Below are 113,370 nucleotides of genomic sequence, written 5' to 3'. Positions count from 1 at the left end.
GAGTTGCACCCTCTCGTCCCCGCCGCTCCGTCCATTCCCGGAACCCTTTCATGCAACCGGCCCAGGCATCCGCGAGCACGCACAAGACGAAGGCCATTTGCCTGCCATGGGCCTCCTCGAGAGCGGTAGGCAGTACGGGAGGTTTGTCGTCGGGTTCGAAGTCCCAGGCGACGATATAGTCCGCCAACCGATCACCAGGGCGGTAGACGCCGGAGCGGTTGGCGGCAGCAAGCATCATCTCGACGCTCGGGACGACAGGCAGGCCGAGGAACCGGGGGGCGTCGCCGAGCCTGGCGTTGAATTGGCGCAGTTTTGCGTAGTCGATCATCGTGATCCTCTCAGTTTTCACCGGAAAGGGCGTTTTCAACGGTCGGTGAAAACGGCCCTCTCGGTGAAATCAGCCATTAGGCGGCCTTGGCGCGGGTCGCTTCTGCGTGGGCGCGGGCGCATGCCTTGAGGGCATGGCGGACCGCCATGAACTCGCGTGCCGTGCGCTTGAGGGTCTGAACCCTGTCGGCGGCGACTGTGTTGCCGCCCTTGCGCTGCGGCTTCGTGCGCCGGCTTTCTTCGCTGATTTCGCGGTAGCGGGTGCGCCACAGGGAACGCAGGGCGAGGTATTCGTCGCGGCCCATCGTTCCGACGACGGCGACGATCCTGGCGACACGCTCGGCGTCGTCGGTCTTTGTGAACCAGCCGTTGGAGGCGTTCAGCGCCTTTTCGAGGATTTCGGATGCGGTATTGAGATTTTCCATGTTCATTTCTCCGTTGGGCTATCGGCCCGTTTCGATGTCGTTTTCATGCGTAGGCGTGAAATGCTGACATCGCGGAGGTCCGCGTACATGGATCGCGGCGCGGCGAATGGGAACCGGTCCCTTCACCGTGATAATGGGGTTACCGGATTTCTCCGGACGGACGGCCCGTTTGGCAGAGCTACATCATGGATGGGGTTCCAGCGTTCGACATAATGATAGGATGGGAGTTCCCGAATTCCGTTTCAAGCGCCGATTTGATTTCCGTCAATTTTTAGAACTCGCTTATGATGACAACCCGTCGCGGCGGGGTATTTGATCGAAATTTTGCGAATTCGCCTCAACGGAAAATTCATCAATTTCCGAAGTCCGCGCCGATCTCCTTGATAAATCCACATTCGGGGGTAAATACCAACACCGCTATGTGTCCATGATGGGCGCTGAGCGGACCGAATGCATTCCAGGGTTGGTTAAAGCGGCATGAGCCACGATCCACTGTTTGTCGTCACGTCGGTGATATATGCCGTCGTTGGCAGCATAATGACCACGTTGCTGTTTGGGCGAGCCCTTGCGAGGAAAGGGACGGCACGCACGATGTGGGCGGTGCTGGCGGGCATCATCGGCGGATCGACGATCTGGACGTCGCACTTCATTTCGCTTCTCGGCCTCGAAACGACCGACGACCAGTTCTTCTTCCTGTTCATCAGCCTTGGTGCGCTGCTGATCTCCATCCTTCTCAGTTCCACCGGCTTCGTCATCGCGGCCGCGAGTCCCACGAACAGACTGGTGGAAGCCGGCGGGGCGATACTCGGCATCGCGTTCGCCGCCAACCATGTCATCAGCATCTTCGCGCTCAACGTTGCGGGTGTCCGTTCTTTCGATTCCGCGACACTCGCGCTGGCGGTCGGACTGTCGATTTTATGCGGCGGCATGATGACGAACAGCCAGGTCAGGCACAGGGCGCACTACGGCAAGTCCTACGCGGCCCTGGCCATGGCCATCGGCATCCTTTCGGTGCACTACATCGGCACCAACGGCCTGACCATCAGCGAAGGGGTGCCTACGTGGCAGTCCGACATAGGCATTCCCGATCGCTACCTGTTCGCGATGGTTGTATTCTTCGGAAGCATGACGCTTGCGATTGGTGGCGTGGTGTCGATGATCGACCATCAGAGCCGCTTGGACAGGGTGAAGGCCCTCGAATTCCTCGCCTTCCACGACCCGCTCACAGGTCTTCCAAATCGCGCCTTCCTCGAAGACAAGCTGCGGTCCATGAACGGAACGACCACCCGTATAGCCCTCGTCAGCTTCGACCTGAACCGCTTCAAGAACATCAACGACGTCCACGGCTACCAGGCAGGCGACCACGTGCTGAAGACCGTTTCGGAGCGGTTGAAAGCGGTCCTTGGTCCCGGCGAACTACTGTGCCGGATCGGCAGCGACGAGTTCGTCGGCCTCAAGGACAGTCTGCGCTCGCGTGACGAAGCGACCGAGTTCGCGATCAGGATAAGGGAAGCCGTTGTGGGCGACCTCGAATGGGAAGGGTACAGGCTATCGGTCGGATCGTCGCTGGGGGTCGCGTGCATCCCCGAGGACGGAACATCCCCAGAAGACCTGCTCATCAAGGCGGACCTCGCAATGTACCGCTCGAAGCGTGGCGGCTCGGGATGCCCGGCCTTCTACGATGTTTCGCTCGACGAACCGAACAGGGCGAAGAGCCTCATCTCGATCGAGATGCGACACGCCATAGAGGACAACCAGTTCGAGCTCTGCTACCAGCGCCAGAACCGCATCACCGACGGCCGCCTCATGGGGTACGAGGTGTTGCTGCGTTGGAACCACCCTGACCGCGGCTACATCAGCCCCGACGTGTTCATCCCCATTGCCGAGAGGGAGGGCTACATCAACGAGATCGGCGAGTGGGTGCTGCGTCGGGCGTGCATGGAGGCCGCCGCCTGGACGAACCCGATGAAGATCGCGGTCAACGTCGCGGCTCGGCAACTGGTCGGAGACGCCCTTCCCGGCATCGTCCGTAGCGCTCTGGAGACTTCCGGCCTGCAGGCATCGCGACTTGAGCTGGAGATAACCGAATCCGGCATTATTTCCGACTATGACCACGCTCTCAGCATCGTCGGAGAACTCAAGGCCACCGGGGTTTCCATCGCCATGGACGACTTCGGCACCGGCTATTCGTCGCTGTCGACGCTACAGTCGTTCCCGTTCGACAAGATCAAGATCGACAAGGCCTTCGTCCGCGACATCATCCACAACCCGCAATCGGCCGAGATCGTCCGTTCGACGGTGCTGCTCGGACGCAACCTGAACATCGACGTGCTGGCCGAGGGCGTGGAAACGAAGGAGCAGCTGGAGTTCCTGAGAAGTATCGGATGCGGACAGGTCCAGGGGTTTTACTTCGGAAAGCCGATTCCTTCGGAGAACTTCGCGTCTGCGGAGGCTCCCGCAAACGTCGTCTCCTTCCCGCTGTAACTCCTCATTGCCGGACGGAGCGCCTCCAGCGCTCGAGTAGCTTGAGCAGCCGCTTGCGGGTCGTCGGATAGTCGCCCTGGGTGATCGGCAGCAGGCCTCGGTCGATCAGCGCGCGGTTCATCTGCGCCACGAATTCAGAGACGCTCCCAGCACCGACGAGCGCCAGCTCCTCGCGGGTCGCCTCGCAGGGATGGAGCCGCGAGTAGTCGGGGACCGACCGTGGGCTGGCGGCGGTGCGGCGAGCCATACGTTCCGCGCGCAAGGCGGCCGCATCACGCAGTCCCGTCGTTTCTCCTATCAATTCCTGCTTTGCTTCTTCTGCCATTTCTGTCGCCCTCAAAGTCCGAACCATGCCTGGTTCCGTGCAGATGGAGTCGCTGCGCTTCCCAGTCAAGCCCCCGCCATCTCCACGGCCTGGAAACCGAGGCGAGGAAGGTGGTTCTCGTACAAGTCCAGCATGATAGCATCCCAAGTCAGGATGTCAGTGCGGTACGATACGACGTCGACACCGAGGTTTTCTACGCGGGCCACCTGATTGCCGACCCGCTCGTTGATGTTGGCGATGAACGGGACGTCATGTCCCTGTTCGAAGTCGCGGCCCCTCTTGCGGATGCGTTCAAGCTGCGCTTCCGGTGCGCATTCGAGATGGATGACGAGGTCCGGCAGTCCGAGATCGGCTTCCGACTGGTCCATCAGCGCCATCAGCGAGCCGATCCAGTCGGGGCGGTGGGAGACGTAGTGGCTTACATAGGCCCGTTCGGCCGCGATGCTGAAATCGGTGATATGCGGCTTTCCCGCTTCACTCGCCTGCCTGAGGGAGGCGATCTTGTCGAGGACGAACTGCTGCTGGCAGAGGAAGTCGTACTTCTCCGGGTCCACGACGCGAAGATCGAGATAGGGATTGGTCGTGAGGTCTTCGTAGACAATGAGGTGGCCGTCTCTTGCCAGCTTTCCGGCCAGTGTCGACTTTCCGCAGGACAGCGCGCCGGCTATCTCGATCCTCATTGCAATTCTCCGATAATACTCTGGTGTCATGAAAATGATGTCAGCGCAGGAGACGGCCTGTCAACGGAATTAAAGACGTCGAACCGCTATTGACCGCATTGGGGCGGCCAGCTATTGAGGTCTTCGAATTAAATGGAGAACCGGGATGACCGCGAAATTCACCAGATCGGGCAAGGTAATCCTCGACGAAGAGAACGGCGAGTTCGCGGACGCGGGCAACCCGTTCGAAATCCTGTCGTGGATGGACAGCCACGCCGAGTTCGAGGACGGCATCACCTTCCGCGAACTTCTCGATTGCCTCGCTCCCTGGTCGGTCGTCATCGACGCCATGCTCGGCATGGACTTCAACTCCTGGAAGGCCGCCGCAGGCCTGCCCGCTCCTCCGGTTTCCGACGACCCTCGGGAGCGCATCGTGCGCATCGAGGTCAAACCGTCGCTCCTGGTCGACCGTGACGACGAGACGCTCGTTGCGAACGTCTCCATCGAATGGGACGTTTCGGGCGTTCTCGAGCAACCCGACGAAGCCGACGGCCGGACCTTCGAGGTGACGGGGATTTCGCTGCGTCACCCGAGCGAATACGCGAACCTGCCGCTTGTATTCGTCAGCTCCGCGGAAGTCAGCGACATCATGACCATCGGCGTGACGCCGCCGTTTAATTCCGAGCCGGCCATCCATCCGACGGCGGACGGCCAGGTGAAGGGTTTCGCCGTTTCCACGACGGTGTTGTCGGCGGTTCTCTACGGGTTTCTTGGCGACCTCGCGTCGACCGGATCGCCGGAGGACCGCGCCGAAAAGATCGAAACCATCGTCGGCAAGATCGAAGAGATCAGAGCGGCCTCCGCCGGATGACCTGAAAGAGGTCGGCGTCTGTTCTTAACGCCCGACCCGAACGGCATTCACGGCGACGGCTCCCTCGGGACTGAAGCGGTGCGCGAATGCTTCGCTTACCGCTTCCTCGATAAAAGCGACTTCCTCCGCCGTCAACGGCGCGAACTGCCGCTGCCTGTCGGCATCGGGAAGCCGGCCGCCGTTTGCCCAGACCAGATTGATGAGCAGACTGAGAATGTTGTCGGGCATCTGGATGGCCTCGCCGACCGTCACCTTGGCGCGGTCGTACGATTTCAGATAAGCGAGACGGTCGGGCAGCGTTTCCGTGATCGCGGTTTCGACGCAACCGTACAGGAATTCGGCCAGAGCGGTGTAGTCGCCGAACCGATAGAGGTCGGCCGTTTCGTTGAGAACCTCGACGTTGCCGTCTTCCGTGGGCGTCCAGCTGATGAACGGAAGCAGCGGAGCCGTATGGCTTCTGAGAACGCGCCCGTAGTCGGACAGCCTTTCCTGGATGACGAGCGACACCGGCAACGGCAGTTCTCGCGGAGAAAAACCTGTCGCAGCGAGAACGTGCTGCGTCAGGTGGCGGTGGAGCCGCCCGTTGCCGTCGTTGAAGGGATGGACGAAGAGGAACCCGAACGACAGGCAGGCAGCCCTGACAACGGGATCGACACCATCGGCAGCCATGCGCTCGTCAGCCTTCAGGAAACCGTCGACAAGGCTGGAGATATCTTCGGCCTTGGCCGAAACGAATTCCGGGACGGGCTTGTTCTCGTGATCGCGGTCACCGATGAAGCCTCCGGCGCGGCGAAGGCCGGGGGTGATGAACCGATCCCCATCGACGATGGCCAGCTGCAGGCTCTCCAGCTCGTCGATGCCCAGTGTTCTTGCTCCGGCGTTCTTGAAGACACGCGCCAGGCGATCAATGCGATCGGGACGCAGACGCTCTCCCTCGATCTGCCAGGACGCCTTGATGTCTTCCCGGGCGAGCAGTCTCGCGGCCCGTTCGACGAACGCGGTTGGAACATCATCCACGTGAGCCGCGGCTTGAGCGCCGAGACGTGCTTCCGCGAAGCGTTTCAAAGCCGTCGTGCGTCGAACGACGGGGCAGAAATCAGGAGAGCCGAGCAGGTTGTCTCGCACGCGATGCCGCTGGGACATCCTGGCGGCCGCGGTGACGTACTGCGCCGGATCGAGAATGGAGACGTAATTGCCGGCGTTGGCGTCAGGAAGGTCGAGGCTGCGGCCCGCGAATGTCTCGTACAGGTACCAGAGCTTGCGGCTCGTGCGACCGGTCGGATGGGCAGTGACGATCGCCTCGATCGGATCGCCCCCGACGGCGTCGAACAATCGCTTGAGAAACAGCAGATCGAACGGTTCGTGGCGAAGCGCGAACGTCAGGTGGCCTTCGAGGGTATCGTCGGGCGCATAGCGGTTGTCGAACACCGTCCACGGGCCTTGCCGGCGCTTCGAACCACGGACGGAACCTTCCGAGACGACGCTGGCCATTGTAACGGGAACCCGAAGGGCATGGACCTCCACGAGCTTCGCCATCCCCACCAGACTGGTGCCCGCTGGCTGGCGCGAGCTCTGGAAACGTTCAGACATAATCGGCCTCCATAGTCACCTCATTCCAGTCATTATCGAAAACAAATTACATCCAGACGTCAATGTCGAAAAACGATTACAAATGAAGTTCGGTCTCCCTGTCGGTCGCATCGATGTCGAAAATCGATTACGAGTGGGATTTTCGAAGGCGCTTTCGGATTCGCCGGGAGATTCAATGGCTTCGCCAAAATTCCGACACGACCAACCCGCATGGACACCGGGCGACACATATCAGAATCACGTTATATTGACTGCCATCCGGCTTTTTGATTTATCCCAGCTCTTGAACACAGGGGGGACCCATGGGCCTGAAACTCGCCCGGACCAAAGAACTCGATGCCGTAATCGGACAGAACATCAGAAACATTCGGACACGCGGCGGCATCACCCAGGAGTCTCTCGGCGTTTCCCTCGGGATCACGTTCCAGCAAATCCAGAAGTACGAAAAAGGAGCGAACCGCGTGTCGGCGGCCGCCCTCATCCACTTCCAGGCGGTACTCGGTTGCGAGATCAAGGACTTCTTCGCCGGCATCGACATCGACGGCGTGAAAAACCAAAGTCCCGTCATGAGCGACGATGCGGTGAAGGTATCCATGGTCGTCAATGCCATGCCGCCGTGGAAGCAGACACTGGTCCTCGCGCTTACCCGTCAGGTCGACAAGATAGACGCGGACCAGCCGGAATGACCCTTATCTGTCCTTGGTCGCGATCCTGATTTCCGTGCGGATACGCGACCCGAGATAGGCGAGCATCGTCAAGCCGAACGCCACCAGCGGAAGCCACGTGTAGAGCGACAAGTACGAGTAGCGGCCGAAGTCCCACATCGGCGAGCGCACCAGCGCGCCGAGATCGCGGTAGAGCGAGAAGTGGAACTGCGGGGCGATGGCGGGACTGATGGGCAGACGCACGCCCTCGAGAAGCGTCGGCATGAAGACGTTTGCGATCAGCCGCTCCACGGTTCCGGATGTCACGAAGATCGCGAACATTGCTTTTGCGAAGGTCCGCGCGACCGGCTTGTCCTTGTAGGAACGGACGATGATACGGTACATGCCGATCAGGATGAAGGCAGCGACGATGCCCAGCGTCCAGAACACGGACAGCCAGAAAAAACCGTAGAACGCCTTGTTGGATACGGCGAAGGTTATCGTCTCGGCCGCGGCGTTGGTCTGGTAGTCGCTTCCGAAGATGTCGCGAAGGACGTAGGCGAAGATGCCGAACGGCAGGACCACGAAGTGCAGCAGCGGCGCGAAGCATCCGATCGTACTGACGCGCTCTGTGTAGCGCCGCATCGCCTCGAAGCCGAACGTTCTCGCCAGAAACCCTTTTACGCCGCCAGTCATCGTGTTCTCCGAAAATTCAACACTCCAATCGTGACTTCTTCCGCCGAACGATGTCAAACGGTATTGACAGACTTCGTCTGGTGACCTCTTCTTGAGTTCCTGAATTATTCTGGAGCCGGCAACCGCGGCAAGAAAAGCACGGGCGTCTCCGACGTCTTCAATTGAAGCAAAAGCCGACGCGCCCAAAGGACAGTCCATTGGCAAAATTGTACTTCAACTACTCGGTCATGAACGCCGGAAAGTCCGCGCACCTGCTGCTTGTCCGGCACAACTACATCGAAAACGGCGACAAGGTCCTGCTTTTCACCAGCGTGAAGGACGACCGCAGCGGCATCGGCAAAGTGGCCTCGCGCATCGGCATCTCGGCCGACGCCATCGCCGTTTCGCCCGAGGACGACATTTTCGACATCGCCCAGAAACTCAACGCGGAGTCGCCCGTAACCGCCGTCCTCGTCGACGAAGTCCAGTTCATGACCCCGGAACAGGTCTATCAGATGTCGGAGATCGTCGACACGCTGGAGCTGCCCTGTCTGACGTGGGGTCTGAAGAACAATTTCCAAGGCCAGCTCTTCAGCCCGGCCGTCGAGAACATGCTGGCGCTCGCCGACGAGATCAACCTCATCAAGACCGTCTGCCATTGCGGCAAACGCGCGACGATGATCCTCAAGTACAATCCGGACGGATCGATCGTTCAGGGCGGCGAGGTGGTCGAGACGGGCGGCGAAAGCAGGTACGTCAGCGTCTGCCGGAAGCACTGGAAGGAAGGCAACATCGGACCCCGCGCAAGACAAGCCGTGTTCGAAGCGGGCTACGGAACGAAGGTCGTCTGCCAGTCGTGCGAGACGGTATTCCCGTCCATCTTCGGCGATCCGGAACAGGCAAACGACTGCGCGGCCAAGCTCGAGGGCGACAAGATCAGCGGGTTCTTCGGCAGCACGGTCGCGGACGCCTGCGAATTCCATTTCGCCAGGGGTGTGCCGGAAGAAGCCAAGCAGGGCGTGATCTGCGACGCCTGCATCCGCGGACACCTGCAGGAAGGCAGGCTGCTGCGCACGTCGAGTTGGTTCGACAACGACCCGCCGCGCAACGCCGCGCCATTGGCTGCGCTGTCGGTGGCCACCAACGACGACATCCGCGAGGCGATCGCGAAATCCATGGAGGAACAGGAATGAAGGCGGCTCTCTATTTTCTCGGCGTATGCTTCCTTGTGTGGGCGGCAGTCATCTACTGGGTGGTCAGCCTGATGCTCGGCGCGGTCGACGACATGAAGCTGATCATCTCGAAGGCTCCCGTGGTCATCGAGAAGGCCGAAGGTGTCGTAACCGAAATCAAGACGGCGACGGCCGAGTTCGGCGCGCAGGTCGACCGGGCCAAGGCGGCGCTGCCGCAGGTCGCGGTCCCGGACACTGTGAAGAAGTACGGAGCGGCCGGTATCGACGCCGTGAAGTCCTTCACGTTCGGACACGAGAAGCCAGCAGAAGCGGAAGCACCTCCGGAAACCGACGCGCCTAAGTCCCCCTGAGGCGTTTGTCGCATTCCTCCGCGCTTGCTATGACTTTCCGGTCGCTGGGGAAAACGCATGCCGGTAAAGATTGTCGCAAGCAAGCAATACACGCTCTTGAACGCGCCGTTCGCGTGGGGGTTCGACGTCAAAGACCGACGGGCGATCACCCCTGCCGACCAGCGCGGCGTCTCTCCGGTTTCCACGCCGTCCAAAGTCCTTTTGGAACGTCTGGCGAAGGCGGGGTGGGATGTTCCCGAACTCGACGTCTCGCTGTCCATCTGGGACTGTCGCGAAAGGGGTCTGTTTCGCTACGTGTCGCGCGTCGACGGAGTTCACGCAGGAACCCCCTTTCAACTCGAGTTCAACGAGTCGATCACGGGAGACCAATATCGGTTCATTCCGGGTGCGATGAGCCGGTTTACGCTGGGCGGCGACCAATTCCCCTCCGACCTTCGAGAATGGTCACCTGACCAGGTCGACCTTTTCGAAGACGCGATGCTCTCCGTGTCCGCGAAGCTTTTGAAGCTGCCGCCGTCGCCATGGGCCAGGAACATCAAGGAGACGGGGGATGCCAACATCCGCCGCTTCTTCAGTACGCGGTCCATTCCGGCGGCCCAAGGATTTCCCGTCCTCTATTGCTGGCTTCCGAGCGACGAAAAGAAGAGTTTGCCGCAAGGCACGGTGGTCGCTGGCCACGGCGGCCGCCTGGTGAACGACTCGACAAAGGAAGACCGCGCATTGCTTCCGCCGAGAAACTTCGACTGTTTCGATTTCGCTTCGACGGATGTCAACGTCAAGGCCGATCAGGGGACATGGTCGGTAAACGAGAAGGCGCTTCCCGTCGAGGTCAGGCTAAAGCACCTCAACGAAATCTACGTCATGGACATGGCACCGATGGACGATGCCAGACGTGCGGTGACAGCGGCCATCGTGGCTGACGGGCGCAAGCAGTCGTCGAGGGAAGAGCAAAGCAAGATCGCCACGGCGGCTGCGAAGACCATGGTTCCGGTAACCGAGTACCGTGGAGATTTCCGCAGGCCGGTCTATTGCATCGGAAGGCATCTTTTGGACGACGAGGCCCGCATCATGTCGGGAAAAGTCACGGTGGACTACGACGGGTCGGTTGTATCGGTGACGATGCTGGACAACATCACGGGCGTTGTCGTTCCGATCTTCTCGAACGGAAACGCCGGGGTCGGGATGCTGAACCACGCGGTCGAGATCGGGCGGAGCATCGCCGCCAACATCAGCTGCGGGTTCCAGGTCAAAGAATCGGTGGTCGAGGCAATCAGGAACCGCGAGGAGACCAATCGCCGCCGTTGGGAAGCGCAGCAGCAGCAGGGGCCAGCGCCGACGATGTAAGTAGCGGGTGCCTGTCAAACCTTGTCCATCAGCTCGCGCCAGGCCTTGACCGACGGAGCGAGCGGTCCGTTCATGATGTCGACGCGGTGGATGCGGTCGAGCTTCAGCTCTCGCTCCATCAGCGTGGCGGTCTCCTTGGTCTCCCACTGACGGCCTTCGACGCCGTCGCGTAGTTCGAGGTAGCGGGCCGCGAGCTTGACCATCTCGGCGCGTGTGTTGTCGAGGTCGAAGAGGGTATTCTTCGCCGCATCGAGCCGCGCGTCGACGTCGATCCCTTCGACGGCCTTAGGCACGTTATAGCCACCCATGACGGGGATGCCGTCCTCCTCGATCACGATGCGGACCGCCAGCGCGATCTCGTCGAGCGTGCTCGCCATGTCACGCGGCGAAGCGGAGATGTCGGCCAGGTCGGTGAGGCCGTTGGCACGGCGCAGCGCGCGCGGGCTTGGCTTCCTCGGAACGAGCCAGTAGCCGTCCCGGCCCTCGTGACGGCCGAGACCAGAAACCCTTGCCCGTTTGGCCCGCCAGAATTCGAGCTCGGACTGAAGCATTTCCGCCTCGACGTTCCATGCGTCCTTCTTCCTCGCCGTGACGGCGCTTGCCACCTTGGCGTGGAGCTTCGCGAGCTTTGTCTCGAGAGAGGCGATCCGCTTGTCGCAACGCGCCGCGACGGCCTTCTCATGCTTGGTGGGTCCGAACCCGTCTACGAAAGGTGCCATCAGTGTGTCCCTCCGTTTTCCGGCTCGTCGTCGCCCGTGTTGATGCCGCACTCCTTGACCATGTCGTGAAGCAACATGGTGCCGTCGTCTTCCCAGTCGCCCGTCTTGAGGTGGGCGCAGTAGCCGAACGTCGCGTCATCGATCTGACGGCTGCCCCAGTAGGGACAGGTGGTGATCTTCATCCTCGGCCGGCCATCGGCCTCGTATTCGATCCTGTCGGTCCGGTAGCAATAAAGGCCGGCGGGAACCAATCCTGTATCGCCGCCGTGATGCCTGTGGTTGGCGTCGGCGTCCATCACGTTCCTGGTCATAAGGCTGCGGATTCCCTGTTCGGCGTCGTTTCCTCTACGAGGATGGTCGCCGGTCTTCGTCCGTGCAACCCCCGGTGACTCCAGGCGTTTGAGGTTTTCGTCGCGGGAAGATAAGGTGTTGCCATATGGACACCTGAGAGGTCGAACGATGGATACCGAGGCACTACTGAAGGCGAAACTCGAGGAATGGGACGTAGACCTTTCCGACGCGGACCAAACCATCTGGTCCAGCATCCAGTCCTACGAAGACGGGTACATGACGCTGCACGCGCTCGCCGTCGACGAAGCTCGCAATTTCAGGGTCTATCGGGTTTTCCCGGTCGGCAACAAGGCGGAACTCAGCGTCGACCTCGAACTGTCGGCGAAGGCTATCGCGACCTCGAAGCGGGACGAACTCAAGTTCGAAAACGGCGAGCGCGGCGATTTCTCCGAGTGGCGAAAGGCGATCAAGGACGAGCTGGGCGGCGATTTCGCCTTCCTGTGGGCCGACGAGGGCGAGCCTCTCCTGTCGTTCGTCGGCAGGACGATCCGCCTCGATACCGGAGAGCGGCTCGTTTGCGGCCAGTGCGAACGTACGGAAAACGGCATCAAGGTAACCGTCGATTTCGAACGGCTGATGACCGATGTCGTCAATCCTGCACCGAAGCCGACGGGTTACGTCGCCCGCTACGCCTGATTCGCTTGCGAGTGGCCTGATGGCATTCAAAGGAATGTCGGTGGCTCTCGAGAAATGCGGAAATCCGCCATTTTGGGCGGATTTTGGCCAGTTTCCTGTGATCCAACCCCGTTACGTAACACAAAAAGGTTGACGCTTCCCTAACACGAGTGGGAAGTGACGGCATTGGTGATTCACGTAGTCGAAGGTTTCAATGGGTCTGTTTGACGTCCTGCCGGACGAATTGTTCAAACCGCTCGCCTCGCCGAGCCGACGTTTCTACGCCGACGCCCTTCTTTCGCTGCACGAGAAGACGTTCGGCATGTCCGTCGAAGCGCCGCGACGTTCGGCCGTCATCCACGAAATAACCGACTTCATGGCCAGGTGGGAAACCGCCAACGGCAACATCGGGGAAGACGACCCGAGGACCCCGAGGGAAGAGCGGGCGCGCGCCGTATACCAGCGGCTTCTCGAGACCGGCTGGCTCATGGAGCATCGCGACCGCTATCTGCGTTTCGTGGACCTCGATCCAGACGCCTCCGGTCTCCTCCATGTCCTTTCGGCGACCGTACGCGGCGAGACCCGTACCTATGGCGGCGCGGTCATCGGCGTTCTTTCGGCGCTCGAAAGCGCCGCGTCGAACCCGGCCGAACGATCCGAAAACGTCAGGAACGCGATCATCGCCTCCAAGGACTTCCTGGCGCACATGCGCATGGTTTCGGTGTCGCTGCGCAAGGTCGAGGAGAAAATCCTCAGGCAGACCAACCTTCACGACGTGTTCAGAAGCTTCTTCGAGGACTTCGTCCAGCAGCACCTGATCGCCGACTTCAAAACCCTGCATACCAAGAACAACCCCTTCCGCTTCCGTTCGAGGATCATCCAGCAGGCGCGCGCGATATCGTCGTCGTCCCTGACGGTCATGCATCTCGGCGAGGCCTATTTCCGCGAAGGCCGTGCGGTTTCGCCAGCCATGGGGCAAGTCGCCGTTCTCGACGACCTCGCGGTCATCGTCGACGTGTTCGAAAGCACGGAAGCGCATCTCACGGCGATCGACGCGACCGCGACCCGTATCGAGCGTCGGATCGCCAACACGGCGAAGTACATGGACCGTGTCGGGAGAACGGCGGAATCGTCGATCCTCGATGCCATGAAGGCGGTGGCGGCCGCCCCCGCCGGAACGCTCAACGTCGCGACCTCGATGCTCTTCCGTGGCCTTCCCGTGGGACCGCCGCATATGGCGACCCCGCGCCGCGAACGGCCGCCGATCGACACCACGACAGTCCGCGCGCCCGTCAAGGACGTGGCTTACGAACGGTTCCTGGCCGCGAAGACGGACTATCTGCGCCGTACAAAGGTCACGCCCAACGCCTATATCGCCTTCATCGACAAGGCACTCGGAACGTCCATCGCCGTGCGGGGAAGCGCCATCGTGGTCAACTCCGTCGAGGATGTCGACGACTTCCTGGTCTTCCAGCGCCTTCGCGAGCTTCCGACCATATTCGGAGGCGTCGCGTCACGGAAATACGAGATCGAGATGCTCGAGGAGCGGATCACCAACGACTGGATCGACTGCCAGGATTTCCTCATCAGACGCAAGCAAGGTGCCCGACATGGATGAACTCAGGGAATTCTCGCAGATCGTGGACGGAGAATGGCCGGAAACGCCGGTCGGCGCTAAGACGCCCAGCGCTGACGAACTGACGGGCGCGATACAGGTGATGATCACGAGACAGGTCATCTACTCGCATACCAAAGGACTCGGCGGGGCCTACGAGGTCGTCAACACCTACGGTTCGTTCTTCGCCCGCTATTTCAAGGCCATGGGCCTGCGCCTGATCGTTTCCCCGCGCGACCAGATGGTGGCGCTTTCTGTGCCGCAGGGCGAAAGCCGTTACGACGCCGTTTACGAGCGACTGACAAAGGAAGAAAGCCTCGTCCTGCTCGCTCTCCGTCTCGTATGGGAAGAAGCGATGGCCAACCAGGATATCGCCGAGGCCGGCGTCTGCGAGACCACCACAGGCGACGTCATCGACCGCTACAAGTCCGCGACCCAACTCGACCCGCCGAACGAGGGTCGTCTCATGGACATCCTGCGCCTGTTCCAGAGGCGGGGGGCCGTCAGGGTCGGCAACAGAGACAGCATCGAGAAGGTGACGCCCATGTCGATCCTTCCGGGTGTCGTCGTTCTTGCCCCCGACACGTTCCTCGACGATCTCAAGCTGCTGGGCGCTGGGCCTTCCTCGACCATGGAAGAACCCGCAAACCAGAACGACGGCTAACCGCGCACCGACCGCGCAGGAAAGGAAAAGACATGCACCTTTTAACCAGGGTATGCCTTCAGAACTGGTATCTCGTCGACGCGATCGACGTCGAGATCGTCGGTTCGACGGCGCTGGTCGGTCCGACTGGAGCGGGCAAGTCGTCCTTCGCGGACGCGATCCAGACGGTCCTGACCGGGGCAAACATGAACCGCCTCAACCTCAACCCGAGCGCCAGCGGCAAGTCGGCGCGCTCGGTCCTCGAATACTGCCTCGGCATGACGAGAGACCCGGCCGAAGGCGGAGAGCCGCTGAGACGCAGCTGCGAGACGGTCATCGCGCTTGTGTTCCGCGACGAGGAAACGGCCGAGCCGCTCACGGTGGGTATCGCGCTGTCGGCGCGTTTCGGGGATTCCCGGGAGGAAGTACTGTCGCGCTTCATCGCGCCGAACTTCGCCTATTCGGTCGGCGACGCCAAGCGCCGCGGCCCGAACGGAGGCGTGACGCTCGCACCGTGGTCTGAAACCGTCGCGCATCTGCGCCGTTCGTCCGAGCAGTTCGAAGAGTACCGCTCGTCGGCAGAGAAGTTCACGACCGACATGCTGCGGCGCATGCGCGGCTTTCACAACCAGGCCCCGAACGCACGCCATTTCCTGCGATCCTTCTCGAATGCGCTGGCCTTCAAGCCGATCTTCGATTCCACGCTGTTCGTCCGCGAATTCGTGCTGGAGCCGGAGGCCCTCGATCTGGACCGCGTCCGCACCTCGATCGACACCTGGAAGCAGCTGGAAGCGGCCATCGAGCAGATCGAGGCCAAGCTGAAGCGCGTCGTTCGCATGGAAACGCGGTTCGGCACCTGGGCCGAAACCAAGCTCAAGGGGGCCGAAGCCCGCTTCGTCGCGGCCCAGGCGGAGATGCGTCGGACGGCCCATGACTACCGCTCGTCCTTGCAGGTTTTACGATCGAAGACCGCCGACCTCGAGCAGACGAGACAGGCGCTCTCCACCCGCCGCCGCTGGGTCGCCGAGTTCGACGAGGAAATCCGGTCGAAGCGCATCCTGGCCGATGCTGGAGACGCCGGCGCGCGCATGCGCCAGCTCGAGAACGAACGGCGATACGAGGAACGCGAGGTCGCCACCAGATCGGAGCGGTACCGTAAGGTCCGCAACGCGATCTCGCTGATCGCCCGCCTGTCTCCCGTCGCCCAGAAGCTCACGCCGTCCCAACGCCGCGCGATCGAGGCCGCGGCCGAGGCGCTTCGCATGCTGCCGGATGCCATGGACCCGGCGGACGCGCTTCATGGCAAGGGCGAACGCCTCCAGCCGCTGCTCGACGAGATCGCCGCCGCCGAGGGCCTGGTCGACATCATGAACGGCCTGGCGGACCAGATCGCCGATGACCTGCGCGACCTCCAGGCACGGGCCGAGAGCATCACGTCCAACATCGGACCTGCCGGAAGCGACCGCGCCATCCTGTCGCCTTCCACGAGAAAACTGATCCAAGGGCTGGAACGCAAAGGCTGGGAGGCCATTCCGGTGTGCGACGTCGTCGAGGTCATCGACGAGGATTGGCGGGAAGCCGTGGAAAGCCTGCTTGGCTGGGCACGGGAGTCGATCATCGTCGATCCCAAGGTTCTACATCAGGCCTACGCTTTCGCGAACGCCGACCGCGAGTCCTTCGGCGGCACCAACTTTGTCTCGACCGTCCAGACGCCTGGTTCCCGCGCGTCGATCCGCAAGGGGTCGATACTGGAGGCTGTCACCACGGACAACGACCACGCTTTCGCGTTCATGGAAACCCGCATCGGCTCCTTCATCAAGGCCGGGTCCGACGAGGAAATGGCGAAGATGTCACGGGGGGTCACAAGGGACGGAAAGACTTCGTCGGGAATGGCACTCTCTGTCAACCGCCGCCTGACGACCTTCATGCTGGGCAAGGCCGCCCGTCGCAAGACGGGAGACGCGTTACGTAACGAACTCGCTCCCCTGCTCGAACGGCTGGCCGCGGCCCGGGAAGAAGTGAAGATGCTGAGGGAGGCCGCCCGTGTCATCGGGCCGGCGATCGACGTCCTGCGGGACGGGGAAAGCCTCTTCGACATGGAGCATTCGGCGCGGATGTCGCGCCAGCGCCTCAAGGCCATCTCCGAAGACATGCTCAAGGGAGACACTTCCGACGCGGCCGCCATCCTCGACGAAATCAGGGCGATGGAGCAGGACCGGGCGAACCACATCGAGGAGATCGACCAGGAATACCAGCCGCGCATGGACGCTCTCGTTCGGGACGTGGCCCGCGCGGAATCCAAAGAGAACGTGGCGCGCGACGCGCTGCGCAAGGCGGTCAAGGACCGGTCCGTCGCGTGGCGCTTGTTCCGCTCGCCGCTGATGACCGAACTAGGGATCATGCGGGGCATCTCCGACATCGACTCCAAGCTCGTCCTCAAGCGCACGAGACGGACCATATCGGAAGCCGAGCGCGAACGTGACGACGTCATGGGCTTCCTGTCGACGCTTAGAAACGACAGCAGGACGATCGCCGATCAGGCGGACCGAGACTCAGGTCGGGAGCAGGCGAACGCCATCCGCGAGTTCGGGGAGTACGCAGCCAACTGGGATATGGATGTCCCGAGGATCGAACCGGACACCATGATCGACGCCTACCGCTGGACGGCGGGCGAACGGGCGCGGCTCGAGGGCAACGAGCTTCGCAGGCACCGCGAGGCATGCCTCAACGCCGCCAGCGAGATGCGCAAGATGCTGCGGGAAGACCTGCTCGCGCGCCTGTCCGAGAAGCTGGAGAAAGTCCATCACAAGATGGAGGCCTTGAACGAGCGGATGCAGCGCCATCACTTCACGGGGCAGGTTTACTCCTACACCTGGACCGTCAACGGCCGGTTCGCGCGCATGTACGAGCTTGCGATGCGTGTCGGGTCGTCTGACGGCATCGAGGCGCTCGAGATCGAGGCGGAACTCGACGAGGCCCTGGTGGAACTGGACGATCTTATCGCGGGCAAGGACGGATCGGCGCTTTTGGCGGACTACCGTCAATACTTCACCTTCGAGATCGTCATGACGGACGCACAGGGTCGGCGGACCTCGATGTCGTCTCGCGCGGTCAAGGGGTCCGGCGGCGAGGCGCAGGCTCCGTTCTACGTCGCGATGGCGGCATCGCTCGCCGCGGCTTACTTCCCCGGACATTCGACGGGTAGACCGACGGGGATGGGGCTGGCCATGTTCGACGAGGCCTTCAACAAGCTCGACGTGGTCAACACCCAGGCGCTGCTCAACTTCTTTACCGACATGGGCCTCCAGCTGATGATCGCGGGACCGGAGGAAAAGCGGGCCGCCTACACCGAGGTTCTCGACACCATCGTACTGGTGAACAAGTCGCTCGACGGCACCTCGGTCCTGATCGATGCCGAACATCCCGGCGCTCGCGCTAGGGCGGCGCTTGGCGAAATCAACCCAGACCACGTGGGCGTCGAGGCATTCAGGACAGGAACAGGGGCATGAAATCGGCGTGCCTGACCCCCTCCATCGGATACCCCGGGGCCCTCATCCTAAAGGCCGAGCCGCCCTGGCCTGTGCCGGATTGGACAGGCCATTCATTGACTGTTAACCAAACTCTGTAAAAGCTTTTTCAAGTGGCGCAACCCCCGCCACGCCGTACTTTTCGACTGCTTAAACACTGAAGTAAACAGATAATGTCAACTACCACCACCGCGCGCTCCGGCTTTGTCGAGAGTATAGTCGGCCTGATGCCGAGGCTGGAGTTCAGGCGCATAAAGAGCGCCGAGGACTTCGCGGCCGTGTTCGCGCTCCGCTACCGCGCCTATATCGCCAACGACCTCATCGAACCCAACAAGACAGGAATGAGCGTCGACAGTTACGACCTCCTCGAGAACTGCCAGATTTTCGGCCTTTACCTCGACGGAGAACTATCCGCCTCGCTCCGCATTCACCGCGTCACTCCCGACACTCCATGGTGCCCCGCGATAAAGAGCTTCAAGGAGTATCTCGGTCCTGAACTCGAGGAAGGCAACACCTTCGTCGACGGCTCCCGTTTCTGCGTGGAACCGACCCGCGCTCCGGAACTGAGCGCCCTGCCGTTCTTGACCGTCCGCTTCGCCTACATGGCGTCGATACACTTCGCCTCCACCTACAATATCTCGGTCGTCCGCAGCGAACACGCCGCCTTCTACCGCCGCTACTACGGGTTCGAGCGTTGGGCGGGCGGCGTGAACCTCGACTGGTACAAGCTTCCCGTCGACCTCTACGTCGGCGACATGCGCACCAACAGGAGCCGGATCGACGAGCGGCTCCCGTTCATGCAATCGAATTTCGAAGAGCGGCTGATGCTGTTCACCGACGATCTGCCGCATCAGGGCATCAAGTCGGTCAAAGGCCTGTTCGGCAATCTCGCGACCAACAGCGTCGCGGACCACACACCGGACTCGAACCTGCGCGAGTGGATGTCGAAAGCCGCGATAGGCTAGAACGCCTTCTCCTTCCATCTTGTGTTCCTGAAGCGTTTCCAGTTCACGTCCTTGGGCCTGGGCCGCTCGAAGCGGTACTCGCTAAACAGACGACGACACGGCCTCGCCCTGAGGCCGTGTTCCTCAAGCTCTTCATCGTGTCGCAAGCCAGCGTTCGCACGCCGCTCGCATCCGATCCTGGCCGATCCGAACTCTCCGCGCAGGCTCCATTTCTTGACCGGGACAGGACGGCATCTGAAACCGTCCGCCTCCCAGGCCATGACCTTCTTGTCTGCTGCGACCGTTTCCCGGTAGAGCGCGAGGACGATCTTCGCCGACACGTGCAGCACGCCGTCGACATGGAACACGGCGGCCCTGCGCCGCGACCATGTTCCCCGCCAAGACCGCTCCTCAATGACGACCCTGTCGCCGCCGTCGCTTGCCCTCACCCACCGACCGCCGGACAGTCCCAGTCTCCGGAAGGCATCGGCAAACGAGCGGACGTCGAACGTCTCCCCGCCGCTGACGCTGAGGCGGATGAACTCGATGTCTTTGTGTCTCATTCGACCACCCTCCACTGATGGCGGCGCGTGGCTTTCCAGGAGCGCGTCTGGCAGCGGGCGATGTCGTCGCGGCCGGAGGGAAGGTTGGCGCGGTTGCGCGCGGGACGGTAGGCGGGAACGTCTCCGCAATCGTCGGCGGGATAGGCACCCTCGCGGTGGCTGTCGGCGGTGCGGATGCGGCGGCGGAAAAACCGGAAGCGCGTGCGCTTACCCGTTCCGTCGACCGGGCCGTCGCGAAAAGGACGGTGGGGATTTGGCTTGACCGGGCGCGCGGAAATCAGCGCGAGGACTTCGTCACCGGAAAGGTGGGCCGATCCGACATAGGCGTTGAGGCGCAACCCGCCTGACGCGCGCTCGTAGCCCGTGTATGGGCGAAGCGGGCGGTTATAACGTGGATGAGGCGCGAACAGCTCGCCGCCGGCACCGACCTCGACCCACCAGCTGGCGAGCCAGGAGAGCATCACCCGCAGGCTGACGAATTCTATGGTGTGTACGGCGGTTCCGCCGGGGGCGAGAACCGATACATGGAAACGAGAGGCGTGCGCCGTCTCGACATGGACTTTCATTTTTCAACTCCGTTAGGTGGTTACCTAACGGAAAACGCTGTCCTCGATACGCATGTGGCGCTCCTTGAATTGCATATTAAACCTAGACCGGAACGGAAGCGAATTCAAGATCGGTGTCTTGCATTCGGCGAAGCTGGCGGGGACAATTCTACGACACGGAGAAAAAACCATGACGTCGAGCGCAAACGAGAGAGTTGTCCTGACCGCGAGGCCCGCCACGTCGGCTGCCATTTTCCAGTTGAGGAACGTCATCAGGCTCGGATTGGCCGCGTGGTTGGCGGCACCCCAGACGCTGGCGACCATGGCGGCGTTTCTCGACCGCTTCAGAATTCCGGGAATCAGGTACGACACTGGCCTTCTCTTCATCCCGTCGGCCCTCCTCGTTGCCAGCGTCATTTCGTGGATCGTCTACCAGAAGACCTGCTCCTTCACGCTGACGGACGAGCGCCTGATCGTCCGCTACGGCCTGCTGCTGCGGGTGGAAGACGAAGTCGAACTCTATCGCGTGGTCGACGTGACACAGACGATCGGCATCTTCCAGAGGATTTTCGGCGTCGGCAACATCCAGGTGACGTCCACCGACCGCACGGGAACCGTGACGCTGCCGCTCATCAGATCGCCGTCGGCGGTCCGCAACGCCATCCGAACGGAGGCCGAGCGGTGCAAGAGCCGCCGCGGGTCCGTCAGAATCCTCGAGTAGCGGTGGCGGCCGGCCGCATGAGCAGCGCGCCGAGTTTCTCTTTGTAGTCGTCGATCTCTTCCTTGACCGTCTCCCAGCACTCGAAGTCGTCGGGATCGTGGTCAATGCTCGGTACGAGGCCGGGATCGTCGCGATCAAAGCTCCCCGCATACGCCCCCTTCACGGTTTCGGCCCGCCAGACGATGACGGAGTCGTACGGCGTTCCGGCATGCTCGGTTTCGTTGGTGTACACGACGCAGTCGTAGCCCGCCATCTCGATGGCCGCGAACAGCGCGTATTCGTTATAGCCGTTGACAATCAGATCGTGCTGGTCGGCATTGACGATCCCGAGGTCAAAGAGTTCGCCGCAGACGTTGGCGATGTCCCAGGTATGGTGGTCCATCAAGCGTAGCGGCCTTCGGGCGTTGCAGTAGACGGGGATAACCGCACCCCACGCGCCGGCGTCATCTCCGTGGGTCATGTTGTCGATACGCTTGTGGGCGGCGGCAAGGTCGCCGAAATGGAAGCCGATCGAGCCCTCCTCCGTCCTCGCGAAGATGTTGAAGTCCGATCCGGTGTCCGTGCCGTGATAAAGGACGACAGGCTTGCCGTGGCGGTCCGCGAACGCGCTTCCTTCAATCCAGTCGGACAATCCGGGTCTTTGGAACATTGACTTCTTCCATTAATTCGTCGATACACTATCCATGGCGTCACGGAATTCAACAACAGACGCCGAAAAGGACGATGTAATGTTCGGGATCACCACGTCTTTCGTGGCTTATTACTACGGCTCGCGTACAGCGCGGTAGCCGTCGATCCCCCATGTCGATGTCGCCGCAGGTCGGCGGCGTCCCTGTTCCCTTCCTGCGGTATCACACCCGAAAACCAAGGAAGGAATGAAAATGACCCACAAGCCGCAGTCCAGGTTCCTGATCGAGATGATCGAGCGTGGCTTCTTCAACCAGTGCACCGACATCGGAGCGCTCGACGATCTGCTATGCCGCGAGGAAGTGACCGCCTACGCCGGTTTCGACGCCACGGCCGACAGCCTGCATGTAGGCCACCTGGTGACGCTCATGTCGATGCGTCGTCTCGCTGCCTCCGGCCACCGCGTCATCGCGCTTGTCGGCGGGGCGACCAGCCGGATCGGCGATCCGAGCTTCAGAAACTCCGCGCGCCAGTTGCTCGACGACGATACCGTCGACCGTAACCTCGCGGGCATCTCTTCCAACATCCGGCAGGTGCTGGGAGAGTTCGCCGACCGCGTGACGTTCGTGGACAACAACGACTGGCTAGGCAATGTCGGCTTCCTCGACTTCATGCGCAACGTCGGCACTCACTTCACGGTCGCCAGGATGCTCGCCATGGATTCGGTGAAGAGCAGGCTCGAGGAGAACAACCCGCTTTCGGTGCTGGAATTCAGCTACATGATGTTGCAGTCGGCCGACTTCGCCGAATTGGCGCGACGCCATGGCTGCCGCCTGCAGCTCGGAGGATCGGACCAGTGGGGCAACATCGTCAACGGCATCGACCTCGCCCGCAGGACGGACGGAGTCGAGCTGTTCGGCCTGACGACCAAGCTGCTGACGACGGCCGACGGCAAGAAGATGGGCAAGACCGCCGACGGGGCCGTTTGGCTTTCCGCCGACAAGCTCCCGCCGTTCGACTTCTGGCAATTCTGGCGGAACGTGGAGGACGCCGACACAGTGCGGTTCCTGATGATGTTCACCGACATGCCGTCCGACTGGATCGAGGAAACGGTTTCCTGTGAGAAAACCGTCAACGCAGCGAAAATCGCGTTGGCCAACGCCGTCACCGCCCTCGTCCACGGGAAGGAAGTCGCCGGAGAATGCGAAGCCAAGGCGGCGGCCCTATTCTCCGGGAGGCTGGAGGAACCGACGCATACGGTCGAGATGGAGGTCAGCACGGGCGTTCTCGACCTCCTCATCCGGATCGGCATGGCGAACACGAAGAACGAGGCGAAGCGGCTCGTCGAGGGCAACGGCGTCAGGGTGAACGGACAGACGGAAAACGACTGGCGGGCGACCTTCGGCCGAGAGGCCTTTCCACTGCGGGTCGATGTCGGCAAGCGACGCAAGGCGCTGGTCGCTCTTGCGTCGTAAAAATGCGGAGGGACCGATCCGGTTCGATTGGCCCCTCCGCTCACGCGAGCAATGACGCTATCGTTATTGTCGCCGCCGCCTTTTTTACGGCCGAGGTCTTTATTTAAATTGATATTCAAGGTCATAATAAGTTGACACGGGCCATCGGTGCCCCTCCATACGAAATCAAAGACTCCGATCAAGGAAAGGGAATAGATGTCGATCATCCAGGTTGCAGCCATCCTTGTTGTTCTCTCGGCGCTGCTGGGATGGGTCAACAAGGTCTTCATCGGGCTTCCGCACGCCATCGCGCTTCTGGTCATGGGCATGGTCGGCACGCTCGGCATCCTCGCGGCGGACTACCTCATTCCGCAGTTCGAATTCGCTCGCTACGCCCACCAGCTTTTGACGAGCGTGAATTTTTTTGAAACGGTTGTAAATTACATGCTGTCGTTCCTGCTTTTCGCGGGGGCGCTGCACGTCAATCTCGACCGCATGCGAGAGCAGAGGATGCCGATCATCCTGATGGCAAGCGTCGGCGTCTTGATTTCGACGTTCGTCGTCGGACTCGGGTTTTACGGCGTATGCTGGCTGTTCGGAGTCGAGATTTCCCTGATCTGGTGCCTTGTCTTCGGCGCGCTGATCTCCCCGACCGACCCGGTCGCGGTCCTCGCAGTCATGAAGACCATCAAGGTCGACAAGAACCTCGAGACCAAGATCGCGGGTGAATCGTTGTTCAACGACGGCGTCGGCGTTATCGCCTTCACGGTCCTTGTCGGCATCGCGGTCGCTGCGGACGGCCTCGGCGGGCATGGCGGCGTTGTGAACCACGCGGGCAGCATCGACTGGTGGCACATTCTCGAGGTCTTCTCGGTCGAAGTCTTCGGGGCCATTGCGTTCGGCCTCGTCGCCGGAGCAACCGTTATCGCGATGATGAAGCGCGTCGACGACGCAGCCGTCGAGACCCTGATGTCTTTGGCGCTCGTCCTTGGGATTTCGGTCTTCTGCTCGAGCTTCCATATGTCGGCACCCATCGCGGTCGTGGTCGCGGGCCTGCTTATCGGGAACATCGGCGCGAAGCGCGTGATGTCGGAACGCACCAGAAACCACCTCCTGCCCTTCTGGGAAATGACCGACGAAATCCTGAACAGCGTCCTCTTCCTTTTGATCGGAATGGAAGTCCTCATCATCCAGTTCGCGCCTGCCTACATGGGACCCGTCCTGCTGTGCATTCCGATCGTTCTGGCGGCCCGCTTCGCCTCCGTCGCGATCCCGATCAGGATGTTGCACCGCCTGCGCCACCAGTTCGCCAAGGGATCGATCCGGATCATGACCTGGGGCGGCGTTCGCGGCGGCGTGTCCGTGGCTTTGGCGCTGTCGCTGCCATACACCGAGGCGAAGCCGCTGATCATGATGGCGACATACGTGATCGTGGTCTTCAGCATCATCGTGCAGGGACTGACCGTCGGACCGCTGGTGAAGAAGATTTCGCATGAACCGGGCTGCATGAAGGACATGTCGACGGCGATGTGATCGCCGCTCGTCCAACGAAGAGGAAAATCGCATGGGGACTGAATACGGGATTGGAACCGGCACCGAAGGCGGACTTGATATGACAGTCCGCCGCGAGCGGACAACGCCAGCGACGACAAAGGGATTTTCCGAGCGCGACATGGGCAAATTTATTGCCGATGAATGCGAGCGGGTCACAGAGCAACTACTCCCGACAATGGCAATCAACGGCGATGCCATGGAGGACAGAATCCTGCTGAACCCGCTCAAGTTGGCGAAGGAAATCTTGGATGAGCGGAATTCGACTATCGCAAACATCGAGACAAGACTGAAGTCCAACGGACGTTTTCTGACCGTCGTTTCAATCTTGTCGATCTCGTTTTATGCTTGGTTCGTCTTTACGACGGGTGTCGCCGCTCTACCGGTCGGTCTCCTGCTGCTGTTTTCCCTTGCAGTAATGACCATCTCGTCCTTTTTGGTCCCCAAGGACGAGATGGGCGCACTTGTCAGCCGAACCGCGGAAGAAGCGTACGCGCGGTTCCGCTCAGACCATCAGGATTCGCCGATCCAGCCGGAGGTGGTTCTCCTCGGACAGAAGGGCCTTCTCTACAAGACTGAGAAGGGTCTCCCCCGTTTCGTGGATTACACTCGTGTGACATCCGTCATCAGGCAGCCGCAAGGCGTGAGGGTGTTGGTCGACGATGAGATTGCTGTGCATTTCGATACCGACGCTCCTGGTCCGGATGCACTCGACAAGGTCTTGACAAAGGTCGTCAAGGCGAAGGGCCAAGCTACCGGCGAGGCGTCCCCATGAGCGACTTACCCGAACGCGCCCCCGATTGGGTTCTGTTCCTCGACGCCGAGCGCGATCCGCCGAAGTCGGCCGACGTGTTCGGCAAGGAAGTCATCCATGCCAAGAACATCCGCGAGTTCATCGCCGCCGTCGAGGCGCGCGGCGAACCGTTCATGGTGATGTTCGACTGGCATCTCGGGGCCGGCGAACCTGACGGTCTCGACGCCGCGCGTTGGCTGGTCGCCTATGATCGCAGGCATGACATCCTCAAGGAAGGATTCATCTACGACAGCCAGTCGTCGGACCGGGAGAAGGCTAGGGATATCGTCCGTCTCCTTGCCGACCATCTCGCCGACAAGTTCGACACCGATCCGGAGCAGACGGCGCGCGCCGCCCACAGGCGTGCACGGACTGTCACGGCGTCGATCACCAAGCCGAAGGCGATGCCATCGCGCTTCAGGTTCAGCGACCGATAGGTTTCGGCACTGCCGAGCCTCGGCCGGCGCTTGCCGGACCATCCACACCCGAAGACCATTGAAGGAAGGCCATAGAGGCCTATTCCGAGGCCAAAGATGCTTGTCCGAGCGCCATTCGCATACTCCGTAAGCTACTTCGTCAACACAGACTGGAGGCATACCTGGCTGACAGGCGTAAGACTGAGATAGAGGATATCTTCGACGACGCATGGCCGATCATCGACGGTGTCAGGGGAAGAACCGTCGCTTACCGGACGGTCAAGCAGGCCTTCGCGCACGCAGGCAAGGAAGAGGCGGATATCTTGATAGCCTTCGCCTGAGAAGAGCACTGGAATTCGCCAACCCCAAAAAACGAGCAAGGCCGCCGTAAACCGATGATCGGTCCGGCGGCCTTGCTGCATCGTCAGTCGGTTTGTGATCAGGCAGCTTTTTCGAGCGCCACTTCGTCGGCATCCTTCTTGGTCATGTCGACAAGGACCTTGCCGAAGAAAGTGGACAGCAGCGGCGGAACGGCGTTGCCGACCATCTTCGCGGTCTTCTGGATGCTGTTGGCGTAGAACTTGTAGGTGTCGGGGAAGGTCTGGATCGCGGCCGCCTCGCGCACCGACAGCGCCCTCACCTGCTCGGTGTCCGGATGGCCGTAGCGGCCGTTGGAGAAGCTGAAGCACTTCGTGGTGATCGTCGGTGCCGGCCGGTCCTTGAACATGCGGGTGTAGGAATCCGAGAACCCCGTCGCGTTTTCCTTGGAGCCGTTGCGCAGGCGAGCATGGCAGGCGAGCTCGAGGTCCGTACCCATGAACGCGAGGTTCGACTGGCCAGGCTGGAGCATTTCCAGACGGCGGCGGTTGGCGTCACTGAGGTTCGAGCAATTGTGGTTGGCGATGGTCGGGTGGGCTTCGCCCGCCTTCAGCGCCGGAAGGTGCTTGATGGCGTCCCAAGCGGTTTTGACGACGCCCGTGCCGTCGCTGGTAGGAACTGCCAGACGTACGCCGTCCTCGACAGCGACCTCGTTCAGGCCGTTGTAGATCGACTTGTGGACGGCCAGCATGATCGAACGCTTGCGCATCTGCGGAATGCCGTATTTCGAGGTGTCGGCGATCGTCGATCCGACGATGTAGCCGCGCTCCTCCAGACCTCGCTCGAAATTCGCCCACTGGCCGCCGTACTTGGGATTCTGGATGCCCTGGACGTTTTCCGAAAGGATGAGTTCCGGCTGGAAGCGGTCGATGAAGTCCATGGTTTGCGTCAGCAGGTCGCGGTCGCGCTGGCGGCCTTCGGCGCGCTCTTCGGTCAGCTGGTTGCGGGCGATGTTGGTGAACGGCTGACACGGCGCGCAGATCGCGAACAGCGTCGGCACGCCGGGATAACGCGCCTTGAGCGGTGAAATGACGCCTTCGATTTCGTCCATCAGGACGTCCTGTTCGCCGTCCGGGTATGTCTCGGTCTTGACGAAGATGTCGCGCTGGAGGAAGCGCGCTTCCTCGCCGTCGACGTTGACGTTGTTTTTCTCGAACGTCTCGCGGCAATCGCCGACCTTGTCGACGCCGGCGGCGACATACCCGCCAGCGTCGATCAGTCCGCGCGTGGTGCCGCCCGCTCCGCAGAAGAAATCGACCGCGATGAAGCTAGGCGTTTGGGTGTCGCTGGAAGACAATGGGGACCTCTGGAGATTTAATTATGGACTTCGTTACACCAAGGATGGCCGGATTAATTACAATCGTCAAAGCCCTGGAGCGCGAGTTCTTCAATTTTTTGAATGACGCACGAAATTGAAGTTGTGGAGCCTGCGATTGGAAACAGATATTGCAGCAACAACCACTGGGTCTCGCTCCGCCATGCCTTCTAAAAAGAGCGGGTAACGCAGGCGATTCCGATCACTAGGCCGCTACACTCACTTCGGAATCCGCGCAGGCGTCACCTGCGGAGACGATTCCCAGCAGGTATCGTGCGTAGAATTCAGCAAGTTTCGGAGGGACTGCGTTGCCGACCATCTTCGCGGCGACCGAGATCGATGGCGTAATGAACCTGTAGTCCTCCGGAAACGATTGCAGGCACGCCGCCTCCCTGATAGAGAGGGCGCGGTTCTGACTGCGGTCGAAGTGACCAAAACGACCGTTCGAGAAGCTGAAGCACTTGGTGGTGATGGTCGGTGCAGGGCGATCGGCGTAGAGCCTGGAATATGCGTTAGTATATCCGCCACTCTTCCTTCCGTCGCGGTCCATACGATCTCTGAGGCGCGAATGGCAGCCGACCTCGAGGTCCGTTCCCCTGTAATGCTCGTTAGTGCCACCCTCAGGGGCCGCCTCAAGGCGCTGACGGTTGATGTCGGATACCTTCGATGCGCGGTGGTCGGGATCGTCGGGATGGGTTTCTCCCGCTTTCAAAGGCGGCAGGTGGCCGATGGCCTGCCGAGCGGTCATCCGTTCCGCGAGCTGATCGACGGAGGGTACAACCAACATGCCATCCTCCCTCAACATCGTCGGGTCGCCACAGAAGACGTCACGGCGGACCGCGAGCAGGACCGATCTGCGTCTGACCTGAGGGATGCCGAAGTCTGCCGTGTTCACAACGGCACTCCCGACGACATAGCCAAGAGCCGCGACACCGGCCTCGAAGTGCTGCCACACTCCGCCGAACTTCCGATCCTGGATACCAGACACGTTTTCGCAGAGGATCGCCTCGGGGCGAAAGGTGTCGATGTAGTCCAACGAGTGATAGAGAAGCCCCTTGTCCTGCTTACGGCTTTCCTCCATGTCGGCGGACAGCTTGCCGCGGTTGACCGAGGTGAACGGTTGGCAGGGCGGGCAGAAGACGAAGAGCACCGGCCGCCTGGCCTCGGCCTGCGCGGTGTCGATGATCCGCGCGATCTCCGCCATGGCTTCGTCCCGCTGACCGCCAGGATTGCGGTCGGACCGGGGCAAAAGGTCGAGGTTCAGGAACTCGGCGGGCCGGCCAAGGGCATCGGCGTTGTTGGCGACGAAGGTCGATCGGTATTCGGGATCGCGGTCGATGCCCGCGAGAACACGGCATCCGGCGGAGACGAGTCCACGCGAACTCCCGCCCGCCCCGCAGAAGAAATCGACGGCGTGAAAGCCGGCCACTGTAGCGGCGTCATCCATTTTTGAGCTCCGATCGCTGCCCTTTGTAACAGGGTAGTCCGGCGGCGCGCAGAAATAAAAGACCTCGTTAGAACTTGCGGAAATTCGGTGTCTGATGTACCGATCGACCCAACTAAGGAGGACGGACCATGAGGCCGTTCATCAGTCACGCCGACCAAGGCGTCGAAGCCTATCTGAGCGGCAAGACAGAAGCCGACAACCCGTACCGGGAAGGCAGCGTCGCCCACATCGAATGGCTCAAAGGACACCTGTTCCAGAAGGTGGACTCTGGCGACCTCAACGAGGACGATCAGGACTGCGCGCGGGTCTACCACGATGATATTGTCCACGAGGCCAGACGCACGGCTTCCAGGCTGCAACTCGATCTTCCAAGCGCGTCGGCCGTGGCGGAGGCCATCGACATGCCTGTGGAGCGCTGGAGGGGCAATTGCTTCGCCGTCTCGGTCGCGGCGCTTGAAAGCGGCATCCTCGACGAATTCCAGGAGAAGCACGGCACGCTTTTCCCGGCCTACGGCATTTATGACGGGCCGCTCTCTTCAGGAAGGCGCGGCATGAACCGCCATGGTTGGTTAGAAAGCGTGGATGGAATAGTTGTCGATCCAACCCGATGGGTATTCGTCAACGAGTATCCTCATCTATGGGCAGGGCCGCTGGATGACTACGACCTTGCGGGAATGCGGCTGCGGTCTGTCTATCGCACGGAAACCGCCCCGAAGCCAGAAGGGCAGCAGATTGCGCTCGGCATCAACGATCCCCGTGTCCTTCGCGCTTTCGACAGGGCTCTGGGTGACGGCGATGTCAGCCGCACGGGCATGATCACTCCGAACAGGCTCCATTGGCTCCTGAACTCGCCGCTCGAGAAACTCGGGGCGGATGCGGCCATGTTCATCAAGACAGCCGACCGGCTACAGAGAGGTGTCCTCGTTCCGATCGACACAAGGCTGTGGCTCGAGTTCTCGCAGAACGGTTACGACCCGGCGAGGATCAGGGAAAATCACTCGGGATTGCCGGAGGCACCTTCGGCACGGCCTGCCGTCACCACGTTCTCGCCGTTCTAGCCGCTTCAGCGACTTGGTTTGATCGGCGGAGCGGTCAGTACGCCCCGCCCCTGCCGAGGACCACGGGGACCGTCTTGGCCAAAATGGCGATGTCGTGCCATGGCGACCAGTTTTCGACATACCACGTGTCGAGCGCCACTCTTCGAGCATAGGTCAGGTCGCTGCGGCCGGAGACCTGCCACATGCCCGTGAGACCGGGCTTCACGGCGGTGTAGAGCTGCCGCGCGTCGCCGTAGTTGTCGAGTTCGGACTCCGTGACGGGGCGCGGCCCCACCAAAGTCATCTCGCCTCTGATAACGTTGACCAGCTGCGGCAACTCGTCGATCGAAGCCTTTCGGATGAACCGGCCAATGCGGGTTATCCGAGGGTCCGCTGGCAGCTTGCGGGTGGCCTCCCAAGACGCGCGGGCCTCGGGGTCCTTGGCGAGGTATTCCTCGAGCTTAGCCTCGGCGTCGACCCGCATCGACCTGAACTTGAGGCAACCAAAGGCTTTCCCGTCCTTGCCGATCCGTTTGTGACTGAAGAAGGGTGAGCCGCCGTCCAGCGCCACCACTCCGGCCACCATCGCCATCGGAACACCGAGCGTGAGAAGAAGGCCACCGGCGACGACGATATCGAACGCCCGTTTGGCGGCGCGGTTGAGGCGCGGCGTGATTTCGGGCCTGCTGACAAGAAGCATGGCGTCCCGCCCGAGGATGTACTGGACGTTCATGCTGGCGGACATGCCCATGGCGGGCGGTATGACGCAGATGGCGTAACCGCGTCGGCGCAGGTCGGCCGCGAGCCTGATCTCGGCCTCGTCGGCACAGGAAAGCGCGATCACCGCATCCGAGGCTCCAACCGCGGCAAGCGCGGCTTCGGCCTCGGCCAAATCCGTCGTCTCGCGGGAACCACACACGGAAAACGCCAGATGGCTGTCGGCCATGATCAGGTCGGTGGCCCGCTCGATCTCGGTCTGTCGACCGAACACCACGGCCCTGTAGTGACCGATCCCGCGCTTGGAGAGGGTCCTGCGCGCCAGGCCTCGAAGCCACATGATGACGAAGGGCGCGATGATCCACGAGAGGAACATCGACGAACGCGAGACGTCGGCCTTGTTGGCGAAGACGAGAAACCCTTCGAACACCAAGCCGAAGAGCCCGGCCGCCGCCACCGAGCGGGTTTCCTCCCAGAAGGGAATGCGCATGTGGTAGTGACCCGCGAACAAGAAGTAGGCGCAGGCGAATGCCGCTGCCGAGACAAGGGCAGTCCCGCGTTCTGCGAGCAAGCGGTGGAACGAGACGAAATCGAAGCCGAGCAATCCCGTAATGAAACTGAGGATGCCGAAAGCGAAGCCGGACGCAAAGAGGATCGCGACGAGGTCGCAAACGACGAGGATCGCCTTGACCCGCGTGTCAGCGCCGTGGCCGTTTGCCTGCCGGGAGGCCTGAATTTGTCCGTGGTTCATGGTCATCGCCATGCCTTCCCGCCCAGACGCCGTATTTCGGCGACGAGATCACTGGACGGATCGCGCTTCTGGAGCTGGCCGTGCGACACCATCGCAAGGAAGTCGCCGATGGCGCGGAACGGAACCGCTGGATTTTTGGAATCGAGCAGGGTCTTGAGGAACCACGCAGCGCCGGACGCCAGGAAGAGGCGAGCTGGAAGGTGCATCCAGCCGACCGAAAGCTTATTGGCGTACATCCGCCTGATGACCGCGGACGACGGCAGCCGGCCGGCATTGGCCTTCATGTGCTGGACGCGAAACTCGGGCCTGAACTCGATCCGATAGCCCAATTTAAGCGCACGGTAGGAAAGGTCGAATTCTTCCATCCCGTAGAAGAACGAAGCGCAGTAGAGACCCGTTTGGTTCAACAGAGACCGCCTGATCGCATGTGCTACGCCTATGAAGCGGAAGGTGTCGAACCGGCTATCGTGGTCTTTCGACTTGTCGGTATGCGGAAACTCGATAGGGTCTTCAATTCGCTGTGCGCCGACGAAACTCCTGAACGCCACGACACCGAGCTTGGGATCATGGTCGAACAAATCCGTGAGCCTTGTCGTGAAATCCGCGGGAACTTCCAGCAGCGCGTCGTCGTCGAGGAACAGCAGGACATCGCCAGTCGCGACCGAGATACCTTTGTTGCGCCCTGCCGCGACGCCCATGTTGTAGCGTTCGTCGACGAGCACGGCGTCCTCGAATCTATCGATCATCGTACGTCGGTTCTTGCCGTCCGCGTTGTTGTCAACGAGGACCAGCTGAAAACCGGAGGTGCCAAGAGCGGAAGAAATGCGTTCAAGCGTGTCGAGCAGCGCATCGTCGCGCCGGAATGTCAGGACCACGATCGAAAGGCTGGTCCGGTAGGCATCTACGTCGCGATGTTCCATGGAGTACAAACTCAAAAATAAAGACTTCGTACACCATGGTTCGCCGACTTGAACTATCAGTCAAGAAGCGGGGTCTTCAAATACTTCAAGATTTAAGAAGAGCTTTCGCGTAAAGCCAGTCCGGAAACGCAGCGATCGTTTTCTTGTATCCAGCTGTGCGATAGGCCCGGCAAATGTCGCCAGAAAAGCGGTAGACGGGTGCTGACGACTTCAGGAACGTCCTGTCGAAGAATTTGGAAACACAGAAAAACGGAGTGCCGTTTGCCTGCGTGATGAAGTCCGACAATTTCTGGCTATCGCTGCTTTTCACGTAGATGGGCATGTCGCCGACCAACGCCTGCGGGTATCCGGGTTCGAAGGCGAAGCTGGTGTCATCCTTGCCGACCGTCTCGAACACGCTGATCGGCAGCACGCCCTCCCTGACGAAGAACGAGGTCAGCTGCGGCTTGTGATCTCCGTACACCAACAGGACTGCATTCGGGTCCCTGCGATAGACCTGATCGACGAACTCGGCCATCCGGGAAATCGAAAGGCGCAACCTTTCTGCGTATTCGGATTCTCCGAGGTCGCCGCGCCTCTCATAACTGCCGTGCGTATAGACCGTCGTCAGATGCATGAACAAGGGTGTCCTTGGAAACTCGTCCATCTCCTTGAGCGCCGCGTCATAGAGATACTCGTCGTCTGCCCAACCCGATGGCGGGGTCGGCGTCATGTCCTCAATCCCTAGAAATTCGTCATATCCGAACTTAGGAGCAACGATATCGCGGTTCCAGAAGCGTTTGGTGTGGTTGTGCATGGCGACTGTGCGGTACCCCTCCTTGTCGAGGTAGCGAGGCAAGACGTGGGCCGTGTCCGAGATTACGGGCGCGTATTCCTGGTAGATGATGCCGGTCAGCGCCTCGCCGTTCGCAGGCAGTCCCGTCGTCATTTCGAAGGCGGCATTCACGGTGCCGCCGCCATAGGCAGGCGAAACCCCGCGTAGAGGCACGAGACCTCTGTCGGTCAGTGGGGAGAACACGTCTTTAAAGTGACGGTCGTCGTTCCAGCAAGCCTCGCAAAGGATCATGATCACCGTCTTCGGACGCTGGAAATCAGTCCTGGCAGGTTTGACGAGGCTGTTGAACTCGATTGTCTCAGCCGCGGTCGGCTCCTCCGGCATATGACGAACGCTGGTCTGGATCAGGTGAATGCCGAGGCCGTTCAACTTCACGTTTTCGGGCCAGTCGTAGGACAGGTAGGCCATCCCGAGCTCGGCGAAAACATCAGAGCCAAAGGTCGAAAGGTCGTCCACGACGGAACGGCCGCTGGCGACACCTGCCAGGAAAACGAGAGACAGCGCCGCGATCGGAATACGCCTGCGTGAAAGCCTGCCGCGAAGCCCTGGGTATTCGTAGCGGTGAAATAGGACACTTCCAATTGCGAAAACACCCATGGCCGCGACGATTTGATAGACGTTCGTGTAGTGAGAGACGATCGAGATGTTCGCCGTCCCCGAAATGTCGGTAAACGAGAGCGGATCGCCCGTCAGTCCGAATTTTACGTGGTTGGCATAGGACAGAACACATGTAGCGGCAACCGTCACGGCGGCGGAGGCATACCTGGATAGGAAAAGGCGAAAGATCGCGTAGGCCGCGATGACCGGAAGCGGCGAAGCGACGATTGCCCAGAACCGATAGATGCCAGCGCCAGGATACTTGAAATAGAAGAGGACGAAGAGCTTTTCGCACAGGAAGAAGGCCATGGTGACGCAGGCAATAACGGCAAGCTCGGCTCCGACCTTTCGGAAGGCGCAATCCGCTGATTTTCTATTCATTAAAATATTCCGGCGAACGATGTTGTCTTGAAATTGTCGCCCATTCCGACAGCCAGTCAACGCTCTTTGGGGTCTTGTTTTTGAGTTCCAGTTGCACCAGCCTCGTACTGAATTATCACGGGCGGGACTTCGATGGCCGACACGGGCAAAACAGAGCGACTTGGGTTTCTTGACGGGCTGCGTGGCTGGGGTGCCATCCTCGTTTTCGTCTATCACTTGGTCTACCGCTTCCTCGCGAAAGATCAGCCATGGCTTGCTCCCGACTCGATCAAACTCCTGATGGACGGACAGTTCGCTGTTTTCGTCTTCTTCGTGATCTCCGGATATGCGCTCAGCCACGCCAATCTCGACCCTGCGCGCAGAGACCTGCAGATGGCAGCTACGTCGAGGTACTTCCGGCTGGCGATCCCGATTCTCGTCACGACCTTCATCGGCTACCTGCTCCTGAAGGCGGGCTTGCTGATCAGCGCCGACGTCAGCAGGGAGACCGGTGTGTCGGGAGATTGGCTCGGGACATTCTACACGTTCCCGGCTTCGGGGTACGACTTCGTGAAATTCTCGCTGTTCAACTCGTTTTTCTATTACTACTCGCGGGAAAGCTACAACTCTTCGCTCTGGACGATCTCGTATGAATTCCTCGGATCGATGATCGTTTACGGATACCTGGCGGTGTTTAGATCGCACGGTCGGGGCCAATGGATCATCGCGGTCGCAGCTTTCCTCGTCTGCATCAAGGTCGCCCCGATCTACGCCTGCTTCTTCGGTGGGTATCTGGCGGCGGAGGCACGTTATTCGATCGCTATCCGGGCCGATTGGAAATGGGTTGTCGAGCTTCTTGCCTTGCTGACCTTCTACTCGATCGGGGTTGTCATGACCTTCGCCAGACCCGGAAACGAGGATTTTGGCGCGCTCGCGCTCCTTGCGACGTCGTTGGTCTTCGCTGTCACGTTCTCGAGGTACCTGCGCAGCTTCTTCTCGAACCGCCTCTCTTCCTTCCTCGGCAGAGTGTCGTTCCCGCTTTATCTGTTCCACATCTTCGTCATCTGCTCGTGGTCGTCCTATCTGTTCGTCTGGCTCCCGACAACTGGACTTGCCGTTCCGGCGCAAATGGCGATCAACATCGTTTCGACAGCGGCGATCTGCCTTGTCTGCGCAACGGCGTTGTTGCCAGTCGAAAAATTCAGCGTCCGATATTCCAAGAAGATCGCCGCGCTGATCCTCCGCCGTACTTAAAAATAAAGAACTCGCCGACCACGTTGACACTCCGGCGAGTTCAACAATACGCTTTTACTGGCAATAAATTCAGGACTTCAGAATGGCGATATCGGCTTCCTACGACCGGCCTACGGACCAACGACGGGCCTCATCGGAACCGATTGGCACGGCTATTCACCGCAGGGCGCTATCGGTCCTGTCTAGCGACAGTCTCTGGGATCGTCTAGCTGGCGACATTGGGCCAATCCTTTGCCATTTCGCGCTGTCGGTTGTCGAGAAAACGAAGGGCCAGGACAGGGTTTGGTTCATGGCGCGCGACGGATACATTCCGATGCGCCTCTACGACCTGCTTGCTGCTCCGACATCGCCGAAGTCGGGTTATCTCCATGTGTCGCGCAAATCTCTCATGTCAGCTTCGAGCCGATCATACGGCATGCGCGAAGCCTACCTTGCGCAATGGAACGGCGGAGACGACCGGCTCGGCACGTTGCTGACACCACTGTCGTCGCCAGCGTCCGAGCTGGAGGAGCTGGTTCGGCACCACGGGTTCTCGTCATTGGCGGAAAACGTAGATTATCGCACCGACCCCCGTTTCCACGCCCTCGTCGCGGACAGTTGGGTGCGCGCGCGGATGGAGAGCCTGAACAAAAGAGCGGTTGCAGGACTCCACGAATACCTCGAAAAGTCAGGCTTTCTCGCCGACGCCAATGTGGCGGTCGTGGATGTCGGTTGGGCCGGCCAGATTCAGGAGGCCCTAGAACTCTCGCTTGGGCAGGTTCGGCGGAAGCCGAAGATCAAAGGTCTCTACCTCGCGCTCAGGGAACTAGGCGGACAGAGGCGCGCTGCCGGCCTCGACATGGAAGGACTGCTCTCTGACTGCGGGTCTCAGCGATGGAGGGCGGAAGCGGTTCTATCGGCCGTCGACATTTTCGAGGACACCTGCCGCGCGCACCATGGGACGGTGACCGGGTATCACGATGGCGAGCCACTGCTGGCGTCAGATACCCCATCGCGTCGATCGGAACTCGCAGACGAGCCGAGGCTCGCTAAACTCCACGACGCGATCCTTCGTTACGCCACCGCCTTCGCAACCGCCGTGAGGGAAATGGGAGCCAAGGCCGACGACATCAGGGACGTGGCTGAATCCGCTGCGCTGACGCTCGTCCGTTTCCCGGATGCCGAACTATACGGGTTCTTCGGCACGATCGGGCATTCGCTCGACTTCGGCGTCGACGTGGCGCTGCCAACCGAGAGCCGGGCCTCACGGCTGAACCCCCTAGCCGCCATCAAGGGCATGAGACGCGCTCGATGGAAAGAAGGCTACGTCACTGGCTCAGTCTTTCGCCTGCCGCTCCAGGCCGCTCTGACGGTCGCTCGGTTGCGTCGACGGGGATGGGTTCGCGGTGGCTCGTTCGTTCCGGTCGGGAAGAGGCGCGGACCACTTGAAAACTTTGTTATCGCGCTGATCCACCGCCTGGCATGGCGGTGACGAACATGGAACATCAGATGAAAGACAAGATCAGGATCGCCGTCGTCAGTAGGGGAGACGAAACCTGCGGGGGTGCGAGCCGCGTCGCCGAAGACCTGGCGCGCCAGATGGCCGCCAGAGGCCACGAAGCGACCCACTTCGTAACGTGGACCAGCAAGGGGTTCACCGACACGAGGAAGTCTCTCTACGGCCCGGGGATGTTGCGCCCCGTCACTACTCTCGCTCACCGGGCAGCCAGAAAATTCGGACTGGCCGAGATGGTCCCCTTCGAGCTGCCGGCCGCAATGGTGGGGCTGCGAGGTTTCGACGTCATCCACTTCCATGACACATCCGGTAGCATTTCCCCATTGACCCTGTCAGCGGCAGCGCGGATCGCTCCGGTGGCATGGACGTTCCACGATTGCTCCCCTTTCACGGGTGGATGCCTCTATCCCCAAATGGCTGGCTGCCAAAAATACAAGGACGGCTGCGGCGACTGTCCACTGTCGAACGAATGGCCGATCTACGGTTGGTCCGACCGAACTCCGAACGCCCTCGCGATGCGCCGCAGGTTGCATCGGAAGGGACGGGTATCGGTGATCACGCCCTCCCAGTGGATGGCGGACACCGCATGGGCATCCGGCAATCTTTCCGAGCAACCGACCGTCATCTCCAATATGGTCGATACGGCGGTGTTTGCGGAGCCGGAAGACCGAGCTGGGCTTAGGGCAAGGCTGGGACTGCCGCAGGACCGCCCGGTGATCGCGATTTCTGCGGCGAGCATCGGCGACGAGCGGAAGAACGTAGGGGCGGCGATCGCCGGAGCGGTCGCGGCATCGAGCGTTTTCCCGACCGTGGTTCTGATCGGCAAGCCCGATCCCAAGGTGCATGCGATCATGGGGCCGATCGACTTCATGGCCACGGGATATGTATCCGACAGGAAACACCTCGCCGAATGGCTTTCCGCTGCCGATGCGTTCATGGCGACGCCGATGGCGGACAACCAGCCACTGGCGATCATGGAAGCACTGGCATGCGGCACCCCGGTGTACGGCTGGCCGACGGGCGGCATCGCGGAAATGGTCGTGGACGGGGTCACCGGCCGGATGATCCGCGACGGATCGGCTAGCGCGCTGGGAGAAGCGATTTCGTCCGACTGGTCGTCCAAGGCGATGTCCGGCATGAGGTCCGCGACAAGGCGTAAGGCAGTCCGCAACTTCTCGCCGTCCGCGTTCGCAGAAAATCACGAAAAACACTACCGAGCGATGATGGGCATGGAGACGGGCGCATGAAGACTTACTATTCGTGGTCGTGCGCCGTCCGCGCTGCAATCCGAAGCATGGATCGTGGTGACGTAGGTGTTCTTTCCCTCGACATTTTCGACACGATCCTGCTGCGGACAACCGATCCGGAGCTGGTGATCGACGCGACTTCGCACTGGCTGGCACAATGCCTTGGCTTGTCGGCATCCGATGTCAGAAGCGCACGGAACAGGGCTTGGAGCCTCGAGAGCGCGACGGCGGTGTCCAAGGGACACGATCCTGAAACACCCGCCGAAGCGTATTTCAGGACATGGATACGGCTTCTTGTGGGCGAGAGGCTCTCTGCCGAAGACATCGCGGAAGCGGCCAACGACACCATCGCTTACGAGATCGAACTCGAAAAGCGATGCCTGATCGCCAACGCCGCCATACTCCCGTTGTTGAAAGCCGCCAGGACGCGCGGGATACCTGTAGTCGGCGTCTCCGACATGTATCTCGAGTCGTCGAGGATCAAACAGCTGCTCGAACATCACGACATGATGGAATTCCTGAGCCAGGTGGTATCGAGCGCGGATTTCGGATTCCAGAAGCGAACCGGGAAAATCTTCGGGATAGGACTGGCCGACACCGGATTTTACCAGGGAGTGGAGGCACCGAAGGTCCTGCACCTCGGAGACGACATGACGGCCGACGGCATTATGCCGATGCGCACGGGCATCAAGTCGATGCCCGTGTACGACGTCACCGCCATGAAATCCAGGAACCGATCGTTCTATCTTCGCCGAGACCACAACGCCGCTCTGGCGATTGCCAATCCGGTCGACCCCAGTACTGTGACCATTGACCATGACGGGATGTCGTCGATGGATGCCGCGAAGCTGAAAATGCGGTCGATCCGAAGAATGATCCTGAAGTCGCCCCGGGTGGAAGCACTGAAAAACTTCGTCAGAGCCGCCTGAACGCAGGGACAATAAGGTCCATCAAAAAAGGCCACAGCGCGGTTCGCACTGTGGCCTTTTTTGTATCGGTCCGTCGCAATTGTCTGGAGAGCGACGCTACCGATCATACGGCGTGCGGCTGACCCTCGATGAATTCGTACTCGAGAGGAACGTTGAATAGCCCATGCGACGGCTCTTCGAGAACACCCCTGATCTCTATGACGTTGTTGGCCCAGCATTCGATCACGAGGAGGCCGTTCGTTGCCGAGGAAACGCCGGGAGTCAGATAATAAGAACCGGACGCGACCCGCGGCCACGGCACGCGCATGACAACGCGGCTCGACCCTGGCGGCAGGCTGATCGGCGGGCCGTTGGCCGTGTTCTGCCCGAAAATCCTCTGGCCGCGAAGGTCTCCGAGCGCGATCCCCGTGACGGCGTCGATACGTTCGCCGCGATTGAAAAGCTCGAGGTCGACTTCCAGAACGTCACCGGTCGTAATCACCGAAGCAGGGTTGCCGTTGACGGTGGTCCTGACAGACGTGATATCGATGCGGCCCTGCCCGCTCTTGATGTCCATCGGGACAACGTCGTCAGCGGCGATCTTAGGGGCATGCGCTCCGTGGGCGATGCGGTTGTAGATCGGCATCGCCTCATGGGGATTGCCGTCGAATACGACCTTGCCACCGTCGAGGATGATCGCGCGGGTGCAGAGCGCCGAAACGGCGACCATGTCATGGCTGATGAGGACCAGCGTCGAAGCGGAAAGCGCACCCTGAAGGTGCTGGTAGCATTTCTGCTGGAAGGCGCTGTCCCCGACCGCGAGGGCCTCGTCGACGATGAAGATGTCAGGTGTCCCGCTTGTGGCCACCGCAAAGGCCAGGCGGACGAGCATTCCGCTCGAATAGGTCCTCGTCTTCACGTCGATGTCGTCGCCGAGGCCCGAGAACTCGATGACGTCGTCGATACGCAGGCTCAGTTCGCTTCGCGGCGTGCCGTTTAGCAGAAGCAGTGTCTCCGCGTTCTGGCGTCCGGTCAGTTCCGAATGAAACCCCGCACCGAGTTCGAGGATGGACCCAATCGATCCGTTCATTTCCAGAACGCCTGACGTCGGTTGCGACATCCCTGCCATGATCTGCAGCAGCGTGGATTTCCCGGCTCCGTTGACACCGAGGATGCCGACCTTCTCGCCCTTGGATATCTCGAAGTCCAACCCTCGAAGCACCTTTTTTCTGCGGACGATCCGTTCTGGGGCGACTCCGAAGACACTCAGAAGCTGCGTCACCGGGCTGGCGAGGTTCTTGAATTCCTTCGTCAGGCCCTGGCATCGAATTGCAATGTTGTTAGACGACATCGGCGAACTCCCCGCTTCGAGCGGCGAACAGACGCGCGCTGGCGATCATGAAAACAAGGCCGGCGAGGGTCGCAACCGCAAGACCTGGCACATCTCCCTCACGGCCGGAAATCGCGGCTTTGAGGTATTCGAAATGGTAGCCAAGCGGATTGAGGTACATCAGCGGCTTCAGCGGACCAGGAGCCTGTTCGCTCGAATAGAGGATGGGCGACACGAACAGTCCGACGTTGAAACACAGCGGCATCGCGTACTTGGCGTCGCGCAGGAACGTCCCGAGGACGGAAGCGAAGAGCGCAAGACCGATGAACCACGGGAGGATCGAAACGACCCCGAGGCCAAGACGCGCGAACGAACTGGGATCGACGCCGATAGATACCATCAGGGCGCACGAAATCGCCAGCGGCAGAACGAAACCGACGGAGGAGACGATAACGTTGGCAAGAGGAAGGAGAACCAGCTTCAGCGGAGTCCTCTTCACCATCGCGGCGTTGTCGTGAAAGGTAGACCCTGCTCGGTTCGTGCTTTCGTTCAGCCATTGCCACAGGCCAAGGCAAACCCAAAGACCAGCCAATCCAGCGAAACTCTGGAGGCCGCTTCCGAGGTTTCGGACGATACCGAACATGAAGAAGCTGTAAGTGGCAATCATCAGCAGCGGCGCGCCGAAAACCCAAAGCACCCCGAGGAACGAATCCTTGTAGCGTATCCTGAACTCTCGCCTCACAAGTGTCCGCAGGACATCGAAGTCTTTCGACAAGTCCATTTCAGTGACTTCTCTCATCGTTAAAAAATAAAGACATCAAAAATGATGCCATGACGTGCGCCATTGGCAAGTGACATCGCCGAGGTTTGCCGAACTATTGTTCCTCTGCTCACAGCATCCGTTGGCGGTGTGCCTTCCACGATCCGTAGACGAAGCCGACAGCCCACGACATATGCATGATCACGAGCGCCGCCGCCGCTTTCACTGCGACAAAGCCGTCGTTCGCGATCCCGGAAGCCTTTCTTGCTCGATCGGAACCGACAAGGCACGCAACAAGGTAGGCCGCTGGCACGATCAGCAGCGGAGTCCAGAAAATCGATCCGAGCACCGCGACGGCATTCGCGCCCAATGCGGCGACCGGAAACATCTGCCGCGGCTTCGGGGCGAGACGGTGCTTGAAAAGGGTCGATGCCCGCCCGATGCCATAGCGGAAATATTGGCGGCCAAGGGAAGATGCGCTTTCCCGGGGAGAATACCAGACGGTGCAAGCGGGCTCGAACCAGATTTTCCCTCCGGCTTCCGCCACCCTGACGTCATATTCGGCGTCTTCGTTTGTCGCGAAGCTTTCGTCATATCCTCCTATTGAACGGAAGAAGTCGAGATCGAAGCCGGCATGGTGGCCGTGGTCGACCCATTTGGCCGGGGTCGACTCCATTCTGTGTGCGGAGCCGCCGTTGCCGAGTACGGATCGCTGCGCGACCGTGACGGCCCACACGAAGCCTTTGGCATCGTCGTGAGGCCTTGTGATCAGCGGAACGACAACCGATGCGGCAGCCGTTTCCATCAGCGCCCTCGCGACTCGTTCGACGAAGCCCTTGTCATAGATCGCGTGGGCATCGATCCGAATAAGGTATCTCGACGCCGGATTCGCCTCGCTTGCGGCGAGGTTCACGCCCGCAGACTGGATGCGGGCGCGGTTGTCGATCACCCGGATGCCCGTCTCCGTGCTGATCCCTGCCAGGATGTCCAAGGTTCGGTCGGTACTTCCGCCGTCCGCGACGATCACCTCGTGCGGCCAAGGCAGACACCTGTTGCCGCCGAGGCAGCCGAGGCTCTCCAGCAACGGAACGATGAATCGCTCCTCGTTGAGGACAGGTATGACGACCGTGACGAATGGCGGTTCGTGTGCCTCTGCCATCGTCACTTGCCCCGCACCCGCTTGACCTCCTCCTCGGAGACCGGCCACAGGTTCGCGAAGCCGAGATCGAGCGCTCGAGCGTAGTGGACGCGGTATTGCTCATCGTCACCGAACAGCTTTGCGCGCTGGGACAGCAGGTAATGCTTGACTGGGTCGGTGTCCTTCAATCGCGGAACGAACCGATCAATTTCCATGATCGCCTTTTGATGGGCGCGACCGCTGAGGATGGCGATATACGGTGGCAGGAATTCCGTACGCTCAGGAAGGATGGTGAGAAGGCGGTCGATGTCGTCCCCCCACTTGATGATCTCGGTACGAAGAGAGCCATAGCTCGCTGGACCTAGAGCGATTAGTGACGTGCGCCCTGAGAGGGATGCCGTGAGCGCCCTTATACTGCCGTCCCGATCGAAATAGCGACGAAGCATGCAGTTGATCGAGATGACGTTCGTGCTGCGGTCGAACAACTCACGGGGAGGGTTATCCGATTGCGAGACGCGGTTTTTCAAAACCGAATAGAGGTCGATGACGATTTCCTGCTCCGGGAAGAACTGAGTCCTGATGAAGCCGCAGGTGTTCGCGTCCGTGTTGACCTGAACCGCCGGGAAGCCGCGCTCGCTGCGCTCGACAATGCCGAGGACCGTTGCCGCTACGCCGACGTATCCGAGAAGGGCAGCGCCGAGGATGGCAACGAGTGGTCCGACACCAGAGAGAAGGGTTTCCGCCTTCGCGCTGGGCTGGCGAGGAACCACGGTGGCGGCGGTCAACAGCGCGAGAGCACCCAGCATGTGGTTGATCGGGAACCAGAAGCTCCCGACAACGATGATGCCCAGCGCCACCGCGAGGCCTGCCCTCGATGCCCATGCCATGGCGGCGAAGGTCCCGAGCCAGAGGATCGCACCGATGACACCGACGGACGCCACCGTTTCGGCAAGCATGTTGTGGGAGTGGAAGTTCGCGGAGGTGTGGACGTCCCAGAAAGTGGTCGAGGCCGTCGGCGTCGGCTGAGCGAAAAAGCGACCTGGCACGTCACGGGCATGGTGTTCGTAGGCCGTCGAGAACGACCCGAACCCGTTGCCGACGAGCGCCGTGACAGGGTTTTCGAGCATGTCGTCGACGAGAATGCGGACCATGTAGGAGCGCGACCAGATCGTGCCGAGCGCACCGTCCTGGATCAGCGCCTTGTCGACGGGAGCCGTGGAGGCAACCGACGGGAAATCGCCGGGTTTCACTGCGGCAACTGAGCGGGCCTCGATGATCGGGCCGGCGAAGTACACCGCCGTCGTCGAGGCGATGGCCACGACAACAACCGTTGCCGCCCTGAGAACCGGGACACGGACCAACCCACGCAGGAACGGGATCGCATCGACGGCGTGGAGGACGGTGAGAGCGGCAAGGGCGAGGAGGATGGTCCTGTTTTCCGAGACAAGGAAGCCCGCCCCGCAGACAACGCCGGCGACCGCGATCTTGAGCGGTGCAACGCCGATACGAGAAACGCGTGGGCCTGTCACAAGCAAGCCAGCGACCGCGAGCGTCACGACGCCGACCCACTCCTGAAACCCCAATGGCACACCAAGAGGCTGCCCGGGAATGGCGTAAAGGGCGATGATCGCGAGTGCGGCAAGGGTGGCGGCGACGAGAGCGATGCGGCGCATGACTGTGGTTTGCCAGATGGCGGAGGCTGCGAGGACGGCAAGACCCATTTCGAACTGCCAAAGGACACCGACACCATGTTTCAGGGTTCCCTGGATGCTACGGACAGGCTCCGGGGTGAAAGGGGCGAGGACGGCCGAGAAGACCGCGAAGGCGAGCAGCGCCAAGACGACGGGCGACGAGAGAGCCTTGATGTACTTGGGGTCCTTGAAAGCGACTTGAAGTCCGGTGAAAAGAGCAAGGACCGCGGAGAACAGATGAATGGCGGCGCTTGGCCCCTCCGTCTGCGGCCAAAGGCCGTTGTCGAGCCAAGGCATACCGAAAACGAAGGCGAACTGAAGCAGACAGAGCGACGTGAGGACGGCGATGTCAGCGAGTTGCCCCAAGGGCGAAACGGAGGATTTTGTTTGCACGGAGAGCCCTTTTTATGACTTGGCGTCTTTTAAAAAAGGCTAGCCCCGAACCTTGGGGCTGTGCAAGCGCGAGTTCTTGAATTTAATGCTTGCTTAACTGTCGCTTAGTGGACCGTGATGATGTCAGGAGAATAGACACCGGGAATGTGGATGTCATGGTGAGGCTGATAGAACTCGTAGTGAGCGTTTGACTCCATGAACAGAACAAGAGATCGGTAGTCCATCGCCTTGACTACGAGTTCTTTGCCTGTGAGGCCGACCACGACAAGACGCGTCGGATCGGAGAACGACGACGGAAGTTGGTCGGATTCCTCGCGCTTGACGACGAGGGTCGTGCCGTGTTCACGGCGATACCAGATAAGCTCGCCCGACTTGAGTTTGCCGACGTCGTAACCGCGCTTGATCATCTCAAGATCGATGACCGAGTGACCGTCGTCGAGCCACGTCGCGTCGAAATGCAGCGACGCCATCGCGAACAGGAGGCGCTTTTCGAGTTCCTCGGTGTGGATCGGGCTTGTCACCCGCTCGCCGAGGACAACGCCGGGGACTGTCTCGCCCTCGATGAATTCGACGATCAGGTTGCCGTCCTTGTTGACGCGAAGCTTGAGGCGTTTGCCCCTGCCCTTGCCCTTGCGTTCCAGATGATACTCGACAAGCCGCTCGCCCTCGGGGGTCGTTCCTGCCTTGCTGACGAAGCCTTCCAATTCCATGCTGCGTTCCTTTTCGAACTCATGGAATGATAGGTCCCGCGCCCCGCACCAAGCAAGTTGTCGACCTCCATGCCAGGATTTAATTCGCGTTGACCGACATGTTCATCGTCGTGTCCAATACCTGAAGCTAAGACCAAGGAAGAATTAATGGACACGAGTGGTGTTGCGAAGAGGCTGCCAGTCCTCGACATGTTGAGGTTCGTCGCCGCTCTCGGCGTCCTCCTCTACCATTTCCTATATGCAGGTTCGAAGGAGGGCATATACCCCGGGGTTCCGGCCGTCGGGTTGTTTTCCATCGGATGGTTGGGGGTCGACGTGTTCTTCGTCATTAGCGGCCTGGTAATTGCCATTTCCACAGAAGGGCGGACAGGGGCAGAGTTCGCGAGAGCCAGGTTTATGCGCCTGTTCCCTGCGTTTTTTGTTTGCTCGTGGGAACGACTGTCTGGGCGGCAGTATCCCCAGACAAACTCCAGATGTTCGTGAACTGGCTCGTTGGTCTCACGTTCCTGCCGTCCGTCTTCGGCTACGAACCTCGTCTTTCTGTATACTGGACGCTCACGATCGAGGTCACGTTCTACATCTGGGTATTCGCGTTCATCGTTCTCGGCGTTTGGAAACGCCACCTCAGCACGATCATGATCGCATGGCTCACGATCTCCATGCTGAACCAATTTGCGATACAGAGCGAACTGCTGGCGAAGGTCTTCATCACGGGTTTCGCGGGCCATTTTTGCGCTGGCATGACACTTTATCAGGTGGTCCGCCGACGACAAACAGCCGTCACTCCACTTGTTCTGATCATGTCCTGGATTTGCTTTTACAACGCTAACATCGCCTATTTCGTCTATATGCAAAAGGCGTTCGGATTCACGGTCGACCAGCGTTTCGTTCCGTTCATCGGCCCGTTGATCGTAGCCGCCGTCTATGCCAGTTCGAAGGTGGAGCTCGAGGCCAAGGCATTCGCCAAGGCTTGTAATGTTCTTGGACTGGCCAGTTACCCACTCTACCTGATCCATACCGATGTCGGTCATGGCGGCAGGATGTATCTGGACCGATTTGGTTACAGATATCCTTCATTGCTGGAGGTCGTCACCCCGTGGATTCACATGAGCATCGCTGTCGGCCTGTCGATTGCTATTTCAATCATCTTTGCAATGGTTATAGAGCCGCCGGCGCGGAAGACGCTGCGTGCAGCATTGGCGTGCATCGCGAGTGTGACGCGTCGTTCCAAGAAAAGCAGAGGCCTAGCTCAGTCGAAGTGAGTGGGGATGACGACACCTACGCGTGGCGGAGCCGGCGAATTGCTGATGGCAATAAGGGCGAGCTCGTGCATATCCTCTCCACACGCATCCCAGAAATATCCCTGCGCCGGCCCACGGCTATGGCGCAGGAATACAGCCGTACCGTCCTCGTAGAAGTATCGGACCTGGCACGTCGGCTTCGTGTTTTCACTCGGGACCGGCGGCATGTACTAGTGAGATGCAACCCAGGAAGCGTTGCGCAAGCGACACGTTGGTAGGGCGGACACCGGGTCCCTTTACCAACTGCTGATCATCGGGACAGCGTTGACGTTTCGACAACGTTCGATACTAATCTGCAACCGACATAGACAAGGGACAAAAATGGCGAACCCAACGATCAACGTCTGGCGCGCGAAGGTAGGAAACAGGGTCCGGATTTACGTGAAGAACCTCCCCATGGAGGGACAGGCATGGATAGAACCACGTGGGACAGGGCTGAGAGGCGGTTTCGATGGCGACCCGTCAGGGATGTCGGAAGCCGAACTGATCGAGATCGTGGAGAACATCACGGAATGCCGGACCGGCAACTGGGCCGATCTCTTGGCCGCAGCCGATTCGATGCCGAAAAGCGGTCGAGGCCGCGCCGAGGGGAAAATGGCCGCCAGCAGGCGGAGTGGCATACCGTCAGCGAAATCGTGGACGGATAATGACGCGCTCAAGCTTGACCCGAACGCGATGACGCATCCCCTCAAAAGCGAGGCCACGATCATCGTCGACGACCGTGAACCGGCGGAATTCGTCGATCGTTTACGGAACGTGCGACACCTGAAGGTTGAGATCGCCTCACTGGAAACCGGTGACTTCCTGATCCCCGGAAAAGCGATCATCGAGCGCAAGACTGGCGCGGACCTCGTGGCGTCGATACTCGAGCGGAGACTTTTCACCCAGGCTGACAGGTTGGCGGAGGCGGGCTTGCGCGGAGTTCTCATGCTCGAAGGCAATGTCTATCAGCAAGGAAACATCAGTCTGGAATCCATAACGGGAACGCTCAGCCATCTATCGACGCTCGGGATATCGATCATTCCGACGCTATCGTTGGAACATTCTGCCTACACGCTGGTAACCTTCGTCAAACACATGACGCAAGGCCTTGGCTATGAAATCAACTTGCACGGATCGAAGCCCAAGGACGACCTCGTCGAGGAAGCCAGATACGCATTGGCCAGCTTTGGAGGCATATCCGCCAATCTGGCTAAAGTCCTCCACGATCATTTCGGGTCGATTGCGGAATTCGCCAACGCGAGCGTAGCGGATTTAAGCGCCGTCCCGGGTATCGGCCCGGCGCGAGCCAAAAAGGTATTCGATATCCTTCATGCCAAAAGCAAAAAGGGCGCGTGATGACGTCATACCTGTCAGTGGCCGATAACCAGCCTTATCGGCCACTGACAGGACGCATTGCGGCCGACGGCCGTCGACGTGAAAATCGTATGATATCCCATGGAATAGTACCGAATGCCACTGAACGATGACGAGCGCAGGCTTATGGCGGAAATTCCGCCCCAACACCTGGGTTGCGCAGTCCCTTTCCAATACGCCGCCGAGCGTGCCGGCTTCGACTGGGAAACCGGAAAGAAAATGCTCCAGAGCTTTCTGGATCGGAAGCTGATCTGGGACCTGAACGAGGACACCCTAACAGACACGCTCGGGATTTGTGATAGGACCAGGCTCGGTGACCTTGAGATGGGTGTATACATCTCGATATCGAGGGAGAGGAATGGAACTCACCGTGTCCATAGGCCGTCCACGGGGCATGAACGCAGAGAAGGCAATTTTGACGGCAAGGAAGTGTACCTCGACACCCGAAAGGAAGCCGTCGACCTCGCATTTGAAGGAATGCGGTTGAAGGGCATTAACATCGTCTCCATCAGGAGAGATGGACACGTGGATGTCATCGGCTACATCGAGTCAGACTTCGAGAACCTTCCGCGAGTCGCCAATCAGAGGCCGCCGATGCCGGAGTTCGTCTTTCCGGACGTGTGGCCGGCTTGAACACGAGAGAGACACCCGGTACAACTGGGTGAAATCTTGATCGGCGTCTGTCTTTTGAGATCGGAACCCACACGAACGGACTTGGTACCAGAAGATGCGCTTTTAATTACCCTATCCATATCCCGCTTCTCGTAGCCGAGACGGCATCGACCGTCTTCAACTGAACGATCACGCTTGATCGAACGGTTTTCAACAATGCTACAGGAGACAGCGATGAGTTATCGCAAAATCGAAGTGAATGGTACAACGTACGAGTACGTCGTAGGCAGAAGTCATGTCAAAATTCGGGGACCGAACTTCTCGAAGGTACTGACAAAGGCCGAAGTCGGCCAGCCTATAGGCGACGATCGCTATGTGGTGTCGCCAGCGAACATCAAGAATATCGTCCTCGGTAGGCCGGGAGCGCAAATATTCGTTTGCAGGAACCATGGGGCGGCGACGACTACGCTCAGCTACGACCCATACGATCTGGAAATCTACGGCAAGAAGCGCCTGATGATGGACTGCGGTCGATGCCTGGATGAACTCGGCTGGGACATCTGATGACAAGAGAAAATCCCCGTTCGGTTTCCATTGAGCGGGGATTTTCGCGAATACCTCTTTTTATGCTTTTTATGGTGATCGAGGAGAGTAAGCGTCAGCGCCGGCTACCGCAGCGCCATAAGCCCTTTTCTTATCCGCTCGACCGTCGACCGCCGTTCGTCGTCGGAAGGCGTGCGTGGATCGCGGACAGGCCAAGGAGGAGCGCCCCAGTTCGGGTCGCCCGCGTATCTCGGAATGATATGCCAATGGAGCTGGGCGACGACGTTGCCAAGAGTCGCGTAGTTCATCCGGTCGGCCTTGAATTCGCTTTTGATGTGGCGGCCGATCTGCGCGACCTCCAACATCAGCGGGCCGACGTCGTCTGGGTCAAGGCTTTCCATGTCGGAAGCCTCGGCTTTCGGGACGAGGATGGACCGACCAGGGTAGCACTGGTCAAAATTCAGGATCAGGTAAGACAGCTTCGTTTCACCGATGAACCACGGATCGTCGTTGCTGAAAATCGTCGGATCGAACTTCATCGGGGTCTCCACCTGCCTATTTCCACCAAGGGATACAGAAGTCGACGCATTCCGGCAACGGCCAGCGCCGAAATAGAAGATTTCGCGCTATAGGCCGATGGGACGATCGACCCAGCTTTCGAGAATGGACCGAACCCTTCCCTCTTCCGCAATTGTCAGCAAGACCTCGACGACATCGTCAAGGTGATCCTCGTCAAGCGAAGGTCCGTTCGATTTCCAGACGTCGTGAAGGCGGGAGACCTTCTTGGCGGCCTTGGACTTGGTAATGGTTTCCTGTTGCGAAAGCCACGACTTCTGACGAAACAGGTCCATGAACACCGCGCGCGCTGATCTCGCGATGGGATCGACGTCGTTCCGGTCGAGTTCATACAGTTCTTCGGACGAGATTTCCCATTTCCAATTGCCGGTGCTCATGTACTTGGGGTCAAGGCTCATTTTCTGGAGTGCTGCGTAGTCCAGAACCGGATCGCCATAGCCACCGAACGGGGTGAAAACGGTGATGGCGCGCCACCGGCCGGTGAAGCACGGCCGCTCGATACGACACAGGATCACACCGTCGACGTTGACGGTGTTCTCGCCGAGGTACTGGGCGTACCTGTTGCCGATGAACGCCGTTTCGTCCCACTCAACCTTCGTTCCTGGGCGGTAGTTTTTTAGGTTGGACGGAACCAGCGTGTAGTAATGGCCAGCAGGAGGACGGTCGAAGAACCGGATTCCAAACGTATTCCAGAAAAACCTCCGCTGCTCCCGGCCCTGAAAGTTGTGGAGGTCCTTGATCTCCTTGTGTGGCCAGTAAGCCGTGAAGCCGCCCATACTTCCCACGTGGCCATGATGGGAGAGATTGGTACTGTCAGCCTCGATCCAGTAATTCATTCCATCATGATAGACGGTCCCACTGTAGCCACCGGCCGACTTGCTGAGGACAGGACGAAATTCGTCGGCCATCCGGTCTTCGATCTCAACCTCGACAGCGGTCCATCCAAAACGGTCGGTGACCTTTGCACTTTGCTTGGTGTTACCGCGGTACTGCGTCAGAAACTGCGCGTCAAATTTCATCGGCCACTCTCAAAGGGCGGAAAACGAAAGATGCCAGCTTCGGCGCAAAGCCGTTGCAGGAGTTCAGAGCGAAAGACGGGTTCTGTCAGCTCCCTGTATCGGTCAATGAAGGCCAACGCTGAATCATCGGGGGACCAGGGAATGACCTCAAAATCGAAAGGAGCGATGCCGTCACCTTGGTCGACGCCCCAGTCTTCGCCGTTCCAGGCAGTGAGGTCTCGACGCTCGGTCACGAGCATCCTGACATCTGCAAGCTTGATCTCGACCTTGTGTTTCATCTCAAGGCCGAATTTCGACAGGATCGAGCGTTCGCAGTTCTTCTCGATGGCTTTATAGTCCGGCGAAAGGGATTTGAGCGGCCCAGTCATGTCACCGCAAACTGCCTCTCCCGCCTCGTGCATAAGAGCTTCCATTTCGAGGCCGTCATCGACGGCATAGCTCATGAGGACGCTATGCTGCGCGGATGAATACAATGCACGGCGCTTCAGGATGCGGCTATAGCACTGCCCAGCGAAGCGCCCTTCGTAGCCAAGGCCGTAGGCCACGTCTTCAAGGGTGATCTCGCTTCCGTCGGGATCGAGATAGTCGAAGTAATTACCGGAACCGAGGATGATGGTCGGACCGATGGCGGTCTTGATTGTGCTCGCGGTCAGGCGCGCGACTTCGTGGTCATCGTTCATGGAATGGGGTCTATGTTTAATGACTCCATTGTCCGCTGAAAAACGGCAACAGGGCAACCAGATTCGATTGACATGGCGAGCTGCCTCGCCTTCGATAGAGAGATACCGAACACTACTCAAGGTTTATCCATGCATATTCTCAGCGTTTCGACATCCCAGCTTCTCGACCTATGGGACGAACTCCATAGCGCCATGCAGGGCGAAAACGGCTACGGCGGCGACGTTATCGAGTTCTATTTTTACAGGCTAATGCCGAGCAATCCGTGGGTCTGGAACAATCCAAATTCGGAGCATGCGGACGAAGATTATTATTTTGCCGCCTGTAATCTGCACGCGATCTGCCGCCTGTTCGAGGGAAAGCATAACGTCGACATCACTTTCGAAGACGGAAGCAATATCGATGCCCTTCTCGATAAGGATAACTTGAACCGCCACCGCACCCATTTGAAAGTGGCGCACCGCGAAGAGGCACAGAACTGAACACCGACGGGTATGCATCCAACCGCATATGCAGATGAATGCATACCTCATAACACCCGTTGTGGCCGAAATCGTCAAATATCGGCCACAACGGGTGTTCCTGACGTTCAGAGATTGCTTTGGGCTGTCGCTGTTCCAGCCTTCGGGAGGCTGGCGGACCTGATGAGGCATGCGGGGTCGGAAAAGATCGATCCGAAATCTCTTTCTGCATCTTCCCGACGCATTTTACCTTCGATTACAAGCTGAGAAACCTCGAGGAGCAGTCCGCTTGGCAAGTTCATCGCGATCCGCTCCTCGAGTTCGGCCGCCGTCACGCATTCGCTGACGACGAATCTCGTGAACTTCCTTTTGCACTGGCACTCCGGTCGAAACGCCCCGCACTGATCGCATTTCTGAGGCACCAAGGTCTGCCAGAGAACGCCGTTGACCAGCGATTTCGCCTCCGGGCCGATCTTTTCGACAACGCGCTTGTAGGCAGTTACGGCGGAGTCTCCCCATGCGGTGATGAACACCGGGGCGATCTTGGCTGCTTCTACCGCAAAGTCGAATTGGGATCGGTCCCGCAATTCGTCGCTAAACAAAACCACAGGTTTCACGGCAGGGTGGAGTTCATCCAACTCCACCCGCAGAGGCCTTAACGCACCCTGATCGGGCACGATGAGCCTCACGGGGCCACTCGCATAGTCTCCGAACAACTCGCCGACTGTGACCTGCATCGTGGTCGACTTGCCACTGCCGGTTCCGCCTGCGGCGATGTTGATCCCCTTGGGCATTCGCGCAAGCGTCCGCCATTTTTCAGAAGGAAGAATTCCAAGCCTTTCCAGGTTCATTGGCGCGCCCAGTTTCGGCCTAGCCAAGGAGGCGTTGGAACCCAAGTGACCGGTTGTTTTCTTGAGATGGTTCATCAACGCATCCGGCTTCCACGAAAGGGATTCGGCGATCATGGCGAGGCGCTGAGTATTTTTCATCGCCGCCATGTCGTTTTTCTGAACGACATCGACCAACTTGAAGAACGCTTCCTTGGAAACGTGAACCCCGACTTCGCTCCGAGGTACTCCCTTCCAGATGCCGTTGATCAAGTCGTTGTCGCGCATGTTCAAAGACTTCGCGACGAAGGAAATCCCGCTCATCAACGTCCGGTCCAACGGACGAGACTTTCCCAGCCCTGAAAGCAGATTCCTGACGTCGGCGTGATTGAGAAAAATAGAAGACATTATCCTACCTCTGGATCGGGACATTACGAGGTGCTTCCACTAGCCTCTTCGTCCCCGAGAGAAGGATCGGGATCGAGAAATCAGGCCGGTGTTTAGCATGCCAAGATGGCGGAAGCTGCCACGGTTCCGGCGACCTGAAGACAACTTAACGAAGACGTCATCTTTGTCAACGGATTTCAAAATCGATCGTTGATCTGGACATTATGTGGACATTAAAAGGGAGGGAAAATTCCTTACAGCCCCAGCAAATAGGGAATTTGGTAGCATTATGCGGACATTATGCGGACATTGATTGACTGATGTGGACATCTACAGCCGCACTAATGTGGCACCTTTTCAGATGCGTTACGGGCCGTCAAAACAACCCGCATTGCCGGCGGGACTGCCTTTCATGTGCAATGTCCCCATAATCCCGTGTATCTATGTCGAGGTTGAGAGAAATGGAGGACAAGGAACAACGTGGGACGTTGATATTGATTTGCCTTGCGATTCTGGCGTGGATGTTTCGCGGATACGTATACCCGCCACAAATCCAGACGAAGATCAGCGGGGAATATGCCCCGGTTACAGTCGAGATCGTCGGAGACACCTATTTTACGGATCGCATCGCGAGATGCATCAAATTGGATGCATTCAATACCTTTGGCCCGGGAAACAACGGATTGGAGGTCGACTGGGGCGATGGCAAAGATGTTCTGAAGTCCGGAAAGCCTGTTGAGAGCTGCGTTAGCGCTCAGCGGGTTCACACATACACAGTTCCCGGCGTTTACCTTTTGACCATGACAGGGTTGGGTGCATGCGGCGATAATAGTGCCGACTGTTTTGCACCGGAGTATGTGGTCCGCCAAACGATCGTGGTGAAAGACAAGGCAGAACCCAGTGGTGGCCGATAAGGGCAGTTATCGGCCGTTACTTTGTCCGCTCGCAAGACACGGCTGACGAGTACCCTGACGCCACTAAGGAAGGCGGCAGACAACCAGATGGGTTTCACCGACCTGACAAGTGAGCAAAGTTTTCATTTCATCCGCCGTGACTGCGCGATACGAAGCGGGCGTCGAGCTCTCGACCACTGCCGGGACCATGTCAGTGAGGAAAGCGCCGAAAACTGCGAAGATCAGCACCAGCATCCATCCTGCAACTCCGCTATAGAACACGCTGTTGAGTGCTGCTGCTCGCCAGCGCGTCTCGATCTTGCCGGGCGCAGTGAAGGCTTAGGCGAAGCAGCAGAGAATTGTCGCCGCAACGACGTAGAGCGCCGTATTCAAGGCGATCGGTGCCAGAGGCGTCGTCACACCCTCAAATCCACCCCAGACCATGTTAATCCACGCCACTGCCGAAAACGCCGTCAGCCCCAACGAATGAACGTCGCCGTGTACCGAGCGGCGTGCGGAGGGAAAAAACACCATCGCGCCAGCGAAGGCGCAACATCCAACCACCACGATGGCGGTCGACCAAATCAGCGAATTCGGCTCCATATCGGTCAGAAGAAACTGGATCACGTATTGGAGAGCCACTGCGTTGGCCAGTGCCAAGCAAAGCACCCAGATCGCAACGAAAAGGGCCGCAGATCGCAACTTGGGATTTGTCAGGAACTGGCCAATGAGGTGGCCGATGCTTTCCTTTTCCTGAATTGGCGAAACAGGGGTATCGTCAGCGCCTAGATGCATTGTTGGTGTCCTGTTATATGGACACCAATTCACCGTGCCTAACCGCGTGCGACAACAAAGCCACTAATGTCGAAATACCGCTTCAGCCGAATTTGAGGACTGGAGTTCGCCCGTCAGCGCCGGGGAAACTGGATTCTTCTGCCGTGGTGCGTAGCAACTCTGGCCAGGAACGGACCGTTTCGCGGCGAAGTGTGCGCCTATAAATTTCGTCATCCCGATGCGAAAGGAAGGCATGCCTTACCGTGACATCGTCGGAAATCTCGTATAGGCACGAACCCTCGGCATACAGGCAATTCACCTCCAATCCCGCTGGCAATTCGACGATATCGGTGTCCTGAATATATAGGTCAGTGACCCGTAAACCGATGGGAATCTCAAGAATCGGCGTGGACGAAACGTTGAGAGTTCCGCCGACATTGAGATTGTCGGGAAGCCACCTGAGGCGAGACTCCCTCATATCCATGCCGGCACCTACCTTGATGTCGTCCGGAACCTCCGCGATACGTGTTTCGCGGAGGTCCAAACGGCCTCCAACGGAGATTCCACGTCCGATCTTTTCCAACGACGACTTGTCCGCCCGGAGGTTCCCATCAACTTTCAGGCCGGAAGGCAATTCCCTGACAGGAGCATAGGTCATTTGCAAGTCGCCTTTGACATGAAGCAGGCCATCCAGCGACCTGATGGAACCCTCCCATAGCGTAATGTCGGTTGCGACCTCCATATCGGCCGGGAACCTGGAGAGTTCCGTTTTGCTCATCTCGAGGCGTCCAACAGAGACACCAGGAGGGAACGTCTTTATCGGCGTGCCGTGTATCTCGAGAGGACCATCCAAGGTCAGGCCGGCCGGCAATTCTGTGATCCCCGTGCCGTGCAGTGTCAGAGCATGGGTAATGGTGATCCCTTGCATACTGCATAGTGCGGGCATGCCGCTCAGATGCAGCTCTTTGAATGTGCCGTTCTGAGGAACTACTTCGGTCGACATGTCGGCGATGGAGAGCCGTTCGACACCATCGAGATTTCCGAGGCTAGTGAGATTTGGACATCCCGACACCGTCAGGCCGTTCACCTCCATTTCGTCCGGGAAGGACGTCCAATCCATTTCGACCAGTTCGAATTGCCATGCCTTGAGGCGCGAGATCGCAACGGTTCCGCGGACGCCCTCCAGATGGAATGTGCCGCCTACCGTTAGATGTTCGATGTCCGCGTTGATCCTGCAATTCGCGACAGACAGGTCGCCGCCTACTACAAGGCTGCTTGGGAACGTCGCCAACTCCCGCTGCTTGGCGAGGACCTCCTCGTACCATTCATCGGGCGCATCTCCTTCCTGGTCGAGGAACTGCCCCCAGTCGTCCTTGAACGTAAGGCTCCCGCGAACCTCGAGTTTGGTTGGCAACTCCAGGAGTGGATGCCACCGCACCGTGAGACCTCCGAGGACCGTCAAGTCATCGGGTAGCTTGAGGCAGTCTCTCCATTCGATGTCCAAGCTTCCTTGAACCACCAGCTTTGATGGCAAAGCGCTAATGTGATGGAGCGTCCCCTCGTGGTCGACTATCCACTCGCTCCCCATCACACCATCGAAGCTTATCCCTGCCTCGTTCCATTGCTGGCACAGAGGACCCAATAGCCTGAGGTACTTGGGCAGCGGGCGGTCGTTCTGCTTGCCAGCGACCTGGAGCACTCTCTTGGCTTCCTTTGCGACTTCGATCGTCGCATGGGGTTTCCCTGTGGCATCCCGGAGAGAGAGATATTCGTATTTGCCGGAGGCAATCCTCGCGTCGTAGCCGCCATTGCCTATGCAATGCTGCATATAGCTAGATTCTCGGTCGAGAGATTCGGGGGTCAGAAGCCGAACGACAGAGAACCCGTTGGCAAGCGCCGCCACGAAATCCTCCTGACCCTCTTCAAGGACGGCCGCGGAGCGCTGAGACTGGATGCGCATATGCTTGTCGGCTTCGGCGATCATGGCTCCAAGATCGGAGAATTTCAGAAGCTTCTTGGGGCGACCCCGTTCGTCGACGTTGCCCAACCATTCGCTTCTGGTTGCGACCGCGGCGCGGAGCCAATCCACGATGTGATCCATGTCGACCTGACGAGCGGCCGCCCGCCAGTTTCGTTCAGCACGATGGGTGTTCATAAGGACCCGGCCTACTGAATAAGACAGCAGAACGGTGACCTCTGGATCGTCGTCCAGCGAGGTGATGTAGTCGGCGATCTCTTCGATGTGATGCTTGGTCATGGCGCTATACCCGTCGATGACCGAGCATCACGCCGTGGCGCGCATTCTACAAAAATCGCATGTCCAACAGTGGGGACGCCATCAAAGCCTGCCGTGGGATCGCCCCTTCCTCAACCGTAATCCGCATGCCCGTTGTCTGCTCCATCCGCCGTCTGCCAGCTCCTGTGGCCGGCAATCGGGTTTCAGCCACACACGATGATCCAGAGGCGGAGGACTGCATACCGCTCTTCTCTGATGCAGACCTCCGTCCTAACCTGCGGCGACAGGGAGATTTGCATGCCAAAAGACGAAACCTATAACGTCGATGCCAAACCGGGTTCCTTCAGGACAAACCTGGATTTCGATGCCGTCGAGAAGCGCTTGATGGAGATGCTCGATACGATGTCCATCGCGTCGACCAACCTGGCGATCGCGAAGGAAATGCGCAGTAATGCCAAGGCCGACAGCCGGAGGGCGCTCGACAAAACACCGCTTTCAGATGCCGAATACAAAGACATCATAGATGCCGAGTTCAGATTGAGTTCACGTCTGGGTACGCCCGACCCGCAACAGGTTTTCTCGAATTCCCGAGCGCGAATATCAGCTATTCAAGGTCAACAAGCCCCTGATTTAAGCGACGCAAAGATAAAATCCAGCGCCGCTAAAATCGGAAAAGTCGCTGGCACATTGGTCGTCGACCCGTCAGGGGTAAAGGCCTTCTTGGACGCGGGGATGGACCTGTGGTCGGAAATAGTGAATATCCGCGATGCGCTGAAGAAAGATGCCTTTAGCCCAGCTGATGCGGTCAAGATGCACGACCTCATCGTAAACGAATACCAGAAAGCGGCCGACGACGCCTCCTCGTCGTTTACCAATGAGATTTCCATTCTCGTCGGAAAGGTCTCGTTTGGGATACTCCGACATCAAGCCCAAAACGGAATATCGGGCCTTGGCGACGATGTCGAAAATCCGCTCGAGAGGAATGCTCTCAACCAACACAAGGAAAGTTTTGAGTTGGCAGGCGAGAGAGCCATCAAAAGGCTCTACGATTATGCTGCGAAATCGCCCCTTCATATCAAAGCCACGATCTCCCAAAAGTTTTCAGAACAGTTCAAACGTTCGGCAGGTTCCTCTCCAGAAAAGCGTGAGGGCCTCCGGGTAGTGGACGCCAAGGCTCGATGGCTCAGTGATCTGAGTGCTCCATCGTTCAGTGCCAAAAAGGCATTTGAACAAGCTTCTGCGACATCGCCTGAAAAGCTGAAGCAAGATGTCAAAGACACCATAGACGTGGTGAAAGCGGCCTCGCTGGATGTTGAAATCCCCCATCGGCTCGTCGCCTTGATATCCAAAACGTATCGGAGCAGGAAATCGGTGGGCATCAACCCCACTGCATTGTTCCCTCATAGCAAATTTATAGACATCGTAGGAGGACGGCCTTCATCGTTCGCGCCGGTAAATCAGGCGATTACCGTCGATCTAAGCCAAATAGACGAGGAACTACAGCTGTGCGAAATGATATTGGCGAAAGAAGCCATTTCCCATCCCCTGCGGAAGGATGAGTTTGATGAGACGAAGGCGGATATCGCCTCGGTTCGAGCCGACATGAAGCAGATTATCGACGTGGACAGCGTCACCATTGAGATGGGTATGGATGCCACTTCAGGCCACTTTGCCAATCTCCGCAAATCCATCCTACGCGACGTCAAGGCACAGGAAGAAGACCGTATCGCGGCTAGGATGCTTCAAATGCATTCTTCCAGATCGGATGCCGACCTGTCAGATGGTCGAGCGTTTGTCGAAAGCGAAGGTCAGGCGCGGACGCCGAGACCGAGCTGAGCCACGCCGTTATTTGGCAAGCGTATCGTATGACGGGTGATGTCTGTTTGCGGTCCGGTGCCAGGTGGCTCCGAGAGTTTCAATGGCTGATAATGCGCGTTATCGGCCACTGTCACGAGACCTAGCACTCGGCCTCGCCGCAGCTTGTACTGGCCCAGCTTGTTGGAAATGATTTCAAGGTTGCGTCTCCGGATGCATAATCGGGAGAAACACCAGGGACCGCCATGAAGCTCGATATCCGTTACCCGATGATGTTCAAGTCAACGATCAAGGGCGACCGTTCATCCCGAGCGACCAAGTTCGTCGATGTCCATCATGTCGTTAGGGCCGAAATCCTCGAAGTCTCCGTGCAGGAGACGGGGGTCGCCCTCGGAACGATAACGGAGGGTGCATCTCACGAACGCCCAGCTGGAGCGACGTTGCCTCCGATACGGTCATACGGCGGCAAGTTTTATCGCAAGCTCGAACTCGCGCCTGACATGTTCAACAAGTGTTACATCGGCGAGCTCAACAAATCCCGTGGACACATCGCCATCGGCGACGGCGCTAAAGGAGACAGCTCCAACGGCTGGCATCCAGGCGGCTACAATATCCGTTCACGCAACGCCTGGCTTGCGCAGGTCCTCGGCATCGTCACCAAAAGAAACGACAGGATTTGGCCGGTCATCCATTGGCACGACGCCATCCACGTACCCGGAAGCACGCGCGATTTCATTACTCTCGACCGCGTGCGGCCTCAGTTGAAGGATATCGACGCCGATAGCTTCGCCTACGCCACGAGCATGATGGACATGGAGACCGATCGGCTCCTTCGTATCGGTAGGGAAGTCTGGATGGAGACGACCATGCCTTGCGTGACTGTCAAACCCGAAGGCCTGAATATCGAATTTCTCCCGAGGGGTGTCGACACGCGACTCGATATCAAGCGGTTTCCGCTGTCGAAATTCGACGATGCCGTGGACTATATGGGTGGGATCAGAGGACAAATGGTCGAGATGCCCGTGGTGGACACGGGAGGGGAGGACGTCACTCCGTTCGACTTCGACGAAGAGGACGAGGAACTGTACCGTCTTTGCTTCGCCGTCGCCTCGGCGGTCGCACGCCGATCTGAGCAACAGGATTTCCACCCGATATACGAGGGCAAGGGCGCATTGTTCGACGGACACGACAGGGAGACGTTCGACGCAATCCGTGACGAGCTTCTCGCCAGTAACGACATCCTCGGGCATCGAGGTTCTTTACAGTCGATGCTACCGGAAATCGCCGACCTCTGGAGGAAGTGCGACTACCCCCTCTACAATCCGCTTCTCACCGTGAAGACCAAAAGGGTAGAGGCGATGATCGAGCGGTGTCTCGATGCGATGCCGATCAATATACAGACCGCGCCTATCTCGACGCCTTCAATGCGGAGATGACGCCCTGATTGACGGGCAATGCCGGAACGCGCTCGTGGCAACGGCGTTCCGGCACCCACTTTCTATCGCAGGGGTCGACTTGACTTGGACGGGAAGTGCTTTCTGGCCATTTCGGCGCAGGCCTCTTCCATCTCGTTGATTTCCTCGAGCGCCCTCTCCAAAGAAATTGGTTCGTAGAGCAGCTTCTCGGCCACGTCGCCGACTTCCGGGCTGTAGCCGCCGTCGCACAAGAAATACTGGCCATTCTTGGTGAAAATCGCCGTCCAAGCGTCGCACTCGAAGTCGGACCAGCTGCCGTGATACTCCAGCTTGTAACTCGCGTCGTAGCCGGGAATCTGTGACAGTTCGTCAATGACCTCGATTAGATCGAGATTGTAGCAGGGAAGCGTCGTCATTTTCTCTGGTCTCTTTTCTGATGGGATCAACGTATCGGCATTGGCCGCAATGGAAAACGGTCAACGGGCGGCGATCAGTCCGAAGTTTTCGATCCTGCGAGGTTCGGCCGACCGTTGTAGCGCTCTCACGGCCGTCTGCGCCTGCCGGATCGCCTCGAGCGCGGCATCGGTCTTGGTGAGCCACTCGGAGATCACGGTTTCATCCTGATCGATAAGCTCGGAACCGAAAACCTGCCTGTAGATCGGGGCGTCGTACAGTTCGAGTTCCAAGACATCCATGATCGCCGCCAGCTCGTCGATCGTCGTCTCCACGAGCTCGTGGTTGGCGAGGATATCGTCTGGCGTGGACCAACGGATGCTGCGCCACATCGGCGACGGCACGTGGCCGCGCTCGATCGCGCCGTGAACCTTCTTGGCGAGGGCCGGGGCGCGCGCGGAAGCTTTCCCCTGAAACGGGTAGTCGTGGTGGGAGCCAACCATCGCCAGATTGAGAGTATCGCCACCCATCGTGTAAAACATGACGACATCGGGATTGACCGAAAGCTTGCAATGCCAGATGCCGGCGAGCGTCGCGTTGCTGCCCACGAAGGCGGCGTCGTTGTTGTTTGAATACTGGCGGTTTTCACGCTTTCGCTGAACGCTGTAGGCGATCTTCGCCCTCATGTCCTGATAGCGCGCGTGGTTGCGGTGCTTTTCGAGCGTGTCCCAGAACAGCTGTGTGAACGTGACGAATTTGAGTTCGGCCATGACATCCCCTCTAGGGGGAAGCATGGCCGACGCTGTCGCAAGTTTGAACCGTCAGGAAGCCTGGGAGGCTGCATCTTCGCGGTCGCCATCGGAGAGAAGGAATTCGACGGCCTTGCCGATTTCCATCCGGGTCTCGACTTCCGTGTCTAGGATCGCAGCTCCGGTCTCCGCAGCCCGCTCGGCCAGCATTTCGCTGCGGCGGACCGACTGACGATCCTGGAACGTCTGGAAGACGGCCTGCTTGCTCTGAACGGTGGACATGGCGATCTCCTTTGCTCACTCGAGCGCAGGTATATTCCGGTCGCCGAAAATTGTCAACACTGAGGTCTTGCATTAGGTGGCCGCGGAACCACGGACATGCGAGCAGGTGGACCCGCATTATATTCGCGAATAGCCCCGCAGGCGATCTTGCAATCGATGTCTTCCTTAATTATTTCGGTCAATGAAATCAAAACCTCAACCGGGATGGGAGTATCGAATGAGCAAGATCATCGGAATTGACCTTGGCACAACAAATTCCTGCGTCGCCGTCATGGACGGAAGCGATGCCAAGGTAATTGAAAACGCAGAAGGCGCGCGCACGACCCCGTCGATCATCGCGTTCGCCGACGACGGCGAGCGCCTGGTCGGGCAACCTGCCAAACGCCAGGCAGTGACCAACCCAACCAATACGCTGTTTGCGGTGAAGCGTCTGATCGGGCGTCGGTTCGACGATCCCGCTGTCACCAAGGACAAGGAACTTGTACCCTACGAAATCGCCAAGGGCGACAATGGAGACGCATGGGTTAAGGCCAGCGGCAAGGGCTACTCTCCAGCCCAGATTTCGTCATTCGTCCTTCAGAAAATGAAGGAGACGGCCGAAAGCTATCTCGGCGAGAAGGTCGAAAAGGCCGTCATCACCGTGCCTGCGTACTTCAACGACGCACAGCGCCAGGCGACCAAGGATGCAGGCCGCATCGCCGGTCTTGAAGTGCTGCGCATCATCAACGAGCCGACCGCTGCCGCTCTCGCCTACGGTCTCGACAAAACCGCCGCCAAGACCATCGCCGTTTTCGATCTCGGCGGCGGGACGTTCGATATTTCGGTCCTCGATATCGGCGACGGACTGTTCGAGGTGAAGTCCACCAACGGCGACACCTTCCTCGGCGGTGAGGATTTCGACATGCGTCTCGTCGAATACCTCGTTGCAGAGTTCAAAAGGGACAACGGCGTCGATCTGAAGAACGACAAGCTTGCCCTTCAGCGCCTCAAGGAAGCAGCCGAAAAGGCAAAGATCGAGCTGTCTTCGGCGCACCAGACTGAAATCAACCTGCCGTTCATCACGGCCGACGCTTCCGGTCCGAAGCACCTGACGCTGAAGCTGACCCGCGCCAAGCTGGAAAGCCTCGTCGACGACTTGATCCAGCGTACCGTCGCTCCCTGCAAGGCCGCCCTCAAGGATGCCGGACTTGTGGCCGGAGACATCGATGAGGTCGTCCTCGTCGGCGGCATGAGCCGCATGCCCAAAGTTCAGGAAGTCGTCAAACAGCTGTTCGGCAAGGAGCCGCACAAGGGCGTAAACCCGGACGAAGTCGTCGCTCTCGGCGCGGCCATCCAGGGAGGCGTCCTTCAGGGAGACGTCAAGGACGTTCTGCTTCTCGACGTTACTCCGCTGTCTCTCGGCATCGAAACACTCGGTGGCGTTTTCACCCGTCTCATCGAGCGCAATACCACGATCCCGACGAAGAAGAGCCAGACATTCTCGACCGCCGACGACAACCAGCAGGCCGTCACCATCCGCGTTTCGCAGGGCGAGCGCGAGATGGCCGCCGACAACAAGCTGCTCGGCCAGTTCGATCTCGTTGGCCTGCCCCCTGCCCCGCGTGGGGTCCCGCAGATCGAAGTCACCTTCGACATCGACGCCAACGGAATCGTGCAGGTCTCGGCCAAGGACAAAGGAACCGGCAAGGAACAGCAAATCCGCATCCAGTCGTCCGGTGGTCTCTCGGACGAAGACATCGAGAAGATGGTGAAGGACGCAGAGACGCATGCGGCCGACGACAAGAAGCGGCGCGAGGCGATCGAAGCAAAAAACCACGCCGAGAGCCTGATCCACTCCACGGAGAAATCGCTGAAGGATTACGGGGACAAGGTCAGCGATGAAGACCGCTCAGAGATTTCCCGCGCGCTTGGGGTTCTGAAGACCGCAGTCGAAGCCAGCGAGTTGGACGGTGACGACATCAAGGCGAAGACCCAGGCACTCGTGGAAGTCTCCATGAAGCTCGGCCAAGCGATCTATGCGGCGCAACAGGCGGAAGGAGATGACAAGCCTGGTGACGGCGTCATCGACGCGGACTACTCGGATGTCAACGACGCGAAGTAATATCTACGGAAGGCGGCGCGACGAAGCCATCGCGCCGCCAAACGCTGCGTTGTCGGTCAAGGTCGATTGACGGGACATCTACAAATGTGGGGGCTACTCCTTCTTCGTCGGCCGTCCGAAGTAATAGCCCTGCGCGGCATCGCATCCAGTGGCGCGCACGAACTCCATCTGCTCCGCCGTCTCGACACCTTCGGCGGTGACCCTCATGTTGAGGGCGTGCGCCAGTTGCGTGACCGCCGTGACGATTGGGGCTGAGGTTTCGTTCGAGGCGATGTCAGCAACGAAACTCCGATCGATTTTGACCCGATCAAACGGAAACAGCTTGAGGTAGCTCAACGACGAGTAGCCAGTCCCGAAGTCGTCCAAGGCGGTACCGAAGCCGAGTTCCTTGAGCGAGTGGAGCACGGTCAGCATCTTGGGATTGCTGTCGAGGAGGACGGTCTCCGTTACCTCGAACTCCACCCTGTTCGGTTCGATGCCAGCGGCCTCAAATCTCTTAGCGACCTCTTCGACGAAATGGTCGTCCTCGAGTTGCTTAGGGGAGATGTTGACGGCAATGACGTGGGAGATCGGCCAAGACCTCATGTCCGCGAGGACCTTGTCAACGACCAGCATGCCAAGCTCCGCGATGTGTCCCGTTTCCTCGGCGATGGGCACGAAAGTGGATGGCGGCACATCGCCCAAAGCGGGATGCTGCCAATGGCACAACGCCTCTGCACCGATCACCTCACCAGACTTCAACTCCACCACCGGCTGGTACGCCACATCGAGCAGACCCTTGCGGATCGCGGCCGAAAGTTCCTTCTCGATCCGGCGACGCATGGTGACTGCGTCAAGAAGGACCGTGTCGAAAATCCGGTAGGCGTTTTTGCCGTTCTCCTTGACGTGGTAAAGCGCGGTGTCGGCATCGCGGAGCACGTCGCTGACAGTGGCACCACCGTGAGTGACGGCCACGCCGACGGACGCGCCGATTGAAACCGTTATGTCGCCGAGCTCGAAGGGGCGTTGGAGTTCCGCAACGATGCGAGACGCTGCCGATCTCACAGCGACATCCGGATCGTCGTCGGTCTTGAGGCAGACAGCGAATTCGTCACCTCCGAGCCGAACCAGAAGGTCGTCCACGCGCAACGATTCCGAGAGCCTCGAAGCGACCTGCACCAGGAGTGCGTCGCCCGCGGCATGCCCGAACGTGTCGTTGACGGACTTGAAGCCGTCGAGGTCGACAAGCATAACCGCCAGAGCGGCCTCCATTGTGGCCTGGGAGCACATTTCCCCAAGTCGCTCTTCCATCCCCGCCCGGTTCACCAGTCCGGTGAGAACGTCGTGGTACGCCGCATACTCGACCTCGGACTGGCGTGCTTCCTCGAAATGTTTACGCTGCGTTATGTCGGTAGCGAATTTGACCACCTTGTACGGTACGCCCGACGGGTCGAGGATCGGGTTGTAGGTCGCCTCGATCCAGACCTCCTTGCCGTTCTTTCCGTACCGCAGAAATTGGGCGGACTGGTGGAGGCCGGCGCGCAGGCTGCTCCAGAAAGACCGATAGTCGGAACTGCCCGCGACCTCGTCCCCGACAAACATCGAGTGATGCTTACCTTTGACGTCCTCGAGGTCATAGGCAAATGCGGACAGGAAGTTCTCATTGGCACCAAGGATTGTGCCATCGAGATCAAACTCGGCGACAGCGAGCGACTTCTGGATCGCGGCGATCTGACTCTCCCGATCGGAATCCTTGATCTTCTGCGCGGTGATTTCGGTGGAGAACTTGACGATCTTGAACGGTTCACCTGTGGGAGTGCAGATGGGGCTATACGAGGCCTGCAGCCAGATTTCCCGTCCGTCTTTTCCGAGCCGCTTGAACTGCGATACCTGATGGAATCCGTTCTGCAAGCTTGTCCAGAAGACAGAGTATTCCCGCGACGAAGCGAATTCCTCGTCGACGAAAATCGAGTGATGCTTGCCCTTCACGTCGTCGAGATCATAGCCAAAGATAGCCAGGAAGGTGTCGTTGGCGTCAATGATCGTCCCGTCGAGCGCGAACTCAGTGACCGCCATAGCCTTCCGGATTGCCTCGACATGCCCTTCCCGCTCGACATCACGGGCCGTTTCACCAGTCACGTCACGTGCCACGCAGGCGACCTTGGCAACGCCACCATGCTTGTCAAAAATCGGGACCGCGGTGACTTCGAGCCATATCGACTCGCCGGATTGATCTGCATACCGACGCTGGAAGCAGGCAGGCACGCCTTCGAGTACCTGGTTCCAATAGTCGACGTCGTCACGAGGCGCATCGAAGTCGGCCGGTTTCCAGAAGGCCGACCTGTGCTTTCCGACCATGTCTTCGATCTTCCCGTAAGAGAATATCCTCAGCATCGCCGCATCGACATCGAGCACCTGTCCGTCGGGCGACATCGTGATCATCCCGATCATGCCGGGGGCGCTGATCGACCTGGCGATCCGCCGTTCGCGGCGCATGATTCCGAAGCGATCACCCGGCGGTATCGCGCTGGCGGTGGGGCGGTACGAGGGAGAGCGATTGCCTGTTTTGGTGTGCTTCTGGTTCACGGAGAGACGATCTGGAAAACATGGTTTTTGGGACGGATGACCGTCAGAATCGGCAAGGCCGGAACGGCATCCTTGATGGCACCATTGGATGCGAGTTCCATTAAAACATGATGGGCGAGTTCCAGAATAACCTGTTGGATGTGGTAGTCATTGGCGATGCTTCCGTTTAGACCGCCGCCTTATTTCGGATATTTCTGAATAAAGCGTGAAGACCGAGTCCCAAGGTTTCTGGACGAAGATGGGAACCGCTTCTGCCTGTCCGCCCGACGGGAAGACAGGCCAATGCGTGGCCGCCCGACGTGCCAATGAGGTACGGTCGCCTGAGGTTGGTTTCGGACTAGGCGGCCGGTTTCTTCGCGTCGTAGAAGACGTAGTTCGGTGGAAACAGCGGATGGATCGCCGGATAGATGCGGGCGTCGTCGTCAGAGATCAGATCGCGGTCCCTCAGTTCAGCGACATAGCTCGCGTACAGGCCGCGCATGGCATCGATGTCCTCGCTCGTAAGAAGGTCGGTCGTCTTCAACTTGCGAAGAAGCTTTCCACTCACCGAAGGCATCGGACAGATATCGCCATAGCGGGCGAAAATGCTCATCTGGCCGATCATGTAACGCTTGAAGGCGTTCGAGATCGTTCGATCCAGATCGTGCGTGCGACTGTAGGACATGTTCGGCACGACGATCGTATCGAACATGTCCTCGAAGACCGACGCGACCGAAATTTTCCCATAGTCCCGGTTCACGCGCTTGGTGAAATCGCTGAGAATGGTGAGGCCGCTGTCCTGAATGGTTTGGCGGCCGACCACCTCGATCCACCGCTGCACGTAGTCGGACTGTGCCGACATCGTGTCGAAGTTTCGGCGCGTCCACACCAAATCCTCGGTGAAGAAGCGGCCGTACTTCTCCTTGAAGGCGCTGAGCGCGTCGTGGCCCTCAGGCGAGCCGTCCAAGAGAGCGCGGAAGCCGCTGTCGTCCCCGTTCACGGCAAAGAGCGAACTGGCGCGCAGGACCTCCTTGAGGCCCCAGACCGGGTCGATGCCGTCGAGCTTGAGATGCCGGAAGAGCGGATAGATTTTCCGCTTCGAGAAATCGTACTCGATGCCGACGCGCGTGAGGCCGTCGATGAAATACATGTCCGCCAGCACGAGCGTGAAGGCTTCGCTCATCATCCGATAGTAGATATAGGCGTCCCTCTGGTCCTTGTCGTCCTTGGCACCGTCATAGACGAGATCGGGAATCTGGAAGTGCATGAGGTCATGAAAGAAGAAGGTCGCCTCGTGGACCTCGTCCTTCTTCGCCGTCAGCGGAATGCCGGCGTTCAAACCAGGCAACCAGTAGTTCTTCTCCCGTCGATTGCTGGACGAGCGGAAGAAGATGCCGCTGTCGACGACCTTGTCGACCATGTTCTTGAGGAACGATCCGTCGATACCTGATTGGACCAATCGGTTTCCAGCGACGTACCGCGCAGCCAGGCCGTCGAACTCAACGCTCTCGGCCATGGCCTGTCGGTTGAAGTTCAGATCGAGGCGGCTCTCGTATGTCAGGGAGTCTACGATGAAGCGGCTGATCGCGATCTGGCGGGCTGAATTCTTAAGCCCCAAGAGCTTCAGGGTATGGAAATCGGTGTTGGTCGACGTGGCGACGAACACGTCATCCCATCCGAATACATCGGCACCGTCCTTTTTAAGGTCGAGATCGATGAAGCCGCGGACGCTGGCGCTGTACTCGGTCTCGCGAATGCCACCAGCGGCGTCGACACTACGGACGGCGAGGCGCGAGCAATGGTGGAGGACCTGCATGTCTTGCGGCTCGACCACGAAGGAGGCGTGGTCTGGATGGGTTCGGAGCCTGCTCTCTTCGCTGAACACTGCGACTACGCCTTCGCCGCGCACGATGGATTCGTAGTCGCTGTCGCATAACGTCTCCGGGGCGACTGGAACGACCTCCACGCGCTTGCCGTACAGATCAAACGAACGGGAAAATTCCTCTGCTTTCCTGAAGTTCGACGTGACCAGAACGTAATGCATACCGACTACTCCTTGGCTGTCACGGGGCCGAGAAGCCCCTTCAGCAACTGGTCGACCTTCGCCAGGACGTCGCGGAACTCACGCTCCTTGCCGTCGTCCGACACGGCCCCCGTCAGCTTGAAGAGGTTCCGCAACGTTCCGGTCATGATGAATGCCGTCGCCTTGGCGGCCGGGAAGAGCTGGTTGGCACATTCCTGGAAATCGCGCCCCGCGCCAGAGAGTAGCGCGCGCTCGGCGGCCGCGACCTTCGCGACGCGGCGGTAGGCGTCGAGCAGCGCTGGATCGCGTACGACGATGGGCGGATTGGACTGGATGGATGTCCTCGCGACGGTGACGCGGGACAGGTGAACAAGATCGCGCTGCGAATTGAATTCGTTTTCAACCGCCGTCGTCACTCCAGACACCAATATGCTCACCTGAACGGTATGGGCGACCGAGCCATGTCCCTTGGAGTTCATCGCGTCGGAGATTTCATCGACGGAGAGGCGGCCGCTGTTCAGGTAGGACATCATGCCGGAATAGGCCATCATGCTCCGGATCGCCGCCTGGTACGACAGGAGATCGAACCGCTGGTGCGGCGTGTTCGCCAATGCAAGCTCTCCGCCCGCCATACGGACGAAGGGAATGCCACCAAGGGCCGCGATATTGACGGAAAAGTCTTTGACGAAACGTGGATCGTCGTAGGCCGTGGTATCGTGCCAGGAAACACCAGTGAGGTCCAGGAATTCGGCAAGGAGCTGTGTGTGTGGAACATCGATCAGCGCGTCGAAGACGGAGCCAAGACTGATGAAATCCGGCATGGACATTCTGGAAGGCTCCACAGAGACGCAATCACAACGAGAGGTATTTACAGACTTCGACGTCACAGCGCAAGCGGCATTCAAGCGTTATTCATGACCCCATCAGCAGCACGGCAGCCAACGTTTGTCGAGTGCGATATCGGGAATTAGTTTGTTGGCATCAGGATTGGACACCCGCTTCATGAAACTGGACTTCGAACTGCCATACGCCTTCAGAGGCCGACCAAAGGCATGCCGCGACGTCAAGGATATCTTTTTGACGAAGAGGGTGTCAGGCGATATCCCGCAGGTCTCCATGAAAGAGACAGATGTTGTGTTCTCGGTCGTCGATCGAAGGCGCGACGGGATAGTCCAGCAGCAAGGGCGGTGGGTGCAGCCGCGCATCGATGCGGCGAACTCATCGAAGAACGAGACGTTCGAGCTCAGAACATTCCAAGGAAACCTCTACAGAAAAGTCGCGAACTCGGCTGCCGAGGCGAGAAAGCTCGGCCTCTTCGCAACGCCGTTCGAGGAGACAAACAGCGGCCGCCGCAACAAACTGACCGATGTCCATCTCCCGTGGCAACCGGAATATGGCGCAGACATTTCGCCCATTCGGACAATGCCCGACAACGCGCCGCTGGCGCGCCCACTCATGGAGGAGATGACGTGGATTCTCGACCGGGATAAGCCGCATTCCGACGGCGCACGATCAGCATGGCCACCTGCCCTGGCTCTCTGGGATCGGCGCAATCAACCGACCCATGCTCATCGCAACGCCCGGAGTCTCGAAAAGGAAATCCAGAACATCGTCGACATTGACTGGCAATCCATGGCTGCTGCCGACGCGATGATCCAGGCGCAAGTGGATCGCCTGTTGATCGTCGGGGGACAAGTCTGGTTGAAAAGTCGGCCACCCGCGATCGCTGTCGACGATGACTTCAAGTGGGGCAGTCACCATCAGCTACACATCAGGCTTGTCACGGCACCGGAGGTGTACGTCTCGAAACTGTTTTGCGCCCATTTTTCGCTCGGCGACCTGGAGGAAGCGCGCGAATACGCAAAAGAGCATAGCGGAGGTCAATGCCTCTTGTTCGATTACACCGTGCCATACGAATGCAGCGATCCCACGCTTCTCGAATACGAGTGGCGCAGCGAAGCGGTCAATCGATTTTGCTATACGGCCGCTGTCGAGTCCAGGAACTACCTGCTGCGCAATCCAGGAAACGCCGACAAGATCACTCCCGAGCAGCACGCGATCGTTCAGGCGGCATTCGACGAGACGATGCAAGTCAACCACATCCTCGGCATTCACCGCGATATGTCGGCGTATGCCATGGACCTGAAGGCGATCTGGAGGAAGCTGTCGTACCGCCAATGCCTCGCCGTCGGTATCACGGCAGGTTGCAGCGGTCCTGAGCCGGCCGCCAAAAACCTCGAGCGGTATCTCGACGACGCACCGATCTCGGTTTCTGTAAACCACGGCAGGCCGCTGTCGCGCTGACCGGGTTTCGCTGCACGAGGGGGAACTATGGCCGGGATTTGGCAACATCCTCCGCGGGTGTTTTCCGGGATAGTAGGTCTTTGAGGCGATAACCTGTCTCGATCGATGCCTGCAAAGGCTCGACAAGCCTATGGTCCAGCCACAGGCCGACGAGATAGGTTCCATCTCTCTGCGGCTCTCTGGATGTCTGCTGGACCTGCATTCCGCTATAGCAAGCATCCTGATAGGCATCGCAGTAGCGTTGCTGCTCTTCGTCGGTCTGAAGAGAAAGCCTCAGGAATACGCCTGGAATTTCATCAACGACGTTCATGGGCCTACACTCGCTGTTGGCAAAGTCGGCATCGGACGCTGACTGGATGAAGAATAAACCTTGTCGAAGTCGAAATCATCGAAGGTGGAAAGCGTAATCTCGAATCCCGGCGGCAGCTTCTGTCTGACGGCAGGCAAAAGGCGATCGATGAAAGCATGATCGGGTTCCACGATGCCGTACTCGGCCAGATAATTGGCTGCGTCGAAATTTGTCATCGCCTCTCCTTTGTCGAACTTGAAGGAGCCTGCGAATGCTTCGACATTCTCGGCGTCTGCCGGCGCGGAAAACTCGGTGATGCCCTGCGAGGTCACGATCAGGCCGGTGAGTTCAACGGGACGGGTAGACAACCGATTGAGTGTGGACAGCTCCAAGAAGTCAGCGCCGCTTGGCAGGGCGGTCAAGAAGCTGACAAGCTTCTTCTGAAGCTGCGGGAACGCGAGTGAATCCCGGTTGGGCGAAATGAACACCTCGTTGCCCTTCGGGTGGACGTGTACGAAAACCGGGTTCAGGCTCAGAGCGGAGACATCATAGGGAAAGAAATCATGACGGACGCGGCTAGGACGGACCTCTGTCCGTCCGCCAAGCGAGTACCACGTCTCGGTTTCCGGGGCAAAGACCCACGAACCCTCAGGAAACGCCGTCTCCATCAACTGACGAAGATCGGACAACCCGTCACGGAGACTTCGGTTCACACGATAAGGGAGAACGCCGTGGACGAGGGCATCCAAGCCCAATTCCGGGAAATAATCGTCCACGTCCTTCGTCACGACGGGTCCGTCGCTCGCGGAGGGCACCAGAAGGGCGACAAGCTTATCCACAGGGTCGGAAGATTCGACAATCGCGTTTGAACCGCGACGGGCCAAGGCTGTTCCTTCGGTATCGGCAGCGCCGTCATCGGCAAGTCTCAAGACACCGTCGATCTTCTCGAAAATCTCACGATGGGAATAGGCCGTGTGCGTCGCTGCCGAATGAATGATGGCAGAGAAGGTAGAGAAACCGATTCTGTTCGCGTGTGCCGCCTTCAGCGCCCTGTAGAACAAATCTCCACCAGCACCGTGAACGCCAAGGGTCTCGAGTTCGTCATAGAGGTCCCTGAAAACGTAGCCGGCGATCCCGGGGCCGTCATAGATTGCCTGCACGATGTCGAGGCTCTGCTCGACCGACATGCCGGCCACCATTCCGAGACGAGCGATACCGAACGCGCGGTCGACCTCGCCGTCCTTCTTGGCCTCGACCAGGAACCGATTGTACCCCGCGAGAGAAGGATGGAACGCGACACCGCGCTTGTTGGAAATTTCGATCATGTCTGCGGTGCTTTTGATGAGATCATCAACGCCGCCGAAATCGTACCTGTTCGTATCGACGACGGCGCGCAGAAGCTCTACGCTTTCGGCGTATGACAGCCCACCGACCGAGGCCGCAGTCATGAACATCGGGATCGCCGCGCAGTCCTTGCGTAGGTGCCACCAATGGACAATGCGACCGGAATTCATGTTGATCAGGTATTCGCCCGGATAGGATTCCGTGATCTGTACGGGCCGCTCGTCGAAACGCTTCACCGCCACGATATAGGCAGCAATGTCGTCTCCAGTGAGATGCTGCGCCAAGCCGTCAAGGAGCTGTTTTAGTTCTGCGTCTGGCAGCGGAGAGAGGCCGCTGGCCTCGAACATCTTGTCGAAATCAATCACGATGCCTGTCCTCCGAAGCCGAATTGTTGTCTGCCTGCTTACGAGCGAGATGCCGATCGTAATATGTCCGCGCTGTTTCGCCATCCCAACCGATCCTGCGGCCGATCTCCTTCCAGTCAACGCCCTCGTTGAGCGCCGCCTCGACGGTCGGAATATGGCCTTGGGCTTCGAGCCCGAAGAGGATTGGACCGTCTGGAATGTCAAGGCGGGTAGTTACTGTCGTCTGTACGTCTGGACTTTTCCACCACTTGCGGAAGTCTTCCGTGACGGTGTTGCCTTCGAAATAGACGTGAAGCCGTGGAGTTCCGTCCAACACAAGCCATTGAACGTCGGCGGCAGGATCGGACAGGAGTTCCGAAGCGATCTTCCCAAAAAGAGCGTCCACCGTCGAAGCGATTACGCCCCCGGCTACGTGTTTGCCGACAGCCGCCTGCGCGTGGAGGTCCTTTGCCGTGAAGCAGCTGTCGTCGCCGAGCAGGCGATGGAAAACGTTGAGGGATGAATCGTGACGCCACATGCCAACGAGCACCTTGTCCTTGGACGCAGTGTCAATTGGCCGGTTCTCTTCCGGCGTTTCAGCCATCCATAGACGTGGCGCAGTGCCGTCTGGAAGAGCGGCTTCGATTTTCCTTAGGAGCGCCCCGGGTCCAAATACGACCGTTGACGGGCCGTTCTGTTCGATCTGGGCCTTTGCAAAGAAGTCGGCGAGATAGGCTACGAGGCGGTCCTCTCCCCCTGCGGCGATCACCGTGATGCAGCCAGGATCAGCAGAGATTGGTCCAGACAAGCTTCGTGAGGTCGGCTCGGCGACTTCGTTTTCAGCAGGCATTTTCGGGTCCTCAATAGATACTAGCTTCGTACCGACGTCTTTAATTAATGTCAACTTCGATCGATAGGTTCATGGAAGCTCGGCAAGTCCTAAACGGCGCTATGGCCGATAAGGGCAATTATCGGCCATGGAAAATCAGCCCCAAGGGCTTGTATTCTGGGGATCGAGTCCCTCGATGGCACCGATCAACTTCTGTAGATCGGCATCGTAGTAGCCAGAGGCATTTATGCAGTTGGTCTCGATGATCCGCAGACCGTCCTCGGTCCGGCAAACGTCGATGACGTAGGCATCGGAATAGTCGGGGTTGACCTTGATCATCGAGCGCACGAATTCCAGCGCATCCTCGTCGATCTCCTGACGAACGACCATCTGCCCTGCCATCTTGTACAGGGACCATGTGACGACGTCACCAGCGACCACCCACACGCGCCATTCCTTCTGGATGGTCGTCGGCGTGGACAGAAGAAGTTCGGTATTCGGCGCTAGCCTGCCAGCAACGAGACGCTCTGGCGGCAGCTCCATCACGGCCGCCGCCTTGGCGCGGAGTTCCGTGCCAGTGAGGACGGTTCCCGACATGGTCTTGCTGTCTTCGACAGGGCGAACGAAATACCGCTTTTCGTCGTCCGACACGCGGTCCCCGATGTCACTCACCTTGACGATAGTAGCTGCGGCGCGCGGATTCAGCAGGTATGGCTGCCACGCCTCCTCCAATACATAGGGTCGGAGTTCGAAGACGCCGGGCTTGTAGCCACGATCCCGGGAGAAGGTCTGCGCCGAGTAATATCCGAAGACGACGACGCGATTGGGGTCGTCGACCACAACATCGGGGACCGCGACATCACGCAGCTTCGAGTGGACGGAATAGGCGATGCCCATCCGGCCCAGCAATTCGGCCATCGGAATGTTGTCTTTGTCTTCCTGCAAAATCCACTGCATGACTATCTCGATAACTGCCCGCGCCTACCGCGTGGCGAATGGGTTCAGGATTTGGGATTATGTGGGCAATCCACGACCTTGAGGTCATCCAGATGGTAGGACGCCTGGGGTCCTTCCTGGAAATCGAGATCAAGGCTGTTTGGCACATAGAAGTGGCTGAAGTTGCTCGCCAGTGGATATCCGATCTTGCCAGCCGGTGTACGAGCGCACCTAGCTTCCCACGTTGCTTTGAACGTCGCCTGCTGCTGGGCCAGATACTGCTCATGTGCGCGTTGCGGCGCTTTCATCTGGTCCCAGACGATCCCCAAGAGGACATTGGCAGGTGAGAAAAACACGAGATAGACGGTGGCAGCCAAAACTAGGGCCGCTGCGGTCGCGCCGGCTGCAGTCGATACCTTATAAGATGGTTTGACGTTCATCGTTTTCTCCGTGACCGAGCCGCAAGGCTGCGCTGAGGTTTATCCGCAGACTCCGTAGCATCTGGGATGAAACGGATCAACTGCTGTACGACGAAATTCATGACCCCGAATTGGACTTGAAAGGAAATTGTTGACGCCGTTTTGCGTCCAGCGAACCGGGTTACCTCGGACCCTTGGCCGATAACGTGGGTTATCGGCCAGCGGCGGCTCGGAGCCTTTCCTCAAGAACGTCGTGCATGTGGTCGATCGCCTCTCGACCAAACCATGATTGCTTCTCGGTCACAAAAACAACGGCCATGCACTCCGTCAGTTGCTCAGGCGTGAAGCCTTCACTTTCCCGCGCTAAGTCACCGAATGCCGCCGCCAACAGCGTTGGTGTCGTGTGCGCATCCAAATCGACCCTGACGTACCGATCTTCCAATATCGCCTGTCTAAGAGTCGGGGTGAGCCTTTCCCTACGGAACCGTTCGCCGACGTCACGGGCGTCGACCTCCCCGTCATCATCAAGAGCATTGAGAAAATCTTGAAGCCTGATCGTGATTACTCGGCCTCTGTCCTGTTCGTCGTGAAGACGGAACAGGTGGCGCATTGACCAGATATCCGTTCCAAAAAACGGACCTTCTCCATCAAGGTCAGTCTTTCTCAGGAAGTCTCGAAGACCTCCAGCGGTGTACGGCGAGGGCATTCCAGTCGACATATTTCTACTCCTTGGGCAGGTGATCGGCCGCATTTGCCGCGGCGCTGATATCTCGTGTCGACATCAGCGTATCAAGAAACACCTCGACTTGAGCGCGGCTGTAGCCATCAATCAGTTTCTGGTATTCGGAATTCGCATCAAGTCCTAGCCTGTTCACCAGTTTTGAGCAGAAAGACCTCATGCCATCAAGCTCGCCTTGGGAGGATGCTTGATCGAAAAGTGAACGGAGAAGGGGCGAGCTTTCGACGTTGACGATAAGAGACATAAAACTGCCCTATGCAAATAGACCAAAGACATCGTTTTCACGAGAAGGCGCTACGGCGCAACTGCCGAGGTAATCTCACGATACATTCCTCAGATTGACGCAATTTCGCAATCCTGTGGTCGTCGCAAACCCATCAGAAGTTGCTCCTTCTGGACATCATCTCGTTGTAATCCGCGAGCGATCCCGCGTGAAATCCTGATGGCCCGAAGAATGATCGGAAGTTCCCAGACATCAAGTTGGAGTCTCCGAAAAGTAGCACTTTGTCGTACATGCTGGGCATTTCACCACGACACCGAAGACCAATGCCATACAGCCCTTGGCTGACATTCACGATTCTCGGGGATGTCCCCTTGATCATCCGATCCACGAAAACGACGGCGACGCCTTCTCCTACATCTCCAAACATGGAACTAAGGTACGCAATCGTCAGAGGCACCGGAACGCCATATATCTGGCCATAGCTTGCAAGGACTCTCCCTTCCACGACATTCGCGGAGGTTTCGGGTGTTCTAATGTTGCCGGGAATGCAGGCGACTGCCTTAGCGGTGCCCGCGATTAGTACCAGTGCAGACACTAAGTACATCGTCAGACATGAATTTTTCATCGTCTCAATACCTCTAAGTCCAAGGGTTTATGGTGATGATGGCTCGGCGGACGGAGCCTAACAATAAGTTTGGCCGATAGCTTAGGTCGCCGTCCAGCGGACCCACCTAATGGAGGTCCTGCCCAGGTATGCTCTTCAAGTCACCGCCACCCCCTATGGTCGATAACGACTGTTATCGACCACGGATATTCGCGATTGGCTCGTTTCGCGCCAAACCGAAAAGGTATATGACTTCCGGATAGGCGTGAACGGAGTGGGCAATGGGACTAGCAGCGCCGTCAGACGACTGAGGGAACAGGCAGGACTTTCGCAGGGCCAACTCGCCGAGAAGGCCGGCGTCAGCCAGGCGGAGATAAGCCGCATCGTGGCAGGACCCAATACTCAAGGGCCATGCCGGAGCTTGCGAGAGCCCTCGGCTGTCAGGTCTCCGACCTCAGCCCCGAGTATGCAAGCGCGGGCCGGGACGCCAGCCTGCCGTCGATACCGATCGTTGGTTGGGGAGACCTGGTCGGCGGCTCGGCGGCCGCCACTCCCAAGGAACATGTCCAGCTCAGTATGCTCGACGGTCGCTTCGTCATCGCCGTCATCATGCCGGACGGATCGGCGGACCGCATCGCGGCCGAAGGAGACACGGTCTTCGTGGACACCGCCGACATCGGCCTGAGGCATGGCGAACCATACCTGTTCGTCCACGAGGGCGCGCCGACGCTCCGCATCTATCGGAAACTGCCCGACAGGATGCAGCCCGCATCCACGAGCCTCGATTTCGAGACGCAGTACTGCACGGCGACGACGAGGGTTGTCGGACGGGTCAGGCTGTCCGTGAAAGTTCTATGAGCATTCAGGGCAGGCTGTATGGCTGACGAAAACCGGAAGCCGCCGACAATCTGCGATTAGACGAACGGTCGAAACGAGGCTTCAGGTGATTTCCGACTAGCTTTCTTGCTTGGAAACATTTCGACCATTTCGTAGATAGAAAGCCAGACTGGCAGTGATTCGGGGGACTGGCCGTTCCGCTCTGTCATTGCAAAACACTTGGCGTCGGATACATCGATATCGCCAGGGTGCATCAGGCAACCAGGCCTTCTAGCTCGGACGTCGTTATCCAAATGCATAGAGTTTACTTTGATCTGGATGATCACAGGTACCGATCCGTCCTTACGAAGCTGGAACGTCCTCGTCAAAGCGGTAGCCTGCGCCCAAGACACTGCCCCGCGCCAAGACGGGGTCAGGAAAACGCCCGCCGAGAGATAGTCGTCGTCAACGATGCCAGACCACGGGGACTTCCCGCCGTTCGGAATGAGCCCGTGATCAACGATCGATGACAGAGCCTTCGATGAGGTGCCGTGATATACATAGTGCGGCCAGGAGGGGAAGGCCGATTTCATCGTTGCAGCGGCATCTTCTGCCGCCCGGTTACGAGAGAACAAAAATCTCTCCGGCTCATGTCCGCGACGAGAAACGAAGATGGAGTGCGCCTTATCAAGCGCGTCCATCATTTCGCTGTCTGAGAGAGTGCTCTTGCAGCGCTCTACGACAGCAATAAGCTGATCCGCGCTGTTCGTCACCACTGGAATTTCGAGTGCCTCGATAATCTCGCAGAGATCGACGGCCAGAGCTTCAGTCATTTTGATCGCCATGTTCCCAGCCCCCATGTGATGACTGCACCGAGCATCGATGTCTTTAAATCGCAAGGGCGTCGTATTTCACAGCGAGTGCCGAAGTCAAGACTTTAATAGGCGATATTCGCCGTACGAAAGCGATATGGCTGCGGGAGATGCGTGAATGGTTGGATCGGCCGGCAGTTGTCGGCCGGCAGTTGTCGGCCGATCCAAGGTCTACATGAGCCTTAGTCAGTTGGCCTCGATCTTCACGCCATTCTCGCCGACACTGAGCTGGATGCCTTCTGGCTTCTGTTCCTCGTGGTACTTGTATACGCCGAACCCAACGGCGGCGGTGATTACCACGCCGACGATGAAATAAACTATGTTGTTGCGCGTCATGGATGGTCCCCCTTTGTGTTGAAGAGAAATGGCAACCACGGCCGTTTCGTTCCCGCCGACGGAAATATTCCATCCTTGTTACCTTGATCGAGGTCTTCTCCACTACCACGGTTTTGAGGTCATGGAGACGTGGGCTATTGGCCAGTGAGGTGCGACCTCTCCCATCTTAGCGTTCCCTCTAAACTCCTGACGCCACTTGGAATGACCATAAGGTAATCTAACTTGTCGATGGTCATCCCAAACACGGTCGGAACAATATTCACCCGCTCGTGGGGACCAGATTTGTGTCGATATCAATCTTCAGAATCGTAGCCGCCTCGTCGATGAGTTCGATCAAGCGCTTCCGCTTGTCTATTTCGGAAATGAACTTCTTTTCATGATGATCAAGGAGGTCGGCGCTATCCTGCGTCGCTTCTGTCAGAATTTGGTGAACCTCCTCTTCGGTTTTTCCTGTGAGGGAATTTAGAACTTCATCGCTGATGAGATAGCTCTCAACTTCAGAAATCGCCTCCAAGATGGACTTCTTTCCATCGGCAACGGGGACTAGGTCCAGCTTCAGCCGTTCAACTCCGAGTTCAAGAACGAGGAGTTCCAACTCTTCTTCATGTTGAAATACATCGCGACTTTTGAGGTCCGCGATTGCCCTGAGCTTCACCGCAGCAGGATGGTCAGAAAGCATGAATTCAAATTCGCTAATACGCATGGGTAAGACCTCCGGATCATGAAATTTGATGCTGGCACGACAAGCAGGCCATTCCAAGCGAAAACCCGTAGTTAGTGAAGGACAGGCCCTCTAATACCCTTTTCACATTTCATTTAAGGTCAACGCTGTTAGCGTCGTGACAATCAAAGAATATTATGTTCCGCATAGTTTGAAGTCTTCTATTGCAAAACAAATTCTGATGTATTAGAGGACATCGATAATGATCAGGAGGTTAAGGTGTCCACATCACAAGCGATGAACCTTTTGACCAACGATGAAGGCCTCAGATTTCGCTCGTACTTCCTTCGCTTCGTTTCTCCTCTCTACTACCTGCAAGAGGGAAATCGCAGAGCAACGGTCAAGGCCAATGGAACCTGTTTCTTCATGCAAGGACCCTCATCATTTTTCGGGGTTACAGCACGCCACGTCATCTCGGATGCGCCTAAAGGTGACCTTCCTATCCTCGTTGGCAATCTGAAGATGGATGTTCGTGATCGCGATATCAGCGGCAGCAGTGGACTAGACGTTTTCACTTTCTCGATTTCAGGAAATGAGATTCACAAACTAGGTAAAACGCCTTTTGGATACGAAGACCTCGCACCAGCTGATCTTGGCGGCTTCGTTATGCCTTGCGGCTTCCCGGGTAATCTACGTAGCAGACTGGGGCCGTATGAGACCGATTTTGTTGCGACTGATTACAGTGGCGTAATTACGAGTGTGGGGGACGACACCGCTACTATTAGATTCGCATCAGATGACGAGCTGAAAAGGTTTAACACTAAAATCGGCTCTAATGGAAACTGGTTCAAACCTGGTGGCATGAGTGGTGGCCCTGTCTTCCGTGTGAAGTCGGAATACGGTGCTTTGACATCAAAACTTGTCGGTGTGATCAGTCAAGGCCACGATTTTCAAACGGGCCGACAAATGGTTTTCACACAATCTAGCGTGATTTCTTCCTCCGGAAGAGTGGCGCACGCCCGTAACAAACGCTTTTGATGCCCCTGTGGCCGATAAGGGTCATTATCGGCCAAAGAAATAGGGTCGCGAACTCCACGTCATCGATCCGACACGCCGGTAATTCGAGATCGTATTGTAGATGGCATCCGAGCAATCAGAAGGATGCCAATTTGCGAAGACAGGACGATAGCCGAACTCTGATCGCAATATGCGTCGCCTTGCTAGTTTGCTTCTACGTCACGGGCATTGCCCATCAGAATGTCACGACGAAGGTAAGTGGCGAGAAAGCACCTGTTGCTGTTCAGATCACTGGTTCGGACTTCATTGTGAGCCGGATCAACAGTTGCCGCTACAGCGATGACTTTTTCACGTTTGGCACTGGAAATAACGGACTGTATGTCGATTGGGATGACGGCACAGACGTTTTCCAAGGTCTTCAAAATGGCCAAAGTTGCGCCGATGCCCAACGGAATCACACGTTTGACGTCCCAGGTATCTACAATGTCAGAATTTCAACATTGCGGGCGGGCAATGACAAATGCGCTGACTGCATAACCACCGAATCTGTCACGTCCAAGACCTTTGTCGTCAACGGCGCGACACCCCAGGACTCACTAAACCTCGAGAATGTTTCGTCGCAAGAAATCGCATATCACGGTGGATTGTACGTTAGTTGGAACGCATCTGCTGCATCCAGATCGACCATAATTGTTGAGGCAGTGGATGATAAGGGAGCGGTCATCACAAAGAGCGAAGAAATGACGTGGTCCAGGTTGGGTAGTCGCAAAGTGTGGTTCACCATGCAGGGCAAGGAGTATGAAACGGCAGTTGGGCGCGGTGACACTTCCGTCAGGATCAGGATTAGAATGTTGAGAGGAAACAAAGTGATCCGCGAAGTTTTTTCGGAACCGGTATTGATGTCGAGGTAGACGGCTTGTCACCTCCGCCAAGAAGCGATGAGACAGGAAGCCTGTCGCCAAGACAGACCGCGCAGGAGTAATGGGCGGGCATTCACCTCGGTCGAGTACCAAAATGGGGTCTTGCAATAACCTGCCTTCCTCAGTAAACAGATAGGTAGGTCGCTGGGAACCGTGGCCGCTTCCGCCCTCGTGGTCGAGCTGAACCCCAGCCAATCGAACCTGTTTTCCAGAGCCAGTCCGGATCGCAGAGGTTGATGGAAGCACCTCGTCAGGTCCGGCTATAGGTAATGGAAATGTCCCAGATTTTCCTGAATTACGACGACGTGCGCGGATTGGTATCCTGGCTGGGCAAACATCGGCCGCGTGCCCGCGACCCGCTGGGTTGCCAAGCCTTCATTTCCGCTGCGCTGAATACCGGCAACGGACTGTTTGTCGCACGACTGAGGTTCGAAACTCCGATCGAGCAAATCGGCATCCAGATGACCCTCGAGCACGTCACAAAGTTGAGCCGAGCGATGACCGCCAAGGACCTCACGGTTCTTCGGCATACCGACCGCCTCGAGATCGTCGCCAATTGCTTCGGATGGCGCGCCGACGCCCTCATGCATCATCTCAAGTCGACAACGGGTAAGCTCGGTAGGAATCCGAGCCTTCAGTACGAGATCAACCTCGTTGAGAACTTCAGTCGCCTGGCAGGCGCGCAACGTCTCGATAAGTGGAAATCCATCCTGCGCGGGGGCAATGGGCTTTATGTCGTGACAGGCAGGCCGGGAAATGGGGTCGTCCACTCATACACGGCGAGCTTCCTGCTGGCGGGAGCGGAAGGAATCACAGATCAGGAAAAAGGTCTGATCGTCGGCAGGTCGAAACATACCGGCGAGCGGGTTTATGGCATGGCAGTGCGCAATGCGGACGACATCAGGGTTTGTGGCGAGATTGCCACTCGCTCGCCCGTCATCATATCCCTCGCCAGCCGCGGCGTGGAAGACGCGATCGGCCAACTTCGAGGCACCGCAGGCTTCAATATGTCCGTCGTGAGAGGAGTGCTTCACCAGACCCTCGACCACAAAAACGGCGAATGGACAGCAGAGATGGATATCGTCGACGCGGCCGGCCTAACCTCTACAACGACAGAGCCAACCGGCGTTCACTTTCCCCACAATGTTCACGACCCTGACCTGTTATCGCGCCTTGTCGAATTTGCGACCTCGAGGAAGGCGTCTGAAATCCACATCGTCACGGACGGCTCCACTGGAACTATGAGATTGCGAGCCGAATTCGAGGAGCGCGAAAACCAAGATGCGCCACGGTACACGACACGGCGCTTCGCCGATAATGTTCCCGATTCCGTAATCTGCGATATTCGAGCGAACCTTATCACACTTGAAGACACATCGATCCAGTCGGCGAACCGACGCATCGACCTGAGCAAAATCCCAAACGTCGCTCGGCACGATGAGATCAGAGCCATCGTCTTCCAAGACAATGGGTTCTCGAAGGGAAGATACCTAGTGATCAGGTTTCTCTATGTCGTTCCCGAGCGGAAAGAAGGCGACGACGTGGAACCGCATTGACGACGTTTAAAACAGGCGTGAGGCTTAGACAAACAGAATTCTGGAAGAAGCATGATCATCGAATGGCATCAAAATCCCCTAAAGACCACGGTCCGTCTCACGCCCGACGAGCGTACGATTTTCCTGCTGAAGGCCAAGATCAAGGACTTCGAGGACGCAGCACGTATGGCGGTCTTCTACCTGGACGAAAAGGGCAAGGAGAAGGGGCGCTACAGTCCTGAAAAGGCGCTGGTCCGCCTGAGGTGCCAGCTCGACGACAAGTCAGACGAGAACGATCCGGAGGAGTCAGGTGCGGCGGCGATGCTCCAGGCTGTCGAGTGCAAGGAACACCTCGGGGACTGCGTCTGTGTCGCCACGACGTGTGACAAGTGCATGGGCGAGGACCTGATCGGCATCAACACCATCGCCGGCCTGAGCCAGCATGGCCGGGCAAAGCTTCGCGGCGCATACGGAGAGAACGGCGATCGGTCGATCCACGAGGTGATCGAAGCCCTCCGGAACTACCAGCCTTCGCGGACAGGTCACTGGGCCACCATGGATGACGCAACCTTCGAGCGGCATGCCGTACAGTGGCGAGCAGAGGCCAAGGAGGCTCACGACTGGCTGGTTAGCTACAGGGACACCAGGCTGGCCTAAAACGAGCCGACAACACCCCACAAAAAGGCCGCCTGCGACGAACAGGCGGCCTTTCGTTTGAGAGGACGTCTCTGGCCGATAAAGAGGGTTATCGGCCAGCTACCTCTACGAGTTACGTTCCGGTGACAGAGACCGCAGTCGTCGACTGTGTTGTGGTCGAGTTGCCGAGCTGACCGTAACCGTTGCCGCCCCAGCATTTGACGGAACCCTGAGCGGTGATGGCGCAGCTATGCTGGTATCCCGTTGCAATCGCCGTGTTGCCAGTCGAAAACCCATGGACGCTCACCGGCAGGCTCGAGTTCGTTGTAGTGCCATTGCCGAGCTGACCGTTGGAGTTCCAGCCCCAGCAATTTACGGCACCGGAGGACAATGTCGCGCAGGTATGACGGTTGCCCGTCGCAACGTTAACGACGCTGGATGTCAGCCCGCTTACGTCAACAGGAACGTTCGATGCGGTAGTCGTACCGTTGCCGAGCTGACCGTCGCTGTTGCTGCCCCAGCACTTCAGGCCGCCCGAGCCGGTGACTGCGCATGTCGCCATTTTGCTGGTGTTGTCGCCGCCTGCCTTCAGGGCCACGATACCGGTCAGCCCCTTGATGACAACGGGAACGGAGGAGTTTGTGTTGAGACCGTTGCCGAGCTGGCCGGCATCGTTACGGCCCCAGCATCTCCCTGTTCCGTCTGCAAGCACTGCGCACGTATGCATGCTGCCAGCCGCGACGATGGAAACTCCGGAACCAAGTCCGCTGACGTCCACCGGAACAGTCGAGGAAGCCGTCAGACCATTGCCGAGCTGGCCGTAAGCGTTGATCCCCCAGCACTTGACGCCGCCCGTGTTCATCACGACACACGTATGGCCGTTATTACCATTGCCGTGGGCGGCCGTAATGTAGACAGCGCCAGACGAAAGGCCACTGAAGTCGGTCGGAACGCTCGCATTGGCAGTCGACCCAGTTCCAAGCTGACCGGAGGTGGCCGTTCACAACAGCCACCTCCGAATTTAGAAGCTCGGGCGGTTCGGTCCAACTGACAATGGCGACACGAACAACTCGTCGATCTCCTCGATACGATCGTCGTCGAAATCGATATCCATCACTTCCAGCGTCCTTTCGTCGACATGCCAGGTTTTGATCCCATCTGCCAGGCGGTGACCGATCAGCGGGCCGTAGTGTTCCTTGATGTGCTGGATAAGGGGACCTGTGAAGTAGGACAGCGACGACAGCCCGTAGCTTGAGCGTGACCAGCCGGGAGACCAGAGTATACAGCCGACAACTGCATAGGTTTTGTCGCGGGATTTCGCGAGAGTGAACGAAAAATATCGCGGGTCTCGGGGTGTGGTTCGCTGAGATCGCATCTGGCCAATGAGCTTTATAGCTGTCGGGTCAAAGTCCGACAGGTCGTCGATCGGTATGCGCCACCCTCGAACAACGGGGCTCGAGCTCATATCCATAAGCGCCTGTTCCAACGATCTCGATCCCTCTCCGCTCACCCGACTTTTCGGTGCCGGATCGTCGTTCTGGGCTTCGTTCAGGTGAAAGTTCCGCTCATGCGTCGAGCCAACAGATATCACCTGCCGATCCGATGGAAACAACCGTTTCATCCAGTTAGGAAGCGCATGGAAGGCGGCGGAAGCCTTCGTCTCCATATCAGGCAACGCGGGCGGTTCATCCTTCGCCCATCCTGGACCGACGCCAAGCGGACAGCCGTACCAAATCCCGATGCGGTTCATCGATCCAGTTCCACTGTAGCTGCGGACAGGGCCGTGGTTCAACGTCCACCATGGCTGGTCGGCTGCGCGAACATCGGCTTCGTCCAGGCATTGCACCAGCTTCACCCTCTCATCCTCGTCGAGGTCAAGGTCGCCGAAATCGAGGTAACTACCATAGGCATACCTGTTCCACGAGCGCGGAGGACCACCGGAGCCTCCCGCTTCAGTGAAGGCAAACGGCTTGAGATCGGCGACCTTGCGTTTGGTCTCGCGGAGGAATTTGTTCAGCCAGCGATCCATTGCCGGAATATCGGATTGTGTCCCGTTAGTCCCGTCTTCGGTTCGCCAACGGAGCAAGACATCGGGATCGTTCCCGCTCCTGCCTAGAAACTGGGTCAGCTTGAGGCCAAGCTCTGTAATCGCGACTGTTCCGTCGACCTTGAACGACAGGAGGCGCAAATTTCCAAGATCGTAGTAGAGACTGTTTAGCTGGTGGAGTTCATAGCCGTCCTCGATGACCAATGGCCGGTACTTGCCACTACCCCTCCAGACAAACCTCGGATTTCCGTCCGCTGTGAGGCCTTCAACGTGGCCAGACGCGTGGATCAGTGATTCCCGCATTTGTGTCCAATTATCCCAGAACGCCCTTGTTTGCGGCGGAGCCGAGTTGCGCCATTGCTCGACGTCAGAAACACCTTTCGCAGCTGCTTCGAACAAAATTTGCAACGCTAAAGGGTCGCCGAACACGGAGAAGCGGCTTCGGTTGACGGCGACGGCGCTATCGATCCGCTCTGCGGACGGCAAATGGTGCAATGCCCGGCCCAGGAAGATTGAAGCATTCTGGTCATGACTGGCCTGAAAACGCTCCTGCGCTTCGAACTTTTCCCTCAGCCTCATGACTTCGCCAGAAGACAGCCCTGAGAGCGACCCTTCCTTAGCGATGTAGAACGACGGCAGCGCCGCTTCGTCCAGGTGATCGAAAGCACAAGTATGTTTTCTGATCTCGCTGTCTGATGGCGTCCGCAGGTCGAGGATAACGATCTCCGCAGTCGCGATTACATCCTTCGAAAGGAAAGTCCTGGAATCTGCATCGGCATATGAAATCTGGACGCTAAACCCATCTTGATCGAGAACCTGATTTCTGACGTCGGACGCCCTTCCCCTCGCGTAGACACAGCGACCTTCTGCTGCGTACTCGAACAGAGGCTTCACCACGACGGGCAACGACTTCCACGGAAGATTTCGTGATTTCTTGGTGGCAACGCCGATGTCGGGATGGATGCCATAGCCGGCGACGTCTTCAGGAACGTAGCCAATGGAGTAAAGCCATTGCCAGAAACCGGGTGTGCTGTGAGGTCCTTGACCTGTATACGGCTCGCCGTACTTTCCGTTCTTCCATACACGCCCTTGGTCGAGTAGCAACACCTTGCGGGATTTAAAGGGCGGCAAAATCTTTGTATGACGCACGACATAATTGGTCATCACAATCTCCATTTTCTCTTGGATAAGGCGGTGTCCGAATTCTGTTCGGGTCCAGCACGGCCGGACTATGTACCTTGATGGTCGTATCGTACGCCTAGCGTGTCAATCAATGAAGTCCCGATATTTTTGTCAAATTCGCCGTTTTTTTCCGATCTCAAGATTGAAGATGTCGATTACATATCAATGGCTTCGGGGAAGAATCTCTCATTCATTTCCGATGTTCGCTTCCGATCTTTTGGAAGGCAATTAATTGACGACTCTGCTTGACAGCCTTTGCCCGCTGCCGCAAATTGGCGACGGTTTTGGCCCGCCTATCTTCCCCGCCGCAAGGCATGGTGAAGTGGTCAGAAATACGAAGTCCTATGCGTCCAGCAACCACAGATCGAATGGCGGCGACACAGAGGGTAATGGGGAAGCCTTGGTATTATGTCGGCCGCACAGGAGAGATCATGTCTGGAATGCATCAGCACGCTTCGATGACGTCGGAGCAGGCCAAATCTGCGGCTAAGAACATCAAGTCCCGCCTCAAAGCCATCGGCGTTGAAATGAGCATGGGTCACGCCTACGAGGCGCTGGCCGGCTCTCGAGGATACGCCAACTGGTCGACCATGAAGGCCGATTTGCGAGCAAGTACACTCAACTCGTCCATTCATGCGTCGGTGGCCGTCACGGCGATAGAAACCCTCAAGGAAAAGCTCCGCGAAGCTGTCAGGGCTGCCCCATCGAGAAGGAAACATCGCCAGCTCTTCCTCGACGTCAAGCGGGAGCTTCACAACACGCTCCATGAAGCCACGTCCAACATGGAGGCAGTCCAGACTTTGATGGGGACTCTTGCGACAATCACCGAGACGAGGGACACCGAGGCCCAGAGGTCGTTTGCCGAACTGTTCCGCGGTTATCTCGGCAAGCAGCTAATTCCGGAGATCGGCGACACGATCGCCGAGGTGTTCGCCGAAGACACCAAAGACTATCTCGCGAGAACTCTGATCGCAGTGGAGCTTCTTATCTGCGACAGCATGCCTTCCGATAGTCGACGGTCCCTCCTCGTCGAAGAACTGTCCTTCGAGAAGTTCATGTCTTGCACCAATTACATCATGAGCAACGAGCGCATCACTCTCGATTCCGCCAAAAGGCATGGTCATGTCGTTCGATTCGCGACGGGAGAAATCGACGCGATGAAGGCTTCGGAAATGATCCTGTCGATCACCCATCTCCTCAACTACGGACCGCGTCTGGCTTTTGAGACGTTCATGGAGGAGCGCTCTAAGATTATCGGTCGGAAGATGGCCGTGATTCATCGTGCGAACAAAGCTGCGTAGATGGGAGACCGCGAAGAGAGTTCACTGGCCGGTAAGGGTAGTTATCGGTCAGTGCGGCCTCTACTAATCGGATCGCAATGCAAGACCTCAAGAAGCCTCAGGTCCACGGCGCGCCGTACATGACGTCTTGCATTATCTGGCGATCACCGATAGCTGAAGCCGCGGATACGAGACCTTTGGAAGATGAGCTGACCGGTAGACCGAGATGCCTGCTAGTGCCAAGCGGAAACCAGACGGAAAGTCTGCGGAAACCGCAAAAAACCACTTCGATCTCAGGCGGGATCGAGCCATTGATTGGTCACCCCCATCAAACGGAGCCAACAGAGAATGTCGCAAATCAAATCCGAACGTATAAAGCAGTCCATGAGCCAGAAGAGGCTCGCCAGCCTTGCGGGCATTGACGCCAGAACGCTCCGCAAGATCGAAAAGGGAGAGGTCGTTTCCGCGGAGTCTTTTAGATCGGCATGTCTGGCGCTGGGACTTGATCCGTCCCTCCCGGAGCGGAAAATCGACGATCTCGTCTCGGGAGAGGCACAGGATGGAGCGCCTTCTTCTAACCGCTGGCGCGATAGCATTGAAGCTGTCGTGCTTGGTGTTCTTGTGACAGCGCTACTCGTTTCGATCCCGCTTGTTGGAGGTCCTATGGCCAGCCGCTACTACTTCGACCGATATCCGAATTTGAGGATCGAGGCGAACGTACCCGGCACTTGCGCGGAGACAACGGGGAGCGAGGTAGCGAACAAAGTGGAACGCGCCCTCGGAGGCTCGAAGCTTACCACTTCCTCAACGAGAAGCGGTACAAATGCCTGCACTGTGGTCATCAACACGTTCCTCGCCGGAAGCAACGAAGCCGAAATTATCGCGCGCCTGAAGGCTGTCCCAATTGACGCGACCATCCTGCGATATCGTCCGTCTGCCTGAGGCGGGCGGCGACGCGAATTGCACACGGGTCGTTGACGCAACCGTTCGATAGAGCGGGCATTGATTGCAGATATTGGAGAAAACAATGACCCAAGAATCGGGCCGGAGGGTACTTCGTCCCGCCTACAGCCACTGTTGGCCGATAAGGGGCTTTATCGGCCAACAGTGAAGGAAAGGCCGCGACTAGAAGGGCATTCCAGCAGATAGAGGCCAGTGCTGGATCGCGTTGTTCTCCAGGTAGTCATCTGGATTATTGTGCCTGCCTTTCAAATAGTCGGGATCGTCCTCGAGCCTGCCGTCAATGTGCAGTTGGTCGATGACCAATTGAATGATTTCCGGCTTTAAGAATCGGTATAGGGCGTTGGACAACCTCCCCAACCTGACCAACGTCGACTCGTCCTGCGGGCCATCGTCATCGGAGACCAGGTTAATTTCGTTGATCAGCCGATCTGTGACCCAGGCCTGCATCATGCCTACGGTACGGTCGCCTTCGCGCGGAAACCTGGCCTCGGCGGCGTATCGGTGGAGAGTTCCCTGCCAGCTCAGATGCGCGCCAGTCGAGTAGTTGTCCCAGCGCCTCTCTTCGGACGCCTCTCTCTCGAAATTTGATGCCTTGCGTTCGAGCTTGTCACGGTCGTCACCCCAAGGGACCTGCCTCAGCAGATGGACCATCGCGTCTCTCACCACGTTGTCGACAATCGTCATTTTCAGGACATCCATTTTTATCACTGTGCGTCCGTCGAACTTCACCGATCACCAAGCAAGAAGCCAGAGACCCGACAAGGGTTGCCAACGGTCCGGTTCCAGGCGACAGTCTACAGGCCGTCCTAGTTCGCGACTGAGCCGATAAGATCGGTGGAAACGCCATCTTCGAGAAAGAGGATGCCGACGCAGGTGAAACGTCACACCCAATGCGGGTTCGACCAGCTCGGACTTTGCGGAGGGGTCCGCGCCAAACGGTGCGGTGTTTCGGGTAAACGAAGACAGGGAAAGTAGGCGGCGACGGACTGCAGATACCGTCGCCGCCTTTTCGTATCAGGGCCGCGGCGGCGCGGTCGGAGCAACTGTTGTGGCGGGAGATTCCGAGAACAGGCTTCCCTTGATGCGCGCGACGACAGCGAAATACCGAAGGGAACCGTCGTCGTTCAGCTTCAAACCGAGTGATTTGGCCGGGATTCCCTCGAAGTCCGCCTCCATGATCGTGTACGGACCGCCCTTAGCGTACATCGTCTCGAGAACCTCTTCCGCAGCGTCTCTCGACGTGAACAACGCCGGATGCAGCGTCATACCGAAACCGGAAAGCGGCTCCATCCCTGCCCTTGTCTGAAGCCGCATCAGTGTCATCTGGTCGACCACTGCGAAGACCTTCTCGACGGCATAGTCAGCCACGTTGCCTTCATCCACCGTCAGGCAGGCGAAGCTCTCGTCAGGAACGAAAGGTGCCGGATTTGCGGCTAGGCCGCGCAAGACGCTTGTGACTTCCTGGGAGCTGACTTTCGAGATTGGACGCATCGATTTTTCCTATGTTCGGCGGATAGTACGCAGCGGCGGCGCAAGCAACTATGTTGTCTTGCGTAGTCGTTTTCCTCAGTGTCCCTGCATAGGGCCGCGCCAAGTCGGAACGGATGTCAGATCGGTCGAGAAATCGGGTTCCCAGGAAAGCAGCTGCTTGATCGCCGCCAGTCTCGGATTGTGGGCGTCCTTGAGGCCGTTCGATTCCAGTTCGGCAAGCGTCATATCGATGCCGTCGACTTCGAAAAACGCATCGAACCCGAAGCCGCCCTCGCCTCTCGGTTCCACAATGCGCCCGGATACCCTGCCCTTGAAGACATGGATTGCCGATCCGTCGTTGACGCCGAGCCTGACCTCGAAGTCGATAGGCTTACCGACCAAGGCCCCAAGTTCAGCTCGCTTCCAACGGATGTCCACCATAGGCTCGCCGTCGATCAGAACGACGCTGTCTTCAACGATGCACATGCCCCCGGCAGCGATCGCCTTGTAGACGATGACTTCGTCAGGTGTGCCGTCGACTTCCTCGATGTCCTGCCCTTTCGCGAACGTCAGGTTCGAAAGTCCGAACCTCGAGAATTCCCTGATTTTGTCGGCGTTGCTGGTCAGCAGCGTGAAGTCTGCGAGATCGGGCATTTCATTGGGCATCATAGCTCCCCTTCAGCGGCGTGTCAGATCGTATAGTGGCCTCCACGGGAGCTGGAAACCAGCCAATTGTAACTAGGCAATTGTCGGCGAGATTTCGAACCGGAGTCTTCCATTGACACAGCATGCGAAGGTGAATACCAATCGAGGTCTTGATTTTCAACGCGCGCGAGGATAGCGTATGCAGATTTTCCCAGGAGCGGTTCTCGAAAACTCGGCTGGTCGGCGGTGTGCCGTCGGCCCCGTTATTCGATGCGAAGGCAACTGGTACACCTTCGTGCCGGCCTATGTCTTCGAGGGAGAGAAGAAAGTATTCCAGGCGGGTACGGGACTGCTCGTGGGCGAGATCGTGGCCGATCATCGACCAGGAGACGACAATGCGCGCGTCGATGTCACCGAAATAGTCCGTCTTGTACGGTTCTTTGCCTACGCACCGGTTCAGGTCGAGAAAAGCCTTCGCGTTCGACAGGCCGATCCAATGGACTTTCTCGGTCAAAAGGTGCTGAAGCGTGACGGCATGGCAACGACCGCGGGACGTGTCGTATCCGTCGACGGCCCCTTCTCCTTGGCAACACCGGATGGCGGCGTAAAAACGTACGACGGTGCCGTCTCGGTCAAGTCGGAACACGAAGAGGTCGTCATCGCCCAGAAAGGCGACGGCGGCGCATCGATCATTTCTCCTCTGGCCAATGCCTTGGTCGGTGTACTGATCGGTGTCGCAGGCGGCGAGTGTTACTGCGTACCTGGCAACGCTCTGATCGCCCGATACTTCCCTGGCTTCGACAATTTGGACATGGTTGCCTAAGGCCCGGGCGTGAGCGGCGCAGGCCGTGGCATCACGTTGACCGGAACCGTATCCTCGAGGGTTTTCTCGAGATACTGGTCCAAGAGCTTTGCGGGGACCAGTTGCAGCACCTCTCCAGCCTTCGGCCGTCCGAGGTGCCGCCAGATTTCAAGCAGGTCGAGACCACGGTCGACCACGTCGAAACGCTCTCCGAGCAGGTAGTTCTCTGCCAACAGGCTCTGTTTACAGCGGACGAGCAGCTGATGCTGATCGTCCGAGAACCCATCCGCCAGGTCTGGCTTCTTGAAGGCCGTCGTGACGCACGCGTGGGCTAGGTCGCGGGAAATCCGGCGGGGATGCTCGTAGTCTTCGTTGAGATCGACAGCGGGGCCGAGACGGGAAACTTCTGGCAATGGCGGATTGTCCATCGACGTTTTGGGGTCGCCTCTCGTATCGAAGAGTTCCCGCATGTACGCTTCGCTTCCTGCGTAATCGTCGATCTGGAAGCGACGGCAAGTTGCTCCGTAGTGGAAGCCGGGAATCTCCCAGGCGAAATCCGCCTGCCTGTAGACTTGGTGTCGTCCTGGATACCATTCGACGATCCCGACCGCCAGGCATGGAGGCGGCGTCTCGCACCACAATTCACCATCGATGACGGCCAGCGCGGAAGCGACGCGGCCGGTCGTCAGGACGGCCTCCCCGTACTCCGCGACGTTGATCTCTTGGAACGAAGCGATCACGTCTTCGAGGTACGTGTCGTTGCGGCTGTCACCGCCTGCGGCCGGTGGCGGCCAGGTCTTGCGACTGCGTAGTCCCAGTTGCTGTTGCAGGCGGAGCCGACCCTCGAACTGGACGTTGATCCCGAAGCTGGCGTAGTGGTCTTCGAGCAAGGACGAAAACGGCGCGGAGAAGTAGCGATCCAACGCTTCATCGGCCGGGCCGAGGTTGCGGAGAAGACGCCCGCCGACCGACAGCAGATCGAACTTGCCAGTGCCAGCGCCGGAGCTGTCTATCATCCTGTAAGCCTGATCGCACTCACGCCGACTGTCTTCGCGGATTTCGAACTCGCGCCGGCTCGTCAAGTGGATATCCCGGACGGTCCTAGAACCTGGGGGCCGCGCCGACAGCAGGACCGGTAGATTGAGGGCGAGTTTCATTGGCATCCTGTGAATCTATTCGATGTCCGACACGATCCTGGACCCCTCATCTTATGTCAACGGGTCAGAGTCGGCGTCTTGAGCCTGGAGGTATGGCGGCCGACAGCGCCTGAGCACATCGCACAGCCGACCGCCTAGCCAACGGATTGTTTGGCTGGACGGAAACATGCTGTCGGGTTAGATTTTGATTCAGTGGGAACGATCAGCAAGCGAAGCAGAGCTGGTTGTCGACCTTCTGCGGCTTGGGCTTCTTCGCACCTTTCGGAAGCGGTCCAGACAGATCGACCTCAAGTCCGATAAGGGCGAGCGGAAACTCGAGAGTCAGGTCCAAATACTTTTCGTAAAACATCCATTGGGCGGTTTGCCAGTTGGCTGGGCCAGTCGACATGAGAGACTGTGTGGACGGCATGGGAACAAGAACACAGCCGCCTATGATCCGGTTGCGCCGGAAAAACTGGATGGACTTGTCGATGTCCCAGTCGACGAACGGATACTTGCCGAACTGGACCTCCAGCAGAAGACCCTTCTTGAAGAAGTCGCCTTCTATCCAGCCTTCCTGATAAGGGATCGCCTCCTGTGCGAGAAACGCCTTCCGATCCTTGTGCGGGATGTCGCGCAGCCGCTTGGAGTCGGCCGTGGTCTCGGGATAGTAGTTTTCCGAGGTGAGCTTCTTTTCGAAACCGCGCAGCACCAGCGTGTTTTCTATCTGCTGGTTCATGATGACCGGAGAGAGGACCTTTTGGCCGACCTTCGTGGCCTCTTCGGAATCCTTGTCGAAGCAGGTCGCGAAGTCCATCCGACGGAGGGCTAGTTCGAGATTGGGCATAAATTCGGGGTCGATGCGGTCGATGGCTTCGCGCCATCCGTCGGTCGAGCAGATGTCGGGGTGAATGCTGAAGCGGGGCAAATTAAAGACTTCGATTGAGCTGATGCTCTTATTTGGCGTCTACAAATTTGAAGTCGTCAACTGAGTTCTTGAATTAAAACGACACGTCGCGTTTCAGGCATGGCTGAACACAAGAATATTGACGGCGGGCGGGCAACCCGTCAGAATTAAATAAAGACGTCAGTTCGGCTGCTGCGCGAACCAAACTCATGAGATAGTGAAATGTCCGAAGATCACGACCTTTTCTACCGGGAGCCTTGGATGTCCGACGATCAGTGGTGTTGCGCGAAGATGCTCGCGGACCTTTTTTACGGATTTCACCATATCGACGGGAAGATCAAACCGGACCGTCACGGCATCAAGATCGGCGTGCCGGAGGGGAATTGGGCGATGTCCTACGACTACGACGGACTGACCCGTGCGGTGGTGATGGCGCACGACCGATCGATCCGCTTCCGGATTTCCCCGGCCGGCGTGGATCGGCTGAAGCTTCATTTCGAAAAGCGGCATCATCGAGATGGAAAGATGACCGAAAGCCATCCGACCATCGAGGACGCCATCACGCGCATCAGGAACGGTCGGGAGGCCGCGTAGTATCGCCTACCAAGCCCGGTAGGAGTAGGACGGACGCTCGAACATCTTCATGTTTGCAGCCGCCTCAGCGACCAGCCTGTCGGTGACGTCGTCCCGTTCCCGGGCGAAATCGGCATGTTCCCACATCGTGTGGCCGCCGGGGTTCGCGTGATTGTCGGAAAGGTGTCGGCAGGCGGCATCATAAGTCGGGAAAGGACCATAGGCGCTTGCCTGTTCACGCCAATCGAATTCGTCGCCATCGCTGAACGCGCTCTCGAGCGCGTAGTACCACTCGCCGGGTTCGTGTTCGAATATCATACATTCCTGGCCCGTACTCATGGCGTTCTCCCGCGGTTCGTCACTGTGCCGCCCGATGGTATCGAGTTTCCATGCGGCAATGGCAAAGGACAACCCGGTGCCGCCAGCCGGATAGTGACGGAACCTTGCCGCCAGATCAAGTTCCCGGTCTTTTATCGAGCGGAGACGTCATCGAACCAGATGAACCGTTCCTCCGTTCGATTTCCGCATCGATTTCGGCCTGAGCCGCGAGTAGTCGGGCGTCGCGTTCACGGGCGTATCCCCCGAGTGTATCGGCGAGGGTAGCGGCTCCACGGCCGGTGGGCTTTTCTTTGCGGAGATGAATGACCGCCAATCTTCGCCAAGGCGCTCGCAGGTCTTAGGCGGCGAGCGCCTTCCTTGTTTTGCTCACGGCTGCCCTGGTGGGTCCTTCGGAGACGAAGGAAACGCCGAGCCCAGTCGCATCACAGACAGCTTCCAGAAGACCGTTCGCCGAGACCGTCTTCCGCTCGTCGCCGGCGTACAGGGCTGCCGCTCCATCTACCTGATCGAGGCAGGTGACGGCGATCGAGGCGCTGAGGTCGATACCTTCGGCGCGCGCCATGTCGTACCGGATCGCGCCAGCCAGGACATCCAGGTCGAGAGGGGCAGCCCTGATTGTCCCCTGCCAGTCGTTGTGGATGTTGGTCGGATCGACGATCTCGACGTAGTCCATGACATCGCCGTCGTGCGCGAGCGGACCCGCTCCATGCCGAGTGGTATAGGCTCGTGTCGCGTAGGTAGCGTCGATGGTGCCGATGCCGGCCTCGCGGGCGACACTCGCCATGTTGAGGATGCCCGTGTTCGAACGGGTCACATGCGGGAACGCGCCGTAGTCCTGATCGAGCAGCAATCCCTGTGCGCCCTCGAAGACGATACCGTCGCCGATGTCGGCATCGCCCATAACGTCGACTGCTTCCACGAAGGCATCGCAGTCGTCGAGAAAGCGACGCATGACGGCATCGTCTTTCAGGATGTCCTTGAAGCGCTCGGGCATTTCGAGAATGCCCAGAGCCAGCAAACGTTCTGGAACCCAGTTCCTCCTGATCCGCTCGAGCTTCGACACAATGCCAAGTCGGCTCGCGGTGAGATCGGCGACAGACAGGGCCAGATCGGGTCGGAGGTTCCGTTCGATCGTTTCGCCAAAACCCATTCCGCAGCTACCGTGGCGGGCGATCCCGCGGGCCTCTTCCACGATCTGGTTGACCAGGATGTCGAAGGGGGTCGTCACGACCACCCGGGGATCGGCAGACATTCCGACTTCGCCGCCAAGCGACAAGACACGCTCCCGCTCGCCGAGGAAGAACATCGGATGAGCGACAAAGTACTGTGCGAGATGGGTCCTCGCTCCCGCAAGAGCGCCGGAACCGAGGTGACTGAAGACATGGCGTTTTCCGTCCGGCGTCGTCACGGTGTGGCCTGCCTGCGCACCGCCGTTTGTCCGCACGACCAGACGCGCGCCGCATTCCCATACAAGCTTGTCTGTCATGAGGCCCTTGCCTTCGTCGCCGTACGCGGCTCCGATGACCGCCAATGCCTTCTTCGTCTTCGCCATTGTCCCGTTCCTTTCGCTATCGCGGAACCGGACACGGCTCCGCCGTCACCCGGGCGGACCACCCGTCCGGGTCTTGTCGTCAATCGGTGCTGTCAATGCGTCAGGCGAGGCGCGCGACGCCTCCCGAAGGCGTGCCACGTTCGACCAGTGAGCCGACCGCGTTTGCGACGGCGACCGACTTGCAGGTCGAGGCCTTAGAGGCTCCGTCGGCGATGCGGATGGCCGCGACGACGGCTTCCGAAAGCTTCGTGATGTCGTCGAGAAGGATCAGTCGCTGCGGGAGAACCTTCTCCCAGGCCTTCAGGACGGCTTCCCGGCCGCCGCTGGCGCAGTAGCCTTCATTGGTCAGGATCACGTGGTACACGGCCCAATCCGACATCGCGAGCGCAGCGCATTGGGCAGCCGACAGATCGGACACGATATCGATCCCGAGGAAGTCCTTTGCCTGCTTCTTGGTGACGCCGACCGGGGGTTCGTCGCCGATGGTGAAGAGAAAGCCCTTCTGTCCGCGCTTGAAGGCGTCGGCCACAACCTTCTTGGCGGCGAACAGGTGGGCAAGCGCGTAGGACTCCCCGCTGTTGATACCGCCGCCCTTTTCAAGCCAGATGTCCCCTGTCTGCTGCGCGATCCGGATATCCGCCTCGAACTGGGTGACCTGCAACGGTGCCTTGTCCGAGTATGCGTCGCCGATCGCCATGACCATGACGTGGGGATCGCCGATCCCCTTCGTCGCCTGGATGTCCGTGGCGAGATCGTTGATGCCGCCGCGGATCAGGGTGTCCGCAACCATGCCCATCGATCCCGTGACGTCGCATCCGAGGATGATCGGACGCGATTTCGGATTGTCGACCGAATCCCGGCTTTCGCGGAACTGTACGATGGCCGGGTCGAATTCCGGCTTCATGCCGGTTGCCGTGAACACCTGCGACGTGGTCTTTCCGCTGACCTTCGCCGTCGAGTAGGTGTTCCAATCAGTCGCTGTCCATCTTCCACCACCCATTGTCGTCTCCTTTCTTTGAGAATCTGGGAATGCCGGGGCTCAGGCGAGCCTCGACACTCCCTTGTTGCGCTTGGTGACGGCGAGGTCCTTGATGGCGTTGAAGATGACCATCGAACTGCCGCTGCCCCACGACGCCGCGACGTCTTCCTTCCGCTCGCCGTTGATCACCTGCAGGATCGAGACGATGGCCTCTGACAGCTTGGTGACATCGGCGAGCTGGATGACACGCTGCGGTAGGATTTCGTTCCAGGTTTCGAGGACGCGACGCAGGCCGCGGCTTGCATACCCTTCGTTCGCCAGGACGATATGAAAGACTTCGTAAGTTTGGCTTGCGAGATCGACGCATTGGCGCTTGGTCATCGATTGCGAGAACTGCGCGCCCATGATCCTGGCGAGGTGGTCGCCGTCGATGTCGTCGTGGATAGGTTCGTCACCGATCGTAATCAAGACGCCTTTTGTGCCCCGTTTTTCGATCGAATCCGATACCGTCTTCGTGGCGGCGAAAAGGTGTGCGAGCGAGTAACTTTCACCATCGTTGCCGCCCCCGTTCCCCTCCAGGTAGAGGCCCTGAAGCTGCGATCCAAGCGCGACCGAAGCTTCGAACTGCGTCGCCTGAAGTGGGGCCCTGTCGGTCTCGGCATCACCGATCGCGAGGACAGCGATATGGGGGTCGGGAATGGGTTTGCGGTCGTAGATACCCTCGGCGATCTTGATGAGGTCTGTACGCACGAGCTGATCGGCGATCATGCCCATCGAGCCGGTTACGTCGCATCCGAGGATAATCGGCGTGGAGTTCGGATTGGCCGCCGAGTCCCGGCTTTCGCGAACCGAAATCTTCGCAGGATTGTAGGCATCCTGCATTTCCCTGACGCCGAATGCCTGCGACCTTGTCTTTCCCGCAGTGTGCGTCGAGTTATAGCTCGCCCAATCCTGCGAATTCATTCTGCTGTTACCCATTTCAAAGCTCCTTTTTCACTTGGCCGCGTAGACGTCGGCCGGATTGACTTCCAGTTTCACGAACTTCCGTGGCCCGAAGGATTCCACGAGGCACCTCTCCCAGGATTGGTAGTCCTCGACGGCGTTTTCCCCGGGAGGCAGGGAAAGCCACATGCGCAGGGCATCCGGAACGTCCTTCATCAGCGTGAGACCGCCGCCACCCGACGTTCCCAGGAGTTCCATCGCCGTTGCCCTGATCAGGGCCAGGTCGACCTTGGGGTCGGCCGTCTCACCCGCCACCGCAAGGCGCGGGACGAGGGAAAGTGTCCGCTCCGGCAGGGCCTTGGGCCGCTTGCCGAAGGGTGTCGCATATCCCCATCCGCCGACGAGGATGATCGAATGCATGGCGGGGCTGACGAGGACGTTCTCCGCCGATATCGCGCCGTGGCAGACACCGAGGTAATTCAGGTAGCAGGCCATGTTTTCGAGCGACGAAACGATCCAGGCGACATGCTTTGGCGGGACACGCCCTCCCATGTGCCGGGCGAGGTCCGTCAGCAGGACGGTGTCGGCGGGCCTGTGGAAGACGTTGACCCTCATCCCGACGGCGTCGATCCGGCGCTTGAAGCGGGGCAGGAAGTGTTCCATCGCCTTCTTCATCGCGTCCGATGCGTAGCGGAACGACCCGACGGCAGCCTCTTCGGCGTCCGCGACGTCTTCGAAGCCCGTCACCGTCTCGTACGCGACGGTTCCAGAGGTCACGATCACGTCACCGAGCGGCCCCTTGTGGACCGCCTTGGCGCGAACCGCGATCTCGCCCGTATCCATAAGCTTCCAGGTCTTCGCAGCGGCCGGCCGCGGCGCTGTGGCCGAGGTTTTCGCGCGGCCCGTCGCGATATCGTGCAGACGGCTGATGTGGGCGAAGACCTCAAGGGCCTTGGGATGCCTGTTGACGTCCGGATGCCATGCCTGGGCAAGCTCGCGGAAGCGCTTTTTAATCGAAGACTTCGGCCCAGGGAAAAGCGACAAAGCTTCGCCCTCGCCGATCGAGAGTATCTCGACAGCGTCCATCATTGTGTTCCTTGGGTGATCTTGGTTTCCCGGCGACGTGCGGACCTTGACGGACGGCTTTCTCGCTGCGGCTTACCTTTGGTGATTACAGACTTGCATACGGCGAAGCGCTTGTAAAGTGCAAAGTGTATTTTAAACTTTGCTTTGCGGACCACCCCATGCTACACCCTTGGAACGGAATTTTTTTGGGAAAAGGAAACGTCATGTCACTTGCGTCGGAAGCTACTGCCCACGGGTTCGGAACAACGCCGGACAAAGCCAGCACGGAGCCGCGCAGCGGACACGGCGAAGTCAAGGTCAACGTGGATACGGTCCTGATCACCTTGAAGGAAGACGGACTGCATATCGCCTTGGCTCCCCGCGAAGCCGCGTTCGAACACGGCCGGCTCGCGCTCGTCGGCGCGATCATGGACGGAAACAAGGACGCCAATCTCGAAGCGGTGGTGACGCGCTCGCTACGCGACAAAGCCGGGCTGTCCGACATCTACTTCGAACAGCTCTATAGCTTCTCGGGGGCGACCAACAAAAAGGGTGGACCGCGCGACACGCGATGGCCGTCGATCAGCGTCACCTATATCGCACTGGTGCCGCTGGCGAAACTGATCGCCGCCGACGCCCTCTCCCACGGACTGGTGCTCGTTCCCGTGGACAAGGTCCCCGATCTGCCCTTCGACCACAACGACATGGTCGAGGCGGCCGTCGAGCGTCTGCGCGGCAAGGGAGCATGGTCCGTGCTGCCAGCCTACTTGCTCGAAGACGAGTTCACGATCCCCGAGCTCAACGAGGTCTACTCCAAGGTGGTCGGTACGAAATCCCTTGGACAGAACTTCCGCCGCAAGGTGATCGAGAACGAGATGCTGGAGCTGGTCGGAATCAAGCCCAATCCACGGTCGTCGCGACCGTCCGAACACTACCGCATCAAGCCTGGCGTCAGCACCGTCAACGCGAGGCTCTGACGCGATGGCACCGCGACGCCAGCGGAAAGCGAAGGCCGCTGCCGAAGACGGCGGCTTTCTCGTCAGGTTCGTGCCGGGCGGCTGCTACCACCTCGCAGGCGGGCGACTTCTCACGGGTGTGCATAGGCGGGAGGCGGGAGCGACGATCGTGGCGAAACTCCTGCCGCTGGCCGTCAAGGCATCTGAGACACGCGACCAGTGGGTGACGCTTTAACGGTACGTTACCCGGCTAAGGTCTTCTCAAGGCCGGCGACCAGCGACGTGACGATCAAGGTCAGCTGGCGCTTCAATTCTTCCACCGGAACTTCACCCAGTCTGGTTTCTATACTCAGAGAGACGACCCCGTGGACGGCCGAGTATATCGCCCGCGCCAACGAATAGCGTTCCCCCTCAGAGAGTTTCGGTGCCAGCTCACGCAGCGGCTCGGCGATATGTCTGAACATGCGAAGATGTTCCTCCAGATGCCATTCGGGGAGCGACTTCCCCTCCGCCATCCGATGCTCGAAGAGAGCCGCCCACTGACGTCGATGCTCCAGGCCGACCCGCAGATATGTGAGCGCCAACGCCACATATGTGTCAGTCACGGACGCCGAGGGGATTGACGCTTCGGCCAGTGCCGCATCAAGCTTGGCGATGAAACGGGAGTTCGCCCGCAGGATGACCTCGTCGAAATCATCGAAGTGGGCGTAGATCAGGCCCGTCGAGAAACCGACGTTCTTGGCCACCGTGCGGGCGGAAACAGACGCCAGGCCAGATTGCGCGATCTGCGCCTCGGCGGCATCGATTATCATCCGCCTCCTGGCGTCGATTTGCTCCTGACTCATCGCGGGCATTTCCGTACTCCAAAAATAGAGATCACACTGTTATTTTTTATCTTGCGGCCGATGGGGTCTGGTCACAGACTGATGGATAACGCTGTTACCGTTAATTTAACGCCCGACAGCGACGAGCAGTCAACAGGGTCCAAACGAATATGTCCGACAGTACGATTTTCTCGAAGAGGTTCATGCCCCTCTTCCTTACGCAGGCTCTTGCCGCCTTCAATGATAACTACCTAAAGTCCTTCCTAACCTTCTTCGTATTGGCCACCATCGGCCACCAGTCGGGCGCGGTTTATATCACCGCCGCAGGCGCGATCTTCATGCTTCCCTTTGTCCTTCTCTCCGGCCTCGGCGGCGAGCTGGGCGACAAGTTCGACAAGGCATGGGTCGCCCGCAAGCTGAAGTTCCTCGAGATCGGCGCTGCCATCGTCGCCGCGGTTGGCTTCTCGATGCATTCGGTTCCGGTCATGATGACCGCTGTGTTCCTGTTCGGTGTCGGATCGGCGTTGTTCGGTCCGCTCAAGTACGGAATCCTCCCGGACCACCTACCGCTCGACAAGCTTAGCAAGGCGAACGCCTGGATCGAAGGAGCGACGTTCGTGGCCATTCTCGTCGGCACCGTGTTCGCGGGAGTGACCTTCAAGGTCGCCCAAACGGCAACAGCCCCGTTCGCGACGCTGATCGTCGTGTTCGCCATCGGATGCTACGCCGTCAGCCGCATGATACCGTCGACCAAGGCCGCCGATCCGACTTTGACGATCGACCTCAACGTCCTCCGTTCCTCGATCCGCTATCTGCGGGAACTGGGCCGCGACAGCCGCCTGCTGCGCGCGTCGCTGATGGTGTCGTTCTTCTGGTTCGTCGGCGCGATCACGCTTTCCATCCTGCCCCCGGCCGTTCAGTCGCTCGGTGGAGATGAAACGGCCGTCACCGCATACATGGCGATCTTCGCCGTCTCCATCGCGCTCGGCTCGGCTGCCGCCGCATGGCTCTCCGGTGGCCGCATCATCCTTCTTCCCGCAGTCTTCGGAACCTTCATCGCCGGCCTCTTCGCGCTGGACTTCGGCTACGCCACAAGCCTCGCGCCGGAAGCCGCCAAGACAATCGGCCTCGTCGACTTCTTCTCCATGTCGACGTCGATCCGTCTCGCCTTCGACATCTCGATGATGGCTTTCTTCGGCGCGTTCGTGTCGGTTCCGACTTTCGCGGCCATCCAGGCGTGGGCAGGCAACGAACGTCGAGCGCGCGTCGTGGCAGCCAATAATATCTTGAACGCTGCCTTCATCGCGGCGGGTGCCGCCCTGATCGGCGGTCTTCAGGCAGCCGGCGCGTCGATCGGCTTCGTCTCCGCCGTCCTCGGCGTCCTCTGCATCGCCGCTTCGGTCGCCATGTTCGTATTCCTGCCGACCAAGGCGCTGCGCGACTTCCTGTTCGTTCTCTTCAGGGTCCTCTACCGTCTGGAAGTGAAGGGTATCGAAAACCTCGACAACGCAGGCCTCAATCCGGTTCTCGCTCTCACCCACGTTTCCTTCCTCGACGCCGCGCTCGCCATGGCCCTTACCGACCTCAACCCGGTATTCGCCATCAACGCCGACATCGCCAAGAAGTGGTGGGTCAAGCCGTTCCTCAAGATCGTCAACGCCCTGCCGCTCGATCCGTCGAAGCCGATGGCGACACGCAGCCTGATCCGCGTCGTCGAAAGCGGACGCCCGGTCGCGATCTTCCCCGAGGGCCGCATCACGGTCACCGGAACGCTCATGAAAATCTATGACGGCGCGGCGCTTGTTGCCGACAAAACGGGCGTCCCGATCGTGCCGATCCGCATCGACGGCCTCGAGCGGACCCACTTCTCCCGCCTCAAGCCCGACCAGATCGCCAAGAGCCTGTTCCCGAAGGTCAAAGTGACCATCCTGTCGCCGGCACCTCTGTCCGTCGATCCGCAGCTCAAGGGCCGCCGCCGCCGTCAGGAAGCCGGCTCAGCGCTCTACGACGTCATGTCCGATCTGGTCTTCCAGACATCGCGCAAGACCGGCACGATCATCGAAGAGGTCATCAAGGCCGCCGACGCCTATGGTCACAAGAAGGTCATCCTTCAAGACCCGCTGTCCGGAGACATGACCTACGGCACGCTGCTGACCGCCGCGCGTCTTCTGGGCGCAAAGTTCAGCAAGATGTTCGCGAAGGAACAGCTCGTCGGCGTCATGTTGCCGAACTCCACAGGTTCTGCCGCGGTCTTCCTCGGCGTGATTTCGTCGGGCAAGGTTCCGTCGATGATCAACTTCACCGCCGGCACGAACGGCGTCCTTGCCGCCTGCCGAGCTTCGCAGACAAGGGTTGTCCTGACCTCGCGCGCCTTTGTCGAGAAGGCCAAGCTCGAGGGCCTCGTCGCCGAAATGTCCAAGATCGTCGAGATCGTCTACACGGAGGACGTCCGCGCTTCGGTCTCGCTGGTCGACAAGCTGGTGGCCGCTGTGATGAAGCGCCGTCCGCTCGTGGCCCGCAAAGCGGACGACATGGCGGTCGTCCTCTACACTTCCGGTTCGGAAAGCCTGCCAAAGGGCGTCGCGCTTTCCCATGCCAACGTGCTGGCCAACGAGACCCAGGCATCGGCGCGGATCGACTTCTCGCCCGCCGACAAGCTGTTCAATGTTCTCCCTTTGTTCCATGCCTTCGGCCTCACGGGGGGGCTCGTTCTGCCGGTCGTTTCGGGTGTCTGCGTCTACCTCTACCCGTCGCCGCTTCACTACCGCATCGTTCCCGAGCTGATCTACTCGTCCAATGCCACGATCATCTTCGGGACCGACACGTTCCTGAACGGATACGCGAAGACCGCCAACGCCTACGACTTCCGCTCGATCCGCTACATCTTCGCCGGCGCAGAGAAGGTCTACGACTCGACCCGCCAGACCTACATGTCGAAGTTCGGCATCCGCATCCTCGAAGGTTACGGCGTCACCGAGGCGGCCCCGATCGTCGCGATCAACACCCCCATGTTCAACAAGCCGGGGTCGGTCGGCAGGCTCATGCCGGGCATCGAACATCGCCTCGAGCCGTTTGACGGCTGGCCGACGGGTGGTCAGCTTCTCATCCGCGGCCCGAACGTCATGATGGGCTACCTCAAGGAGTCGGAACCGGGCGTCCTCCAGCCGCCGAAGGATGGCTGGCACGACACGGGTGACGTCGTGGTGATCGACGCCGAGGGCTTCGTGACCATCGTCGACCGCGCCGGCCGCTTCGCCAACATCGCGGGCGAAAAGGTATCGCTGGCCGAAGTGCAGACGCTGGTGAACTCCATCTGGCCCGGTACGCTCTCGGTCGCCGTGAACCTGCTGGACGCCAAGAAGGGCGAAAAGATCGTCGTCCTGACCGAAAAGTCAGACGCGACGCTCCAGGAGATCAAGACGGCGGCCAAGGCGAAGGGTCTCCAGGAACTGGTGGTTCCGTCGGCTGTGATCATCGGCAAGGTCCCCGTCCTCGGCACCGGCAAGGTCGACTTCCAGAGTTCGAAGAAGGCGGCCGTCGCCAACTGACCGACCAGTCACTAAGATCGAGACCCCGGCATCGTCCGGGGTCTCTTTGCGTTGGGGGGACCCTCCGCACATTATGCCAGCTACGGAACCAGGGGGTCACCTGAAGGGCGCAATGTCGCCCCCGATTGTTTTCAATTATCTAATATGCCATTCTCCCCCCGTAAACATCCGTGATGGAGGAACAAATGGTTTCGAAATCGCATGCGCCCACCAAAAAAGCACCAGCATCCAAGTCAAAATCGACCGCAGCCGCCAAGATCAAGACCAAGGCTCCGGTCAAAGCCAAGATGAAGTCGGTATCCGAACTCAAGATGCCGAAAGCCTCATCGAAGCCAGCGAAAAACCCTTCCGCCTACCATTTCCACGTACCGCTGCCCAACGGCTTCCATACCAAGCTTCTGGAGACCCAGGCAGAACACGCAACCGGAGAAAGGGCAATCAAGCTCCGGGTGATGGCCTCTTTGTATTCGGGACACGATTACAATCAGGCGGCCGAGGAAAACAAGGTGCCGCTCGGGAACGTCTATCTCTGGCTGGCGGACTTCCGAAAAGGAGGACTGGCAGCGCTCTGACGTCTCCGCCAGTCATACTCGCAGTCGCATGAGAAAAGGCCTCGCCAGCACTCGTCGTCGAGTTGTCGGTGGGGCCTTTCGCCATACTCGATACTCCATGGACCGCCCTCACCGGCCCTGCTTCTCGTGTCTTCATTTTCAGGGGCAACCTTGTTGACATAGCAACGTCTCCCAAGACACCATTGGTGGATATTGAAAGACACGGTCAGCCATGAACCAACAGAAGCCTGTGAAATCTCCAGTGCCGCCGCCGCCAAGCGTCGATGACTTTGCTCCGCATCGTCCGCTCAAGGGCGTTAGACGTCTCGTCGCCCTTGCCGCGATCAAACGGGTTCCGCAATTCGCGGCAGTATCAGTGGTCGGACTTGGGGTCTTGGCTGGCGCGATGACGTTGGAGCGAAGCGGCAAGGTCTCGGGCGAAGAGGCGAAGGTCGCGGTCGCTCCGGCGGCGACAGAGACCGAAGTCGAGATTTCCGACGTTGCGCATGAACCTCCTCCGCTCGCCGTACCGGTGACTGTCGTGAAGACGGTGCCGTTGCCATCTGTCGTCGCGCCGAAGGAAGAAAGCGCCGCTCCGGACGTCGCAGCCACGGCGAAAGAACCCCTCATCGAAAAGCAAGCCGACGCGCCCTTGCCAGCGGTTCCGGGGGTTACAGCCGACATGAACGCGGTGGATATCGGCGAAATCGCCGCCGCCGTGGACACGCTTGGTATTCGCGCGGACAGCATCGAAACGGCATTGGGCGAGGCAAAGCCCGATGTCGTCGCCAAGCCGGAGATTTCGGTGGCAGCTGCGATCTCCGATACGCCGAAGGCCCTGGAATTGTCGGCGGAAGACGCCAAGGTCCGTGGCCGACTGGAAGCCAGGCTCAAGGAATTCACGGCCAAGGGCGACAAAACGGGGAGCAAGGCCGCCAAGGCGGAACTCGACATGTTCGACGCGACCCTTTCGACGCTCATCGAGTTCAAGATTGTCGATCGCAAGGGAGAGAAGCCGGGATTCTGGCGTTCCCTCGTCGACGACCCCAAGACCAAGCAGTTCTTCGTCGTCGTCGAAGCGGTGGTAGACGGCGAGCCCGTCAACTGGGCCGTCCGCGATGCCGACAGCGGCAAGATCGTCTCGGGCGCGAAGTTCGCGCTCCAGGTGGACGAGAAGACCTTCGCCGAGCTGTCCGCCGACAAGAAGGACGATGGACGCATAGCAAACATGGTCGTCGGATTGAAGCCGGTCGGCCGCATAACGCCGGTCTGGAGCATAAAGACCGACGGCGAAACGATCACGGGATTCTGATACGATGACGGACATCATTGTCGACATGAAAAGACACGGAGCTTTCCTCGGCAAAGGCGGCATCGACGCGAACGCCAAGGCCAAGGCGTTGGCCGTGTTCGACGCCGCGACCGCTCTGGTAGACACACGGATCGCGGCCATTCGCCAGTGCGTCGACGTCGAGGACACGGAAGTGGTGATCGACACCGAGGCATTGGCGGCAAGAGCCGTCGCGTGGCGAAACGAGGTCCATGAGACGATCCGGGTGATCGAGGAAGCTTCGGCAGTGGCGAGGGCGGAGACGCCAAGGAGTTCGGCCGACGACCGCCACGATGCGGTGGTCGGAGAATGGGGGCCTTATATCTACCACCTCAAGGCCAGCGTCCAGAAGATCGAACGGGACGGCGGGGAAGAACTGGCTGCGGTCAGGAGGGCGGGCTTCGAAAGCGACCCGATCTTCTCCCATCTCCTCAGAAGGAACGCGAAGCGGCCGGAAAAGAGGTTCTCCTTCTCGGACCGTCTCGTGGCGAAATGGTCGAGATTTGGAGAGGGACTGGACAACTACAAGCGGACCCTCGCTTATCCGGCCGAGCGGGATGCATGGCTTACGGGAGCGCGCGAGGCGATCTCCGAAGCGGAAGCCAAGATCGACGCTTCCCGGCGAGCGCTTGAGGATGCCGCAATGGCGGCGCGAGCCGTACACGACGAGGCGGCGGCAGTCGTCGAGCGTGGCTGGATGACGCTTCTCGATCTCCTGTCCGAAGACGCGCCCGCATTTTCCGACCTCGACCTAGATGCCGCCTGTGGGGTGGCACGGGAAGCGGCAGCCGCTGGATTGAGGACAGGAACGACAGAAGTTCCCCTTGCAGCGGAGCAGGAAGAGCGTCTCGCAGCGCTTGCGGCCAGCCGCAAGGAACTCAAACAGCACATGGAGTGGTTGGACGCTATCGTGTGACCATATGAACGGTCCTCGGGGCATTGCTTGCGGGACCACCACGGCGCAGATGTCCGCTCCACCAATAGACCCCTGTTCGTCGTACTTTGAAATGTCCGACGACAAGACCTCCGGAAATCTGGACTCCGGAGTAGCCGTTCTGTTCGTACATCCGCCTCACTTTCGGCCGCAGCTTCAGCTTGACGATGTGGTACGGACCGATCTCTGGCCTCCCTTTGGCGCGCCGCGCCTTGTTGAGTTTGGCGGGCGCGGGGACGAATTCCTGTTCGACGGCGTTGCGGCAATTCATCAGGATCAGCGACGGCAAAACCTGGGTAGAGAACATGTTGAAGATGTCGCTGATGTGACCGGATAACGTCGTTCGGAGCTGGCTTTCAATACCGGGGATCATGGATACCAGAGCGACCCAGTCCGCATGCAACGAGCCGCTGAACCGTCTTCGCAACTCGTCTTTCGCAGCCAGTTCGTTTTCGTCGCGCGCGAGAAGATCGTAGTATTTCTTGGCTTGCCCTGTTGCTCCGTGATCCGTTTTCATGGGTGTCCGACGTTCCGTTGGATCGCTCTTTATGCCTGGCGTGGTGTCGAACCTGCACTTGGCCGTCAGCAGCTCGATGATACGGCCGTCGTCTTTCCTGAACTGCGCCAGCGCCTCCATGTCGATCGCGCCGTCCTTCTGCGTCAACAGCAGCCCGGATCGCTCGATCAATACACTGCCTTCCGCCCATTTGTTGTCGTTTCCGAGCTTGGCGAACGCTTCCCTCGTCGCGATGTTGGAATACTCAATCCAAACCGTCTCCATAGGGAGTCGGACAAAGCCAAGCGCGTTTAGAATGGAAGACGGCCGCGAGAAGAAGACGTTGGCGCACATCGCCGTTGCGTTCTGGTCGAGAACGTACGCGCTAGCCTTGCCGATCCGCGACAGCACGCCCGACATGACGGACGAGTAAAAATCGCCCATCGGCTGCCTTTCCATAGATTTCAGACTTTCCTCGGCATCGACAAACAGCATACGCGCACTCCGGTTGGAGGCCCGTGGTACACCGAGGGTAGCCGGAAGTAAACGAAGACGGAGGTGCTAGAGCCGGATGGTCTGCACGGGGTTGCCACGTTCGACATCCTTGTTTAACATGAAGACCGAGCGTTTGCCCTTTTCCGCCTTCTCCGTGGCCGCTGCCGCCAGGATGCGGGTCAGCATGCGGATGGCCTCTTTCTTGTTCTGATGTTGCGAACGTTCCTTCCGCGACACCACCGCGATCCCGGTCGGGATATGCCGTACCCGCACCGCGCTGTCTGTTTTGTTCTGGTGTTGGCCGCCAGGTCCGCCTGCACGGAACGACTCGAACTCGAGATCACGCTCATCTGGTTCTGCGGCTGTCGTATCGGGGAGGTCGAGACGCGAGCAGCCGACGAACCAGTTCTTGCGGCCGTGCGAGGGACGCAGCGGGCTTTCGAACACGAATTTCAGAGAGCCGACATATTCGGCCACCATCGTCTCGGCGTTCTCGCCAGCGATGTTGACGATCGCCGACTTTGGACCGTGCTTGTCGCCTTCGAAAAGTGTCTGGACCTCGAAAAGGCACCCGAGGACACCAGCGCGCGATTCCATGATGTCCAGACACCGCGACAGGGCGATCCGGCACTCTGCGGGGCCGACGCCGGCCGTGATGTAGATGTTAACGTCGCGCATCGCGGTCCCTGCCCTTCTTTCGCTCGTCTGCCCGTCGCTGAGCGGCGGGGTCGGTTTCCGACGCCTTCTTGTATGTGACGATCGGCCTGAGGGAGCAGATCGGTTCGACAAGGCCAGCTGCGACGAGGTCGTCGAGGATGTGGCGTGGGTTCTTGTAAGCGGAGGCCTGCTCTTCAACGAGCAAGGTGTTGTCGTCGCAGATGACACGGCCGCCGAACTGGGTTCTTTGCAGCGCCTCGCGTTCGGAGCGCTTCAGTCCGTTGCGGCTGTGCATCGACGCCCGGTCTTTCTTGCGACCGGACCCGTGCGCGATCCCGAAGTCGGAGGCGGCGGTGCCACTCGCACGCACTAAATGGCTGAGGCTGTCTCGTGATCCGGCGACAGGAGCGCTTTCTCCGGGACGCAGACGGGACGCGCCTTTGTAATGCCGATAGACGGTTTCACCCTCTGCCGTATCGGCCACCACGAGATTGTGGGGGACATCGCAGATCGTCTCGCAGTCGCCGCGCAGGGCGTCGGCGATGGTCTCGGCGATCAGGCGTCGGTTGAGGGCGGCCCAGACAACACACTGGTCGTGGCGGGCGAACCAGTCGGCTCCGAGTTCCGAGGAGGCCTCGAGGCCGGCCATGATGTCGTCAGACAGGCCCAGCACGTGTTCCCAAACGGCGGTTCCAAGCGAACGCGATCCCGTATGGACAAGAAGCATGACGTTTCCTCCGAGCGCCGTGTCGCCGAAGGTCTCATCGACACATGTCAGTTCTGCGAAGTGGTTGCCGCCGCCAATGGAGCCAAGGGCGGACGGATAGAGGTCGGATGGCAGTCCGACCGCGGCGAGACGTTCAGCCGCGTCGTCCGGGGCGGAGAAGTCGATGCCGCGCATCCGCTCTTCCGCCTTCTCGACCTTGAGCTTTCGCACCGGGATGCCGAGATCGTAGAGGCCGAATCCGCAACCGAGGTCGTTGCCGACCAGATGCGGGTAAAGCCGCGTCGCGGTCGCGGCCATGCCGACCGGCCCGTTCTTGCCAGGATGAAGATCGGGGAAACCGGACACGGATAGGATGCCAGCGAGCGAAGCCACTTCTTCGAGCTGCTTTTCCGACGAGCCTTCGATCCACGCGCGCTCGCTATAATGTTTCTTGACCGTCGCCATGGCCACCTTTCCTGTTCGCGCCCACATATACACGGTTCCACAGATATTTAAAGACCAGAACCGATCATTGCGTTGACGTTTACCTATTTTTTCAGAAATTAAAGAACTCGATTGCAAGACTCCAATTCGGTCTATAATGTTTACACAACGCCAAACGGAAGCGAGTTTCCATGTCCGATATTTACATCACCAGCACCAACAAGGTCATCCTTGGCGGGAAGGTCGTCGGCAAGCCCCAGTTTGCCAAGAGCGCCAGCGGGCAGGAAACCTGCCGCCTGTCGTTGCAAACCGACAAGTTCATGATCGTCAAGGGCGAGAGCAAGGTCTTCTCGACCGTCCACGAAGTTCTTGTCTCCAACAAGTATTCCGTGCCTGCCTTCAAGGCGAGACTGCGCGAAGGCGACTTCATCCAGGTCATCGGCGAGCTCGGAAGCATCGGCGGCAAGACGGTCGTCACCGTTTCCGACTTCGGCCACGAGGCCGGCTTCCTGTACGTGCCGTCCGACAGCGGTGGCCGGACGCCGGCTCCGAAACAGACGGCAGCCAAAGGCGGAACGTTTGACATGAGCGATCTGCCGGGGAAGTCTTCTAATAACGGCGGTGACGACGACGGATATTTCACCAAGACCGCCGCCTTCGAGCGATCCGCTCCGTCCAAGGCTCCGGAAGGTTTCTCGGACGACGACATACCGTTCTAATAAAGAATGGGACACATTCTGTAAACTAAGACGTCGAGAGCGTTTCAATGGTTTATGCCTTGGGGGACCACTTCCAGGGAACATTAAAAATCGGCTGGATATCGGGAAAGGACCCGATGTCTGGTCGCAACAAGGCCGCGACGCGGCAGTAAAGGCGAGTAAAACATGGCAGGCAGCGTAAACAAGGTCATTCTGATCGGCAATCTCGGCGCGGACCCTGAAATCCGCAAGACTCAGGACGGCAGATCGATCGCCAACCTGCGTATCGCGACGTCCGAAAGCTGGAAGGACCGCAACAGCGGCGAGCGCAAGTCGAAGACGGAATGGCATTCCGTGGTGATCTTCAACGAAGGCCTCTGCAAGATCGCCGAGCAGTACCTGAAGAAGGGTTCCACCGTCTACATCGAAGGCGCGCTCCAGACCCGCAAGTGGCAGGACCAGCAGGGTCAGGACCGTTACTCGACCGAAATCGTCCTCCAGGGCTTCAACAGCTCGCTGACGATGCTCAACGGCCGTGGTGACAACGCGCAGGGCGGCGGCGATGACGGCGACTACCAGAACGACGGCGGCGGATCGCAGCGCAGCGGCAATTCCGGCGGTAACGGCGGCGGTAATTTCTCGCGTGACCTTGGTGACGACGACATTCCGTTCTAAAAGTCAATTTTTTCAATTACTTAGCAAAAATCCGCCGGAGGAATTCCCTTCGGCGGATTTTTGCTTTTGGCCACAGTCGGTTGTGACCAGCATGGCGCGATGGTAGGAATTCGTTATTCCATGGAGACATCCCGATGCCGCGCAGGTACGACTTCTCGAACAACCCCACCACTTCAATAGAAGACGGCTATTTCCATGCCTACCGCGAGGCGCGGAGCGGAGCTGGAGAGGTCTCGTATCTCAGCCTCTGGGGTCCGCACGGCATCTTCCTGTTCAGCGGCATCCACCACCAATTCGATCTCAAGACCCCAACAGGTCAGTCGCCGTACGACAATGCGCTCGTGGACCCGGTGTTCGATTGGCTGTCCGCCAACGCCAAGGGAGACTGGCATTGGCACGAGGGACAGACCAACAACTACCGGAGCGTCTCCACAGGGGTTTATCTGGCCGACCGGTCCGATATCGAGGCGTTCAAGGCCAAGTGGGGCGGCATCTTCCAGTACGACGAGACGAGAACTGTTCGAAACGAGGCCTACCGCGAAAAGAACAGGGAAGCGGAGGCAGCGAACGTCGTGCCGCCCTACCTCTCCGCGGAACGAATAAAATACATGCTCGCTCAGATGGATCAGGAGACCGGCGACTATTTCGACACGATTTCAAGCCGCGACGGCTTCGACACCATGTTTGCCGAAGCCTTCGACCTGGTCGTCGCCTATATCCTGGAGGAGGGCAAGCCTTCGAAACACGGGCCGCGCATGCTCGACGGAACGTGGCACGAAGGGATCACCAACAGTGTCCGCGCGATCGGCGAATGGGTTCGCACGGGCGCTTCCGACGCCCTGCGGGCCGAGATGGCCGAGAGGGACATCGCAGACGAGGGACTGGCGGATGCCTTCAGGGCGGGCCTTGTGACGCCTCCTGCTACGGCGCAGAACTCCCCAACTCCTTAATCGGGGAGATCAGGCCGCTTCCGGTCTAGCCAACACCTGCGCCAGGTGCGGCAGCATGTGCCGCGCCACCGCCGCGAAGGCGGGCACGGCGACCGAGTTGCCGAACTGTTTGTACGCCTGGGTGTCGGACACGGGGATGCGGAAGCTCTCCGGATAGCCCATGAGGCGCGCGCACTCGCGGGGCGTCAGGCGGCGCGGGACAAGGCCTTCGCCGCGCGATACCAGGATTTCCGATCCGTCCTTGTAATAGCGCGCGGACAGCGTGCGGGTGACGTCGTTCGCGCCCACCAGCCCGAAGCCGAAACCGTTGCCCTTGGCGCGGTGCTTTTCGGCGTAGCCCTGCAGATAGCGCCAGAGGCCGTCGGTCAGGATGTACTTGGGATTGACCGTGGCAAGCGGACCCTCGGTGAACGGCGCTTCCGCCTTCTCGCTCCCGTCTTCGGGATGCAGGATATCGCCGAGCTTGCGGCTGCCCTTCTCGGGTAGTACGAGATCGGCGAAGCTGAACGCCGTCTTGTCGCGGAAACCGACGATGACCATGCGCTCGCGGTGCTGCGGAACGAAGCCGTTGCCGTCGATGATGGCGAATTCCACGTGGTACCCGAGTTCTTCGCGTAGCGTCCGAAGGATGACGTCGAAAGTCCGGCCCTTGTCGTGGCTCTTGAGGTTCTTCACGTTCTCCAGCAGGAACGCCGCCGGACGCTTGGCCTTGATCACCCTCGCCACGTCGAAGAACAGCGTGCCTTGCGTCTCGTCTTCGAAGCCGTGCTTGCGGCCGAGGGAGTTCTTCTTCGAAACGCCGGCGATCGAGAAGGGCTGGCACGGGAAACCCGCGACCAAGACGTCGTGGTCCGGAATGTCGTCGGTGTCGACCTTGGTGATGTCGCCTTCGACGGGCCTGTTGTCGCGGTGGTTGGCCGCATAGGTCTGCTGGGCGAACTTGTTCCATTCCGACGTGAAAACGCAGCGACCGCCAACGGAATCGAAAGCCAGTCTCATGCCGCCGATCCCGGCGAAGAGGTCGATGAAGGTAAAGGGGACGGACTGCGCGGCGGATTTCGCGCGAAGGGACTTCGTGGCCAAGGTTCGATCCTGAATTCAAGAACTCGTTTACACAATGATGACCGCGATACGTGGACCTCACAACCCGCAAAGAGCCTT

General features: G+C 59.0%; 109 protein-coding genes and 2 pseudogenes (1 of these 111 only partly in view). 50 read left to right on the top strand and 61 right to left on the bottom strand.

Annotation, left to right across the window (positions count from 1 at the left end):
- Positions 1-328, bottom strand: the 5' portion of a protein-coding gene (locus tag FHT76_RS08170) for a hypothetical protein (protein ID WP_259185315.1). 725 nt of this gene lie to the left of the window's left edge; the window shows 328 of its 1,053 coding nt (coding positions 1-328); the start codon lies at positions 326-328; the stop codon falls past the left edge of the window.
- A gap of 76 nt (positions 329-404) precedes the next feature.
- Positions 405-752: a hypothetical protein gene (locus FHT76_RS08165; RefSeq protein WP_259185314.1), complete on the bottom strand. Its 348-nt coding sequence runs from the start codon at positions 750-752 to the stop codon at positions 405-407.
- Between the two features lie 477 nt (positions 753-1,229).
- On the opposite strand from FHT76_RS08165, the gene FHT76_RS08160 reads away from it, so the two are divergent.
- Positions 1,230-3,236: a bifunctional diguanylate cyclase/phosphodiesterase gene (locus FHT76_RS08160; RefSeq protein WP_259185313.1), complete on the top strand. Its 2,007-nt coding sequence runs from the start codon at positions 1,230-1,232 to the stop codon at positions 3,234-3,236.
- Between the two features lie 4 nt (positions 3,237-3,240).
- On the opposite strand, the gene FHT76_RS08155 is transcribed toward FHT76_RS08160, so the two are convergent.
- Entirely contained in the window at positions 3,241-3,561 is a 321-nt protein-coding gene (locus FHT76_RS08155) for a hypothetical protein (RefSeq protein WP_259185312.1), read from the bottom strand.
- A gap of 65 nt (positions 3,562-3,626) precedes the next feature.
- Positions 3,627-4,241 (bottom strand): deoxynucleoside kinase, encoded by a 615-nt coding sequence (locus FHT76_RS08150; protein WP_259185311.1) that lies wholly within the window; start codon positions 4,239-4,241, stop codon positions 3,627-3,629.
- A gap of 145 nt (positions 4,242-4,386) precedes the next feature.
- Between FHT76_RS08150 and FHT76_RS08145 the strand changes: the two genes are divergently transcribed.
- The gene (locus FHT76_RS08145) at positions 4,387-5,091 is read left to right on the top strand and encodes a hypothetical protein (protein ID WP_259185310.1); all 705 of its coding nucleotides are present in this window, start codon (positions 4,387-4,389) and stop codon (positions 5,089-5,091) included.
- 24 nt (positions 5,092-5,115) lie between these two features.
- Here FHT76_RS08145 and FHT76_RS08140 read toward each other — a convergent pair whose 3' ends face one another.
- Positions 5,116-6,681 carry a Fic family protein gene (locus tag FHT76_RS08140; protein WP_259185309.1) on the bottom strand — a complete coding sequence of 522 codons (1,566 nt, stop codon included), beginning with the start codon at positions 6,679-6,681 and terminating at the stop codon, positions 5,116-5,118.
- A 302-nt stretch (positions 6,682-6,983) separates the two neighbouring features.
- Between FHT76_RS08140 and FHT76_RS08135 the strand changes: the two genes are divergently transcribed.
- The gene (locus tag FHT76_RS08135) at positions 6,984-7,367 is read left to right on the top strand and encodes a helix-turn-helix domain-containing protein (protein WP_259185308.1); all 384 of its coding nucleotides are present in this window, start codon (positions 6,984-6,986) and stop codon (positions 7,365-7,367) included.
- Positions 7,368-7,370: 3 nt separating this feature from the next.
- Here the strand turns inward: FHT76_RS08135 and FHT76_RS08130 are convergent, their stop codons facing one another.
- A complete protein-coding gene (locus FHT76_RS08130; RefSeq protein WP_259185307.1) occupies positions 7,371-8,021 on the bottom strand; it encodes a hypothetical protein in 651 nt (216 codons plus the stop codon).
- Positions 8,022-8,218: 197 nt separating this feature from the next.
- Between FHT76_RS08130 and FHT76_RS08125 the strand changes: the two genes are divergently transcribed.
- The 3 genes from FHT76_RS08125 to FHT76_RS08115 are packed head-to-tail and all read left to right on the top strand — an operon-like array spanning position 8,219 to position 10,887.
- A complete protein-coding gene (locus FHT76_RS08125; RefSeq protein WP_259185306.1) occupies positions 8,219-9,193 on the top strand; it encodes a thymidine kinase in 975 nt (324 codons plus the stop codon).
- Positions 9,190-9,543, top strand: a complete 354-nt coding sequence (locus FHT76_RS08120; protein WP_259185305.1) for a hypothetical protein — start codon at positions 9,190-9,192, stop codon at positions 9,541-9,543. The genes FHT76_RS08125 and FHT76_RS08120 overlap by 4 nt, the downstream gene beginning before the upstream one ends.
- A 57-nt stretch (positions 9,544-9,600) precedes the next feature.
- The gene (locus FHT76_RS08115; RefSeq protein WP_259185304.1) at positions 9,601-10,887 is read left to right on the top strand and encodes a hypothetical protein; all 1,287 of its coding nucleotides are present in this window, start codon (positions 9,601-9,603) and stop codon (positions 10,885-10,887) included.
- Positions 10,888-10,901: 14 nt separating this feature from the next.
- Here FHT76_RS08115 and FHT76_RS08110 read toward each other — a convergent pair whose 3' ends face one another.
- Together FHT76_RS08110 and FHT76_RS08105 are read right to left on the bottom strand one after the other, a co-directional pair.
- Positions 10,902-11,606, bottom strand: coding sequence for a hypothetical protein (locus FHT76_RS08110; RefSeq protein ID WP_259185303.1), 705 nt, complete (start codon positions 11,604-11,606; stop codon positions 10,902-10,904).
- Positions 11,606-11,917 (bottom strand): hypothetical protein, encoded by a 312-nt coding sequence (locus tag FHT76_RS08105; protein ID WP_259185302.1) that lies wholly within the window; start codon positions 11,915-11,917, stop codon positions 11,606-11,608. Before FHT76_RS08105 ends, FHT76_RS08110 begins: the two co-directional genes overlap by 1 nt.
- Positions 11,918-12,065: 148 nt before the next feature.
- On the opposite strand from FHT76_RS08105, the gene FHT76_RS08100 reads away from it, so the two are divergent.
- From FHT76_RS08100 to FHT76_RS08080, 5 genes are all read left to right on the top strand, one after another.
- Positions 12,066-12,593, top strand: a complete 528-nt coding sequence (locus FHT76_RS08100; RefSeq protein ID WP_259185300.1) for a hypothetical protein — start codon at positions 12,066-12,068, stop codon at positions 12,591-12,593.
- 193 nt (positions 12,594-12,786) lie between these two features.
- Complete coding sequence (locus FHT76_RS08095; RefSeq protein ID WP_259185299.1) at positions 12,787-14,190, top strand: Wadjet anti-phage system protein JetA family protein; 1,404 nt, start codon at positions 12,787-12,789, stop codon at positions 14,188-14,190.
- Positions 14,183-14,851, top strand: a complete 669-nt coding sequence (locus tag FHT76_RS08090; protein WP_259185298.1) for a DUF4194 domain-containing protein — start codon at positions 14,183-14,185, stop codon at positions 14,849-14,851. The genes FHT76_RS08095 and FHT76_RS08090 overlap by 8 nt, the downstream gene beginning before the upstream one ends.
- A 32-nt stretch (positions 14,852-14,883) precedes the next feature.
- On the top strand, positions 14,884-18,339 hold the full coding sequence (locus FHT76_RS08085) for an SbcC/MukB-like Walker B domain-containing protein (RefSeq protein WP_259185297.1): 3,456 nt from the start codon (positions 14,884-14,886) through the stop codon (positions 18,337-18,339).
- Between the two features lie 191 nt (positions 18,340-18,530).
- On the top strand, positions 18,531-19,322 hold the full coding sequence (locus FHT76_RS08080; RefSeq protein ID WP_259185296.1) for an N-acyl amino acid synthase FeeM domain-containing protein: 792 nt from the start codon (positions 18,531-18,533) through the stop codon (positions 19,320-19,322).
- Here the strand turns inward: FHT76_RS08080 and FHT76_RS08075 are convergent.
- The gene (locus FHT76_RS08075) at positions 19,319-19,864 is read right to left on the bottom strand and encodes a hypothetical protein (protein ID WP_259185295.1); all 546 of its coding nucleotides are present in this window, start codon (positions 19,862-19,864) and stop codon (positions 19,319-19,321) included. The genes FHT76_RS08080 and FHT76_RS08075 overlap by 4 nt on opposite strands.
- Entirely contained in the window at positions 19,861-20,430 is a 570-nt protein-coding gene (locus tag FHT76_RS08070) for a hypothetical protein (protein WP_259185294.1), read from the bottom strand. Before FHT76_RS08070 ends, FHT76_RS08075 begins: the two co-directional genes overlap by 4 nt.
- Positions 20,431-20,599: 169 nt before the next feature.
- Here FHT76_RS08070 and FHT76_RS08065 point away from each other — a divergent pair, with 169 nt between their 5' ends.
- On the top strand, positions 20,600-21,130 hold the full coding sequence (locus FHT76_RS08065) for a PH domain-containing protein (protein WP_259185293.1): 531 nt from the start codon (positions 20,600-20,602) through the stop codon (positions 21,128-21,130).
- Here the strand turns inward: FHT76_RS08065 and FHT76_RS08060 are convergent.
- A complete protein-coding gene (locus FHT76_RS08060; RefSeq protein WP_259185292.1) occupies positions 21,114-21,779 on the bottom strand; it encodes a hypothetical protein in 666 nt (221 codons plus the stop codon). The genes FHT76_RS08065 and FHT76_RS08060 overlap by 17 nt on opposite strands.
- A gap of 232 nt (positions 21,780-22,011) precedes the next feature.
- On the opposite strand from FHT76_RS08060, the gene tyrS reads away from it, so the two are divergent.
- The 4 genes from tyrS (at position 22,012) to FHT76_RS08040 (ending at position 25,992) form a co-directional block, all read left to right on the top strand.
- A complete protein-coding gene (gene tyrS / locus FHT76_RS08055) occupies positions 22,012-23,232 on the top strand; it encodes a tyrosine--tRNA ligase (RefSeq protein ID WP_259185290.1) in 1,221 nt (406 codons plus the stop codon).
- Between the two features lie 195 nt (positions 23,233-23,427).
- On the top strand, positions 23,428-24,744 hold the full coding sequence (locus FHT76_RS08050; RefSeq protein WP_259185289.1) for a sodium:proton antiporter: 1,317 nt from the start codon (positions 23,428-23,430) through the stop codon (positions 24,742-24,744).
- Between the two features lie 31 nt (positions 24,745-24,775).
- A complete protein-coding gene (locus tag FHT76_RS08045) occupies positions 24,776-25,537 on the top strand; it encodes a hypothetical protein (protein WP_259185288.1) in 762 nt (253 codons plus the stop codon).
- Positions 25,534-25,992, top strand: coding sequence for a cyclic-phosphate processing receiver domain-containing protein (locus FHT76_RS08040; protein ID WP_259185287.1), 459 nt, complete (start codon positions 25,534-25,536; stop codon positions 25,990-25,992). The genes FHT76_RS08045 and FHT76_RS08040 overlap by 4 nt, the downstream gene beginning before the upstream one ends.
- 131 nt (positions 25,993-26,123) lie before the next feature.
- Here the strand turns inward: FHT76_RS08040 and FHT76_RS08035 are convergent, their stop codons facing one another.
- The 3 genes from FHT76_RS08035 to FHT76_RS08025 form a co-directional block, all read right to left on the bottom strand.
- Complete coding sequence (locus FHT76_RS08035; RefSeq protein WP_259185286.1) at positions 26,124-26,321, bottom strand: hypothetical protein; 198 nt, start codon at positions 26,319-26,321, stop codon at positions 26,124-26,126.
- 89 nt (positions 26,322-26,410) lie between these two features.
- On the bottom strand, positions 26,411-27,646 hold the full coding sequence (locus FHT76_RS08030; protein ID WP_259185285.1) for a DNA cytosine methyltransferase: 1,236 nt from the start codon (positions 27,644-27,646) through the stop codon (positions 26,411-26,413).
- Positions 27,647-27,869: 223 nt separating this feature from the next.
- Positions 27,870-29,111, bottom strand: a complete 1,242-nt coding sequence (locus FHT76_RS08025) for a DNA cytosine methyltransferase (RefSeq protein ID WP_259185284.1) — start codon at positions 29,109-29,111, stop codon at positions 27,870-27,872.
- A gap of 128 nt (positions 29,112-29,239) precedes the next feature.
- Here FHT76_RS08025 and FHT76_RS08020 point away from each other — a divergent pair, with 128 nt between their 5' ends.
- The gene (locus tag FHT76_RS08020; protein WP_259185283.1) at positions 29,240-30,169 is read left to right on the top strand and encodes a hypothetical protein; all 930 of its coding nucleotides are present in this window, start codon (positions 29,240-29,242) and stop codon (positions 30,167-30,169) included.
- Positions 30,170-30,203: 34 nt separating this feature from the next.
- Here FHT76_RS08020 and FHT76_RS08015 read toward each other — a convergent pair whose 3' ends face one another.
- From FHT76_RS08015 to FHT76_RS08005, 3 genes are all read right to left on the bottom strand, one after another.
- The gene (locus FHT76_RS08015; protein WP_259185282.1) at positions 30,204-31,622 is read right to left on the bottom strand and encodes an exopolysaccharide biosynthesis polyprenyl glycosylphosphotransferase; all 1,419 of its coding nucleotides are present in this window, start codon (positions 31,620-31,622) and stop codon (positions 30,204-30,206) included.
- Entirely contained in the window at positions 31,619-32,536 is a 918-nt protein-coding gene (locus FHT76_RS08010; protein ID WP_259185281.1) for a glycosyltransferase family 2 protein, read from the bottom strand. The genes FHT76_RS08015 and FHT76_RS08010 overlap by 4 nt, the downstream gene beginning before the upstream one ends.
- 85 nt (positions 32,537-32,621) lie before the next feature.
- Positions 32,622-34,349 (bottom strand): LTA synthase family protein, encoded by a 1,728-nt coding sequence (locus FHT76_RS08005; protein WP_259185279.1) that lies wholly within the window; start codon positions 34,347-34,349, stop codon positions 32,622-32,624.
- Positions 34,350-34,481: 132 nt separating this feature from the next.
- Here FHT76_RS08005 and FHT76_RS08000 point away from each other — a divergent pair, with 132 nt between their 5' ends.
- The 4 genes from FHT76_RS08000 to FHT76_RS07985 all read left to right on the top strand — a co-directional run bounded on the left by FHT76_RS08000 (position 34,482) and on the right by FHT76_RS07985 (position 39,253).
- A complete protein-coding gene (locus FHT76_RS08000; RefSeq protein ID WP_259185278.1) occupies positions 34,482-35,582 on the top strand; it encodes an acyltransferase in 1,101 nt (366 codons plus the stop codon).
- 82 nt (positions 35,583-35,664) lie between these two features.
- Positions 35,665-37,053 carry a hypothetical protein gene (locus FHT76_RS07995; protein WP_259185277.1) on the top strand — a complete coding sequence of 463 codons (1,389 nt, stop codon included), beginning with the start codon at positions 35,665-35,667 and terminating at the stop codon, positions 37,051-37,053.
- A 17-nt stretch (positions 37,054-37,070) separates the two neighbouring features.
- On the top strand, positions 37,071-38,324 hold the full coding sequence (locus FHT76_RS07990) for a glycosyltransferase (protein WP_259185276.1): 1,254 nt from the start codon (positions 37,071-37,073) through the stop codon (positions 38,322-38,324).
- Entirely contained in the window at positions 38,321-39,253 is a 933-nt protein-coding gene (locus FHT76_RS07985; protein WP_259185275.1) for a hypothetical protein, read from the top strand. Before FHT76_RS07990 ends, FHT76_RS07985 begins: the two co-directional genes overlap by 4 nt.
- A gap of 103 nt (positions 39,254-39,356) precedes the next feature.
- Here the strand turns inward: FHT76_RS07985 and FHT76_RS07980 are convergent, their stop codons facing one another.
- The 5 genes from FHT76_RS07980 to FHT76_RS07960 form a co-directional block, all read right to left on the bottom strand.
- Positions 39,357-40,583, bottom strand: coding sequence for an ABC transporter ATP-binding protein (locus FHT76_RS07980; protein WP_259185274.1), 1,227 nt, complete (start codon positions 40,581-40,583; stop codon positions 39,357-39,359).
- A complete protein-coding gene (locus FHT76_RS07975; RefSeq protein ID WP_259185273.1) occupies positions 40,573-41,343 on the bottom strand; it encodes an ABC transporter permease in 771 nt (256 codons plus the stop codon). The genes FHT76_RS07980 and FHT76_RS07975 overlap by 11 nt, the downstream gene beginning before the upstream one ends.
- Positions 41,344-41,452: 109 nt before the next feature.
- A complete protein-coding gene (locus tag FHT76_RS07970) occupies positions 41,453-42,481 on the bottom strand; it encodes a glycosyltransferase family 2 protein (protein ID WP_259185272.1) in 1,029 nt (342 codons plus the stop codon).
- Between the two features lie 2 nt (positions 42,482-42,483).
- Positions 42,484-44,544, bottom strand: a complete 2,061-nt coding sequence (locus FHT76_RS07965) for a hypothetical protein (RefSeq protein WP_259185270.1) — start codon at positions 44,542-44,544, stop codon at positions 42,484-42,486.
- 104 nt (positions 44,545-44,648) lie between these two features.
- On the bottom strand, positions 44,649-45,254 hold the full coding sequence (locus tag FHT76_RS07960) for a hypothetical protein (RefSeq protein ID WP_259185268.1): 606 nt from the start codon (positions 45,252-45,254) through the stop codon (positions 44,649-44,651).
- A gap of 147 nt (positions 45,255-45,401) precedes the next feature.
- Between FHT76_RS07960 and FHT76_RS07950 the strand changes: the two are divergent.
- The 4 genes and pseudogenes from FHT76_RS07950 to FHT76_RS07935 all read left to right on the top strand — a co-directional run bounded on the left by FHT76_RS07950 (position 45,402) and on the right by FHT76_RS07935 (position 49,087).
- A pseudogene (locus FHT76_RS07950) lies at positions 45,402-46,516 on the top strand (acyltransferase family protein).
- A 360-nt stretch (positions 46,517-46,876) separates the two neighbouring features.
- On the top strand, positions 46,877-47,893 hold the full coding sequence (locus FHT76_RS07945) for an ERCC4 domain-containing protein (RefSeq protein WP_259185264.1): 1,017 nt from the start codon (positions 46,877-46,879) through the stop codon (positions 47,891-47,893).
- A gap of 114 nt (positions 47,894-48,007) precedes the next feature.
- Positions 48,008-48,544 (top strand): hypothetical protein, encoded by a 537-nt coding sequence (locus FHT76_RS07940; protein WP_259185263.1) that lies wholly within the window; start codon positions 48,008-48,010, stop codon positions 48,542-48,544.
- A gap of 213 nt (positions 48,545-48,757) precedes the next feature.
- Positions 48,758-49,087, top strand: a complete 330-nt coding sequence (locus tag FHT76_RS07935) for a hypothetical protein (protein WP_259185262.1) — start codon at positions 48,758-48,760, stop codon at positions 49,085-49,087.
- A gap of 104 nt (positions 49,088-49,191) precedes the next feature.
- Here the strand turns inward: FHT76_RS07935 and FHT76_RS07930 are convergent, their stop codons facing one another.
- The 3 genes from FHT76_RS07930 to FHT76_RS07920 all read right to left on the bottom strand — a co-directional run bounded on the left by FHT76_RS07930 (position 49,192) and on the right by FHT76_RS07920 (position 51,341).
- The gene (locus FHT76_RS07930) at positions 49,192-49,605 is read right to left on the bottom strand and encodes an HIT family protein (RefSeq protein WP_259185261.1); all 414 of its coding nucleotides are present in this window, start codon (positions 49,603-49,605) and stop codon (positions 49,192-49,194) included.
- Between the two features lie 87 nt (positions 49,606-49,692).
- Positions 49,693-50,661, bottom strand: coding sequence for a hypothetical protein (locus tag FHT76_RS07925; RefSeq protein ID WP_259185260.1), 969 nt, complete (start codon positions 50,659-50,661; stop codon positions 49,693-49,695).
- Entirely contained in the window at positions 50,658-51,341 is a 684-nt protein-coding gene (locus tag FHT76_RS07920) for a hypothetical protein (protein ID WP_259185259.1), read from the bottom strand. Before FHT76_RS07920 ends, FHT76_RS07925 begins: the two co-directional genes overlap by 4 nt.
- Positions 51,342-51,470: 129 nt before the next feature.
- Between FHT76_RS07920 and FHT76_RS07915 the strand changes: the two genes are divergently transcribed.
- Positions 51,471-51,821 carry a hypothetical protein gene (locus FHT76_RS07915; protein WP_259185258.1) on the top strand — a complete coding sequence of 117 codons (351 nt, stop codon included), beginning with the start codon at positions 51,471-51,473 and terminating at the stop codon, positions 51,819-51,821.
- A 107-nt stretch (positions 51,822-51,928) separates the two neighbouring features.
- Here the strand turns inward: FHT76_RS07915 and FHT76_RS07910 are convergent, their stop codons facing one another.
- Positions 51,929-53,035: a hypothetical protein gene (locus tag FHT76_RS07910; RefSeq protein ID WP_259185257.1), complete on the bottom strand. Its 1,107-nt coding sequence runs from the start codon at positions 53,033-53,035 to the stop codon at positions 51,929-51,931.
- A gap of 440 nt (positions 53,036-53,475) precedes the next feature.
- On the opposite strand from FHT76_RS07910, the gene FHT76_RS07905 reads away from it, so the two are divergent.
- The gene (locus FHT76_RS07905; protein WP_259185256.1) at positions 53,476-53,928 is read left to right on the top strand and encodes a hypothetical protein; all 453 of its coding nucleotides are present in this window, start codon (positions 53,476-53,478) and stop codon (positions 53,926-53,928) included.
- 318 nt (positions 53,929-54,246) lie between these two features.
- Here the strand turns inward: FHT76_RS07905 and FHT76_RS07900 are convergent, their stop codons facing one another.
- Both FHT76_RS07900 and FHT76_RS07895 read right to left on the bottom strand, forming a co-directional pair.
- Positions 54,247-54,702, bottom strand: coding sequence for a hypothetical protein (locus FHT76_RS07900; protein WP_259185255.1), 456 nt, complete (start codon positions 54,700-54,702; stop codon positions 54,247-54,249).
- Positions 54,703-54,784: 82 nt separating this feature from the next.
- Positions 54,785-56,938, bottom strand: a complete 2,154-nt coding sequence (locus FHT76_RS07895) for a PcfJ domain-containing protein (protein WP_259185254.1) — start codon at positions 56,936-56,938, stop codon at positions 54,785-54,787.
- A gap of 276 nt (positions 56,939-57,214) precedes the next feature.
- Here FHT76_RS07895 and FHT76_RS07890 point away from each other — a divergent pair, with 276 nt between their 5' ends.
- Both FHT76_RS07890 and FHT76_RS07885 read left to right on the top strand, forming a co-directional pair.
- Positions 57,215-58,753: a hypothetical protein gene (locus FHT76_RS07890; protein ID WP_259185253.1), complete on the top strand. Its 1,539-nt coding sequence runs from the start codon at positions 57,215-57,217 to the stop codon at positions 58,751-58,753.
- 224 nt (positions 58,754-58,977) lie between these two features.
- Positions 58,978-60,168, top strand: a complete 1,191-nt coding sequence (locus tag FHT76_RS07885) for a hypothetical protein (protein ID WP_259185252.1) — start codon at positions 58,978-58,980, stop codon at positions 60,166-60,168.
- Positions 60,169-60,230: 62 nt separating this feature from the next.
- Here the strand turns inward: FHT76_RS07885 and FHT76_RS07880 are convergent, their stop codons facing one another.
- The 3 genes from FHT76_RS07880 to FHT76_RS07870 are packed head-to-tail and all read right to left on the bottom strand — an operon-like array spanning position 60,231 to position 61,571.
- Positions 60,231-60,563, bottom strand: a complete 333-nt coding sequence (locus FHT76_RS07880) for a hypothetical protein (RefSeq protein WP_259185251.1) — start codon at positions 60,561-60,563, stop codon at positions 60,231-60,233.
- 60 nt (positions 60,564-60,623) lie between these two features.
- Complete coding sequence (locus FHT76_RS07875) at positions 60,624-61,310, bottom strand: hypothetical protein (protein ID WP_259185250.1); 687 nt, start codon at positions 61,308-61,310, stop codon at positions 60,624-60,626.
- 51 nt (positions 61,311-61,361) lie between these two features.
- Positions 61,362-61,571 (bottom strand): hypothetical protein, encoded by a 210-nt coding sequence (locus FHT76_RS07870; RefSeq protein WP_259185249.1) that lies wholly within the window; start codon positions 61,569-61,571, stop codon positions 61,362-61,364.
- Between the two features lie 217 nt (positions 61,572-61,788).
- Between FHT76_RS07870 and dnaK the strand changes: the two genes are divergently transcribed.
- Positions 61,789-63,672 (top strand): molecular chaperone DnaK, encoded by a 1,884-nt coding sequence (dnaK, locus tag FHT76_RS07865; RefSeq protein ID WP_259185248.1) that lies wholly within the window; start codon positions 61,789-61,791, stop codon positions 63,670-63,672.
- A 93-nt stretch (positions 63,673-63,765) separates the two neighbouring features.
- Here dnaK and FHT76_RS07860 read toward each other — a convergent pair whose 3' ends face one another.
- The 3 genes from FHT76_RS07860 to FHT76_RS07850 all read right to left on the bottom strand — a co-directional run bounded on the left by FHT76_RS07860 (position 63,766) and on the right by FHT76_RS07850 (position 69,066).
- Positions 63,766-66,237, bottom strand: a complete 2,472-nt coding sequence (locus FHT76_RS07860) for a bifunctional diguanylate cyclase/phosphodiesterase (RefSeq protein WP_259185247.1) — start codon at positions 66,235-66,237, stop codon at positions 63,766-63,768.
- A gap of 337 nt (positions 66,238-66,574) precedes the next feature.
- The gene (locus FHT76_RS07855) at positions 66,575-68,260 is read right to left on the bottom strand and encodes a hypothetical protein (protein WP_259185246.1); all 1,686 of its coding nucleotides are present in this window, start codon (positions 68,258-68,260) and stop codon (positions 66,575-66,577) included.
- Positions 68,261-68,265: 5 nt separating this feature from the next.
- Positions 68,266-69,066 (bottom strand): FAD-dependent thymidylate synthase, encoded by an 801-nt coding sequence (locus tag FHT76_RS07850; protein WP_259185245.1) that lies wholly within the window; start codon positions 69,064-69,066, stop codon positions 68,266-68,268.
- Between the two features lie 175 nt (positions 69,067-69,241).
- Between FHT76_RS07850 and FHT76_RS07845 the strand changes: the two genes are divergently transcribed.
- Positions 69,242-70,543: a hypothetical protein gene (locus FHT76_RS07845; RefSeq protein WP_259185244.1), complete on the top strand. Its 1,302-nt coding sequence runs from the start codon at positions 69,242-69,244 to the stop codon at positions 70,541-70,543.
- Positions 70,544-70,568: 25 nt separating this feature from the next.
- On the opposite strand, the gene FHT76_RS07840 is transcribed toward FHT76_RS07845, so the two are convergent.
- The 7 genes from FHT76_RS07840 to FHT76_RS07810 form a co-directional block, all read right to left on the bottom strand.
- Positions 70,569-70,853, bottom strand: coding sequence for a hypothetical protein (locus tag FHT76_RS07840; protein WP_259185243.1), 285 nt, complete (start codon positions 70,851-70,853; stop codon positions 70,569-70,571).
- Positions 70,850-72,541, bottom strand: coding sequence for a hypothetical protein (locus tag FHT76_RS07835; RefSeq protein ID WP_259185242.1), 1,692 nt, complete (start codon positions 72,539-72,541; stop codon positions 70,850-70,852). The genes FHT76_RS07840 and FHT76_RS07835 overlap by 4 nt, the downstream gene beginning before the upstream one ends.
- Positions 72,534-73,370: a hypothetical protein gene (locus FHT76_RS07830; protein ID WP_259185241.1), complete on the bottom strand. Its 837-nt coding sequence runs from the start codon at positions 73,368-73,370 to the stop codon at positions 72,534-72,536. The genes FHT76_RS07835 and FHT76_RS07830 overlap by 8 nt, the downstream gene beginning before the upstream one ends.
- A gap of 135 nt (positions 73,371-73,505) precedes the next feature.
- Positions 73,506-74,306 carry an ATP-grasp domain-containing protein gene (locus tag FHT76_RS07825; protein WP_259185240.1) on the bottom strand — a complete coding sequence of 267 codons (801 nt, stop codon included), beginning with the start codon at positions 74,304-74,306 and terminating at the stop codon, positions 73,506-73,508.
- A gap of 44 nt (positions 74,307-74,350) precedes the next feature.
- Positions 74,351-74,725, bottom strand: a complete 375-nt coding sequence (locus FHT76_RS07820; protein WP_259185239.1) for a hypothetical protein — start codon at positions 74,723-74,725, stop codon at positions 74,351-74,353.
- A gap of 190 nt (positions 74,726-74,915) precedes the next feature.
- Positions 74,916-75,422 carry a hypothetical protein gene (locus FHT76_RS07815; protein WP_259185238.1) on the bottom strand — a complete coding sequence of 169 codons (507 nt, stop codon included), beginning with the start codon at positions 75,420-75,422 and terminating at the stop codon, positions 74,916-74,918.
- 4 nt (positions 75,423-75,426) lie between these two features.
- Positions 75,427-75,687 carry a hypothetical protein gene (locus FHT76_RS07810; RefSeq protein WP_259185237.1) on the bottom strand — a complete coding sequence of 87 codons (261 nt, stop codon included), beginning with the start codon at positions 75,685-75,687 and terminating at the stop codon, positions 75,427-75,429.
- Between the two features lie 848 nt (positions 75,688-76,535).
- Here FHT76_RS07810 and FHT76_RS41385 point away from each other — a divergent pair.
- Together FHT76_RS41385 and FHT76_RS07805 are read left to right on the top strand one after the other, a co-directional pair.
- Positions 76,536-76,655, top strand: a pseudogene (locus tag FHT76_RS41385) (helix-turn-helix domain-containing protein); the annotation flags it as partial.
- Between the two features lie 26 nt (positions 76,656-76,681).
- Positions 76,682-77,128 (top strand): hypothetical protein, encoded by a 447-nt coding sequence (locus FHT76_RS07805; protein ID WP_259185236.1) that lies wholly within the window; start codon positions 76,682-76,684, stop codon positions 77,126-77,128.
- 56 nt (positions 77,129-77,184) lie between these two features.
- Here the strand turns inward: FHT76_RS07805 and FHT76_RS07800 are convergent, their stop codons facing one another.
- The 3 genes from FHT76_RS07800 to FHT76_RS07790 all read right to left on the bottom strand — a co-directional run bounded on the left by FHT76_RS07800 (position 77,185) and on the right by FHT76_RS07790 (position 78,997).
- A complete protein-coding gene (locus FHT76_RS07800; RefSeq protein ID WP_259185235.1) occupies positions 77,185-77,931 on the bottom strand; it encodes a hypothetical protein in 747 nt (248 codons plus the stop codon).
- A 213-nt stretch (positions 77,932-78,144) separates the two neighbouring features.
- A complete protein-coding gene (locus tag FHT76_RS07795; RefSeq protein ID WP_259185234.1) occupies positions 78,145-78,294 on the bottom strand; it encodes a hypothetical protein in 150 nt (49 codons plus the stop codon).
- A gap of 259 nt (positions 78,295-78,553) precedes the next feature.
- Positions 78,554-78,997, bottom strand: coding sequence for a hypothetical protein (locus FHT76_RS07790; protein WP_259185233.1), 444 nt, complete (start codon positions 78,995-78,997; stop codon positions 78,554-78,556).
- Between the two features lie 237 nt (positions 78,998-79,234).
- Between FHT76_RS07790 and FHT76_RS07785 the strand changes: the two genes are divergently transcribed.
- From FHT76_RS07785 to FHT76_RS07770, 4 genes are all read left to right on the top strand, one after another.
- Complete coding sequence (locus tag FHT76_RS07785) at positions 79,235-79,993, top strand: hypothetical protein (protein ID WP_259185232.1); 759 nt, start codon at positions 79,235-79,237, stop codon at positions 79,991-79,993.
- A gap of 131 nt (positions 79,994-80,124) precedes the next feature.
- On the top strand, positions 80,125-80,883 hold the full coding sequence (locus FHT76_RS07780; protein WP_259185230.1) for a hypothetical protein: 759 nt from the start codon (positions 80,125-80,127) through the stop codon (positions 80,881-80,883).
- Positions 80,884-81,167: 284 nt separating this feature from the next.
- Complete coding sequence (locus FHT76_RS07775) at positions 81,168-82,448, top strand: hypothetical protein (protein ID WP_259185229.1); 1,281 nt, start codon at positions 81,168-81,170, stop codon at positions 82,446-82,448.
- Between the two features lie 51 nt (positions 82,449-82,499).
- The gene (locus tag FHT76_RS07770; RefSeq protein WP_259185228.1) at positions 82,500-83,084 is read left to right on the top strand and encodes a hypothetical protein; all 585 of its coding nucleotides are present in this window, start codon (positions 82,500-82,502) and stop codon (positions 83,082-83,084) included.
- Positions 83,085-83,196: 112 nt separating this feature from the next.
- Here the strand turns inward: FHT76_RS07770 and FHT76_RS07765 are convergent, their stop codons facing one another.
- Positions 83,197-83,973 carry a hypothetical protein gene (locus tag FHT76_RS07765; RefSeq protein WP_259185561.1) on the bottom strand — a complete coding sequence of 259 codons (777 nt, stop codon included), beginning with the start codon at positions 83,971-83,973 and terminating at the stop codon, positions 83,197-83,199.
- Positions 83,974-84,084: 111 nt separating this feature from the next.
- Positions 84,085-86,274 carry a hypothetical protein gene (locus tag FHT76_RS07760; protein ID WP_259185227.1) on the bottom strand — a complete coding sequence of 730 codons (2,190 nt, stop codon included), beginning with the start codon at positions 86,272-86,274 and terminating at the stop codon, positions 84,085-84,087.
- A 449-nt stretch (positions 86,275-86,723) separates the two neighbouring features.
- Here FHT76_RS07760 and FHT76_RS07755 point away from each other — a divergent pair, with 449 nt between their 5' ends.
- Both FHT76_RS07755 and FHT76_RS07750 read left to right on the top strand, forming a co-directional pair.
- On the top strand, positions 86,724-87,593 hold the full coding sequence (locus FHT76_RS07755) for a glyoxalase superfamily protein (protein ID WP_259185226.1): 870 nt from the start codon (positions 86,724-86,726) through the stop codon (positions 87,591-87,593).
- 327 nt (positions 87,594-87,920) lie between these two features.
- On the top strand, positions 87,921-88,514 hold the full coding sequence (locus tag FHT76_RS07750; protein ID WP_259185225.1) for a helix-turn-helix domain-containing protein: 594 nt from the start codon (positions 87,921-87,923) through the stop codon (positions 88,512-88,514).
- A gap of 183 nt (positions 88,515-88,697) precedes the next feature.
- On the opposite strand, the gene FHT76_RS07745 is transcribed toward FHT76_RS07750, so the two are convergent.
- From FHT76_RS07745 to FHT76_RS07735, 3 genes are all read right to left on the bottom strand, one after another.
- Positions 88,698-89,219, bottom strand: coding sequence for a hypothetical protein (locus tag FHT76_RS07745; protein ID WP_259185224.1), 522 nt, complete (start codon positions 89,217-89,219; stop codon positions 88,698-88,700).
- A gap of 330 nt (positions 89,220-89,549) precedes the next feature.
- On the bottom strand, positions 89,550-90,026 hold the full coding sequence (locus tag FHT76_RS07740; protein ID WP_259185223.1) for a hypothetical protein: 477 nt from the start codon (positions 90,024-90,026) through the stop codon (positions 89,550-89,552).
- Between the two features lie 75 nt (positions 90,027-90,101).
- Entirely contained in the window at positions 90,102-90,674 is a 573-nt protein-coding gene (locus FHT76_RS07735) for a non-canonical purine NTP pyrophosphatase (RefSeq protein WP_259185222.1), read from the bottom strand.
- Between the two features lie 175 nt (positions 90,675-90,849).
- On the opposite strand from FHT76_RS07735, the gene FHT76_RS07730 reads away from it, so the two are divergent.
- Positions 90,850-91,473, top strand: coding sequence for a hypothetical protein (locus FHT76_RS07730; RefSeq protein ID WP_259185221.1), 624 nt, complete (start codon positions 90,850-90,852; stop codon positions 91,471-91,473).
- Here FHT76_RS07730 and FHT76_RS07725 read toward each other — a convergent pair.
- Together FHT76_RS07725 and FHT76_RS07720 are read right to left on the bottom strand one after the other, a co-directional pair.
- Entirely contained in the window at positions 91,470-92,609 is a 1,140-nt protein-coding gene (locus FHT76_RS07725) for a hypothetical protein (RefSeq protein WP_259185220.1), read from the bottom strand. The two genes, FHT76_RS07730 and FHT76_RS07725, sit on opposite strands and share 4 nt — an antisense overlap.
- Positions 92,610-92,811: 202 nt before the next feature.
- Positions 92,812-93,516, bottom strand: a complete 705-nt coding sequence (locus FHT76_RS07720) for a hypothetical protein (protein WP_259185218.1) — start codon at positions 93,514-93,516, stop codon at positions 92,812-92,814.
- Between the two features lie 201 nt (positions 93,517-93,717).
- On the opposite strand from FHT76_RS07720, the gene FHT76_RS07715 reads away from it, so the two are divergent.
- A complete protein-coding gene (locus tag FHT76_RS07715; protein WP_259185217.1) occupies positions 93,718-94,089 on the top strand; it encodes a hypothetical protein in 372 nt (123 codons plus the stop codon).
- A gap of 6 nt (positions 94,090-94,095) precedes the next feature.
- On the opposite strand, the gene FHT76_RS07710 is transcribed toward FHT76_RS07715, so the two are convergent.
- The 5 genes from FHT76_RS07710 to FHT76_RS07690 all read right to left on the bottom strand — a co-directional run bounded on the left by FHT76_RS07710 (position 94,096) and on the right by FHT76_RS07690 (position 98,969).
- Positions 94,096-94,407 carry a hypothetical protein gene (locus FHT76_RS07710; protein ID WP_259185216.1) on the bottom strand — a complete coding sequence of 104 codons (312 nt, stop codon included), beginning with the start codon at positions 94,405-94,407 and terminating at the stop codon, positions 94,096-94,098.
- 337 nt (positions 94,408-94,744) lie between these two features.
- Positions 94,745-95,959, bottom strand: coding sequence for an adenylosuccinate synthetase (locus tag FHT76_RS07705; RefSeq protein ID WP_259185215.1), 1,215 nt, complete (start codon positions 95,957-95,959; stop codon positions 94,745-94,747).
- A gap of 100 nt (positions 95,960-96,059) precedes the next feature.
- On the bottom strand, positions 96,060-96,959 hold the full coding sequence (locus tag FHT76_RS07700) for a hypothetical protein (RefSeq protein ID WP_259185214.1): 900 nt from the start codon (positions 96,957-96,959) through the stop codon (positions 96,060-96,062).
- Positions 96,960-96,998: 39 nt separating this feature from the next.
- A complete protein-coding gene (locus tag FHT76_RS07695) occupies positions 96,999-97,916 on the bottom strand; it encodes a hypothetical protein (protein WP_259185213.1) in 918 nt (305 codons plus the stop codon).
- Positions 97,917-97,931: 15 nt separating this feature from the next.
- Positions 97,932-98,969, bottom strand: coding sequence for a J domain-containing protein (locus FHT76_RS07690; RefSeq protein ID WP_259185212.1), 1,038 nt, complete (start codon positions 98,967-98,969; stop codon positions 97,932-97,934).
- A gap of 200 nt (positions 98,970-99,169) precedes the next feature.
- Here FHT76_RS07690 and FHT76_RS07685 point away from each other — a divergent pair, with 200 nt between their 5' ends.
- Together FHT76_RS07685 and FHT76_RS07680 are read left to right on the top strand one after the other, a co-directional pair.
- Positions 99,170-99,922 carry an NrtR DNA-binding winged helix domain-containing protein gene (locus FHT76_RS07685; RefSeq protein ID WP_259185211.1) on the top strand — a complete coding sequence of 251 codons (753 nt, stop codon included), beginning with the start codon at positions 99,170-99,172 and terminating at the stop codon, positions 99,920-99,922.
- 4 nt (positions 99,923-99,926) lie between these two features.
- Complete coding sequence (locus FHT76_RS07680; protein ID WP_259185210.1) at positions 99,927-100,136, top strand: hypothetical protein; 210 nt, start codon at positions 99,927-99,929, stop codon at positions 100,134-100,136.
- 7 nt (positions 100,137-100,143) lie between these two features.
- On the opposite strand, the gene FHT76_RS07675 is transcribed toward FHT76_RS07680, so the two are convergent.
- Complete coding sequence (locus tag FHT76_RS07675; protein WP_259185209.1) at positions 100,144-100,746, bottom strand: TetR/AcrR family transcriptional regulator; 603 nt, start codon at positions 100,744-100,746, stop codon at positions 100,144-100,146.
- Positions 100,747-100,895: 149 nt separating this feature from the next.
- Between FHT76_RS07675 and FHT76_RS07670 the strand changes: the two genes are divergently transcribed.
- The 4 genes from FHT76_RS07670 to FHT76_RS07655 all read left to right on the top strand — a co-directional run bounded on the left by FHT76_RS07670 (position 100,896) and on the right by FHT76_RS07655 (position 107,070).
- Complete coding sequence (locus tag FHT76_RS07670; protein ID WP_259185208.1) at positions 100,896-104,273, top strand: acyl-[ACP]--phospholipid O-acyltransferase; 3,378 nt, start codon at positions 100,896-100,898, stop codon at positions 104,271-104,273.
- 185 nt (positions 104,274-104,458) lie between these two features.
- Positions 104,459-104,845, top strand: coding sequence for a helix-turn-helix domain-containing protein (locus FHT76_RS07665; protein ID WP_259185207.1), 387 nt, complete (start codon positions 104,459-104,461; stop codon positions 104,843-104,845).
- Positions 104,846-105,056: 211 nt separating this feature from the next.
- On the top strand, positions 105,057-106,136 hold the full coding sequence (locus FHT76_RS07660) for a DUF6384 family protein (RefSeq protein WP_259185206.1): 1,080 nt from the start codon (positions 105,057-105,059) through the stop codon (positions 106,134-106,136).
- A 4-nt stretch (positions 106,137-106,140) separates the two neighbouring features.
- Positions 106,141-107,070, top strand: coding sequence for a hypothetical protein (locus FHT76_RS07655; RefSeq protein ID WP_259185205.1), 930 nt, complete (start codon positions 106,141-106,143; stop codon positions 107,068-107,070).
- Here FHT76_RS07655 and FHT76_RS07650 read toward each other — a convergent pair.
- The 3 genes from FHT76_RS07650 to FHT76_RS07640 form a co-directional block, all read right to left on the bottom strand.
- Positions 107,060-108,079 (bottom strand): hypothetical protein, encoded by a 1,020-nt coding sequence (locus FHT76_RS07650; protein WP_259185204.1) that lies wholly within the window; start codon positions 108,077-108,079, stop codon positions 107,060-107,062. The genes FHT76_RS07655 and FHT76_RS07650 overlap by 11 nt on opposite strands.
- A 66-nt stretch (positions 108,080-108,145) precedes the next feature.
- Complete coding sequence (gene prfH / locus FHT76_RS07645) at positions 108,146-108,757, bottom strand: peptide chain release factor H (RefSeq protein ID WP_259185203.1); 612 nt, start codon at positions 108,755-108,757, stop codon at positions 108,146-108,148.
- A complete protein-coding gene (locus FHT76_RS07640) occupies positions 108,744-109,907 on the bottom strand; it encodes an RNA ligase RtcB family protein (protein ID WP_259185202.1) in 1,164 nt (387 codons plus the stop codon). The genes prfH and FHT76_RS07640 overlap by 14 nt, the downstream gene beginning before the upstream one ends.
- Before the next feature lie 170 nt (positions 109,908-110,077).
- Here FHT76_RS07640 and FHT76_RS07635 point away from each other — a divergent pair, with 170 nt between their 5' ends.
- From FHT76_RS07635 to FHT76_RS07625, 3 genes are all read left to right on the top strand, one after another.
- Positions 110,078-110,605, top strand: coding sequence for a single-stranded DNA-binding protein (locus FHT76_RS07635; RefSeq protein ID WP_259185199.1), 528 nt, complete (start codon positions 110,078-110,080; stop codon positions 110,603-110,605).
- Positions 110,606-110,770: 165 nt separating this feature from the next.
- Complete coding sequence (locus FHT76_RS07630; protein ID WP_259185198.1) at positions 110,771-111,259, top strand: single-stranded DNA-binding protein; 489 nt, start codon at positions 110,771-110,773, stop codon at positions 111,257-111,259.
- Between the two features lie 134 nt (positions 111,260-111,393).
- Complete coding sequence (locus tag FHT76_RS07625; RefSeq protein WP_259185197.1) at positions 111,394-112,209, top strand: hypothetical protein; 816 nt, start codon at positions 111,394-111,396, stop codon at positions 112,207-112,209.
- 9 nt (positions 112,210-112,218) lie between these two features.
- Here FHT76_RS07625 and dcm read toward each other — a convergent pair whose 3' ends face one another.
- Positions 112,219-113,292, bottom strand: a complete 1,074-nt coding sequence (gene dcm / locus FHT76_RS07620) for a DNA (cytosine-5-)-methyltransferase (protein WP_310503283.1) — start codon at positions 113,290-113,292, stop codon at positions 112,219-112,221.
- Positions 113,293-113,370 lie beyond the last annotated feature (78 nt).

Source organism: Rhizobium sp. BK176, assembly GCF_024808055.1.
This window is presented reverse-complemented; position numbering and strand designations above follow the sequence as displayed.

Coding starts and splice junctions, on each gene's coding strand:
- FHT76_RS08165 (WP_259185314.1), bottom strand. CDS start 752: ATGGAAAATCTCAATACCGCATCCGAAATCCTCGAAAAGGCGCTGAAC.
- FHT76_RS08160 (WP_259185313.1), top strand. CDS start 1,230: ATGAGCCACGATCCACTGTTTGTCGTCACGTCGGTGATATATGCCGTC.
- FHT76_RS08155 (WP_259185312.1), bottom strand. CDS start 3,561: ATGGCAGAAGAAGCAAAGCAGGAATTGATAGGAGAAACGACGGGACTG.
- FHT76_RS08150 (WP_259185311.1), bottom strand. CDS start 4,241: ATGAGGATCGAGATAGCCGGCGCGCTGTCCTGCGGAAAGTCGACACTG.
- FHT76_RS08145 (WP_259185310.1), top strand. CDS start 4,387: ATGACCGCGAAATTCACCAGATCGGGCAAGGTAATCCTCGACGAAGAG.
- FHT76_RS08140 (WP_259185309.1), bottom strand. CDS start 6,681: ATGTCTGAACGTTTCCAGAGCTCGCGCCAGCCAGCGGGCACCAGTCTG.
- FHT76_RS08135 (WP_259185308.1), top strand. CDS start 6,984: ATGGGCCTGAAACTCGCCCGGACCAAAGAACTCGATGCCGTAATCGGA.
- FHT76_RS08130 (WP_259185307.1), bottom strand. CDS start 8,021: ATGACTGGCGGCGTAAAAGGGTTTCTGGCGAGAACGTTCGGCTTCGAG.
- FHT76_RS08120 (WP_259185305.1), top strand. CDS start 9,190: ATGAAGGCGGCTCTCTATTTTCTCGGCGTATGCTTCCTTGTGTGGGCG.
- FHT76_RS08115 (WP_259185304.1), top strand. CDS start 9,601: ATGCCGGTAAAGATTGTCGCAAGCAAGCAATACACGCTCTTGAACGCG.
- FHT76_RS08110 (WP_259185303.1), bottom strand. CDS start 11,606: ATGGCACCTTTCGTAGACGGGTTCGGACCCACCAAGCATGAGAAGGCC.
- FHT76_RS08105 (WP_259185302.1), bottom strand. CDS start 11,917: ATGACCAGGAACGTGATGGACGCCGACGCCAACCACAGGCATCACGGC.
- FHT76_RS08100 (WP_259185300.1), top strand. CDS start 12,066: ATGGATACCGAGGCACTACTGAAGGCGAAACTCGAGGAATGGGACGTA.
- FHT76_RS08095 (WP_259185299.1), top strand. CDS start 12,787: ATGGGTCTGTTTGACGTCCTGCCGGACGAATTGTTCAAACCGCTCGCC.
- FHT76_RS08090 (WP_259185298.1), top strand. CDS start 14,183: ATGGATGAACTCAGGGAATTCTCGCAGATCGTGGACGGAGAATGGCCG.
- FHT76_RS08085 (WP_259185297.1), top strand. CDS start 14,884: ATGCACCTTTTAACCAGGGTATGCCTTCAGAACTGGTATCTCGTCGAC.
- FHT76_RS08080 (WP_259185296.1), top strand. CDS start 18,531: ATGTCAACTACCACCACCGCGCGCTCCGGCTTTGTCGAGAGTATAGTC.
- FHT76_RS08075 (WP_259185295.1), bottom strand. CDS start 19,864: ATGAGACACAAAGACATCGAGTTCATCCGCCTCAGCGTCAGCGGCGGG.
- FHT76_RS08070 (WP_259185294.1), bottom strand. CDS start 20,430: ATGAAAGTCCATGTCGAGACGGCGCACGCCTCTCGTTTCCATGTATCG.
- FHT76_RS08065 (WP_259185293.1), top strand. CDS start 20,600: ATGACGTCGAGCGCAAACGAGAGAGTTGTCCTGACCGCGAGGCCCGCC.
- FHT76_RS08060 (WP_259185292.1), bottom strand. CDS start 21,779: ATGTTCCAAAGACCCGGATTGTCCGACTGGATTGAAGGAAGCGCGTTC.
- tyrS (WP_259185290.1), top strand. CDS start 22,012: ATGACCCACAAGCCGCAGTCCAGGTTCCTGATCGAGATGATCGAGCGT.
- FHT76_RS08050 (WP_259185289.1), top strand. CDS start 23,428: ATGTCGATCATCCAGGTTGCAGCCATCCTTGTTGTTCTCTCGGCGCTG.
- FHT76_RS08045 (WP_259185288.1), top strand. CDS start 24,776: ATGGGGACTGAATACGGGATTGGAACCGGCACCGAAGGCGGACTTGAT.
- FHT76_RS08040 (WP_259185287.1), top strand. CDS start 25,534: ATGAGCGACTTACCCGAACGCGCCCCCGATTGGGTTCTGTTCCTCGAC.
- FHT76_RS08025 (WP_259185284.1), bottom strand. CDS start 29,111: ATGGATGACGCCGCTACAGTGGCCGGCTTTCACGCCGTCGATTTCTTC.
- FHT76_RS08020 (WP_259185283.1), top strand. CDS start 29,240: ATGAGGCCGTTCATCAGTCACGCCGACCAAGGCGTCGAAGCCTATCTG.
- FHT76_RS08015 (WP_259185282.1), bottom strand. CDS start 31,622: ATGACCATGAACCACGGACAAATTCAGGCCTCCCGGCAGGCAAACGGC.
- FHT76_RS08010 (WP_259185281.1), bottom strand. CDS start 32,536: ATGGAACATCGCGACGTAGATGCCTACCGGACCAGCCTTTCGATCGTG.
- FHT76_RS08005 (WP_259185279.1), bottom strand. CDS start 34,349: ATGAATAGAAAATCAGCGGATTGCGCCTTCCGAAAGGTCGGAGCCGAG.
- FHT76_RS08000 (WP_259185278.1), top strand. CDS start 34,482: ATGGCCGACACGGGCAAAACAGAGCGACTTGGGTTTCTTGACGGGCTG.
- FHT76_RS07995 (WP_259185277.1), top strand. CDS start 35,665: ATGGCGATATCGGCTTCCTACGACCGGCCTACGGACCAACGACGGGCC.
- FHT76_RS07990 (WP_259185276.1), top strand. CDS start 37,071: ATGAAAGACAAGATCAGGATCGCCGTCGTCAGTAGGGGAGACGAAACC.
- FHT76_RS07985 (WP_259185275.1), top strand. CDS start 38,321: ATGAAGACTTACTATTCGTGGTCGTGCGCCGTCCGCGCTGCAATCCGA.
- FHT76_RS07980 (WP_259185274.1), bottom strand. CDS start 40,583: ATGTCGTCTAACAACATTGCAATTCGATGCCAGGGCCTGACGAAGGAA.
- FHT76_RS07975 (WP_259185273.1), bottom strand. CDS start 41,343: ATGGACTTGTCGAAAGACTTCGATGTCCTGCGGACACTTGTGAGGCGA.
- FHT76_RS07970 (WP_259185272.1), bottom strand. CDS start 42,481: ATGGCAGAGGCACACGAACCGCCATTCGTCACGGTCGTCATACCTGTC.
- FHT76_RS07960 (WP_259185268.1), bottom strand. CDS start 45,254: ATGGAATTGGAAGGCTTCGTCAGCAAGGCAGGAACGACCCCCGAGGGC.
- FHT76_RS07945 (WP_259185264.1), top strand. CDS start 46,877: ATGGCGAACCCAACGATCAACGTCTGGCGCGCGAAGGTAGGAAACAGG.
- FHT76_RS07940 (WP_259185263.1), top strand. CDS start 48,008: ATGCCACTGAACGATGACGAGCGCAGGCTTATGGCGGAAATTCCGCCC.
- FHT76_RS07935 (WP_259185262.1), top strand. CDS start 48,758: ATGAGTTATCGCAAAATCGAAGTGAATGGTACAACGTACGAGTACGTC.
- FHT76_RS07930 (WP_259185261.1), bottom strand. CDS start 49,605: ATGAAGTTCGATCCGACGATTTTCAGCAACGACGATCCGTGGTTCATC.
- FHT76_RS07925 (WP_259185260.1), bottom strand. CDS start 50,661: ATGAAATTTGACGCGCAGTTTCTGACGCAGTACCGCGGTAACACCAAG.
- FHT76_RS07920 (WP_259185259.1), bottom strand. CDS start 51,341: ATGAACGATGACCACGAAGTCGCGCGCCTGACCGCGAGCACAATCAAG.
- FHT76_RS07915 (WP_259185258.1), top strand. CDS start 51,471: ATGCATATTCTCAGCGTTTCGACATCCCAGCTTCTCGACCTATGGGAC.
- FHT76_RS07910 (WP_259185257.1), bottom strand. CDS start 53,035: ATGTCTTCTATTTTTCTCAATCACGCCGACGTCAGGAATCTGCTTTCA.
- FHT76_RS07905 (WP_259185256.1), top strand. CDS start 53,476: ATGGAGGACAAGGAACAACGTGGGACGTTGATATTGATTTGCCTTGCG.
- FHT76_RS07900 (WP_259185255.1), bottom strand. CDS start 54,702: ATGCATCTAGGCGCTGACGATACCCCTGTTTCGCCAATTCAGGAAAAG.
- FHT76_RS07895 (WP_259185254.1), bottom strand. CDS start 56,938: ATGACCAAGCATCACATCGAAGAGATCGCCGACTACATCACCTCGCTG.
- FHT76_RS07890 (WP_259185253.1), top strand. CDS start 57,215: ATGCCAAAAGACGAAACCTATAACGTCGATGCCAAACCGGGTTCCTTC.
- FHT76_RS07885 (WP_259185252.1), top strand. CDS start 58,978: ATGAAGCTCGATATCCGTTACCCGATGATGTTCAAGTCAACGATCAAG.
- FHT76_RS07880 (WP_259185251.1), bottom strand. CDS start 60,563: ATGACGACGCTTCCCTGCTACAATCTCGATCTAATCGAGGTCATTGAC.
- FHT76_RS07875 (WP_259185250.1), bottom strand. CDS start 61,310: ATGGCCGAACTCAAATTCGTCACGTTCACACAGCTGTTCTGGGACACG.
- FHT76_RS07870 (WP_259185249.1), bottom strand. CDS start 61,571: ATGTCCACCGTTCAGAGCAAGCAGGCCGTCTTCCAGACGTTCCAGGAT.
- dnaK (WP_259185248.1), top strand. CDS start 61,789: ATGAGCAAGATCATCGGAATTGACCTTGGCACAACAAATTCCTGCGTC.
- FHT76_RS07855 (WP_259185246.1), bottom strand. CDS start 68,260: ATGCATTACGTTCTGGTCACGTCGAACTTCAGGAAAGCAGAGGAATTT.
- FHT76_RS07850 (WP_259185245.1), bottom strand. CDS start 69,066: ATGTCCATGCCGGATTTCATCAGTCTTGGCTCCGTCTTCGACGCGCTG.
- FHT76_RS07845 (WP_259185244.1), top strand. CDS start 69,242: ATGAAACTGGACTTCGAACTGCCATACGCCTTCAGAGGCCGACCAAAG.
- FHT76_RS07840 (WP_259185243.1), bottom strand. CDS start 70,853: ATGAACGTCGTTGATGAAATTCCAGGCGTATTCCTGAGGCTTTCTCTT.
- FHT76_RS07830 (WP_259185241.1), bottom strand. CDS start 73,370: ATGCCTGCTGAAAACGAAGTCGCCGAGCCGACCTCACGAAGCTTGTCT.
- FHT76_RS07825 (WP_259185240.1), bottom strand. CDS start 74,306: ATGCAGTGGATTTTGCAGGAAGACAAAGACAACATTCCGATGGCCGAA.
- FHT76_RS07820 (WP_259185239.1), bottom strand. CDS start 74,725: ATGAACGTCAAACCATCTTATAAGGTATCGACTGCAGCCGGCGCGACC.
- FHT76_RS07815 (WP_259185238.1), bottom strand. CDS start 75,422: ATGTCGACTGGAATGCCCTCGCCGTACACCGCTGGAGGTCTTCGAGAC.
- FHT76_RS07810 (WP_259185237.1), bottom strand. CDS start 75,687: ATGTCTCTTATCGTCAACGTCGAAAGCTCGCCCCTTCTCCGTTCACTT.
- FHT76_RS07805 (WP_259185236.1), top strand. CDS start 76,682: ATGCCGGAGCTTGCGAGAGCCCTCGGCTGTCAGGTCTCCGACCTCAGC.
- FHT76_RS07800 (WP_259185235.1), bottom strand. CDS start 77,931: ATGGCGATCAAAATGACTGAAGCTCTGGCCGTCGATCTCTGCGAGATT.
- FHT76_RS07795 (WP_259185234.1), bottom strand. CDS start 78,294: ATGACGCGCAACAACATAGTTTATTTCATCGTCGGCGTGGTAATCACC.
- FHT76_RS07790 (WP_259185233.1), bottom strand. CDS start 78,997: ATGCGTATTAGCGAATTTGAATTCATGCTTTCTGACCATCCTGCTGCG.
- FHT76_RS07775 (WP_259185229.1), top strand. CDS start 81,168: ATGTCCCAGATTTTCCTGAATTACGACGACGTGCGCGGATTGGTATCC.
- FHT76_RS07770 (WP_259185228.1), top strand. CDS start 82,500: ATGATCATCGAATGGCATCAAAATCCCCTAAAGACCACGGTCCGTCTC.
- FHT76_RS07760 (WP_259185227.1), bottom strand. CDS start 86,274: ATGACCAATTATGTCGTGCGTCATACAAAGATTTTGCCGCCCTTTAAA.
- FHT76_RS07755 (WP_259185226.1), top strand. CDS start 86,724: ATGTCTGGAATGCATCAGCACGCTTCGATGACGTCGGAGCAGGCCAAA.
- FHT76_RS07750 (WP_259185225.1), top strand. CDS start 87,921: ATGTCGCAAATCAAATCCGAACGTATAAAGCAGTCCATGAGCCAGAAG.
- FHT76_RS07745 (WP_259185224.1), bottom strand. CDS start 89,219: ATGACGATTGTCGACAACGTGGTGAGAGACGCGATGGTCCATCTGCTG.
- FHT76_RS07740 (WP_259185223.1), bottom strand. CDS start 90,026: ATGCGTCCAATCTCGAAAGTCAGCTCCCAGGAAGTCACAAGCGTCTTG.
- FHT76_RS07735 (WP_259185222.1), bottom strand. CDS start 90,674: ATGATGCCCAATGAAATGCCCGATCTCGCAGACTTCACGCTGCTGACC.
- FHT76_RS07730 (WP_259185221.1), top strand. CDS start 90,850: ATGCAGATTTTCCCAGGAGCGGTTCTCGAAAACTCGGCTGGTCGGCGG.
- FHT76_RS07725 (WP_259185220.1), bottom strand. CDS start 92,609: ATGAAACTCGCCCTCAATCTACCGGTCCTGCTGTCGGCGCGGCCCCCA.
- FHT76_RS07715 (WP_259185217.1), top strand. CDS start 93,718: ATGTCCGAAGATCACGACCTTTTCTACCGGGAGCCTTGGATGTCCGAC.
- FHT76_RS07710 (WP_259185216.1), bottom strand. CDS start 94,407: ATGAGTACGGGCCAGGAATGTATGATATTCGAACACGAACCCGGCGAG.
- FHT76_RS07705 (WP_259185215.1), bottom strand. CDS start 95,959: ATGGCGAAGACGAAGAAGGCATTGGCGGTCATCGGAGCCGCGTACGGC.
- FHT76_RS07700 (WP_259185214.1), bottom strand. CDS start 96,959: ATGGGTGGTGGAAGATGGACAGCGACTGATTGGAACACCTACTCGACG.
- FHT76_RS07695 (WP_259185213.1), bottom strand. CDS start 97,916: ATGGGTAACAGCAGAATGAATTCGCAGGATTGGGCGAGCTATAACTCG.
- FHT76_RS07690 (WP_259185212.1), bottom strand. CDS start 98,969: ATGATGGACGCTGTCGAGATACTCTCGATCGGCGAGGGCGAAGCTTTG.
- FHT76_RS07685 (WP_259185211.1), top strand. CDS start 99,170: ATGTCACTTGCGTCGGAAGCTACTGCCCACGGGTTCGGAACAACGCCG.
- FHT76_RS07680 (WP_259185210.1), top strand. CDS start 99,927: ATGGCACCGCGACGCCAGCGGAAAGCGAAGGCCGCTGCCGAAGACGGC.
- FHT76_RS07675 (WP_259185209.1), bottom strand. CDS start 100,746: ATGAGTCAGGAGCAAATCGACGCCAGGAGGCGGATGATAATCGATGCC.
- FHT76_RS07670 (WP_259185208.1), top strand. CDS start 100,896: ATGTCCGACAGTACGATTTTCTCGAAGAGGTTCATGCCCCTCTTCCTT.
- FHT76_RS07665 (WP_259185207.1), top strand. CDS start 104,459: ATGGTTTCGAAATCGCATGCGCCCACCAAAAAAGCACCAGCATCCAAG.
- FHT76_RS07660 (WP_259185206.1), top strand. CDS start 105,057: ATGAACCAACAGAAGCCTGTGAAATCTCCAGTGCCGCCGCCGCCAAGC.
- FHT76_RS07655 (WP_259185205.1), top strand. CDS start 106,141: ATGACGGACATCATTGTCGACATGAAAAGACACGGAGCTTTCCTCGGC.
- FHT76_RS07650 (WP_259185204.1), bottom strand. CDS start 108,079: ATGCTGTTTGTCGATGCCGAGGAAAGTCTGAAATCTATGGAAAGGCAG.
- prfH (WP_259185203.1), bottom strand. CDS start 108,757: ATGCGCGACGTTAACATCTACATCACGGCCGGCGTCGGCCCCGCAGAG.
- FHT76_RS07640 (WP_259185202.1), bottom strand. CDS start 109,907: ATGGCGACGGTCAAGAAACATTATAGCGAGCGCGCGTGGATCGAAGGC.
- FHT76_RS07635 (WP_259185199.1), top strand. CDS start 110,078: ATGTCCGATATTTACATCACCAGCACCAACAAGGTCATCCTTGGCGGG.
- FHT76_RS07630 (WP_259185198.1), top strand. CDS start 110,771: ATGGCAGGCAGCGTAAACAAGGTCATTCTGATCGGCAATCTCGGCGCG.
- FHT76_RS07625 (WP_259185197.1), top strand. CDS start 111,394: ATGCCGCGCAGGTACGACTTCTCGAACAACCCCACCACTTCAATAGAA.